Genomic DNA, 115343 nt, shown 5'->3' on the forward strand with positions numbered 1-115343 from the left:
GAAGGGCATTCTCTACTTCTTTCGCTCGCAAAAGAGCCTGGACACCGGCACCGACCATTACCGCTATCTGGGCGAGCACGGCCTGCCGATCGAGATCGTCGACCGCGAGCGTCTGGTCGAGCTGGAGCCTGGTCTTGCCGGCGTGAAGGAAAAGATCGCCGGCGGCATCTATTCGCCGATCGACCAGACCGGCGATTCCAAGCAGTTCACCGACCGGCTCGCCGCCTATGCCGCCGAGAAGCTCGGCGTGAAATTCCTGTTCGGCACGACGGTTGAGGACCTCGACATCGAGGGAGATCGGGTGCGCGCGGTGATGACCTCGGCAGGACCGGTCACCGGCGATGCCGTCGTCATCTCTATGGGACCGGAAAGCGGCCTGCTCGGCCGCCGCTACGGTATCGACCTGCCGGTCTACCCGGTGAAGGGTTACACCGCGACCATCCCGCTCGAGGACGAGAGCAAGGGGCCGACCATGGGCGGCGCCGACGAGGACCGCCTGATCGGCTATTCCAGGCTCGGCAATCGCCTGCGCATGTCCTCTACGGCCGAGTTCACCGGCTTCGACCGTAGCTTCAAGCCGGGCGATTTCCGGACCATCCTCGAAACCGGCAAGGATCTTTTTCCCGGCGCCTTCGACGAGAAGAAGGCCGTGCTCTGGGCCGGCCTGCGGCCGATGATGCCGAATTCGGTGCCGGTCATCGGCCGGGCGAAATACCGCAATCTCTACCTCGACACCGGCCATGGCCATGTCGGCTGGACCATGGCCTGCGGCTCGGGGCAGTTCGTGGCCGATGTCGTCGCCGGCAGAAAGCCGCAGATCGATCCGCGGGGACTGCTTTACGGGATGGCGCGCTGAAGGCTTTAATTGCCGAGATCGGCGCTGCCCCTCATCCGCCTGCCGGCATCTTCTCCCCGTTGAACGGGGAGAAGAGAGCTGTGGCCATGCCGACACGCATTTCCGCGGCGTTGAAAATTGGCGAAATCGCCGGTGACGGCCCCGTCACTTACGGGGAGAAATGCCCGGCTGGGCAATGAGGGGGCGGCGCCAACCTGTCAAGTAGAGCGGCGCCAAGCCCGAGCATATCCGCCCCAGGACTGATCGGTCGGTGGTTCTGTGCGCTCACCCTTGCTCATCGCGATGACGCGATCTGAGGCTAACAAGGCGGCGCCGATGCTGGTCCCGGTCGAGGTCTCTGACGCAATGACCGGTCGCTTGGTAGCTGCCGCCAGCATTCTGATGAAAAGCAGGTTCCGGGCGAAGGGCCCTTCGACAATCGTCGGCCCGTCGCCACCGATGAGACCAAGGCAGGTCGCGGTCGTCAGCGCCAGATAGAACCAGATGGCGGCGAAGCGCTGGCCGGCGCTCAAGTCCTCGGCATTGACCCACTGTGCGCCGCGATGCGGAAACGGTCCCGAACCCTGCTGAGTGGCAGGCAGGAGCAGCACCCGTCGCGCCAGAACGGCGGCAACATCGTCTTCGCTCCATTCCTGGCTTTGGCCGTCGGTCAGAAGCGAGAACTCGCGCCCACCCATGAAGCGCGCCGAAGGCACCGGATCGCCGAGCGCGTTGACATTGACCAGGGTGTCGCGCGCCGGGTCGAGCTCGACCCTCCTGCCGCCCACCGCCATCGACACCACCCATGTGCCGGTCGAGACGACGGAGAAGGGCGGTGTGTCGGATAAAAGGTGCGGCAGCAGCGAGGCGTTGGAATCGTGCAGCCCGCAGAACACGAGCGTCTGCGGGTCGAGCCCTGTCCGCCGCGCCAGCTCCGGCAGGATCGGGCCAAGCCGATCCTTTGCCGGTCGCACCGGCGCCATCAGCCGGCGCCAGTCCATCCGGTCGACCAGCGACGAGTAATCGGACGTCCAGGGGTTCCAGAGATCGGTGTGACAGCCGAGCGAGCTCACCTCATTGGCGGCGACGCCGGTCAGCCGCAGCGCCCAGTATTGCGGATACATCAGCATCGCGGTGGCCTTGGTGAATTCCGCCGGGAAACGCTTCTGCTGCCAGAAGAACTGCGCGCCGAGATTGAGGCCGATGGGCAACCGCGGCGTGCCGGTTTCGCCGAAAGGCGGGCGCACGGCGTCATAGTCGGCCGCAAGCTGACCGGGACCGTCGAATTCGTAATCGAGCACAGGCAGCACCAGTTCGCCTGAGCGGTCGACCAGCGCGCCGGTGGCGCCATGCGTGGTGATCGAGATCGCATCGATCTGCCGTTCGCGGTTGAGATCGGCGAGGCTGTTCAGGATGAACGTCCACAGCGCCTCGACATCGTGATGCGGATAGGGCGCCTGCCGCACCGGCGCGTTGGCGAAGCGGCGCAGCGCAATCTCGCTCAGTGTCGCGAGATCGACCAGCGCCACCTTGGCGTTGGTCTTGCCAATATCGATGACGGCGACGATCATGCCATATGGAACACGGTTTCCAGCGGCGCCGCCACCGGCTCGTTGTCGGGTTTGGTCTCCATGACATCGGCCATATACGCCCACCAGCGCTGCATCACAGGGTGCTTCGGAAGATCGGCCATGCCGTGGTCATCGCGGCGCCACAGCACCCCGAACAGGATGTTGGTCTCCTCGTCGAGATAGATCGAATAATCGGAGACGCCGGCCTCTCTCAGCAGCGCGACCAGCTCGGGCCAGATCTCGTCATGGCGGCGCTTGTACTCGGCCTTCATGCCGGGATTGAGCTTCATCTTGAAGGCGTACTTCTCCATCAGGCGAAGCGCCCCTCGCGCAGCCGCCGCCAGACGATCGGCAGCGCGATGACGATGATCAGCAACAGGCCGATGAAGATCGACATGACGATGCCGGGCACGTTGAGCAGTCCGAGGCCGAACGTCACCAGCCCCATGATGAAGGCGGCGAGCACGACGCCCAGGATGCTGCCGGCGCCGCCGAGGATCGAGACGCCGCCGAGCACCACCATGGTGATCGCCTCAAGCTCATAGCCCTGCGCGATCGACGGCCGCGTCGAGCCAAGCCGCGAGGTGATCAACACCGAGGCTATGCCCGACATCAGCCCGGTCAGGCAAAACAGGATGAATTTGATGCGGTCGACGCGCACGCCGGAAAACTGGCAGGCGACCGGGTTGTTGCCGATGGCGAAGACGCGGCGGCCGAAGCTCGTGCGGTGCAGCACGAACCAGTAGATCAGCGCCGCGACGAGGAACAGCGCCAGCTCGAACGAGAAGACCCCCCAGACATAGCCCTGGCCGAAGAAGGCGAAGCTCTCCGGATAGCCCTTGTAGGCCTGGTCGCCGAGGATGATGAAGGCGATGCCGCGGAACAGGCTCATCGTGCCGATGGTGACGACGATGGAAGGCAGGCCGAGCCGGGTGACAAGCAGCCCGTTGCAGGCGCCGCAGCCGAGTCCCACGACGACGCCGATTGCCATCAGCACCGGCGTGCCGGCGCCGGCCTGCAGGGCCATGCCCATCATCGTCGAGGCTAAAGCCACGATCGCCGCGACCGACAGGTCGATCTCGCCCGAGATGATCAGCAGCGCCATGGCTAAAGCGATCAGGCCCTTTTCGGTGAAGTTGAAGGTCAGGTCCGACAGCGACCATGGATCGAGGAAGTAGGGCGAAGCAAAACTGTTCACCGCGAAGATCAAGACCGCGATGACGACGAGCAGCGCCTCCCAGGAGAAGATCGCCGAGGACAGCGGCTTGTCGAGCCGGTCGGGGATATGGCGCGGGGCAGGGGTGTCGGTCATGCCGCTTCCGCCTTTCTCAGGATGATGCGGCCCTGCCGGCGCTCGCCGCGCGCGTTGAGCACCACGGCCAGGATGATGGCGCTGCCCGAGATCGCCATCTGCCAGAAGGGCGAGATGTTTATGACCGGCAGCGCGTTGGAAATGATGCCGAGGAACAGCGCGCCCAGCACCGCGCCGCCGACCGAGCCGATGCCGCCGGCGATCGAGATGCCGCCGATCACGCAGGCGGCGATGATGTTGAGCTCATAGCCGTTGGCGACCTCGACTGAGGCGATGACGTAGCGCGAGATCCACAGATAGCCTGCAAGCCCGCCGATCATGCCGGAAATGCAAAAGACGATGAATTTTGTGCGGCCGACATCGATGCCGGCATAGACCGAGGCGGTCGGATTGACGCCGATGGCGTAGATCGAGCGGCCGATCTGCGTGCGCGTCATCACCAGGAAGAACAGCGCGATGACCAAAAGCGCGATCCAGGACAGAACCGGCAGGCCGAGGAAGGCGGCGCGCTGGAAATTGATGAAGTCCGAGCTCATCTGGTCGGCATTGACCCAGGCGCCGCCCGAGACGACGAAGGTGGCGCCTCGATAGATGGTGAGCGTGCCAAGCGTCACCACGATCGAAGGGATGTTCAGCCGCCAGACCAGGAAGCCGTTGATGGCGCCAAGCACCAGGCCGACGGCAAGAGCGATCACGATCAGCACCGGGATCGGGATCGCCGGATGCGCGGCGTTGAGCATCGCCACCACCATGCCGGTGAAGCAGAGGTTGGACGCCATCGAGAGATCGATCGAGCGCGTCAGGATCACCACCATCTGACCCAGCGCCAGGATCATCAGGATCGAGGTGTCGTTGAAGACCTGACGCAGATTGGCGGGGTTGGCGAAGCCGGGGAAGCGCGTCGAGATCAGCCCGATCAGCACGACGATTCCGGCGAGCAGCCAGATCTCGCGATATTTGAGGAAGCTCTTCATGCCGCGATCCCCGCCGCCGTTCGAACCAGCATCTCGGCGTCCAGCCCTTTGTTGTCATAGGTGGCCGCGATACGACCCTCGCGCATGACCACGACGCGGTCGGACATGCCGAGGATTTCGGGCAGTTCCGACGAGACCATGATCACTGACAGGCCTTCCGCGACCAGCTCGGCCATGAAGCCGTGCACGGCGGCCTTGGAGCCGATGTCGATGCCCTTGGTCGGCTCGTCGAGGATGATCACCTTCGGCGTCGTCGCCAGCCATTTGGCGATGACCACCTTCTGCTGGTTGCCGCCGGAAAGCGTGCCGACATCCTGGCTGAGCGATGAGGCGCGCAGATCAAGCCGCTCGGTGTAGGAGCGGGCGAGCGAAAATTCTTCCACGAGCCTCAGCACGCCGGATTTCGAGGTGTGCTTCAGCGACGGCAGCGACACGTTCTGGAAGATCGGCAGGCCGATCACCACGCCCTGCTTGCCGCGTTCTTCCGGCACGTAGACGATGCCGGCCTCGATCGAATCCGCCGCCGATTTCGGGGCGATCGTCTTGCCGTCGAGTGAGATGGTACCTCGGCTGGTGCGGGTGATGCCGGCGATCGCCTGCATCACCTCGCTGCGCCCGGCGCCGACCAGCCCGTAGAAGCCGAGGATCTCGCCCTTGCGCAATTCGAAGCCGATGTCGTCGAACTCGGTCGGATGCGACAGGCCGGAGATGGAAAGCACCGGCGCGCCGATCTTCGGCTCGCGCTGCGGAAAGATATGGTCGACGTTGCGGCCGACCATCATGCGCACGATCTCGTTCTGGCCGGTATCCTTGAGCAGGCCTTCGCCGATCATCTCGCCGTCGCGGAAGACGGTGTAGCGGTCGGCGATGCGATAGATCTCGTCGAACTTGTGGCTGATGAAGAGCACCGCCTTGCCTTCGCTCTTCAGGAATTCGATCAGCAGGAAAAGTTCCTCGATCTCCTTCATCGAAAGGGCAGCGGTCGGTTCGTCCATGATGACGATGCGCGCGTCGATCGCCATGGCGCGGGCAACCGCAACCAGATGCTTGTTGGCGATGCCGAGATCCTTCAGCCGCGTGTCGGCATCGATGTGGCCGGCGCGCATCGTCTCCAGCACCTCGCGGGCGTTCTTGCGCATGGTGCGCCAATCGATGGTGCCGAAGCGGGTGCGCGGCGCGTGGCCGAGGAAGATGTTTTCGGCGACCGACAGATCGTCGAACAGCACCGTCTCCTGATGGATGGCGGTGATGCCGTGGCCGAAAGCGGCATGCGCGCTGGGCAGCGTCGTGGCCTGGCCGTCGATGCTGATCTCACCTGAATCGGGCTGGTAGATGCCGGTCATGATCTTGACCAGCGTCGACTTGCCGGCGCCGTTCTCGCCGATCAGCGCCGTCACCTGTCCGGGATAGAGCGACAGGCTGACATTGTGCAGCGCGCGCACGCCCGGAAAACTTTTCGAGATGCCGGAGAGCGTCAGGCGAGGAGCCGAGGCTGGGGGCCGTTCGTCTACTTTGCCGTGATGGGCCGTCGTATCCATAGTCGTATCAAGCCCGTCTATATTCCGTGTTGACTCCCCCTCACCCGACCTCCGCTTCGCTCGGTCGACCTCTCCCCGAGGGGAGAGGAGTTTTGCGAGTCTGGCTCCAGGCTCTTCTCCCCATGGGGAGAAGGCGGCCGCGAAGCGGCCGGATGAGGGGGCAGCTCCGTTGGTTCCAGGATCAATAGATCTTCGAGAACTTCTCGATGTTGGTCTTGTCGAACTGGAAAGGCGGAGCCATGGCGGCCGAGTTGGTGTCATCGAGCGTCACCTTGCCGACGCGGCCGATCGACAGCGTGGCGCCGGGCTTGGCTTCTTCCTTCTTCACCGCCAGGTCATGGGCGAGATAGATCGCCGAATAGCCGAGGTCGATCGGGTTCCAGAGAGCGACAGCCTGCGAAGCGCCGTTGTCGATGAACTTCTTGAACTCCGACGGCAGCGCGAGGCCGGTGACGTTGACCTTGCCGATCAGGTTCTCGTCAGTGACGACCTGCGCGGCGGCGACGACGCCCACCGTGGTCGGCGCGATGATCGCCTTGAGGTTCGGGTAGGACTTCAAGAGGCCCTTGGCTTCATCCGTGCTCTTGGCCGAGTCGTCATCGCCATAGACAGTGGCGACCAGCTTGATCTTCGGGAACTTCTCCGGCAGCACCTTCTTGGCCGCTTCGATCCAGGCGTTCTGGTTGGTCGCGGTCGAGGAGGCCGACAGGATGGCGACGTCGCCGCCTTCAGGCAGGTAGTCGGCGGCGAGCTTGATGATGGTCTCGCCGATCAGGCCGGTGTCGGACGGATTGAGGTGGAGCTGGCGGCCTTCCTTGGCGACGCCGGAGTCCCACGAGATCACGGTGATGCCGCGGTCCATCGCCTTCTTCAGCACCGGCACCAGCGCGTCGGCATCATTGGCTGAAACGGCGATCGCATTGACCTTCTGCGCGATCAGCGAATTGATCACCTCGATCTGGGCTTCGGCGGTAGCCTTGGTCGGACCGGTATAGATGACATCGACATCGCCCAGTTCCTTGGCCGCTTCCTCGGCGCCCTTGTTGGCGGCGTCGAAGAAGCCGTTGCCGAGCGACTTCACCACCAGCGCGATCTTGACGTTCTCGGCATAGGCGGCATTCACGAACATGGCGGCGGAAAAGGCCGCCGTAACCAGTAGTTTCTTCAAAAAGCTCATCGAATATCCTCCCTTGAGCGTTGCATTCCATCGCCGCTGCGGGCGCGAGTTTCCTCAGGCCTGCAGTGAAGATTCCTCCTTGTCGCTTGACTGTCTGCGGGCGACGATCAGTGCCACGCCCGCCGTTTCCAGCATCTTGGCCTCGCGGTCCTCGATGCCGTCGTCGGTGATCACGGTCGCGATGCGCGACAGCCCGCACAGGATCAGGCTGGAGCGCATGCGGAATTTCGAGGAATCGACCAGCACCACCAATTCATCGGCCTGGTCGATCAATTTCTGCTCGGCCTGGATCAGCAGCGGATCGCCTTCCATCAGCCCGAGCGGCCCCAGCCCCTGCGCGCCCATGAACATGCGCCGCGCATAGAAGTTGCGCGTCACGTCATTGTCGAAGGGCGACAAGACGATGTTCTGCTCGCGGTAGATCGTGCCGCCCGACAGCATCACCGTATTCTTCGAGTGCTTGAGCAGATGCTCGGCGATCGGGAAGGAATTGGTGAAGATCGGCATGCGGCGTCCGGTCAGGAAATGCACCATCTGGAAAGTGGTGGTGCCGCCATTGATGATGATCGGCTCGCCGTCCGCGCAAAGGTTCACGGCTTCCCGCGCGATCGCCCGTTTCTGCGCGGCGTTCAGCGTCTCGTTGACGGAAAAGGGGCGGCCGGCAAGGCCGATGAACTGCGGCGGCGAGATCGCCTCGGCGCCGCCGCGCACCCGGCGCAGGCGCTTTTGTACATGCAGCGCCGCGATGTCGCGCCGGATCGTCGCCTCGGAGGAGTCCGTCAGTTCGACCATCTCCTGCACCGTCACCACAGGCTTTTCCTGGACGGCGGACAGAATGATCCTGTGGCGCTCTTTCTCGTGCATGGTTCCTCCCTGCCCAAGCATCAGGCCTTAGAAAACGCGCAGTGTCAATCATTTCCGATCATATATTTTCATTGTGCAGTGCAATATGATCGATATTGATCGTTTGTGATTGACAAGCGCGGCGCTTGCGTAGACATTCCCGGACGAGAAATGAGGGGCGCGGCATCGCGCTCCAAGGGAGGATACCTATGCTCGACAAGCGCTCCGGCTCGCGCCTCGCCAATCTTTGGGACGATGCAAAGGCCGAAGGGATGAGCGGTCCTGAGCTCTTGGTCTATCGCTCGAACACGCTGGGATCCGACAAGCGCGTCACCAACTATGGCGGCGGCAACACCTCGTCCAAGGTCTGGCAGAAGGACCCGCTCACCGGTGAGGAGGTCGAGGTGCTGTGGGTCAAGGGCTCGGGCGGCGACAGCGCCTCGATCAAGCTTGACGGTTTTGCCACCCTCTACATGCAAAAGCTGCGGGCGCTGAAGGGCCTGTATCGCGGGGTCGAGCATGAGGACGAGATGGTGGCCTATCTGCCCCACTGCACCTTCAACCTCAATCCGCGCGCGGCTTCGATCGACACGCCGCTGCATGCCTTCGTGCCGAAGGCTTGCGTCGACCACATGCATCCCGACGCCATCATCGCGGTCGCCGCCGCTAAGGATTCCAAGGCGATCACCAAGGAGATATTCGGCGGCGCCATCGGCTGGCTGCCGTGGAAACGGCCGGGCTTCGAGCTCGGCCTGTGGCTGGAGAAATTCTGCCTCGAGAACCCTGATGCCAAGGGCGTCGTGCTGGAAAGCCATGGCCTGTTCACCTGGGGCGACACGCCCAAGGAGTGCTACGAGACGACGATCTCGGTGATCAACCAGGCGATCGACTGGTTCGAGCGCAAATCCGAGGGAAAGGCGATCTTCGGCGGCGAGGCGGTCCAGCCGCTCGACGCTTCCGCGCGCCGCGCCATCGCGGCCAAGCTGATGCCGCGGATCCGCGGCCTCATCTCCGAAAAGAGCCATAAGCTCGGCCATTTCGATGACCAGCCCGCCGTGCTCGAATTCGTCAATTCGAAGGACTTGCGGCCGCTGGCGGCGCTCGGCACCTCCTGCCCCGATCACTTCCTGCGCACCAAGATTCGGCCGCTGGTGATCGAGTTCGATCCCGCAAAGCCGGATGTCGATGCCGTCATCGCGCGCCTGGCCGACGACATCGCCGAATACCGCGTCGGCTATCAGGCCTACTATGACAGCTGCAAGCATCCGGACTCGCCCGCCATCCGCGATCCCAATGCCGTGGTCTATCTGATGCCGGGCGTCGGCATGTTCACCTTTGCCGGCGACAAGGCGACGGCGCGCATTTCCGGCGAGTTCTATGTCAACGCCATCAATGTCATGCGCGGCGCCTCGACGGTCTCGTCCTATGTCGGCCTGCCTGCCCAGGAAGCCTTCGACATCGAATATTGGCAGCTTGAGGAAGCCAAGCTGCAACGCCTGCCGAAGCCGAAGGCGCTTGCCGGGCAGATCGCCTTGGTCACCGGCGGCGCCGGCGGCATCGGCCGCGCCACCGCCAACCGGCTGCTTCGCGAAGGCGCCTGCGTGGTGCTCGCCGATATCGACGATGCCGCTTTGGCCAGCGCCAATGAGGAACTGTCGAAGGCCTACGGCAAAGATTTCGTCCGTCCGGTGCGGATCGACGTGACGTCGGAAGATCAGGTCGCCTCGGGCTTTGCCGAGACGTCGGTCGAATTCGGCGGCATCGACATCCTGGTGTCCAACGCAGGTCTGGCCTCCTCGGCGCCGATCGAGGAGACGACGCTGGCCTTGTGGAACAAGAACATGGACATCCTGTCCACCGGCTATTTCCTCGTTTCGCGCGAGGCCTTCCGCCTGTTCCGCGCCCAGAAGATCGGCGGCAATGTGGTTTTCGTCGCCTCCAAGAACGGGCTCGCCGCCTCGCCGAACGCGTCCGCCTATTGCACGGCCAAGGCTGCCGAGATCCATCTGGCCCGCTGCCTCGCGCTAGAAGGGGCGGAGGCGCAGATCAGGGTCAATGTCGTCAATCCGGACGCCGTGCTGCGCGGCTCCAAGATCTGGACCGGCGAATGGAAGGAACAGCGCGCCGCCGCCTACAAGATGTCGACCGACGACCTCGAGGAGCATTACCGCTCGCGCTCGATGCTGAAGCGGTCGGTCTTCCCGGAAGACATCGCCGAAGCGATCTACTTCTTCGCCTCCGACATGTCGGCCAAGTCCACGGGGAACATCGTCAACGTCGACGCCGGCAACGCGCAGAGCTTTACGCGTTAGGCACGCGCTTCCCTTCTCCCCGTTCTAGGGGGAGAAGGTGCCCGAAGGGCGGATGAGGGGCAGCGCTAGCCGACGAATACTGGGAGGAAGTGCAGTGTCCGAAACGATCATCTCGACTGACGTCGTCGAAAAAAGCAACGCCACGCGCGAAGCCGACCTCGACCGCGACTACGCTTCCCTCGGCGAGCGCCTTGACCGGCGCGGCATCGCCATCGATGCGATCCGCGACAAGGTCGAGAAATTCGGCGTCGCGATCCCGTCCTGGGGCGTCGGCACCGGCGGCACGCGCTTTGCCCGCTTTCCCGGCGCCGGCGAGCCGCGCGATATCTTCGACAAGATCGAGGACTGTGCCGTCATCAGCCAGCTGACGCAGGCGACGCCGACCGTCTCGCTGCACATCCCGTGGGACAAGGCCGATCCGAACCGGCTGAAACAGGCGGCGTCCCGCTTCGGCCTCGGCTTCGACGCGATGAATTCGAACACCTTCTCCGACGCCAAGGACCAGAAGCTTTCCTACAAGTTTGGATCGCTGTCGCATGCCGATGCCGGCACGCGCCGCCAAGCGGTCGAGCACAATCTCGAATGCATCGAGATCGGCAAGACGCTGGGCTCCAAGGCGCTGACGGTGTGGATCGGCGATGGCTCCAACTTCCCCGGCCAGGTCAATTTCGCCAAGGCTTTCGAGCGCTATCTCGACGCCATGCGCGAGATCTATGCCGGCCTGCCGGGCGACTGGCGGCTGTTCACCGAGCACAAGATGTACGAGCCGGCCTTCTATTCGACCGTCGTGCAGGATTGGGGCACGAATTACATCATTGCCAAGGAACTCGGCGACAAGGCCTTCTGCCTGGTCGATCTCGGTCATCACGCACCCAACGTCAACATCGAGATGATCGTGTCGCGGCTGATCCAGTTCGGCAAGCTGGGCGGCTTCCACTTCAACGATTCCAAATATGGCGATGACGATCTCGACGCCGGCTCGATCGACCCCTACCGGCTGTTCCTTGTCTTCAACGAGCTGGTGGATGCCGAGCTCACCGGTGCCAAGGGCTTCGATCCCGCGCATATGCTCGACCAGAGCCACAACGTCACCGACCCGATCGAGAGCCTGATGCTGTCGGCGGTCGAGGTGCAGCGCGCCTATGCGCAGGCCCTGCTGGTCGACCGCAAGGCGCTGGAAGGTTTCCAGAACGGCAACGATGCGCTGATGGCGACGCAGACATTGAAGCTGGCCTATCGCACCGACGTCGAGCCGATCCTCGCCATGGCGCGGCTGAAGAAGGGCGGCGCCATCGATCCGGTCGCAGCCTATCGCGAGGCCGGTTACCGGGCGAAGGTCGCGGCAGAGCGGCCGGCAGTCCCGGGTGGCGGCGGCGGGATTGTGTAGTCAGCTTCTTGTCGATCCGACGGGCGACGGCAGCGCTTGAGCACCCCCCCTCTGTCCTGCCGGACATCTCCCCCGCAAGGGGGGAGATCAGCAGTTCCGCCGACGGCGCTGTTCCTTCAACGTTGGTGATTGGCGAACGCGATGGCCACATCCGATCTCCCCCCTTGCGGGGGAGACGGCCGGCAGGCCAGAGGGGGGTGTGAAGGATCGCCAGCCGTCACAATTGGCTGGACTCACCAGTTCCGCGGGTCTTTCCTAGGCGTCCCCCAACGCCAGGAGCACCGCCATGCCCTTGACCCGCCGGACGCTGATCGCCGTCAGCCTTTCGCTCACCTTTGCCTTCACGCCGACCACCGTCTTCGCCGCTTCGCCAACTCCCGCCAAAGGCGAGCACGGCATGGTGGTGACTGCCCAGCATCTTGCAACCGAAGTCGGTGTCGACGTGCTGAGGAAGGGCGGCAACGCGGTCGATGCCGCGGTCGCCGTCGGCTATGCGCTTGCCGTGGTCTATCCCAACGCCGGCAATATCGGCGGCGGCGGTTTCATGACCGTGCGCATGAAGGACGGCCGCACGACCTTTCTCGATTTCCGGGAGCGCGCGCCGCTCGCGGCGACCAAAACCATGTATCTCGACAAGGACGGCAAGCCGATCAAAGGCGCCAGCCTCGACGGCTATCTCGCGGTAGGCGTGCCCGGCTCGGTCGCCGGCTTCGAGATGGCGCGCGAGAAATACGGCACGCTGCCGCGACAGGAATTGATGGCGCCGGCGATTGCCTACGCCAAGGACGGCTTCGTGCTCAACCAGGGCGACGCGGCTTCGTTCGCCGGCGGCGCCGAGCGGCTGGCGAAGGACTCGGCTGCCGCCGCCATCTTCCTCAAAAAAGACGGCAAGCCTTACGGTGTCGGCGAGAAGCTCGTTCAGCCGGACCTTGCCGCCTCCCTTTCGGCGATCTCGGAAAAAGGCCCGGACGCCTTCTACAAAGGGTCGATTGCCGATGAAATCGTCAAGGCGAGCGGCGCGAAAGGCGGCATCCTCGCCAAGCCTGATTTCGAGCAATATGCCGTGCGCGAGCTGAAGCCGGTGACCTGTTCCTATCGCGGCTACGAGATCATCTCCTCGCCGCCGCCGAGCTCGGGCGGCGTCATCATCTGCGAGATCCTCAACGTGCTGGAGGGCTATCCGCTCTCTTATCTCGGCGCCGGCTCGGCCGAGACGGTTCACGTCATGGTGGAAGCCATGCGCCACGCCTATGTCGACCGCAACTCGGCGCTCGGCGACCCTGATTTCGTCGACAATCCGGTCTCGAAGCTGGTCGACAAGGCCTATGCGAAAGACATTCGCGACAAGATCGACCCGTTCCGCGCCGGCGTGTCGAAGGAGCTGATGCCGAAGGGCTTCGGCGAGTCGAAGGAAACCACGCATTATTCGATTATCGACAAGGACGGCAATGCGGTTGCGGTCACCTACACGCTGAACGGCTCCTTCGGCGCCGGCGTCGTCGCCGACGGCACCGGCATCCTGCTCAACAACGAGATGGACGATTTCACCCAGAAGCCGGGCGTGCCGAACCTCTACGGCCTGGTGCAGGGCGAAGCGAACGCCATTCAGCCGAAGAAGACGCCCTTATCCTCTATGAGCCCGACGATCGTCACGAAGGACGGCAATCCGTTCATGGTCATCGGCAGCCCGGGCGGCTCGCGCATCATCACCATCACGCTGGAGGCGATCATCAACGTCATCGACCACGGCATGGACATCCAGCAGGCGATCGACGCTCCGCGTATCCACCATCAATGGCTCCCGGACACGGTCTATGTCGAGCCATTCGGGCTGTCGCCGGACACCGAGAAGCTGCTTGCCGGCATGGGCTATCACCTCGATCTCAGCGACCAAACCTGGGGGCAGGCGGCTGGCATCCTGGTCGGTGGCAAGAGCCTGGCACAGATCGTGAAAGGCGGCGGTGCGCGCTACAACGGCGCCATCGACAGCCGCGCTGCCGCCGGTGAGGCTTTGGGATATTAATTGATCAGGTCACCAGCGTGATGGTCGAGGCGATCAGCATCACGGCGGCGATGGCGACGAAGAGGGCATAGATGCGCGGCCGGTCGAGCAGCAGCGCATTGCCGGAAATCCAGGCCGCCGTGGCGCCGCCAAGCGCGAACAGGAAGCCGTTGCGGTGGCCGAAGGACATGGAGGCGGCCATCAGGCCGCCGATGATCAGCGCGCCGAAGACGATGATGACGGCGACCGCGTATTTCTCGAAATCATTGCCGCCACCCATCGCCGGCCCCATCGCATTGAGATTGGGCAGGTCGTCAGGGTCGAAGGGACTGGTCGAGCCGTATTCGTCTTGACCGAGGGATTCGCGCATCATTCGTTCTCCGCTGGGCGGCAACAAACCATCAACGCCTGCCGAGCGCAACCCGGCAAAACCGCCACGGCGATGCATTCGCCGCCCGGCTGATGCCGGCGTGCCACGGTTTCCCGGTCGGTTTCAACGGCGCAGCGGCGTTGCGGTTCCCACAGCATGATGCCGAAAGGTGTGAAGCGGTTTTCCGACGATATCATGCTCCATCTCGGGCCCTGATCTACCTGGAAAAATCACTGCGCACGATGCCGTGCCGTTGCAGCTTGTCATAGAAGGTCTTGCGCGGGATGCCGAGCGCCTCGATGGTGCGCCGGACGTCGCCGTCATTGCGGCCAAGTGTCTCGCGTATGATCTCGGCCTCGTAGCGATCGAGCCGTTCCGGCAACGGCACGGAGGTGTCGCGTTCCGTTGCCGCAGGGGAAGGCGATCCGGCAACGTCCTCGAGCCCGAGCACGAAACGTTCGGCGAAATGAGCGAGCTCGCGCACATTGCCCGGCCAGTCATGGTCGCTGAGATGGCGCCGGACCGAGGCGGAGATTGCCGGCACGGCGCGCCTGAAGCGGGCCGCCGCCCGCTCGGCGAAGTATCCGAACAACAACGGCACGTCGTCCCTTCGCTCACGCAGCGGGGGGATCGACAGCGTCACCACATTGAGCCGGTAATAGAGATCCTCGCGGAAAGCGCCGCGCTGGCTGGCATCGCCGAGATCGACCTTGGCTGCCGCGACCACCCTCAGGTCGACCGGCCGCACCTCATTGGTACCGAGCGGCGTCACCTCGCGCATTTCCAAGACGCGCAGCATCTGCACCTGTGTCGAGGCCGGCATGCTTTCGATCTCGTCGAGAAACAGCGTGCCGCCGCTTGAATGCTCGATGCGGCCGACGCGTTTCTTCTGCGCGCCGGTGAAGGCTCCGGCCTCATGGCCGAACAATTCGCTCTCGATGACCGTCTCCGGCAGCGTGCCGCAGTTGAGCGCGACGAAATTGCCCTTGGCGCGGCGGCTCCAGCGGTGCAGCAGGCTCGCCACCACTTCCTTGCCGGAGCCGGTCTCGCCGGTCACCAGAACGTCGACATCGGTGTCGGCGATCTGCCGCAGCGTCCGGCGCAGCCGCTCGATCGCCGGCGTCTGGCCGATCAGCGGCAATCCCTCCTGGGCCTGCTCGGCCGCTTCTCGTAAAGCGCGGTTCTCGATCACCAGCCGGCGTTTTTCCGCCGCGCGCGCAACGCTCTGCGCCAGCCGGTCGGCGGCGAAGGGCTTGGTGATGAAGTCGTAGGCGCCGTCCTTGATCGCCTTGACCGCCATGGCGATATCGCCATGGCCGGTGACCAGGATGACGGGAATGTCGGGGTCGAGCCGCAGCACGCGGTCGAAAAGCTGCAGCCCGTCGATCTCCGGCATGCGGATGTCCGACACCACCACGCCGGCGAAATTCCTATCGAGCGCTGCCAGCGCTCTCTTCGCCACCGAGTAGGCCGACACCGCAAAGCCGGCAAGCTCCAGCGTCTGTCTTGTCGCCTTGAGCAGATCGCTGTCGTCGTCGATCAGGATCACCGGTGCTGGGTCGTGCCTAGTCATGCCGCGCCGGCTTTCGACAAATGGATGGTGAAGCGTGTGCCTTGGCCGCTGCTCGAAACCTCGATGCGTCCGCCATAGTCGGCGACGATGTCCTTGGAGATAACGAGGCCGAGCCCGAGGCCCCTTTCCTTCGAGGTGTTGAAGGGCGTGAACAGGGATTTCAGGATCGCGGGCGGGATGCCCGGCCCGTTGTCGGACACGACCAGCGCCACGTCTTCGGCGGTTTCGGTGGCGGAGACTTCGACCCGCGCGCCATCACGGCCATCGAGCGCCTCCAGCGCGTTCTGGAACAGGTTGATCAGCACCTGCTCCAGCCGCAACCGGTTGCCCATCACCTTCAGCGCCGGCGGCGGCAGCGTGATCGCCAGCGCGTCCAGCCGGCCGGCGAAGCGGCTCCTGAGCAGCACCACGGCGCCTTCGATCACGCTGCGCAGCTCAACCGGTTCGGCGGCGGTGCGGCCCTTGCGGGCAAAGGCTTTCAGCTCTTCTGTGATCGAGCCGATGCGCTCGGTCAGCGCGGCGATGGCGCCAAGGTTCTCTTCAGCCGAGGCGCTCTGCTTGCGCTCCAGGAAGACGCGCGCATTGTCGGCATAGGCGCGGATCGTCGCCACCGGCTGGTTGATTTCATGCGCGACGCCGGCAGCGACCTGGCCAAGCGTGGCAAGCCGGTTGGCCTGCACCAGCTCCTGCTGCATGACCTGCAGCTTCGCCTCCGTGCTGCGATGGTCGGCGATCTCGGCCTGCAGCCGGTCGCGCGCCAGGCTGAGGTCCTGCGTGCGCTCGACGACGCGGCGCTCGAGCTCGGCCCGCGCGGCCTGTTCGGCGGCAATCCGCATCTGGCCGGCTTGCCGCCGCCACAACAGATAGGCGGCAAAGGCAATGAGCGGGACGAGGACGCCAAGCGTCAGCAGCCGCATCTCGCGCTGGGCCGCCGCGATCGGCGCTTCGGCCGGAACGAGATAGTCGAGCCGCCACGGCGTCGACGGCACCGCGGTAGACAGCCGCAGATACTCGGCGTCGCTGCGCCCGGGCGTGATGGCATGGACCAGCGCGACATCGGAGCTGAGCGGTTGTGGCTTCGTGACCGGCAACGGCACCAGCGGCGCATCGCCGAATTGCTGGCTGGCGCGGATGGCGGCGCTGACCGAAACCGCCAGCGGCGCCGTCGTCATGAAGCGCCAGGAGGGCACGCTGGTGATCAGCACCACGCCATGCTCGTCGCTCACATAGGCCGGGCGGTTGGCCTCGTGCCAGTCGGCCTCGAGCTGGTCGAATTCCATCTTGACCACGACAACGCCGAGCGGCCCCGAAGCGCCGTCGACACGGCGCGAGATGTAGAGACCCGGACGCTTGCTGACATTGCCGAGCGCGAAATATTCGGCCGTGCCGGTTTCCATTGCGCCCGAGAAATAGGCGCGAAAACCGTAGTCGTTGCCGACGAAGCTCACCGGCTCGCGCCAATTGCTGGAAGCGATCGCCAAGCCGTCCGGGCCGGTGACGTAGAGCACCGAGGCCTTGGTGCCCGACACCAGCCCTTCGAGCTTGCGGTTGAGCACGTCGATCGCGGCAGGGCTGCGTTGCGTCAGCGCGTCATGCACCTGCTGGTCCTCCGACAGAAGCAGCGGCAGCGCGCGCGGATTTTCCAATACAGCGCGCAACAGCGCGACCTTGAGGTTGGCGTCGGTGCGTCCCTGCGTGGCCAAGGCCCCGATCTCGGTCGAACGGCCGTAGAGGCCGGCGCCGTAAAGCGCCGCGAGCACGATCAGCAGCGCCACCGCCGCGAACAGCAGCCAGGCGCGACGCGCCCGCCCGGCAAGCAGTTCGGGCGTGGCAGCAAGAACAGCGGCAGGGCGTTGCAGCATGCCGCATCTGTGCATGATTTCGCACAAAGCGCAAATCGATCTATGCGGATAACCGCACTAGCCTTCTCTAAAGGCGCTGTCACAGAATCGAAAAATCAAACAAAATCAACAAAGAGAGACACCCGGCACCATCTGGCACGCGCGTTGCAGATGCTTCCGCAGCAGCCGCGAGGCTGTGGAGGTCAACAGCCCCCTGGGAGGTCGAGCGTTTCGATCGGGGGCCGAATGGAGGATATCATGCAGACAGCAATCGCTGCCGCCGAACCCCGCGGCAAGGTTCCCTTTTACCGGCATCTCTATGTGCAGGTCCTGGTGGCGATCGCCGCCGGCATCCTGCTTGGCCATTTCTATCCCGACTTGGGCGCCTCGCTGAAACCGCTTGGCGATGCCTTCATCAAGCTGGTCAAGATGGTGATCGCACCGGTGATCTTCCTCACCGTGGCGACCGGCATTGCCGGTGTTTCCGACCTGCACAAGGTCGGCCGCGTTGCCGGCAAGGCGATGATCTATTTCCTCGTCTTCTCGACTCTGGCGCTCGTCGTCGGCCTCGTCGTCTCCAACGTCGTCCAACCCGGCGCCGGCATGCACATCAATCCGGCCACGCTCGACGCCTCGAAGGTCTCGACCTTCACCGAGAAGGCGCATGACACGACCATTGTCGGCTTCCTGATGAACATCATCCCCGACACCATCACCGGCGCCTTTGCGCAGGGCGACATCCTGCAGGTGCTGTTCTTCTCGGTGCTGTTCGGCATCGCCCTGGCGCTGGTCGGCGAACGCGGCCGCCCGGTCGTCGATTTCCTCCAGGCGTTGACCGCGCCGGTCTTCCGCCTCGTCGCCATCTTGATGAAGGCCGCCCCCATCGGCGCTTTCGGCGCCATGGCCTTCACCGTCGGCAAATACGGCATAGGCGCGATCGCCAATCTCGCCTTCCTGATCGGCACTTTCTACCTGACCTCGCTCCTCTTCGTGCTCGTCGTGCTCGGCGCTGTGGCATGGTACAACGGCTTCTCCATCCTGGCGCTGATCCGCTACATCAAGGAGGAATTGCTCCTGGTGCTCGGCACCTCGTCCTCCGAGGCGGCGCTGCCCGGCCTGATGGCCAAGATGGAGCGCGCCGGCTGCAACCGCTCGGTGGTCGGCCTGGTCATCCCGACCGGCTATTCCTTCAACCTCGACGGCACCAACATCTACATGACGCTGGCAGCGCTGTTCATCGCCCAGGCGACCGACACGCCACTCACCTTCGGCGACCAGATCCTGCTTTTGCTCGTCGCGATGCTGAGCTCGAAGGGCGCGGCCGGCATCACCGGCGCCGGCTTCATCACGCTGGCCGCCACGCTCTCGGTCGTGCCCTCGGTGCCGGTCGCCGGCATGGCGTTGATCCTCGGCGTCGACCGCTTCATGTCGGAATGCCGCGCGCTCACCAACTTTGTCGGCAACGCGGTCGCGACCATCGTCGTGGCCCGCTGGGAAGGCGAGCTCGACCAGAAGCAATTCGCCGCCGCCATGGCCGGCCAGTTGCCGGAGGAGGCAGACCTTGCGCTCTCGGGCGGCCTGCAGCCTGCCTAGCCAACCAGCATCCTCCCGATGCCGAACAGGCCGCGGCGATCGCCGCGGCCTGTTCTTTTTGTCGGCTGCCGCATAGGGTGGCGCGGCGCGGCACTCCTGCCGGTGCATTCCCGTTGCATTCAAGGGCGGTCGATGAGCAGTGCGTTTCCCGAGATCTATGTCGTTCGCCATGGCGAGACGGAGTGGAGCGCATCGGGCAGGCACACCGGGCGCACCGATATCCCGCTGACGGCGAAAGGCGAAGAGGCCGCGCGCGGCGTCGCCTATCGGCTCAAGGGCCCGACGTTCCAGGCGGTCTGGTCGAGCCCCTCGCAACGCGCTTTCGACACCTGCCGGCTCGCTGGCTTCGGCGAGCGCGCGGTCAAGAAATCCGACCTGCAGGAATGGGACTACGGCGCTTATGAAGGCGTGACGACCAAGGAGATCCTGTCCAAGCGACCCGGCTGGCAATTGTTTCGCGACGGCTGTCCGGGCGGCGAGACGGCGGCCGATGTCGGTGCCCGCGCGGACGCCATCATCGCCGGGCTGCGAGCGGTTGCCGGCAATGTGCTCATCTTCTCCAGCTCGCATTTCCTGCGTGTCTTGGCAGCACGCTGGGTCGGCCTGCCGCCGGAAGGCGGCGAGCACTTCGTGCTCGATACCGCCAGCCTCAGCATCCTGGGCTATGAGCACGATCTGACCGAGCCGGTCATCCGGCGGTGGAACCAGAAGTAGCCGCAGCTCGATAGCAGCTCAGGCGTCTCTGGAGATTAGGCGAAACCCTTCAGCCTCGTCATTCTAGGGCGGAGCAAGGAGCGAAGCGACGCGGCGCAGACCCTAGAATCATTCCGTTACCAATGAGCGTTGCCGCGGTGCAGAGCGACCCCTGTCTTGCGCCGCCTTTACCCTTTGCGCCAGGTCACGGAATGGATCCTCGGGTCTGCGCGTCCGCTTCGCTCCCGCTCCGCCCGTTGATGACGAAGCTGAGGCGTTTCGCTAGACTCTGACCATCGCCAGCTCCTCGGCCGTCAAATGCCGAGCCTTGCCCTTGGCCAGTTCGCCAAGCTGCAGCCGCCCGATCGCCACCCTGACCAGCCTCAGCACCTCAATGTCGAAAGCGGCGAGTAGCCTGCGGATGTGCCGGTTGCGTCCCTCGTCAAGCACGATCTCCAGCCAGGCTGTCCGCCCGCCGCTGCGCAACAGCGCGATCGAGCTTGCGGCGAGCAACTCGCCGTCGACGACGGCGCCCTGACGAAAACGCTCCAGCATTTCTTTGTCGGGCGCGGCCGCGATCTGCACGTGATAGGTCTTGGCGACATGCGAGACGGGGTCGAGCAGGCCGTTCGCCCAGCGCGTGTCGTTGCTCAGCAAAAGCAGCCCTTCGCTCGCCTTGTCGAGGCGGCCCACGGGCGACACGAACGGCAGGTCAAGCCCTCCCAGGCAGTCATAGACGGTTCCGCGGCCCTCCGGGTCGTCGCGGGTGGTGACCACCCCGCGCGGTTTGTTGAGCATCAGATAGACCTTGCGCTCGGCAATGACGCGCTCGCCGTCGACGGTGATGCGGTCGCGGTCGGGATCGATGCGCAGCAAGGCATCGCGCACTGTCTTTCCGTTGACCTGCACGCGGCCCTCGACGACGAGACGCTCGGCCTGCGTGCGCGAGCAGAAGCCAAGCTTGGAGAGCGCTCGGGCGAGACTGACTTTGGCGACGATGGATCGTCTGTCGGGTTGGCGTGCCACTATCTCTGTCTTCGAACGTCTCAAAAACGCGCAACTGATGCCACGCCTGGCGAGATGGGCGCAAGCGGCTGTGTTACCCGGTTCAGATCGCCAATTTCACTCCTGCGGCGCGCTCAGCCGCCGATAGGAGACGCCGTCGAATGTTGCCGTCACGAAGTTGCTGACCGACATCTTGCGCTTGCGCCCGTCGCTGCAGGCATAGAGCGGCCAGCCGGCGTCGCTGCATTCGATGGCCATGCAGATGCGGGCCACGCAGTTGCCTGTGGTCAGCCGGAAACCGCCCTTGCCGGCAAAGCCCTGCAGCAGGCTGCCATCCGAGGAACGCCATGTCCGCTGCTGGAATTCGGGCCGCAGCAGCCGAGGCTCGAGCGGCGCGGCTAAACCGGTTTGGGCCGCGGGGCCCGAATATTGAAGCCGGTAACGCGCCATGCCGGTCGTGTATGCGGTGATAAGATCGGATTGGCCCGAATAGGCCGCCGCGAGGCCGGGTCGGTCGAAAAGATGGGACGCGCGCGGCTCCGCCCCTGACGGTCTCGTCAGGGCAGCGATGGCGACAAAGGCCAGGCAGACGCGCAACATCCCGATTTCCAGCAGCCATACCCCATCCGGCGTGCCGGGTTGCCCGGTGCCTGAGCGTACAATCTTTCCAATCGGATTTTCGCGCAAGCGCCCGTTTTCGGGGCGCCGTAACGGATCGCCCTCGCTTCCGTCAGCTATTGGCGGCCGACGGCAGCTCGAACAAGGTGGCGCCGTTCTCGCGCCCTCGGTCGACATAGCCGATCACGCGGAACCATTTCGCGACGTCGGGCCTGTGCAGCCAGCTGCGCGAGTGGACGGGAAGGTTGCCGGCCAGCGCCTGGACATGGCGGATGTGGCGCTTGCAGAAGCGGACCGTCGTGGCGTTGAAGAAATCCTCCCGCGCGGCAAAGAGCGTGTCGGCGGCGTCCGCATGCTCATGCCAAGCGATGATCGCCACCGTCCTGTCGTCCTGCACGAGCGCATGGGCCCGGCCTTCCTTCAGGTTCATCATCAAATTGTCATAGGCGCTTTTGCTGTCCTTGCCGGCCGCCACATATTCGTCCGACATTCGCTTGGACAGACCGCGGAAAACATCTTCCAGGTCTCCGACCGTCGCCGCGCGTGCTCTCATTTCTCCTCCTGACAGCCCGCCAGCAGTTTGCCCCAAGCAACAGGGATCACCAAGAAAACCAAATTCCCGATCCGCGGTGTGCGCGCAATCTTTTTCCGCACGGAAGGGCCCGACCGCTGATCACGCTCGCATATCAGCGTTGGCTTGAGATCGCTTTTCCGCTGTCGGATCTCGGCGGCGGCTGCGTGCGCCTTGGCAATACGGACATCCGGCTGGCGGCCGATCTTGCCGCTGGCCTCACGCTGGCGACGACGGCAAGAGAAAGCGTATCGTTGAATTCATTGCAGCCCTGCCATAAAAGGCGCAAGTTCTCGATGGCCTGCAAGGTCTGACTGCAGCGTTAGGGGTATGCATTGACGTCAAGCAGGCCGATCCTGATCACCGGCGCAGCCGGCTTCATAGGTTTTCACCTTTGCCAGAGGCTGCTTGCCGAAGGCCGGCATGTTGTCGGCCTCGATTCCATGAACGAATATTACGACGTCACCTTGAAGCAGGCGCGGCTCGAGCGGCTGAAGGCTTTCCCAAACTTTCATTTCGAGCATGTCGATCTCGCCGACCGCGATGGCATCTCGGGGGTCTTTGCGTCGGTCGCGCCGCAGATCGTCGTCAACCTCGCCGCGCAGGCGGGCGTCCGCTACTCGCTGGTCAATCCGTATGTCTATGCGCAAAGCAATCTAAACGGCTTCCTCAACATCCTGGAAGGGTGCCGGCAGGCCTCGGTCGGCCATCTCGTCTATGCATCGTCAAGCTCGATCTATGGCGGCAGCACGCGCATGCCGTTCTCCGTGCATGATTCCGCCGACCATCCCCTCAGCCTCTATGCCGCCAGCAAGAAGGCAAACGAGCTGATGGCCCACACCTACAGCCATCTGTTCGGGCTGCCGACGACGGGCCTGCGCTTCTTCACCGTCTACGGTCCGTGGGGACGGCCCGACATGGCCTTGTTCATCTTCACCAAGGCCATCCTCGCCGGTCAGCCGATCGATGTCTTCAACCATGGCAACATGCAGCGGGACTTCACCTACATCGACGATATCGTCGAGGGGGTGGCCCGCGTCATGCAGCATCCAGCGACGCCCAATCCCGATTGGACAAGCGCTGCACCGGACCCCGCGACGAGCACCGCGCCGTTCAGGATCCATAACATCGGCGACAGCTCGCCTGTCGAGCTCAGCCGGCTGATCGACGTTCTGGAAGACGCTCTCGGGCGCAAGGCAATCCGCAACCTGATGCCGCTGCAGCCGGGCGATGTGCCTGCGACTTATGCCGACGTCGCATCGCTCGAGGCGGTGATCGGCTTCAAGCCCAGGATCCCGATCGAGATCGGCGTCCCGCGCTTCGTGCAATGGTATCGGGATTTCTACCAGGTCTGATTGCAGGTCAGAGCAATTCCAGGAAAAGTGTGAGCGGTTGAGTTCGGCGCCTTCGCCGTAACCTTCCGTCTGGAACTGCCTCAAAAACAAAGGGATAGAGCGGCGACTATCCGAGCTCGCCGCTCGTTCAGTCGGCCCGGCGTGCCTGCCTGTCGATCCAAAGCGCGATCAGCGTGCAGGCGGCGCCCGAAAGCAGATAGGCGCCGGCGGCGATGAGGCCGAAATTGCCGGCCAGGAGCAGCGCCGCGAGCGGCGCGAAGCCGGCGCCGAACATCCAGGCCAGGTCCGATGTCACCGCCGAGCCGGTATAGCGGTGCTGGCGCGAGAAGCTCGATGCGACGACGCCTGAGGATTGCCCGAAGCTCAAGCCCAGCAGGATGAAGCCGAGCACCATGAACACCGTCTCGCCGACGGTGCCGCCGTTGAGAAGTTGTGGGGCAAAGCCGCTGAAGGCTGCGATGGCGACGGCGCCGCCGCCGAGCAGGGCGCGGCGTCCGACACGGTCGGCCAGCGGACCCGATGCAACGATCGCCGCGATGCCAAACAGCGCGCTCACCACTTCGATGACCAGGAAACGTTCCGGACCCTCATTGGTGAACAGGAACACCCAGGACAGCGGGAACACCGTCACCATATGGAACAGGGCGAAGCTCGCCAGCGGCGCGAAGGCGCCGACGACGACGTTGCGTCCTTCCGTCCGGACCATCTCTCTGATGCGCGTCGGCTGCAGGTCGCCGCTCTCGTAGAGTTTTGAGAATTCGGGCGTGACCACGATGCGCAGCCTGGCAAACAGCGCCACGACGTTGATGGCGAAGGCGACGAAGAAGGGATAGCGCCAGCCCCAGGCGAAGAAGTCGTCGGCCGAGAGGTTGGCGACGAAGAAGGCAAACAGCGAGCTTGCCACGATGAGCCCGATCGGCGCGCCGAGTTGCGGGATCATTGCATAGATGCCGCGCCGGTTCTGCGGCGCATTCAGCGCCAGGAGCGAGGGCAATCCGTCCCATGTCCCACCGAGCGCCAGGCCCTGCAGGAAGCGGGTGAGCGACAGCAGCCAGGCGGCGACCGTGCCGACGTCCTCATAGGAGGGCAGGAACGCCATGGCGACCGTCGAGGTGCCGAGCAGGAACAGCGCGATCGTCAGCTTGGCGCCGCGGCCATAGGCGCGGTCGATCGCCATGAACAGCACGGTGCCGAACGGGCGCGCGATGAAGGCCAGCGCGAAGATGGCGAAGGAGTAGAGCGTTCCGACCAGCGGGTCGTGGGTTAGGAACACAAGCTTGGGGAACACGATCACGGAAGCGATCGCATAGACGAAGAAATCGAAGAATTCCGACGTCCTGCCGATGATCACGCCGACCGCGATATCGCCAGCGCTGACCTGGCCGTGATGCGAGCCGATCAGCCTGCTGTCCGTTTCGGAAGTCGAAGTTTCAGCCATCGTTTCCGTCGTCACCAAACTCAACTTCGGAACGCGATTGTCGTCGTCCCGACGCTATGTTGTCGTCATCCAGATGCGACGTTGTCGTCATCCAATTATGCGTGCACACTTTCGCGAAAGCCATACCGGCTGGGCATTGGACAAATTGTCCAATGTCGTCGCTGTGCCTGCGGCAGTAGCCGTTGGTCCATATCGCATCGCAACCTGCAGAGATCCTGCTGCAGGGCCATCGAGGGCAGCGTTTGATGAGACGATCCGGAGCCTTGCTTCTTTTTCCGCTCGCCGTGCTGCTGAGCGGCTGCGACCTAGTCGTGCTGGCGCCCGCGGGCGACGTGGCAGTGCAGCAGCGCGACCTGCTCGTCGTCTCGACCCTGCTGATGCTCATCATCATCCTGCCGGTCATGGCGCTGACCGTGCTGTTCGCCTGGCGCTACCGGCAATCCAGCACCACGGCGATCTACACGCCGGACTGGGACCATTCGACCAAGCTGGAGCTGGTGATCTGGGCGGCACCCCTGCTCGTCATCATCTGCCTCGGCGCGCTCACCTGGCTCGGCTCCCATCTGCTCGATCCCTACCGGCGCATCGACCGGATCGAACCAGGACAGCCGGTCACCCAGAACCACAAGCCGCTCAGGGTCGACGTCGTCGCGCTGGATTGGAAATGGCTCTTCATCTATCCGGATTACGGCATTGCCTCCGTCAACGAGTTGGCGGCGCCGGTCAACCAGCCGATCGACTTCCGCATCACCTCCTCGACGGTGATGAACTCATTCTACATTCCGGCCCTTGCCGGACAGATCTACGCCATGCCCGCCATGGAGACGAAGCTGCACGCGGTCATCAACCGTCCGGGCACCTATTCCGGCTTCTCGGCCAACTACAGCGGCGCCGGCTTCTCCGGCATGCGCTTTGCGTTCCACGGGCTCTCCGATCAGGCCTTCGGTGAGTGGGTGACCCAGACCAAAGGTGCGCAGGCTACGCTCAGCCGCGAGACGTATCTCGAGCTCGAGCGTCCGAGCGAGAACGAGCCGGTCCGCCACTATGCCTCCGTCGATCCCGACCTCTATGGCGCGATCCTCAATCTGTGCGTCGAGCGCGGCAAGATGTGCATGAACGAGATGATGTCGATCGACGCCAAGGGCGGCCTTGGGCTGGCCGGCGTGCGCAACACCTTGCCGCTGCAATATGACAAGCTTGCCCGGCGCGGCGCGGTGTTCGGCAACGATCCGTCCTATGTCGCCAGCATCTGCACGGCGGAGGAAGCAGCCGCCGCCTCGCGCTCGGCCCGCGATGCCGGCGCGAAATACTGGCCAATGCGCGATCTTTCCCCGCTGCGCGGGGCAGGGCTGCTCAGTCCAGGGGCCGGCAGCCGCCGCGCCGATGCCGGGACCCCGTCGCTCGGCCTGCTGCGCTTCGAATTGTGAGGGATGGCGGATGCCTGAGTCGCTGACCAAATTCATCTTCGGCCGCCTCACTCTGGAGTCGCTGCCGCTGCACGAGCCGATCGTCGTCGTCACCTTCATCGTCGTGGCGTTGGGCGGCCTCGCGGTGCTCGGCGCGGTCACCTATTTCAAGCTTTGGGGTTATCTGTGGCGCGAGTGGTTCACCAGCGTCGACCACAAGAAGATCGGCATCATGTACATGGCGCTCGGCCTCGTCATGCTGCTGCGCGGCTTCTCCGACGCCATCATGATGCGCCTGCAGCAGGCCATCGCCTTCAACGGTTCCGAGGGTTACCTCAACGCTCATCACTACGACCAGATCTTCACCGCCCATGGCGTGATCATGATCTTCTTCGTGGCGATGCCTTTCGTCACCGGGCTGATGAACTTCGTCGTGCCGCTGCAGATCGGCGCGCGCGACGTCTCGTTCCCCTTCCTCAACAATTTCAGCTTCTGGATGACGGTCGGCGGCGCGATCCTGGTCATGGCCTCGCTGTTCGTCGGCGAGTTCGCCCGCACCGGCTGGCTGGCCTATCCGCCGCTCTCCGGCATCAATTACAGTCCCGACGTCGGCGTCGATTACTACATCTGGGCGCTGCAGGTCGCCGGCGTCGGCACGACATTGTCCGGCATCAACCTGATCTGCACCATCATCAAGATGCGCGCCCCAGGCATGACCATGATGCGCATGCCCGTCTTCACCTGGACCTCGCTCTGCACCAACGTGCTGATCGTCGCGTCCTTCCCGGTGCTGACGGCGGTGCTGACGCTGCTTGCGCTCGACCGCTATGTCGGCACCAACTTCTTCACCAACGATTTCGGCGGCAATCCGATGATGTATGTGAACCTCATCTGGATATGGGGCCACCCGGAGGTCTACATCCTCATCCTGCCGCTGTTCGGCGTCTTCTCCGAGGTCACCTCGACCTTCTCCGGCAAGCGCCTGTTCGGCTACACCTCGATGGTCTACGCCACGATAGTCATCACCATCCTGTCCTATCTCGTCTGGCTGCACCACTTCTTCACCATGGGCTCCGGCGCCAGTGTCAATTCCTTCTTCGGCATCACCACGATGATCATCTCGATCCCGACCGGGGCGAAGATATTCAACTGGCTGTTCACCATGTATCGCGGCCGCATCCGCTTCGAATTGCCGATGATGTGGACGGTGGCCTTCATGCTCACCTTCGTCGTTGGCGGGATGACCGGCGTGCTGCTTGCCGTGCCGCCCGCCGACTTCGTGCTGCACAACAGCCTGTTCCTGATCGCGCATTTCCATAACGTCATCATCGGCGGCGTGCTCTTCGGCCTGTTCGCCGGCATCGCCTATTGGTGGCCCAAGGCCTTCGGCTTCAGGCTCGATCCGTTCTGGGGCAAGGTTTCGTTCTGGTGCTGGGTGCTCGGCTTCTGGCTCGCCTTCATGCCGCTCTATATCCTCGGCCTGATGGGCGTGACCCGCCGCATGCGCGTCTTCGACGATCCCTCGCTGCAGATATGGTTCGTGATCGCCGCCTTCGGCGCGGTGCTGATCGCCTGCGGCATCGCCGCCTTCCTGGTCCAGATCTTCGTCTCCATCCGCAAGCGCGAAGCGCTGGCCGATCACACCGGCGATCCCTGGGACGGCCGCACCCTCGAATGGTCGACCTCCTCGCCGCCGCCGGCCTACAACTTCGCCTTTACGCCGGTCATTCGCGACAACGACGCCTGGTTCGACATGAAGAAGGCCGGCTACCGGCGCCCGCTGTCCGGATTCAAACCGATCCACATGCCGAGCAACACCGGCACCGGCGTCGTCCTGGCGGTTTTCAGCGTCGCGCTCGGCTTCGGCCTGATCTGGTACATCTGGTGGCTGGCGGCGCTGAGCTTCGTCTGCCTCATCGCCACCGCGATCGGCCACACCTTCAACTACCACCGCGACTTCGACATCCCGGCTGCCGAGGTCACGCAAACCGAAGAGGCGAGGACGACGCTCCTCGCCGCCCAGGGCTAGGAATTGAGCATGGCATCGAGCGCGATCACGGCCGTCGCGGAACCGGTCTTCCACCTGGAAGAAGAGCACGCGCACGCCGAAGGCGGCAGCACCATGCTCGGCTTTTGGCTCTACTTGATGAGCGACTGCCTGATCTTCGCCATGCTGTTCGCGGCCTATGGCGTGCTCGGCGGCAATTACGCGGCGGGTCCGGCGCCGAAGGATCTGTTCGATCTCGGTCTGGTGGCGGTCAACACCACCATGCTGCTCTTGTCCTCGATCACTTATGGCTTTGCCATGCTGACCATGGACAAGGGCCGTGTCGGCGCGACGCAGGCCTGGCTCGTGGTGACCATGCTGTTCGGCCTGGCGTTCCTCTCCATCGAGCTATCCGAATTCGCGCACATGATCCATGAAGGCGCGACCCCGCAGCGCAGCGCCTTCCTGTCGTCCTTCTTCACCCTGGTCGGCACGCATGGCCTGCACGTGACCTTCGGCATCGTCTGGATGGTGACGCTGATGGTGCAGGTCGCGAGACACGGCCTCATCGAGGCCAACCGCCGCCGGCTGATGTGCCTCTCGATGTTCTGGCACTTCCTCGACGTCGTCTGGATCGGCGTCTTCACCTTTGTCTATCTGATGGGGATGCTCAGATGAGCGCTCATGATCATGCGGGTCACGACCATACCCATGGCGGCGCCGCGCACGGGTCGCTGAGGGGCTACCTGATCGGTTTCGTCCTGTCGGTGATCCTCACCGCCATCCCGTTCTGGATGGTCATGACCGGCGCCATGGACAACAAACAGGCCGCGGCCATCATCATCATGGCCTTCGCGGTGGTGCAGATCGTGGTGCACATGGTCTTCTTCCTGCATATGAACCCCGCCTCGGAAGGCGGATGGTCGATGCTGGCGCTCATCTTCACTGTGGTTCTCGTCGTCATCGTGCTGAGCGGCTCGCTCTGGGTGATGTACCACCTCAACGCCAACATGATGCCCGGGCTCCACGAGATGCGGGAGATGCCATGAGCCCCATTTCAGGCGTGGGCGTGTTGCGCGCGGGGAGGGCCAAAGCCGAGGCAAAGGACATGACCGGCCGGGCAGGTATCGGCTCTCATGCGGCCTCGAAGGGTTCCACGTCGCGATTCTTGGCTGTGGTGCTTGGGCTTCTCGGCGTTCTGATGTTTCTCGGGCTCGGCGTCTGGCAACTGGAAAGACGGGTCTGGAAGCTCGACCTGATCGCCCGCGTCGACCAGCGCATCCATGCTCCAGTCGTCGATGCGCCCGGCCCGCAGGACTGGAGCGGGTTGAGCGCACCGGACTACGAATATCGCCACGTGCGGTTGACCGGGCGCTTGCGGGGCGGCGCCAACACGCTGGTGCAGGCGGTGACCGAGCTTGGCGGCGGCTATTGGGTGCTGACGCCGATGCGCGACGACCGCGGTTTCACGGTCCTCGTCAACCGCGGCTTCATCCCGCAGGAGCGCAAGGTGGAGTTCGAGCGGGAGAATGCCGCGCTCGCCTCGCCGGCGACGGTTGAGGGGCTGCTGCGCATCAGCGAGCCCGGCGGCGGTTTCCTGCGCAGAAACGATCCGGCTGCCGATCGCTGGTATTCGCGCGACGTCGCGGCAATCGCCAAGGCGCGCGGCCTGGCGGATGTTGCGCCCTATTTCATCGATGCCGAGGCATCCGGCGCTGCTGGCTGGCCGCGCGGCGGGCTCACCGTCGTCACCTTCCGCAACAGCCATCTCGTCTATGCTTTGACCTGGTTTGCCCTTGCAGGGATGCTGGCGACGGCGCTTGCCGGGCAGGTCCTCACCGGCCGCCGGAACTGGGATGCAGCGTGATGAATATCGCGTGGCCCCATCACGACAAGCCGTTCCTGATGCTTCCTCCAACGCGGCAGGGAGGCGCCGCCTCGAACGCCGACGTCACGAACAGGAAGAACCTGCTCCTGCTCATCCAGCTGCGCTGGCTGGCAGTGGCGGGGCAGGTGCTGACCATCCTGGTCACGCAATACTGGTTCGCCATCCCGCTGCCGCTCACCGAGATGGCGGGCGTGGTGCTTTTCCTGGTCGGCCTCAACATCTTCAGCCTGCTCGCCCTGCGCGGCAACTGCCGGATCTCCAACGCGCAGCTCTTCGTCGCGCTGATTTTCGACATGGCGGCGCTGACGACGCAGCTCTACCTGAGCGGCGGCGCCTCGAATCCGTTCGTGTCGCTCTATCTCCTGCAGATCACGCTCGGCGCCGCGCTGCTGGCGCCATGGTCGACCTGGCTCCTGGTGGTGGCGGCTTCGGCCTGCTTCGTCTTCCTCATCTTCGTTTTCCAGCCGATCGCGCTCCCGCATCATGGCGGCAGCGATCTCCTGGCGCTGCATCTGCGCGGCATGTTCATCTGCTTCGTGCTCGCGGCCGGGCTGATCGTGATCTTCATGACGCGCATCAACCGCAACCTGCGCGAACGCGATGCCTATCTCGCCGACCTGCGCCAGCGTTCGGCCGAGGAAGATCACATCGTGCGCATGGGCCTGCTGGCCTCGGGTGCCGCGCATGAACTGGGCACACCGCTGTCGACAATATCGGTCATCCTGTCCGACTGGCGCCAGATGCGCGGCGTCAAGCGCAACCGCGAGCTTTCCGAGGACGTGGCCGAGATGCAGGCGCAGATCGAGCGCTGCAAAGGCATCGTCACGGGCATTCTCATGTCCTCCGGCCAGGCGCGGGGCGAGGGCACCATCCGCACCACGATCCGCCGGTTCCTCGACGATCTCGTCGAGGAATGGCGCGTCAGCCGCCAGCCTATCAAGCTGGACTACGGCAATGGTTTCGAGCCGGACGAGCCGATCGTGTCCGACACGGCGCTGAAACAAGTGATCTTCAATGTGCTCGACAATGCGCAGGAGGCATCGCACGATTGGGTCGGCATCACCGCCGAGCGGCAGGATGAGAAGCTGGTGCTCTCCGTCGAGGATCGCGGACCCGGTTTCGACAAGGATATTCTGGCAACGCTCGGCCAGCCCTATATGTCGAGCAAGGGGCGACCAGGCGGCGGCCTGGGCCTCTTCCTGGTGTTCAACGTGGTGCGCAAGCTTGGCGGCGACGTTTCGGCGCACAACATGGCCGAGGGCGCCCGTGTTACCCTTTCGCTGCCGCTGGCGGCGCTGACCTATGGAGACGATCGTGAAATCTGATCGATCCTTGTTCGTAATCGAGGACGACGCGACCTTTGCGCGCACGCTCAAACGCTCGTTTGAAAAGCGCGACTACGACGTCGTGGTCTGCCACGACCGCGAGGCGCTGCTGGTCGCGCTTGAAACGGCCGTTCCGGCCTACGCCGTCGTCGATCTCAAGCTCGGATCGGGATCGGGTCTCGAATGCGTTAAGCTTCTCAGCGCCCGCAATCCGTCGATGCGCATCGTCGTGCTGACGGGATTTGCCAGCATCGCCACGGCCGTCGAGGCGATCAAGCTCGGCGCGGGCCACTATCTGGCCAAGCCCGCCAACACCGATGACATCGAAGCCGCCTTCGGCCGCGCCGAGGGTGACGCTTCGGTGCCGCTCACCAGCCGCCCCACCTCGATCAAGAACCTCGAATGGGAGCGTATCCACGAAACGCTGGTCGAGACCGGCTTCAACATCTCCGAAACCGCGCGCCGGCTCGGCCTGCACCGGCGCACGCTTGCCCGCAAGCTCGAGAAGCGCGTGGTGCAGTAGGGCGCCGCACCAAGATTATTCGCGAACGGCCACGGCCAGCACCGAGACGCAGTCGCCAGCCTTGACCAGGCCCGGGAAATGACGCGCGGCGAGCAGCCCCGACATCCTTGCCCTGATCTCCTGCGGCGGCTGCCCGGTGCGCCCGACCGGATGGATGCGCGCGACCACCTGGCCGTCCTTCAAAGGCTCGCCGAGGTCGACCACCGTCTCGATCATGCCGTCATCCTCGGCGAAGGCGAAGCAATCGCCCGACGGCATGTCCAGCCATTGGGTTCTGCCCTTCTCGACCTCACCATCGACGATGCCGGCGTGGCGGAGCACGTTGAGGATGCCGCGCCGGGCGATCCGCACCGTCTCGGCGCGCGAGGTTCCGCCGCCGCCGAGCTCGGTAGTGACGAAGACCTTGCCCATCTCCTCGGCGGCCGTGTCATACATGCCGACCGCGTCGATCTCGGTCATGCGCATCGAGAACGGCGCCGAGAAAGCCTCGACGGCGGCGAAGGCTTTCTTCTCCTGGGCCTTGTCCGGCAGCGTATGCGCCGCGCAGAACGGCACGAAGTCCAGCGTCTTGCCGCCGGAATGGAAGTCGAAGACGATGTCCGCGCGCGGCAGCAGCTCGCGCTGGAAATAGTCGGCGATCTTCTCCGTCACTGTGCCGTCCGGGCGCCCAGGGAAAGAGCGGTTCATGTTGCCCTTGTCGATCGGCGAGGTGCGCGTGCCGGCCCGGAAGGCCGGATAGTTCATCGCCGGCAAGATGATGACCGTGCCGGAGACATTTTTCGGATCGAGCGTGCGGGCGAGTTCGTAGAGCGCCAGCGGCCCCTCATATTCGTCGCCGTGATTGCCGCCGGTGAGCAGCGCCGTCGGGCCCTTGCCGTTGCGCACGACGCAGACCGGGATCATCACCGAGCCCCAGGCGGAATCATCGCGGCTGTAGGGCAGGCGCAGGAAGCCGTGCTGGACGCCGTCGCGCTCGAAGTCGACGGTGGGCGTGATCGGCGAGGGACGCAAAGCGGACATCGGCTCAGTCCTTCACGAACAGCTTGCGCGGCACGTTGGCCAGGCACTCGACGCCGGTGTCGGTGATCAGGATCGACTCGGTGATCTCCAACCCCATCGTCTCCAGCCACAGTCCGGTCATGAAATGGAAGGTCATGCCGGGCTTGAGCTCGGTGCGGTCGCCGGGGCGCAGGCTCATGGTGCGCTCACCCCAGTCCGGCGGATAGGAGATGCCGATCGGGTAGCCGGTGCGGTTGTCCTTGACGATGCCGTATTTCTTCAACACGGCGAAGAAGGCGTTGGCGATATCTTCGCAGGTGTTGCCGGGCTTGGCGGCCGCGAGGCCGGCTTCCATGCCTTCCAGCGTCGCCTTCTCGGCGTCGAGGAAGGCCTGGGTCGGCTTGCCGAGAAACACGGTGCGCGACAGCGGACAATGATAGCGATTGTAGCAGCCGGCGATCTCGAAGAACGTGCCTTCATTCACCTTCATCGGCTTGTCGTCCCAGGTGAGATGGGGCGCCGAGGCGTCCGCTCCCGACGGCAAGAGCGGCACGATCGCCGGATAGTCGCCGCCGATGCCGGCGACGCCGCGCGTGCCGGCATCGTAGATCTCGGCGACCAAATCGCATTTGCGCATGCCGACCTCTATTTTGTCGACGATCCGCTGGTGCATCGCCTCGACGATACGGGCGGCGTTGCGCATATACTCGATCTCGGTCGGGCTTTTCACGGCGCGCTGCCAGTTCACCAGCGCTGTGGCGTCGGCAAAGCGGGCGTTGGGCAGGTGCTTCTGCAACGCCGCGAAGGCTGCGGCCGAAAACCAGTAATTGTCCATCTCGACGCCGATGCTGAGCTTGTCCCAGCCGCGCCCGGCCAGCACGCTGGCGAGGTAATCCATCGGATGCCGCTCGGTCGACTGCACATAATGGTCGGCGTAGCCGATGATGTTGTCATGCGCGAGATACGCGGTGCGCTTGGCGCCGTTGGCGTCTTGGCCGCGGCCGTACCAGACCGGCTCGCCGGAAGGCGGCACGATGACGGCCTGATGCACATAGAACGACCACCCGTCATAGCCCGTCAGCCAGGCCATGTTGGAGGGATCGCTGACGATCAGCAGATCGACGCCTTTAGCCTCCATGGCTTTTCGTGTCTTGGCGAGGCGCTCCGCATATTCGCCGCGCGAGAATTTCAAATTTGGCTGCATTTTGTTGTCCTCGTTTGTTGGGCCTGGCGGCCAGCATCAACTTTCGAAATCGAGCCCGGCATTGGCGGCGCGCGCACGGTCGCGAGCCAAAGTGGCGATTGCGGTGTCCTGCACGCCGGTGCCGGTGAGGTCGGCGATGGTGATGTCGCTGGCCGAGCGCCGTCCCGGCTTGCTGCCGGCGATGATCTGGCCAAGTTCCGTGACCTCGGCGTCGGCGGCGAAGACCGCCGCCTCGATGGCGTGGTGGAGCTCGCCGAGGCGCCGCGTCTGCTTGGCGCTGTCGGCAACGTAGAGATCGGCCATGCGCAGGATCGCCGGCGCGATCTCGTTCTTGTGCTCGGCGTCTGAGCCCATGGCGGTGATGTGTTGGCCGGCGGTGACGAAACCGGCCTTGACCAGCGGTTCGGTCGACGGCGTTGTGGTGACGATGATGTCGGCGCCCGCTGCCGCGTTCGCCGCATCCGGCTCGGCCCGCACGAGAATACCGAGCTTCTCGCGCAGGCGCGCGGCGGTGGCTTCAGCCTTGGCGGCGTCGCGCGCCCAGATGCGCGCTTCCTCGATCGGTCTGACGAGACGCAGCGCTTCCAACTGCAGGCCGGCCTGCAGGCCGGCGCCGAAGATCGCGGCCACGCTGGAGTCTTGGCGCGACAAATGCTTGGCCGCGACCGCGCCGGCGGCGGCCGTGCGGATGTCGGTGAGATAGCCATTGTCGAGCAGCAGCGCCTCGACCACACCGGTCTTGGCCGAAAGCAGCACCATCATGCCGCCGCCGCTCGGCAGGCCAAGCGTCGGATTGTCGAAGAAACCGGAGCTTATCTTGACGGCGAAACCGTCAATGCCCGGCACATAGGCAGACTTCACGTCGACCTCGCCGCGATGCTCGTGAATGTCGAGTCGCAGGATCGGTGGCATCGCCACCGGCAGGGTGGCCAAGGCGCGAAAAGCGTCCTCGACGCAGGCAACGGCGTCCAGATCGAGCGTCACGATCCTGCGCAGATCACTCTCGGTGAGAATGGTTATGCGGCTCATGCTGCGCGCTCCGCGATTGTCTCGCCGCAGACGATGCGGCGGTGCAGGTCCATGTCGATGTTCTTGCCGGAGAGGATGAGAACAGTGGGGCCGCTCACTTTGACCTTGCCGGCAAGCAGCGCGCCGATGCCGACGGCGCCGGCGCCTTCGACTATCTCGCGCTCCTCTTCATACGCATGGCGGATGCCGGCGGCGATCTCGTCCTCGGCCAGCAGGACGACGTCGTCGAGCAGTCCCCGGCACATGGCAAAGGTCAGCCGGTTGTCGAGCCCGATGCCGCCGCCGAGCGAATCCGCCAGCGTCGGCAGTTCCTCGACCTGCACCGGCCGGCCGGCGTCGAGGCTGGCCTTCATCGCAGCACCGCGCGCCATCGAGATGCCGATGACTTTGGTGCGCGGGCTCACGCCTTTGACCGCCGCCGCCACACCGGCTGCCAGCCCGCCGCCGGAGAGCGGCACCAGCACGCTTGCCGCGTCCGGAACCTGCTCCATGATTTCCAGCCCGAGCGTGCCTTGCCCGGCGACGATATCGGGATGGTCGAAGGGCGGTAGCATGACCAGCCCTTCATCCGCCACCAGCCTGTCGACTTCCTGCTGGGCGTCATCCTGGCTGTTGCCGACGATGCGGATATCCGCGCCGAGGCGACGGATGGCGTCGAGCTTGTTTCCCGGCACCAGCCTCGACATGCAGATCACCGCGCGGATGCCTTCGAGCTTCGCCGCATGCGCCAGCGCGCGGCCGTGATTGCCGGTCGAGGCGGCGACGACGCCGCGCGATTTTTCTTCCGCGCTCAATGCTGCGATCGCATTGGAAGCGCCGCGTAGCTTGAACGCGCCGGTGGTCTGGTGATGCTCCAGCTTGAGATGAACGGGACGGCCAGCGCGGTCCGAGAGGCTTTGCGACAGCACGATGGGTGTCCGCTCGACCTTGCCTGCAATGCGCTCGCGCGCCGCGCGAATATGCTGAAGCTCAACAATCATTTCGATCACGGGCATTTCGTTCACTGGGCCAGCGGCTTCGTCCACAGCCGGCCGAATTCGGGCCGGGGCGTTTCGTCGCCGCACAGCCGCAGGCAGTTCCAGCCGCTGGCCTGGTTGCTGGTGACGACCGGACGTCCGATCGCCTCTTCCATGCCGGGAACCGCCAGTGCGGCGCGCAACGCAGTGCATGAGACGAACAGCGCATCGGCCTGCGGATGGGTGACCTTGCGTGCCAACTCGACCAGGGACGCCGGCGTGATGCGCGCCATCTCGCGGTCATCCTCGAAACCGAGGCAGGTGAAGCTTTCGATATCGAAGCCGTGCGCGGCGAAATAGCCGGCCATCGGCCGGCTGGTCTCGACGGTGTAAGGGGTCAGGATGCTGATGCGCTTCACCCCGAAAGCGTTCAGGCCGCGCACGCCGGCCATCGGTGGGGTGACGACGGGCACGCCGGGCTTGGCTGCATGGATCGCCTGCTCGATCTCGGCATCGCCGATCACCACCGACGCAGAGGTGCACGAGTAGCATATCGCATCGAGCGCCTCGTCCGGCAGGATCAGCGCCGCGCCCGCCGAAAGCGACGGCTGCATCTTGCGCAGGTTTTCCGGAGTCGTCGGGTTGGCGTAGGGGATGCGCGCGACATAGACGCCGATCCGCCCGCTCGCCACCATGCGGCGGAAGTCCACCTCGCTGGTGTGGTCGGTCGCAAGCGCAATCAGTCCGACGCGCTTTTCCAGCGGACGCGAGTCCAGCGTGGGGCGCGCCGCTTCGAGGCGAATCTCGGGCAATGCTTTCATGACTTTCATCTTTCGATCCTGCCGTAGCGATGCTCCAGCCAGCGCAACAGCACGACGGAGCAGAGGCTGATGACGAGGAAGAAGGCGCCGACCAACGTCATTGGTTCGATGTAGCGGTAATAGGTGTTGGCAACGCTCTTGGCCTGGTTCATCAGTTCCAGCACGGTGATCGCCGACAGCAGCGGCGTCTCCTTGAACATGGCGATGAAATAGTTGGCCAGGGCCGGGATCATCGGCGGGATCGCCTGCGGCAGGATGACATGCGTCCAGGTGTGGCGGCCGCCCAGATTGCAGGCCTTGGCAGCTTCCCACTGGCCGCGCGGCACATTGTCGATGCCGGCGCGGTAAACCTCGGCCGTGTAGGTGCCGTAATGCAGGCCGAGCCCGATGACCCCCGCCACCAGCGGCGGCAGCAGGATACCGATATCGGGCAGCACGTAGAAGATGAAATAGAGCTGCACCAGGAGCGGCGTGCCGCGGATGAACTCGGCGAACCAGCCGACGCTGCGCGCGACGATGCGGTTCTCCGAGCGCCGCGCCAGCGCGATCCCAAGCCCCACGATCGCCGCCAGGACCGAGCCGAGCACCGTCGCCAAGATGGTGATCTTCACCCCCTGGATCAGGGTTGGCATAATCTCCCAGACGAAGTTCCAATCCCAGTCCATTATTTGGCCCATTCCATCAGACGCGCACTCCGTCGAGGCCGCGCGCCATGCGGCGCTCCAGCGTGCGAATGCCCCAGGAGATAATCAGCGCCAGCGCGAAATAGATGACGAGAACGGAGAGGAAGGGCATCAGCGTGCTGCCGGTCTGCGAGCGCACCACCTGCGCCTGGAAAGTCAGGTCGGCGAGCGAGATAAGCGAGACGACGGAGGTTGCCTTGAGCAGCTCGATCGCGTTGTTGCCGAAGGTCGGCAGCATGACCAGCAGCGCCTGCGGCAGGATCACATGGCGCATGCCTTGCCAGCGGCCGAGATTGAGCGCCGTGCAGGCCTCGTATTGCTCGCGGCCGACCGACAGGATGGCGCCGCGCACGACTTCCGCCGCATAGGCGCCGACATTCAAACCCAGCGCCAGCACGCCGGCCTGCAGCGGCGTCAGCGACAGGCCGGCGAAAGGCAGCACGAAATAGGCCCAGAACAGCTGCACGAAGATCGAGGTGCCGCGGAAGAATTCGATGTACGTCGTCGCCAACGCGCGGATGATGAAGAAGCGCGACACGCGCCCCATGCCGGCCAGAAAGGCCATGATCAGCGCAAGCACCGACCCCATCAGCGTCAGCTCGATGGTGACAAGAGCTCCCTGCAATATCAGGCCGAGATAGCCGGACCACTGGGTCATAAAACTAGAAGTTTCCAACGTTGATGTGCTTGGCGCCTCCCATCGACAGAGAGATGCCGGTTTACCCTCCATAGCTGCAGCGCAGCTGCTGCGTAGGATGGGCAGGCAGATGAGGGGCGGAACCAGCCTTACAGAACTTGGCGCCGCCCCTCATCCGGCTCTTCGAGCCACCTTCTCCCCGCAAGCAGGGAGAAGGCAAAGAGCATTATTTCGCCGCGCAGAGCTTCTCGCGCGTCGTCGACATCGCCGCCTTGGCGGAGAAGCCGTAGGGCTCGATGATCTTGGCGAACTCGCCGGACTTCTTCATCTTGGCGAGCTCGACGTCATAGGCGTCGCGCAGTGCCTCGTCGCCTTTCTTGAAGGCCGCGCCATCGCAATAGACCGGCGCGCCCTGCACCGGCGCGATCACTTCGAGGTTCGGGTCGTTGGCCTTCTTCATCAGGTCGTTGATCGAGAGCACAGGCAACGAATAGGCGTCGATACGGCCGTCCTGCACCATCTTCAGGCCGCTCTGGCCGTCCGGCACGACGATGACGCGATCGCGCGGCACGCCGGCAGTGAGCGCCAGCTTCTCCTCGGTGCCGCCGCCCGGCGCACCGACCGTGGCGGAGCTGTCCTTGGCGATGTCCTCGTAGCTCTTGAAGCCCTTCGGGTTGCCCTTCTTCACCAGCATCGCTTCGGCATCGCAAAGCACCGGCTCGGAATAGGCGACCGCCGCGCAACGCTCCGGCTTCATGAACAGGCCGGCGGTGACGACGTCGAAGCGGCCGGCCTGCAGGCCGGGGATCATCGCGCCGTATTCGGAGATGGAAGCGACGATGTCGTTGACGCCGAGACGCTTGAAGATCTCGCGCGCCACGTCGGGCGCCGCGCCCGATACCTTCCCGTCGGCGGCGACCGCCGTATAGGGCGGCTCGTTGGCGATGGCGACGCGGGCGAAGCCTTGCTGCTTGAGCTGCTCCAGCTTGGCGTCATCCGCCGACCGCGCGCCGGGGGCGAGCAGCATCGCGGTGATCGCGAGGCCGGCGACGCCAGCCAGAATGCCAAGTTTCTTCATTGTTCCCAACTCCTTGTTTGTCTTCTTGGTTTGCCTGGTTCGGGCGGCCTTTGACCGCCCGTGGACGGCTTGCGCCGCCCGCTCGCATTGCAGTCAGACGCGATGTCCGGCCGCGATGATCTTCTTCAGGAAGCTCTGCGTTCTTTCCTGTTTGGGATGGCGGAAAATCTCATCGGGCTTGCCTTCCTCGACGATCCTGCCGCGGTCGAAGAACAGCACGCGGTCGGCGAAGTCGTGGGCGAAGCCCATCTCATGGGTGACCAGAAGCATCGTCATGTCGGTCTCGGCGGCGAGCTTGCGCATGACGTTGAGCACTTCCTCGACGAGCTCGGGGTCGAGCGCCGAGGTGACCTCATCGAACAGCATGATCTTGGGCGACAGCGCCAGCGCCCGGGCGATCGCCACGCGCTGCTTCTGGCCGCCGGAGAGCTGCGCCGGCATCGCCTTCGCCTTGTCCGCAAGTCCGACCATGTCGAGCAGTTCCATCGCCCGCTTCTCGGCGGCGGCGCGCGCGACGCCCTTGGTCAGCATCGGCGCCAGGGTCACATTGTCCATGACGCATTTGTGCGGGAAGAGATTGAACAGCTGGAAGACCATGCCGATCTTCTGGCGCATCCTGGCCAGGTGCCGCTCGTCGGCCGGCAGCAGCTGGCCGTTGCGCTCCATGTGGTAGAGCTGCTCGCCGTCGATCTGGATATGGCCGCCGTCGATCTTCTCCAGCGTCATCAGGATGCGCAGGATCGTCGTCTTGCCGGAACCGGACGGGCCGATCAGCGCCAGCTTCTCGCCAGGCATGACCTGCATCGACAGGCCGTCCAGCACCTTGAAGGCGCCGAAGCTCTTCGAAATCGCATCAACCTTGATGATGGGCGCGGGCAATCCATGTCCCCGTTCTGGAGAAGCCTATGTCCTTAACGATGCGAAACGTGCCAAATCATGTCAATTGGGAAAATAATATCATGACAATATTTCCGGCACGGCACAATTTCAGGGCAATCTTCGTCCGCTTGTGATCAGATGGCGAGCAGGAGATGCTCCGGATCGCCGAGCAGCAGTTTGGCGACAACGCTCAGGCCCGCCCGCAGTTCCCCCTCGGTGGTCGATCCGAGCGAGATGCGCACGGCCGGATGCCAGGGCGTGTCGGCGATGCGGAACGAGGTGCCCGGCGCGATCGCCACCCCCCGCAGGCGCGCCTGCGCGACAAAGCTCTCCTCGGCCCGGTCGCCCGGCAGCTCGAGCCACAGATGCAGCCCGTCGCGATGACAGCGATAGTCGACACCCGTGAGCACTTCCGCGGCGATCTCCTGGCGGCGCCTCAGCGCGCCACGCTGCCAGTTGACCAGTTCCATCGCTGTGCCGTCGGTCACCCAGCGCGTAGCGATCTCTGCAACCATCGGCGTCGCCATCCAGTTCGAGACTAGGTGGCGGTTGGCGACGGCCGCGACATAGCGGTCCGGTACCGCGAGATAGCCGATGCGCAGGCCTGGCACGACGATTTTGGTGAAGGAGGTGACGTAGAGCGTCCGTTCCGGCGCGAAGGCGGCAACCGCCGGCGGCTTGCCTTCAACCAGCGGCCCGAGCACGTCGTTCTCGATGATGGCAATGTCGTGCTTGCGCGCGACCGCCGCGATCTGCTCGCGCCTTGTGGCGTCCATCAGCGTCGCCGTCGGGTTGATCACCGACGGCTGCACGAACACAGCGCGAATGTCCGAGAGGCGGCAGGCCTCGTCGAGCGCTTCGGGGACCAGCCCATTGCCGTCGATCGGCAGGCCTTCGAGGTTGAAGCCGAGATAGCGCGCAAGCGGGATCAGCGTGTGGTGGCCGATCGCCTCGGTGGCGACCGTCGAGCCGGGCGGCGCGACGCTCATCAGCGCCACCGTCATGCCGGCAGTGGCGCCGTTGGTCAGGCTGATGTTCTGCGGCGAGGCTTCAAGGCCGCAAAGTTTCAGCCATTCGACCGCGACCGCGCGGTGGCGCGGGAAAACCATGTTGGGCCGGAACGACAGCGCCGAGCTCGACGGCAGGTTCTCGGCCAGCCAGCCCAGCGCCTGCTTCAGTTTCTCCAGATGCATCGGCTCGCAGACCGGCTTCAGGATGGAGAGGTCGATGACCTCGCCAAGCCGTTCCGGGATGTAGGGCGGCTCGGGCTCGCGACGCTGCGTCTGCACGAAACTGCCGCGGCCGACCTCGCCGGAAATCAGTCCCCGGCGGATCAACTCCTCATAGGCGCGGCTGACGGTTTGCACCGAAAGCTTCAGATCGTCCGCCAGCCGGCGATGCGTCGGCAGCCGCGTGCCGTTGGCCAGCCGCCCGTCATGGATGGCGCGCGCGAACTGGTCGGCCAGCGAGAGATAGGCCGGCCGGCGGATGAGAGCAGGATCTGGCTGCCAAAATGTCATGACTTATTAGAGATCGAAATCAGTGCAATTGACAATCGAAATAATGCATCGTCATGGTGTCCGCAACGAAAGGCGGACCCGCATGGCGGCAGCGAAACTCGACCCGATCGACCTCAGGATTCTCGACGCCATCCAGCGCGACGGACGCATCACCAAGCTCGCGCTGGCCGAGAAGGTCGGCCTGTCGCCGACGCCGTGCTGGATGCGGCTGCGCAAGCTGGAGAAGGCCGGCATCGTCTCCGGCTATCACGCCGCGATCGCCATGCGTGTCATCGCGCCGGTGGCGACGGTGCTGATGGAGGTGACCCTGGCCAATCATCGCCAGGCTGACTTCGACCGCTTCGAGCGGGTGGTGCGCGATATCCCGGAGATCGTCGCCTGCTGGTCGGTGGGCGGCGGCGTCGACTACGTGCTGAAAGTGATGGCGCGCGACATCGACGCCTATCAGCGGCTGGTCGACGGCCTGCTTGAGCGCGAGATCGGCATCGACCGCTACTTCACCTACATCGTCACCAAGACGGTCAAGGACGAGACCGTGCTGCCGGTGGCCGATCTGCTGCCGGAATAAGGGTGAGTCGGTCTCACGATCAGCGTGGAGATTAGCCGAAACGTCCGTCACTTCGTCATCCACGGGCGGAGCAAGGAGCGAAGCGACGCGGCGCAGACCCGAGGATCCATTCCGTAACGCCAAGGCGTTGCAACGGTGCAGAATTCTGCTCCGCTGCGCCCTTCGATCAAGGTCACGGAATGGATCCTCGGGTCTACGCGTCCGCTTCGCTTCCGCTCCGCCCGTGGATGACGAAGTTGTGGAGGCGACCAATTTCACCGGTTGGTGGCATCCGGCGGCTGGTAAGCTAGAGAGATTGACCTGCTCTCCCGGACAAATAGAGATAATCTCTCTCTGTCAGCCTGTCGAAACAGCCTCTTTGTCCCGATCTCGCGACTAGTCTCTTCACATCGCCTCGGCACCGGGAGTCCCGACTGATGTCCGCACATTTTGCCCGTACCAACCACCATGACGCGCTCGACCGCCTCGCCGATCGCCGGCTGCTGCGCGCGCTCGCCTATGTCGATGGCCACTGGACAGCGAGCGAAGCGGCGGCAAGTTTTGAGGTTACCGATCCGGCCACCGGCGCTACCGTCGCCTTCGTAGCCGCGCTCGATGCCGCCCAGACGACAAATGCGATCAATGCCGCGTCCCGCTCGTTTCCCGGCTGGCGCTCGGCGCTGCCGCAGGAGCGCTCGAAAATCCTGCGAAAATGGTTCGATCTGATCGTCGCCGCCAAGGATGATCTGGCGCTGCTGATGACGCTCGAGCAGGGCAAGCCGCTGAAGGAATCGCTTGGCGAGATCGACTACGCCGCGTCCTTTATCGAGTGGTATGCCGAGGAAGCGAAACGCCTCAACGCCGAAAGCGTCACCAGCCATCTGCCGAATGCCGAGATGTCGGTGCGCCGCGAGCCGCTCGGCGTGATCGGTGTCGTCACGCCCTGGAATTTTCCGTCGGCCATGCTCACCCGCAAGGCGGCGGCAGCTTTGGCTGCGGGCTGCACGGTGGTGGCGCATCCGTCCTCGGAGACGCCGCTGTCGGCCCTGGCTCTGGCTGAGCTCGGCGAGCGTGCCGGGCTGCCGGCAGGCGTCTTCAACGTCGTCACCGGCGATGCGCGCACGATTGTCGGCGCGATGTGCGCCGATGCGCGGGTCCGCGCGATGAGCTTCACCGGCTCGACCGAGGTCGGCCGGCTGATCGCCGCGCAGAGCGCTGCGACGATGAAACGACTGGTGATGGAGCTCGGCGGCCACGCGCCGCTGATCGTCTTCGACGACGCCGACATCGATAAGGCCGTGGCGATCGCGCTCGATGCCAAATTCGCCACCTCCGGCCAGGATTGCCTCGCCGCCAACCGCATCTATGTGCAGCGGCCGATCTATGATCGCTTCTGCGCCGCTTTCGCCCGCCGCATCGAGCAGCTCCGCACCGGCAATGGCTTATCGGCAGACGCCGATATCGGACCGCTGATGCATGAGCGCGCGGTCAAGAAGGTCGAGGAGCAGGTGGCCGACGCGCTCACCCACGGCGCGCGCTGCCTGACCGGGGGCAGGCGTCACGCGGCCGGGCAGCTGTTCTACCAGCCGACGCTGCTCGCCGATGTGCCGGACGAAGCGCTGATCATGCGCGAAGAAACCTTCGGCCCTGTCGCGGCTGTGACGCCATTCGACGACGAGGCGGAAGTCGTCACCCGCGCCAACGCCACGGAATATGGCCTGGTCGCCTATGTCGTCACCGAAAACGGCGCGCGCCAGGCGCGCATGGGCCGCGCCTTGGAGTACGGCATGGTCGCCATAAACCGGGTCAAGATCACCGGCGCGCCGATCCCTTTCGGCGGCGTCAAGCAATCAGGCATCGGCCGCGAAGGCTCCCGCCACGGCCTCGAAGCTTTTACAGACCTCAAATACCTTTGCCTCGACGTAGCCTAAGCTACGCAGGCCTCATTCTCGTCAGGAGTCAAAAATGCTCGAACAGTCCAACGAACTCTCCGCTTGGGATCGCGACCACTTCTTCCATCCCTCGACGCATATGGGCACGCACGCGCGCGGTGAATCGCCGGCCCGCATCATGGCCGGCGGCGAAGGCGTCACCGTCTGGGACAACACCGGCAAGAAGAGCATCGATGCCTTCGCCGGCCTCTATTGCGTCAATGTCGGTTACGGCCGCCAGAAGATCGCCGACGCCATCGCCGAGCAGGCGAAGAACCTCGCCTACTACCACGCCTATGTCGGGCATGGCACCGAGGCCTCGATCCGGCTCTCCAAGATGATCATCGACCGCGCGCCGAAGGGCATGAGCCGAGTCTATTTCGGTCTCTCCGGCTCGGATGCCAACGAGACCAACATCAAGCTGATCTGGTATTACAACAACGTTCTCGGCCGGCCGGAGAAGAAGAAGATCATCTCGCGCTGGCGCGGCTATCACGGCTCGGGCATCATGACTGGGTCGCTGACCGGGCTCGAGCTGTTCCACAACGCCTTCGACTTGCCGCGGGCGCCGATCCTGCACACGGAAGCGCCGTATTATTTCCGCCGCGCCGACCGCTCGATGAGCGAGGAGCAGTTCTCGCAATATTGCGCCGACAAGCTGGAAGAGATGATCCTGGCCGAGGGCCCGGACACGGTCGCGGCCTTCATCGGCGAGCCGATCCTCGGCACGGGCGGCATCGTGCCGCCGCCGGCCGGTTACTGGCAGAAGATCCAGGCTGTGCTGAATAAATATGACGTGCTGCTCGTCGCGGACGAGGTGGTGACCGGCTTCGGGCGTCTCGGCACCATGTTCGGCTCCGACCATTACGGGATCAAGCCGGACCTGATCACCATCGCCAAGGGCCTGACCTCGGCCTATGCGCCGCTCTCCGGCGTCATCGTCGCCGACAAGGTCTGGCAGGTGCTGGTCAAGGGCTCGGACAAGCTTGGCTCGCTCGGCCATGGCTGGACCTATTCGGCGCACCCGATCTGCGTTGCCGCCGGTGTCGCCAATCTCGAGCTGATCGACGAGATGGACCTGGTGCGGAACGCCGGCGAGACCGGAGCTTACTTCCGCGCAGAGTTGGCCAAGGCAGTCGGCGGACACAGGAATGTCGGCGAGGTGCGTGGCGATGGCATGCTGGCCGCCATCGAGTTCGTCAAGGACCGCGACGACCGCGTCTTCTTCGATCCGGCGCTGAAGGTCGGGCCGCAGATCGCCACCGCGCTCGCCGCCAGCGGCGTCATTGGCCGCGCCATGCCGCAGGGCGATATCCTCGGTTTCGCGCCGCCGCTCTGCCTGACGCGCGAGGAAGCCGACATCGTCGTCGCCAAGACCGCCGACGCCGTGAACAGCGTATTGGCCAGCATCTGAGAAGTGACATCCGAGAAGCGACATGAATGCCATGACCAGAACTCTTCCCGCCACCATGGCCGCCGTGCAGCTTACGGGCCATGGCGGCCTTGAGAAGCTCGTCTACCGCACGGATGTGAAGGTGCCGGCACCTGCCGCCGGCGAGGTGCTCGTCAAGGTCAGCGCCTGCGGCATGAACAACACCGATGTCTGGGTGCGCCAGGGCGCCTATGGCACGGAGGAAGATGCCGAGGCGGTGTCGACCTGGCGCCGGCAAGGCAACACTCTGACCTTCCCGCGCATCCAGGGCACCGACACTGTTGGCACGATCGTCGCCGTCGGCGACGGCGTGTCCGCGGAGCGCATCGGCGAGCGCGTCATGGTCGATTTCTCGATCTATAATCGCGACGACGATTCGCTGGCCGACATCGACTATATGGGCCACGGCCGTGACGGCGGTTATGCAGAATACCAGGCGCTGCCGGCCGAGAACGCGCATGTCGTCGACACCGATCTGAGCGATGTCGAGCTAGCCACCTTCTGCTGCGCCTATCTCACCGGCGAGCAGATGCTGGAGCGGGCGGCGCTAAAAGCTGGCGAGCGTGTGCTGGTCACCGGCGCCTCCGGCGGTGTCGGCTCCGGCATCGTGCAACTGGCGAGGGCGCGGGGCGCCATCCCCTATGCCGTCGTCGGCAAGGGCAAGGAACAGGCCGTGCTCGACATTGGCGTCGAGAAGGTGATCACGCGCGGCGTGGCCGACCTGCTCACCGCCGTCAACGAAGCGACTGGCGGCCAACCCATCGACGTGGTCGCCGACCTCGTCGGCGGCGCCATCTTCAACGACCTCCTACGCATCCTGCGGCCCGAAGGCCGCTACACGACTGCCGGCGCGATCGCCGGGCCGGTCGTGCAGCTCGACCTCCGCACCATGTATCTGAAGCAGCTCCAACTCCACGGCTCGAGCCAAGGCACCCGCGCGGATTTCCGCCGCATCGTGCGCTACATCGAGGAAAAGAAGATCAAGCCGCTGGTCGGCGGCGTCTACAAACTGTCGGACTTCCACCGCGCTCAGACCGACTTCATGGGCAAGGACTTTGTCGGCAAGCTGGTGGTGGTGCCGGACGCGATGTGGAGCGGCGCCTGACCCAGGAAAGAGGCCGGCTCGGGGTCGGCGGCTCGCCGTAGCATTCCGTCCGGAATTCGGTAAAAGATAGGATGCTTTCGCCGTTCCCACGAAACGCTGTGGCGTCGCAGACACGCAGCGCTGCGCGGAGGCGTGGCTCGCAGATGGTGACACTGCATCGACAGACGGCGACGCGCTTACCCAGGTCATTGCGGCGCCGAGGTCTCTGGGTTATTTTAGCAGCTGGTTGAATGCGCGATCTGCCTTGCCATCGCAGGCGCGTTCCTTGCCGTCTTGGCAGATTGTGAAGTCTTTAACAGACCGCGATGCCGCAAGCTGCGTTCTTGTGGCCGACAGGTGATAGCAGTTAGGGATTTTACCATGCTGCGATGCTGCGCGCTGATAGCAGCCTTGATCCTCGTGGGCCTCGCGACGGTGCAGGCGCACGCCGATCGAAGGGTTGCGCTTGTCATCGGCAATTCCGAATATCGCGAAATCCCTGCGCTGAAAAATCCGGACAAGGATGCCGACGACGTGTCGGGCACGTTCCGGCTGGCCGGCTTCGATGTGTTCGTCGCCAAGGATCTCACCAAGCTCCAGTTCGAGAAGGAATTTCGCAATTATCTCGCGGCGGCGGACGGCGCCGATCTGGCGGTCGTCTACTATTCCGGCCACGGCTTTCAGATCGGCGGCGAGAATTTCCTGATTCCGGTCGACGCCTCGCTCACGGATGCGGCCGACATCGAGGTCCAGGCGGTCAAGCTCGACGACGTCCTGCAACAATTGCGCGCCAAATCGAAGATCCAGGTGATCATCCTCGATGCCTGCCGCAACAATCCGTTCCCGCGCAAGGATTACTGGCTGCGCGACCAGTTGATCGCGGCCGGCGGCACCGGCCTCGCGCAGGTGAAAAGCTCGCTGAACACGCTGATCGCCTTCGCCACGGAACCCGGCGCCGTCGCCTATGACGGGTCCGGCGACCTCAGCCCGTTTTCATCCGCCTTCTCGCGCCGCGCGCTGGCGCCGAACCAGGAGATACGCTCGGTCATGGCGACCGTCCGCCGCGATGTGGTCGAGGCCACCAAGGGCGCGCAGGTTCCCTGGGAAAATTCCTCGCTGATCGACGAGGTGGTGCTGATGCGCCGCGCCAGCCGGCCGGCTTTGCCGCCGGTGCTGGAAAAGACCGTACCGTCGGGCGTCGGTCCGGTCGCGCTCGACCTGCCGGTGCCGGTCGATGTCGATGGCGGCGCGGTCACTATCAGCATCGAAAGGCCGCCGGCGCTGGGGCGTCTGATCCTGGACGGCAAGCCGGTCGCGACGGGCGAGCCGATAGAGGGCAAGGATCTGCCGCGGCTCGCGATGGATGTGCCGAAGGGCGCCGACGCCGAGGACCAGGTCGATATGCTGGCCTATGCCGCGCATGACGAATGGGGCGGCGGATCGCAGGGCATACTGGTGTTCCGGGTCAAGAATGGCGAGGGTGCCGCGGGCAAGCAGCTTGTCGCCTCGCTCGAGTCGAAACAGAAGCAGCAGGTGGTGGAGCGCGGCATCCACATCGCCGGCGCCGCCGAGGCGATCGAGAACCGCGACGTCAAGATTCCGGTCGGTGTCGGCCCGGTGCCGCTGAAGCTGGATTTCCCGACCAACGATCCGGCCGTAAGCGTGAAGCTTGCGAGCTATCCGGCAACCGGGACGCTGTCCCTGCCGGACCGGACCTTGTCGCCGCAATCGAGCCTGATGGCCGACGAGGTCGATAAACTGCGCTACGAACCGCAGATAGGCGCGGTCAAGCCATTGATAGTCGGCGTCGAAATCAGAGCTGACAACACATCGTCGAAGCCGGCGACGATGAAGCTGTCGCCAAGCGTCGATCCCTGCGACACGCAGGCAGGCGAACCCTTGGACCTGCAGGGCGTCGTTCCCGGCCTGTTGCCGAACGAGATCGGCGCCGGCGCGGTGGAGGCCTGCCGGGCGGCCGTGAAGGCCTATCCCGATGTCGCCCGCTTCCACTACGAGCTAGGTCGCGCGCTGCTCGCCGCCGGCAAGGTCGAGGAAGCCAAGAAGGCGATCAAGGAAGCCGCCGACAAGGGGCATGTCCGTGCGGTGTTCGAACTCGGCTACCTCAACGCGACCGGCACGGGTATGCCCGCGAACCGCAAGCAGGCCAACACTTTCTACGCGGCGGCGTCCGATAAGGGCGACCCCTATGGAATGACTTCATGGGGCCGCGCCTTGTTCAACGGCTACGGCGTCGACCGCGATACCGGCAAGGGGCTGGACCTGCTGCTCAAGGCGGCGGCGATGGGCCATACCTATGCGATGAACGACCTTGCGGCGATCTTTACCGAAGGCCGCAACGGCGTGCCGGCCGATCCGGCTCGCGCCGTGGCCTTCCTCAAGGCCGGCGTCGAGCGGCAGGACATGTATTCGATGAACCTGCTTGGCCGCAATTATCTCTCCGGCACGGGGGTCGAGAAGGATCCCAAAACCGCGGTCACGCTGTTCCAGAAATCGATGGATCTCGGCCAGCCCTATGCCCCCGGCAGCCTTGCACGCATGTACAGGGACGGTGTCGGCGTGCAGCAGGATCTGGCAGAGGCGCAAAGGCTGTTCGAGCTGGCGACCGATCGCGGCGATCAGTCGGCCGCATATGATCGCGCGGCGCTGGAGATGCAAAGAGGCGACAAGGCCGACCAGGCGGTGGCCGCGCGCTATCTTGCTTTCGCGGCCGCGCTCGATCTTCGCAACGAGATTCCGGACGCAAAGGCGACGCTCGCGAAATTTGGGGCCAAGGCGAAGACAGCGGCTCTGAAACAGATGCGTGGGGAACTCAAATCCAAGATTTCGGCGGACGGCTCGTTGGACGATCAGCTGGTCAAGACGGCCAGGGCGGTCTGGGAACAAGCCAATCCGCGACGGGACCTGTTCTGATCAGCAAGGAGGCAATGTTGTGGGCTGGGCATCGAAACACGCAATCGTCGCAACAATCCTATCCGGTGCTCTCGCGGTCGCAGGCTGCACGACCGTGACGCCCAGGGTCGAGCCGGCCCCGACGGAGAAGCACAGGACGAAGGCTGTTCGCACGACGACCGCGCCAAAAGTCGTCGAGCGCAAGAAGGTTACCGCCAAGAAACTGATCAAGCCCGTTCAGACCGAGACCGCGCCTGTCGTAACTCCGCCTTCAATTGGCGGTGGCAATAGCGGTGGCGGCGGTGGCGGTGGTTGGGGCGGATAAGCGGTCGATAGCAGGCAGGGCCGCCGTCGCGCGATAGGTGTCGTCACATCCTTCGAGGTCGAGTAGAACCGCTCGCCAAGCCCGGCCAAGTGCTCTATGCTCCGGTCACATGCCGGTATCGAGATCGGGTTGTCCTGGCGGGGGCGTTCCATGTTCGAAGTCGTCGCATTCTGGCGAAAAATGCGAGCCAAGGCCGCGGCTTTTGGCTTGGTCGTAGCCGCGCTGCTGGTCTTCGGATCGCAGGCTGCGAGCGCCGCGCCGAACTGGACGCTCGATCCGTCCGCTTCGGTGCTCACCTACCAGTCGGTCAAGAAGAACACGATCGTCGAGACCAACAAGATCAGGAACATCACCGGCACGCTGAGTTCCGCCGGCGACGCCAGGATCAGCTTCGACCTCAATTCCGTCGATACGGGCGTCGACCTGCGCAACGTTCGCATGCGTTTCCTGTTTTTCGAGACATTCACCTATCCGACGGCCGAAGTGATGGCGAAGGTGGACCCAGCGGCGTTCGCCGATTTGCCTACCAAGCGCCGGGTGAAGACGACACTGCCGTTCCGCCTCAGCCTGCATGGCGTCGACAAGGATCTCGAGGCAAGCGTCGTCGTCACCATGATCAGCGACACCCAGGTTTCCGTCGCTTCGGAAGCGCCCGTCGCGGTCCATGTCGAGGATTTCGGGCTCTTGCCCAACATCGACAAATTGCAGCAGGCGGCCAACGTGACCAACATCGTGCCCACGGCGTCGGTGTCCTTCGATTTCGTCTTCACCGCCGAAGGCGCCAAGCCGGCCGCCGTGCAGACCGTTGCGGCCTCGACCGCCGAGGTCGGCCCCGTCGCCACCGATGCCGCGAAAGCCAATTTCAGCGACGAGGAATGCCTCAACCGGTTTGCCGTGCTCTCGCGCACCGGCGCCATCTATTTCCGCCAGGCGAGCGCGAGGCTCGACGCCAAGAGCCGCCCGCTGCTGGCGGAGGTCGAGGGCGTCGTCGGCAAATGCCCGGCCCTCAAGGTCGAAGTGTCCGGCTATACCGATTCCGACGGATCGCCCGAGGCGAACAAGGCGCTCTCCGAGCGGCGCGCCCAGGCCGTCGCCGATGCGCTTATCGCCGACGGCGTGCCGCGCAACCAGATAAGCTCGGCCGGTTATGGCGAGGACAAGCCGGTCGCCGCCAACGACACGCCCAAGAACAAGGCGCTCAACCGGCGGATCGAATTCTCCGCCAGCAAGCTCACCAACTGAGGTGACGGTGGGTCCTGGTCCGATCGCCTTTTGCGGTGGCCTGCTTCGCGCCGCGGGAGTTGTGGCGCTTGCCCTGATTCTGACGATGGCCGCCGCAAATGCCGAGCGGCGCGTCGCGCTCGTGCTCGGCAACTCGCAATATCAGCACGCGGCGCCGCTCGCCAATCCGGCGCGGGATGCGCAGGCCATGGCCGATCGGCTCAAGGACCTCGACTTCGAGGTGGTCTCCGGCTTCGACCTCACCAAGCAGCAGACACAGACTACGGTCGCGCAGTTTGCCAAGCAGGTGCGGGGCGCCGACATCGCGCTTTTCTTCTATGCCGGCCATGGCCTGCAGGTCTCCGGCAAGAATTATCTGCTTCCGGTCGACGCCGCGCTTGAGGACGAGACCTCGCTTGATTTCGAGGCCGTCTCGGTCGATTTCGTCCTGCGCCAGATGTCGCGCGAGACCAGCATAAGACTGGTTTTCCTGGACGCTTGCCGCGACAATCCGCTCGCCGACGTGCTGGCGAAGACCGCCGGCATCAAGGGCGCAAGCAGCGGCCTTGCTGAAATCCCGATCGAGAATGGCGGCGCCGGCACGCTGGTCGCCTTCGCCGCAAGTCCGAACCAGCTCGCCTATGACGGTTCGGGCGACCACTCGCCGTTCACCACGGCGCTGCTCCAGCATATCGGCGAAGCCAACGTCTCCATCACCGAAGCGATGAACAGGGTGACCAGCGATGTCTTCAAGGCCACCGCCGGCAAGCAGCGCCCCTGGATCAACGTCTCGCTGACCACCGAGGTCGTCCTGCACAGCATCGATCTCAATGCGCCGCTGATCGTCGGCGAGGCGGGCCCGCCGCAGGCCGAAGCGGGCTCCGGGACGCGCAACACCGGCGCGGCGTCCGGCCAGACCGACGAACAGCTTGCGCTCAATGCGCTGCGTGAAAGAATCCCGAAGCTGGCGACGGACGGGCCGATCTTTTTCGATCGCCCGGTCAAGTTTGGCGACCCGGCGATCGACGGCAAGAGCATAGCCCAACTGATCAAGGGACAACCGCTTTTCAGTCCGGTCGAAGGCCTCGACAAGTCGGTCTGGCAAGGCAAGCACTGCGACGGCTGCCACGAGTGGAACGAGACCCGCCTTTGCGAGCAGGCGAAGAATTTCGCTGCCAACGACGTCTCCGTGCTGCGCCTGCAGCATCCGCTCGGCACCCGCTTCAAGGTCGCTTTGGCCAGGTGGGCGCAAGGCGGCTGTAAATGATTTTCCTGGAGTTACCCTAATACGCGTCGACCGATTGCCGCTGCGCCTCCATCTCCACCATCTGGATGCCCATATCGACGAAGGCCGAAAGCACGCCAAAACGGTCCGCGGTCGAGACGCGCGCCAGCCCCGCCAGGATTCCGGCGTTGACGGCGTGGGCGGCGGGAAATCCAGTCGACAGCATATCGAAGGCCGGGTCGCGCCACGCCGCGGACAGAGCGAGCCAAGCAGCCGGCGTCGTCGGCGACGGATCGACGGCGTCGCCCAGCGCCGTTCGATTGCGGGGATTGCCAGGCTCGCCGACCCAGTCATTGACGAGCGCCAGCAATTCGAGGTCCCTATCGGCAAGGAGTTCTGAGAGATGGCTCAGGCATTCATGCCCCCACCAGACCGCGGCGCGTTCCGGCAGGAGATAGGCACAGAACGTGACAGCCTCCTCCGGCACGCGCCCGGCGAGCAGGGCGCGGCAGAACTCGAGCGGGGATTGATTGGCGGCCGGCGATTTCATGTCCCGGGCGATCGCGGGACAGGCAAGAAAGAGATCCCTTGCGGTTCTGTATCCGAGTTCGTTGGCCATGGCTGCCAAACCCCGAGAGCCAGCTGATAACCACTGAAGCCTTTAGCCGAGAGCCGGTCAAGCCTTAGAGCCGGATGAACCCGTCTCTAAATCAAAGAACTAGAGCATGATGCCGCCCGAAACCGCTTCATATTTTTCGGCATCATGCTCCAGCTTTTAGCAGGTGGCGGCCATCGGCAACGTGCGCTTGTTCACAGACAATCGCTTCAAGATTTGATATGGTGTGCGCCAGTGAAACCCGCTCAAACAGGAGTGACGGTCATGCGGTGGGGCAGCTCAGCCTTGGCATTGGCGACCGTGCTTTTTTCAACGCACGTTTATGCCGATCCGCTACAGAAATCGGAAGACATCGTGAAGTTCTTCGCCGGCCAGGGTAATCTTGGCGCGTCGCGCGGTATCTGCGTCGGCACCGAAGAAGAGTGCAAGAGCAAAGCCGACAAGAACGAGGCGCCCCAAAAGGGCAGCCTCGACATGATGATCAATTTCGCCCTCGATTCGGCCCAGCTCGACCAGACCGCCCGCACGGAGCTGGACGAGTTCGCCAAGGCGCTGAAGGACAATAGGCTGAGCACGTTCAGCTTCGTCGTCGAAGGCCACACCGACGCGACCGGTACGGATCGCTACAACCAGGACCTGTCGCAGCGAAGGGCGCAATCGGTGGCCGCCTTCCTGACGGCGAACGGCGTTCAATCTACCCGCCTCGAGCCGATAGGCCTGGGCAAGTCGCATCCGCGCGTCGCCAATCCCTACGATCCGGTCAACCGCCGGGTGGAAATGCGGATCAGGACGCAATAGGGCGGTCGGCGCCGATCAGCTCTTAGCGAACTGCCGATGGGCGACTGCCGACAGGCAGGGCTCGCATTCTCGATCAGTTCTAAAGCATGACCCGAAAAGTGGGAGCCGGTTTTCGGGACCATGGCTTAGAGGAAGCAATTTACCACTCGTTTACGATATTAGCGCAGCCTGATATTCGGCCATGCCGGTACAGCGTACATGCCCAAAGAGCCCCAGCGCCGATCCCCCTCAGCGCTGGGGTTTTTTACGCATGATCCATTCGACCACGTTGGGATTGACGTAATCGTCCCCGGTCATGATGCGAACCAGCTTCGTCGCGCGCGGTCGCCATTGATCTTCAGGAATCTCATCCTCATCGACCCAGCGCCTGAACGCTTCGCGCATGACGTCGAATTCGAAGCACGAACCGTTTTCGTTGGATTGCTTTTTGACCATGGCCGGCAACGTCGAATCCTCTCAAATGTTCCAGCTCACCGCGCGTCGAAATCGTGCCTTAGCCAAAAGACCACGGTCAGCCGGGTCCCGGCGTATTCTGGATCGAACCTATCAGCGCGGCGATCGCCTGCTTGTATTTTTCGAATTCGGGAGACGTCTGCCGGATTTCGGTCGTGGTCGTCGCCGGCTGGCCTTGGTCGGTCACCACGCGCGGCACCTTCTGCCCCATTTTCCGCTCGGCCCAGTCCACGACATAACTGGCGGTCTTGCCGGTAAGGAACGGGTTGGCCTGGATGACGGCTGATCCCAGAACCGCGGTCAATTGCGACGAGCCCGGCGCCGCCAGCACCTGATGCGCCCCTTCCATGCCGAGGAAATGGCAAAGATAGAGGCGACCGGCGGTGATCTGGTGGCCGCGGGCGCGCAGATAGGCTTCGCCTTCGCGCGCCAGGTTGCGCACCATTTCGCGCGACAGCGTCGCGTCGTAGCGGAGCGCCAAAAGGTCGGCGGTCGAAAGCGAGCGGGCGAGATCGGGACGATACGTGTTCATCATGCGGATCCAGGTCTTGGAGATGAACTGGCCGGCGCCGGTCGCCGACGAAAGCGGGTTCTTGGCACGGGCGCTGCCGCCGCTTTCGACGTGCACGATCCGGTCGGTCAGCGTCTCGACGGCGGAATCGCCTGAGCCGCCGGAGCTGACGGAAACGGCGGTGGCGACCGAAGTGACCGTGCCCAGCGGATCGATCGCCACGCCATTCTGATAGAGTTCGAAATGCAGATGCGGGCCGGTCGAAAGCCCTGTTGTGCCGATATAGCCGATGACGTCGCCGGCCTTCACCTTGGTGCCGACCCCGCTGGCGATGGCGAATTTCTGCATATGCGCATAACGCGTCTCGCGGCCGTTGGCATGCGTGATCTTCACCAGATTGCCGTAGCCGCCGCCATCGCCCTGAAAGGAGATCGCGCCGTCGAAGGCGGCCACGATCGGCGTACCGACCGGCGCCGCCCAGTCGACGCCCTTGTGGATTCGAACCGTGCCGAGGATCGGATGCTTGCGCGGGCCGAAGGTCGAGGTCATCACTCCGGCGACCGGTGTGACCATGCCGTTGGTGACGGTCAGCGATCGCACCTGATCGTCGCCCGTCACGCAGGCATACTGGCCGTCGCTCTGCTGGAAGACGAAACAGTCGAGGCTCTTTTGCGCGCCTTGGACACCGACATAGAGCACCCGGCCGGAGATCTCGCCTTGGCCGCGCGGCGTCTGCGAATAGATCAGCACCAGGCGCTGGTCCTCGCTGGCAAAGGCGTCGAGGTCCTGCCCCCGCGACAGATACATGATCGCCTCGCCGATGACGCTGGTCGGCACCTTGTTGCGTGCTGCCGTCGAATAGATCGCGTCGAGCAGGCGGTACTGCCGCTTGGGCCCGCCCTGGTCCGAGGCGCCGGAATAGTTGAAGAGGTCCTCGCGAACCCACGGATCCACGCCCGACACGAAGGCGCCGGCCGCATTACGCGTCAGCGTGCCGACATAGACATTCTTGGCGTAGATCGAGACCTGCATCAGCGACATCGTCGTCGTCTCGCGGTTCGGACGGAACCCGCGCATGGCCACCACAAAGCCGGGCTCCAGCCCGTCGCGGTTGAACAGCGTCTTCAGCGCCTCGCCCGCAAGCTTCGCGTCGTCGGCGGAGAAATGCGCGTCGAGCGCCACGCTGTCCAGGCTGCGGTCGTTGAGGATCTTCACGAAGGTATCCTCGGTCGCCTCGAAGCGCTGGTATTCGCTGGCGACGGTCGCCACGGTCGTGTTGTTCTCGACCGCGGTCTTCTTGAAAGCCGGGAGCGCGGCTTCCCCCTGGTCGATGGTCTCGCCCCAGCCGGCCTCGGGATCGTCGGCGTCGGCCTTGGTCGCCGGGCCGGCGTCGCTCTCGTCAGGCGCCGCCTGGAGATCGTTCTCGAGGTCGCCCTGCGGATCGCCCTGTTGATCGTCTGGCGCCGCGGCCGGAGCGGGCGGTGCCGGTTGCGCGTCGTCGGGCGTCGCCGCCGATGGCTTGGAAGCGGCCTGCCGCTGCGCCTGGAAGAAGGCGAAATCCTCCTGCGTCGACGGGATCGTCGTCATGAACTTCTCGCTGGCGCTCAGCATCACGTCGGACAGGATCTCGATTTGCGGCGAAGCTCCGGAACTGTCGAGCTCAGCCGGACGCGCGACGGTCTTGCCCTTAGTCGCGGTGTCGGCATCGGGCGCCAGCGTGATCCACATCGGATCGCCGGCGAGATCGATGATCGCCGGCACATAGACCGAGGCATCGGGCGGCACGTCTTCCATGCCCTCGACGGGATGCAGCTCCTCGTCCTCGTCGCCAAACGACCAATAGTCCTTGGTCAGGTAGAAGCCGGTGGCCAAAGCGACGACGGCGAGCGTTGCGGCCCCTGCAAGGATTCCGCGCCGGAGCTTGCGCCGGCGCTCGGCCAAGCGCGCCAGCTTTTTCTGTTTGAAGCTCGTGTCGATCGAGTGCGTCACGGGCTGTTTCCGGTCAGGAAATAGGTCCAGCGCACCTGCTCCTGCGTATCGACCTCGACGAAGCGCGCCGCGATATGGCCGCGCTGCCAGCACTCTTCGATGCCACGGATCGAAAAGCGCCGCCGGTCGATGCACATCTCGGTCGATCCGTTGAGGATCGCGTGGCCGAAGACGTCCGTCGCATAGAGATAGATATAGCGGTTGGTGAGCTCCTCGCGGATGACGTTGACGCACTGGTTGGCGCCGATGGTCCACCAGCCGTCCGTCTGGTCGGCATTGTCGACTTTCTGTCCGACCGCGAGATTCACGACGTCGAGCGTCTGGTTGCAGACGGTGAATTCGGCATGCGCCTTGGCGGGCGAAAAGATCCAGAACAGCGCCGCGCCGAGCAGCGCCGCAAGCGTGATGCGGCTCGGCAATCGGAGCCGGCTACGCTGCTTGCGTGGCGAGGGCTGGTCCAAATAACGCAGGCGGCGAAGGTCCATCGGCGTTCATGCTATCCGCCAAGCCGGAAATAGGTGGCCGTGGCGGAGAACTGCGATCCATCGGCCTCGATCTCCTCGAGGATCCTCGGCAAAAGCTCCGAGGCCGGCGTCGGCCTGGAGAACATGGCGGCCTGGATGTCCTTGGGGCCGGTGATTACCAGCATGATCTGCGGCACCGCTTTGGCGGCTGCTTTGTCGGCGGCAGCGAGACCGATCGGGATGTTGAAGGTCACCTTGTCGGTCTGCGGCACCATGCGGTCGTCGAGGTTGAAGGCGATGCCCTTGTGGTCGATCAGCATGATGTTCGAGACAAGCCCGCCGCCCGTATACAGCGCGCCGCTGACCGGCGATCCGTCGGGGACCGATGTCCGGTCGAGGACAAGCTGTGGCTTTGCAGCCGAGCTTCGGTCGAGGAAGCGAAGGAAAGTGGGCACGCCGCACTGCGGCGGGGTGATCAGGCGCACACTGATGTCCGGCTCGGCGTGAAACCTGGACTGGAAATCATTGAGCAATTGTTCGAAGGGCTGCACCGCCGTTGCGTATCCCTCGATCGTCGGGGTGGCGCCAGGTCCGGAAGTGACGTTCGCGTAAAAACAGCTGCCGCCGCTGAAATCACGCACCCAGGAGCGCTGGTCGTTCCACTTGATCATGTCGTCTTCCGCTGAAGGAAGCGCCGGCTTGGGCACATTGATGGCAACGTCGGTGTTGTCGGGCTGCTTGGCCGCCGGTGTCTGCGCTTGCTGCGCTGGTTGTGCCGGCGCGATCGGCGTTTCCGGCTGACTAGGTGTTGGGGTCTGCGCCTTCGGCTCGGCCGGCGGAGGCGTCGGCTGCGTCGATGCCTGGCTTTGCGAAGCTGGAGGTGGGGAAGCCGCCGGCTTGGGCAACTTGGAAAGCATCTCCACGAGCTCTTTTACGCTCGGCTTGGCCGCCGGCGGACTTGCCTCCTGCGCCGGCTTGTTCTCAGCCGCCTGGCTCGGTTCCGGCGTCTTGGCTGCCGGCTTGCCTGCAGGCTGCGCCGGCTTGTGGCTTTCGGCGGCCGCTGGCGCGGGAGCTGGCGCAGGCTTCGGCGATTGCGCCGCCGGCGGTTGCGCCGGTTTGGTCTCGACCTGTGGGAGATGCGGTTGGCTGTTGGCCTCGCTCTCCGGCTGAGTGGCAGGCCGGGCCGGCCTCTCGACGGGCGTCTTGGCCTCCGCATCGGGTTGGACAGGCGGCTTCGCCGTCTCGATGGTGGCGGCGCCGTCAGGCTTCGGCGCCTGCGGCTGAGCCGCGGCCGGTGCCTGCGCCTGAGATTTCGGCGCCTCCGGTGGCTGCGCCTCGGCCACCGGCTTGGCGGCTTCGGCGACCGGCTTCGGCGTCAGTGGCTTGGGTGTTACCGTTGCCGGCGGGGGCGCCAGGACACCGCTGAAATAAACGCCGCCCCCAACCAGCACAGCGAGAGCCGCGACCCCTCCGGCGATGGCGGGCATGCGCGAAGTCTTTTTGGGTGCGGCCGGTGCGGGCGCACTGGCCGGGGCGGCTGCCGGCGCGGGCCGTGGCTCCGACAGATGCGCCGGGCGCACATGCTCGACGAAGTGCGGCTCGCCGGAAGGCGGCTGCGGTTTGGAATCCGGCAGCGCCGTCCAACCGGCGCGCGGCAGGCCGGAGCGTTCGCGTGCCCCAAACGACACCGGCGGCGGCAATGTCGCCTCGAGATCCTCGCCGCGCGAGGCCCTGGCAATCTCGGCCATGCTGGCCGGCCGGTCGCGCGGATCCGGCTGCAGCATGGCTTCGATCAGCTCGCGGAAATCGGGATCGATATCCGACAGGTCCGGCACCGCCCGGCGCTTTTCGATGACCTCATATTGCGACCCGCTCATGTCGAGCGGCTTTCCGCGCAGCGCCGCCGCCAGCACCAGGCCGAGGCTGTAGATGTCGGACTGCTCGCTGACCTCGCCTCCATAGAGGCCGAGCTGTTCGGGCGAGACGTAATTGTATTTGCCGGCGAACTTTCCGCCGATCAGCGTTTCTCCGCCGACGGTGGCCGAACGGGCGATGCCGAAATCGATGATCTTGGCGCGCTCCACCCGACCGCCAGGCAGGATGATGTTGTCCGGCGAGAGGTCGCGGTGGACAGCGCCTGCCTGGTGCACCGCGGCGAGCCCCGAGGCCAGGCGATGGCAAAGCCGGCGCACATCATCCCCCGGCATCGGCCCGCGGCGCATGACGTCGAACAGCGACTGGCCGTCCACGAACTCCATCGCAAGATAGGGACGGCCGATCCCCGGATCGATGGTGAAGACGTGGTAGCGCACCACCGCGTCATGCGACAGATGATTGAGGATCGATGCTTCCTTGCGGAACAGCGACAGGATCGTCTGGTCGCGGGCGAATTCGGGCAGCACGATCTTGATCGCCACATGGTCGCCGGTCTGGATGTTGTGGCCGCGATAGACTTCGCCCATGCCGCCGGAGGCGATCCTCTCGTCGAGTTCGTAGATGCCGCTGAGCTGCGTGCCGACACCCGTGTAGGTGACGTTCGTCGACAGCCGTGTCTTGTCGTCGTCGCTCATCCGGCCAGCCCCTCCGCCGCGGACCGATCCGAATGGTGCGCGCCGCTCTGCCCGTCGCCGATCTTCACGAGCACGATAGTCACATTGTCGGTTCCGCCGCGCGCCAGCACGGTTTTCAAGAGGTTCTCGCATGCCGTCCGCGGCGTGGCGGATCTGACCGCGGCCTCGATCTCGGCGTCGCTGACATGCGCGGTCAATCCGTCTGTGCCCAGAACGAAGACATCGCCCGCCATCAGCTCGCCCTGCTGGAAATCGATCTCGAGCTCGTCGCTGACGCCGATCGCATGCGTGATCACGTTGCGGCGCGGCCAGACGCGCGCTTCCTCGGCGCTGATCATGCCGCGGTCGAGCAATTCCTGCACCTCGGTGTGATCCTTGGAAACTTGGAAGATCGAGCCGTTGCGGACGAGATAGATGCGGCTGTCGCCGGCCCACAGGCAGGCGAAGCGCCCATCCATGGCAAGCAGGGCCGCGAAAGTGGAGCCGATGGTGATGCCGCGCGAGCGCGATATATCGCGGATTTCGGCATTGGCGCGGCTCAGCCGGTCCTCGAAGCGGGCGCGAAGGTCCGGCGCCGAGCTCGCAATACCGATCGTCGCCAGATGGTCGACAATGCTGGCTGAGGCGACTTCGCCGGCCTCATGCCCGCCCATGCCGTCGGCCACCACCCAGAGCCCGGTCTGCGGCTCGATGAGGTAATTGTCTTCGTTGTGGTCGCGCACACAGCCCTTGTGGCTCACGCCGAAGCTGTCGATGGGAAGGGCGACAGTGCTCAATTTGCCACCAAGCGCTCAGCAGGCGTCCTCTGTGACCAGCCATGGGCCGCGTGCCCAGGCCACTCTGCCACAAGCGTATGTATTAGAGTACCGAAATGAAGGCTGGGACCGACCATCTCAGAACGCCTTCGGACAGCTGAAGCCGGACAAGGCCGGCAGCAGCAACGGATTGGCGCCCGAGCCGGCCTGGATGGTGTAGGCGACATCGCGTCCGCCGATCACGAAGCGCGCTTCGGTGTTGGCGCCGCCGCCGGTGATGGTCGCCCTGTCGAAAAGCCGCTTCAATGCCCATGGTCCTTCGAATTTGAGCGCGGACTCGCGGCCGGGCATTTCCGGCACGAGGCTGAGGCTCGCCGATCCTGAAGCGGCGCCGCTTGGCCATGTCACGATGCTCGGCGCGTTGCCGGCCTGGGCGCTCTGGACCGTCTGCCCGTCGACGTCGAGCAAAGCACTGTCGACTTCGCTGTTCAATGAGGTGGGCGTTATGGTGATCGACACCGAGGGCACCGAGCCACCGGAAGGGAAAAAGGCGCTGCGGATTTCCGCCGCCGACTGGAACGCCTTCAAGGTCGACTTGGCCAGGTCGCGGCTGGAACGGGCGTCCTGCTTCCAAGTCCACTCCTGGCCGGTCATGTCGATCAGCGGCGCGAGGTTCTGCGCGAAGAACCGGTCCATCAGGCCGCCAGGCGCGAACAGCTTGGTGAAATCCGCCATCGAGATCTCGTCGGTGCCGTCGCGTGTGAAGGGATAGCGGCCGTTGACTGCCTCCTCGCAGACGCGCGTCACCGTCTGGTCGAGCGTCTGGTTGAGGTTGGCTACGGAGGCCTCGGCGACATTGCCTTCGAGCTCGTCCGCCGCCGCGTTGACCATGCGCGCCAGCGGCTTCGGCAGGCGCGAGACATTGGCCCGTAGGGTCGAGATCTGCAGCTGCAAATTGGCGTTGACGCGCTCGGTCTGCGTGGGGACATCGGCCGCGAGCTTCAGGCTCTGGAAGATGTCGTGGAAGTTCTGCGTCAGCGCGTCGAGCGGCCGGCGCCCGGCGGCCCCGCCGACGAGCGCCTGGAACGAGCGGAACTGCGCCTCGACGCTCGCGCCGGCATTCTGCACGACGGCCGAGCTAGCGCCGGCGCGGCTCTGCGACTTGCCGCCGGCGATCTGCAGGCCGATGCGGGCCAGCCCCTTGGCCATGCTGGCGGGGTCCGGCTGCGCCGTGCCGATATCGCCGTCGGCGCCGCTATCCTTCGTCAATGCGGTTTCATCGGCGATCGCGGTGAAGAGCTGGTCGAGCGGCGAGTCCGGCGCGGCGAGGGCGGAGAGCGCCAGATATTGCGGCTTGTCCTTCAGCATCGCCTTGAGCTTCAGCTGGTCGAGCACGCCGTTCCAGGCGGCGGCGAATTCCTTGCCGTAGCGGTCGATGAGCTCGGGACCGAGCCTGGGCAGGTCCTGGTCGATGCCGCCCTGTTCGCCGCCGCCGCCGAGCACCCATTGGTCGTCGACGAGCATCTGCGCGATGCGCGAGAGCTGCGGCAGGAAGAAGCCATTGAACCCGGCGCGCGTGTAAAGGCCGGGGACCTGAAGATCGGCGAGCTCGCTGCCATCTGTGCGCTCGAACAGCAGCTGGGCTTCCGGACCGGCTTTCGCGGCGATGGAGAAATCCTGCAGCTTTGCCGCGTAGACCGCTGACTTGATCTGCGCCGAGGCGCGGTCGGCGAGGCTCATGCGTCCGAGCGAGCGCTGCGCGGCCTCGATCAGCGGCTGGTTGAGCGCAAAGGTTGGATCGTAGGCGTCGTCGAGCGCAAGCATCGCGCGCAGATGCTTTTCGAGCTGCGCGCGGCCTTCGCGGTTGTTCTCGCCGGGGTAGCGGTTCTCCTCCCAGTCCTGCTTCATCCAGGAAACGATCAGCTCGTCGTCGACCTTCGGCGCCTTGCCGCCCAGCATCAGGTAGATCTTGAGCGGCTCGTAGAGCGCGATCGGATCGGCCATCCTGGCCTGGATCGTCCGTTCCGCCTGCACCAGCAGCCGCGAGCGGAAGGTCCGCTCCAGCGCCTGCCGGTAAGCCGTCTTCGAGGCCGACAGCAGCCGCTCGCGCTGGCTGAGCCCGAACGTCTCCTCGATCGGCTTTCCCTGGTCGCTATTTTCGAACCCGGCCGGCAGGTTGCGCAGCTGGTCGAGCGGACCGATGACGTTTTCGAGGTCGACATCGGTCACCGTGGTGCTCTTGAGCAGGCTATCGGCGCTGTCGCGATAATGCGCCATGGCTTGGCGTGTGGAAGCGATCAGCGCCTTGTTGGCGAAGAAGCTGAGGCCAAGCATGCCGAGCGCTGCCGCAGCCGCCAGCGCGATCGCGGCAAGGCCGCCGAACCTGGCGAGCTTCGCGCGCCGCTCGGCCGCCCGGTCGAAGGACACCCAGCCTGATTCCGGGAAGATCACATTGGCCAGCAGGTCGTGCAGGAAGAAGCTCTTGCCGGCGCCGGAAAGATGCATCTGCGAGGCACTGCCGAAACTGCGGCCGATCGCGCCCAACACCTGGTCGAAGGGCGTCCCTTCCTGCGTGCCGGACGAGAAATAGAGCCCGCGCAGGCTGACATTGACCTGCGACCTCGATGTGTCGAACAGGCTGCCGACAAACTGCGTTATCCGGTTCTTCAGCGCGCCGAACTGGGCCGGGAAGCCGAACAGCGCGATCCGCGCCACCGGGTCGGGCTCTTCTTGCAAGCGATCGGCGACTTCTTCGGCGAGCCGCTTCGCCAGCTCATCGAAGGCTGCGGGCGCCTCGCCGGCCATGTTTTTGGTGCGGTCGGCGGTCTGGAACGTCGCCCCCCACACCTTGCGCCTGCGCGTCTCGTCGAAATCGCCGAAATAATCCATGAAGCCGCAGATGAGATCGGCCTTGGTGAAGAGCAGATAGACCGGGAACTGGACCTTCAGCGTCTCGTGCAGCTCGCGCAGGCGGCTCCTGATCTCGGTGACATGCGCGTCGAGTTGCCGGTCGTGGAAGCCGATCAGGTCGGCAAGGCTGATGGCGAGGATCACGCCGTTGATCGGTTGCCTGGTGCGGTGCTTCTTGAGCAATCCCAGGAAGGCGAGCCAGCTTCCCTTGTCGCGCTCGCGGTCCGATTCCTGCGTCGTGTAGCGGCCGGCCGTATCGATCAGCACCGCCTCGTCGGTGAACCACCAGTCGCAGGACCGCGTGCCGCCGACGCCGGCCAGCGGCTGCGCGCTGCCGGAGCCGGCAAGCGGGAACTTCAGTCCGGAATTGACCAGCGCCGTCGTCTTGCCGGCGCCTGGCGGGCCGATGATGATGTACCAGGGGACGTCATAGAGGAAATCGCGCTTGCCGCTCGTCCGCTTCAGCGTCGCGATGGCTTCGCTCATGCGCGCTTCAAGCACCTGTGAATCGTCGTTGCGCTCATCGCCGCGCACGATGGCCGTTTCGAGCGCTTTTTGCGCCTTGCGCCGCTGCCAGAAGCGGATGCCGTAGAACAGCGCAAGCACCGCAACGGTGACGCCGATGATCATGGCCCTGAGCCACACAGGCCCGAGCGGGCGCGTATCGGCGAAGCGGATCAGCGGCCCGGCATACCAGACCGCCGCCGAGAAACCGGCAAGCGCAGCCAGGCTGAAGATCCGCAGCATCCAGCGCATCAGTCGCCGTTCTCCGCCGTCGCGCTCGTCTGCAACGTCTCCTGTTTCGGGATCATCACGTCGACGCGGCGGTTCCTGGCGCGGCCTTCCGCCGTGCCATTGTCGGCGATCGGTTCATCCTCGCCCCTGCCGTCGGCGCTCAGCCGCGACGGGTCCTTCAATTGCTTGGCCATCATCGCCTGGACGGCCTTCGCCCGGGCGACGGAAAGATCGAAATTCGATTTGAACGTGCTCGATTTCTTCGGCTTCACATTGTCGGTGTGGCCGATGATATTGATGAGCCCCGGTTCAGCATCGAGCGCCCTGGCGATGTCGGCGGCGACAGGCTGGAACTGCGGCTTCAGCTCCGCCTGGCCGGGCGCAAACAAAAGCTGGTTGTTGATCTCGACGACGATGAACTCGCCCTTCTCGCCGACGCTCAGTCCGCCGCCGGCGATCTCCTTGGCAAGTGCGGCGCGGATGCGGTCGATCTGGGTGGTGTCCGGAACCGCGGGCGGCGGCGGGCTGGCTAGCACCGGCTCAGTGGGCGCCGCCACGCTGGCGCGCTCGATGGTGACGGGCGTCGACGGGTTGAGCGCCAGCAATTCGCCGGCGGTCGCGTCGCCTTCGTCGGTGATCAGCACCCGCAGCCCGAACAAGGCCGCTGTCACCAGCGTCGCCGCGGCGGCCGCTGCCGCCCAGAGCGGCAGCCGCGCCCTTGGCTTTGGCAACGCCGCCGCCATGCCTTGCCAGCGTGGCGAGACGTCGTCGTTGGCGCGCGGCTTGAGGTAGCGCAGCGTGTCGTAGACGTCGCGCCGGACGCGTTCGAGCATGTTTCGTTCGCCTGTCAGCCCCCGATACTGGCCTTCGAAGCCGAGCGACAGGCAGGCATGCATCAGTTCGAGCAGGTTGTAATGCGCTTCCGGCTTGGCGAGAATCTTGTTCAACGCTTCGTAGAAGCCCGTGCCCGTCGGTCGGGTGTGGAAGAACCGCGCCGCCAGGCTGTGCTGAAGCCAGCTGTCCTTGTCCGGCCAAGGTAGATTGCCGACGAGGTCGTCGGCGGTTTCGCAAAGGGCGAACTTGGCGATGCGTGCGTCTTCCTCGGCTACGCCGGCTTTGGCGATCGCGCGGTCGAAGGTCTCGATCGCGTCAGCGATACGCTCCGCCAAGGGTGCGGCTTGCCGTTCGACCGGCATCAGCCGCAATTGGCCGAAGAGCATCAGCAGCGGCGCCGCCGCGGCAAGGATCGGATTTGTCGCGGCATATCGCACGCCCTCGGCGGCGGCGAGCACGGCGTCCTGCGGCAGCCCCGGCGTCGCATTGTCCACCGCTCCCGGGGCAGGCCCCTGAAACAGCACGGTTCCGGACGACCAACCGGTTGGCATCTGTCGGCCGCCGCCGGGGTCGAACACTGTCGCCTCGCGGGCAGACGATGGAGCAGGACGTGCGCCTTCCGGACCGGATCTCTCGGGAGCCGCAAGCGGCTTCTGCTTCGGCCGCGGCGCGCGGATGACGGTTCTATCCGCCGGCCTGGAAGGATCGTCCTTGGAACTCATCGGCGACGACCCGCCCTCGAATTGCAACGAGCAGGTTTTGGCCCGGGGGAACGCGTTCCAGCCTGAGCCTCGGCGGCGCACCGCATGGACAGGCTCATCTCGCCGAAACATGACATTGCTGCACACGCCCCAAGCCACGCCGCTTTGCCCGCCGGGCAAGCGTCCCTGGGCATTCTAGTCGCCCGGATACCCAATTGAAACGGCCCGCCGATTGAAATCGGAGAGCAAGATGCTCGAAGAGGCGGCTACTTCTATGAGACCCGTCACATACGGCCGGCGCGTCCGTGCCCGTGCGGCTATTTCTGCTTGTCGGCCTTGGCGTAGGCTTCGGCGAAATAGGCGAGGAAGACATCCAGCATGCCGTTCTCGTGCTTGTCTTCCATCGTCCGCCAGGTCGCGACAAGCGCATCCCAGGCCTGGCTCTTTCTGGACGAGAAGGACGCCGGCGGGATCTTTTTGGCGATCGCTTCCGGCGACAGGTCGTCAAGCAGCCTGGACAGCGCGGCCTGCATGGCGGCGTAGGTCGCGATCTCATGGATCTTCAGGTCGCGGAACGCATCCTCGACGCTGCGCCTGGCATCGAGATAGCCGGCCCTGCGCCTGGCGAACATGATCTCCAATATGTCGTCGGTGCCCGGCACGAATTTCAGCGGGTTGTTGTCCTCGGCGCCGATCATCGTGCGGTGCGAGCTCTTGGCGAGCACCTTTGCCGCCGCGCGCGCCTTGAGCAGCAGGGATAGCTGCTCGACCGTGGTCCTCAGCACGGAGCCGATCTCGGCCGCGACATCGTGCGGATCGCGCGACTGCAGCAATTCAGGCGCGATGCCCGCCGCCCTGGCGATCTCCCGCAGCATCGCGTCCGCTTCCGCCGGCCGATTGGCCGGGGCCGCCGGACCGGGCTGCAGGGCCGACGATCTGGAGACTGGCGCCGTCCCGGTCGGGCGCTGTTCCGCCGGACTGAAGAACGGCTCATGGCTGGGAACCGACGGGCCGCCGGGCGAGGACGGCAGCTCGCGCTGCGTCGATCCCGTCCTGGTCTGCGGATGTCCGGTCGCGGCCCGTTCGTCTTCGATCGAAACGCCGACGACGTAGCGGCCGATCAGCAGCCGGTCGCCCTGGGCCAGCCGATGCGGCCCAGCCATGCGCTGGCTGGACCCGTTGACGAAAGTGCCGTTGCGCGAGACATCGTAGAGCCAGAATGAACCCGCCTGGTAGCGGACCTCGCAGTGCCGGCCCGAAATGAACTTGTCCGGATCGGACAACGTCCAGTCGCAATTCTCGCGGCCGATCTCGAAACTGCGGTCGCGGGCGGCATAGCTGGCGGCGGTGCCGGCCGGCAGCCTGTCGACATTGCTGATCTGGAGCGAGATGAACATCCGGAAGCGTCGCCCAACTTGGTCAACAAATGCTTATTTTCCGCGCAATTCCAGGCGGAAACGCCAACGCACCTTTCCTGGAATTGCCTTGGCATTCTAGCAGCTTGCGAGCGCGGCGGGAGAGCTGCGTTTCACACCGGCGCACGGGGCGGTTTAGCCACAGCTGTTATTTGGCCGCCGCCAAACATGTGCTAGGCTGAAAGCGATCCGGTGCGGTGGGCGTGAAAAGTTCCCGAACGTGATGCGGTTAACATAGCGGGGGCTTCAATCCATCATACTGGCGGCCGCGTCCAGGAGGGGCACGACCATGCCGAACGAACGCGCCACGGTTGTGCAGACGCCGGCTGGCGCCGACCTGACCTTCACCCATCTCATCGGCCGCGATGAGATCAGCCGCTGTTTTGCCTATACGGTCGGCTTCGTCTCGAAGAACCGCGACATCGACCCGTTGAAGATGCTGGGCGGCGTCGTTTCGGTCGAGGGCGAATCCGATCCGAAGCGCTGGTTCAGCGGCCTCGTGTCGGATTTCAAACTGACCCGCATCGAGGACCGGCTGGCCTTTTACGAGGCGACCGTCAGGCCATGGCCCTGGTTTCTCGGCAACACCACCGACTGCCGCATTTTCCAGAACATGACGGCGGTGGAGATCGTCGAGAAGATATTCTCGAAATACGGCATCGCCAAATTCGAGAAGCGGCTGCAGGGGTCCTATCCCCAGCGCGAATATTGCGTTCAGTACGACGAGAGCGATCTCGATTTCGTGCAGCGGCTGCTCGAGCACGAAGGCATCTTCTATTTCTTCGAGCATGACGAGGGCAAGCACACGCTCATCCTCTGCGATGCGATGAGCAAGCTGAAGCCGGCGCCCGGTTACGAGAAGGTGCTTTACAACTTCGAGGGCCAGGCCTCACGGCGCGATGTCGAATACATCACCGCATGGATCCCTGGCAGCGCGGTGCGCCCGGGCGCCTATGCCCATACGGATTACGACTTCGAGAAGCCCGGCGCCGATCTGATGGCGAAATCCGCCCAGCCTTTCGGCCACAAGGAGGCTTCGGGTGAGAATTATCGCCAGCCCGGCGCGCATCTGGATGTCGGGCGCGGCGACAAGATCGCCGGGATCCGCCGCGAGGAGCTTCAGGCAGTGCATCAGCACAGCACGGCGGTGGGTACCGTGCGCGGCCTTTTTTCCGGCTGCAAGTTCACGCTGGAAAGCTTTCCGCGCGACGACCAGAACCAGGACTATCTGGTGGTCAGCGCCGAATATCGCCTGTTCGACCCGGGCTACCGGACGCAGAACGAGGCCCACAGCGAGAATTTCAAGGTGGTGCTCGGCGTTGCGCCCACCAAACTGCCCTACCGGCCGGCGCGCATCACGCCGCGGCCGATCATGCGCGGCCCGCAGACGGCGACCGTCGTCGGCCCTTCGGGCGAGGAGATCTTCACCGACAAATATGCGCGGGTGAAAGTGCAGTTCCACTGGGACCGGCTCGGCAAGAAGGACCAGAACTCTTCCTGTTTCGTGCGCGTCTCGCAGACCTGGGCCGGCAGCAACTGGGGCTTCATCCAGATCCCGCGCATCGGCCAGGAGGTCATCGTCGATTTCATCGAGGGCGATCCGGACCTGCCGATCATCACCGGCCGCGTCTACAACGCCTCGCAGATGCCGCCCTATGGATTGCCGGGCAACGCCACGCAATCCGGCTGGAAGTCGAATTCCTCGAAAGGCGGAGGCGGCTACAACGAGCTGATGTTCGAGGACAAGGCGGGCTCCGAGCTGGTCAACTTCCAGGCCCAGAAGGACCACCATCTGCTGATCAAGCACGACCGCAACAAGACGGTCCAGCACGACCAGTCCGACCGCATCGACCATGACGCCAAGCACTCCGTCGGCCACAACCTCGACGAGGACGTCGGCAACAACAAGACGGTCAAGATCGGCGTCGACCAGACGACCAACATCGGCAGCAACGACACTGAGACGGTGGGCAAGAACAGGTCGCTGACGGTGATGGCCAACGAGACCATCCACGTCGTGGCGAACTCGACCGAGAACATCGACGCCAACCATTCGCAGACAGTGGGGCTGAACCAAACGGTCACAGTGGGTGTCGCGCGCGTGGATACGGTGGGGGCCGCCGAGGCGAGGACCGTAGGTGCGTCTCAGACCAATACGATCGGGGCGTCAAGGAGCGTGACGGTGGGAACTGGGCAGAGCCACAGTATCGGGGCAGGTGACAGTTGGAACATCGGGGCCGATCAGGGGGTGCAGATCGGTGGCGCCCAGACAGTGAAGATCGCGAAGGACCAGAGTGGCGATATCGGCGGCGCTCGCTCGACCAAGGTCGCCAAGGATGATGCGACAGATGTCGGCGGTGCGAGTTCCGTAAAGGTTGCCAAGAGCAGTTCCCTAGAGGTTGGCGACGATGGATTGATCAACGTCGGAAAGGAACTCATCATCGAGGCCGGCAATTCGATTATCATAAAGACCGGCTCGGCGGCGATCGCCATGAAGAAGGATGGCACGATCACGATCGAAGGCAAAGACATCACGATCAAGGGATCGGGCAAGATCAACGTCAAGGCATCGAGCGACATCACCATGAAGGGCTCCAAGATCAATCAGAACTGAGGTACGCAATGTCAGAGGTGATGAGCCGCATTGATGGAGTGGTGATCGGGCTGTTCCTTGGCTTTGACGACGCTCGCCCCTTGGTAGTGTTTCCTGGCAATCCTAAGGAAGCGGCTTTGCCTGCTCGCAGCCTGGCGGAATTGTCATCCGGCATGATCGGGTCGGAGATAGCTCTGCTGTTCGAGAATGGCGATCCGTTGAAACCGCTTATCGTGGGACGAATTGTCGACCCTGCCAGGAAGACAGCCGAAGGTAATCAAACCGATCATCATGTCGTTCGCGACGGCGAGACTGTGAAGATTAGTGCTGGCGAGCGGCTGGAACTGAGATGCGGCAAGTCGGTCATTATCATGGAAAAGGACGGCCACCTAACGATTCGGGGTACGTACCTGGTCAGCCATGCGAGTGCCACCAACCGTATCCGGGGCGGGTCGGTGAATCTGAATTGATGGCAAAACCGCCGGTCCTTGAAAATATCGTGCGCCAGCATGCAGAGATGGCCGCCTTTCTGTGGGCTGTCTATGACTGGCATCTGCTCAATCCGGATCAAAACCCGGATATGGACGAGGTTCGAATGGGTCGTCTTGTCGAGCGTCTGGATGCACACCTCGACGGCTTGCGCATTGCTGGTGAAATCGGCAGGCGAATCGCCGAGGAACGCCTCCGAGAATTTCCAGAGGCAGGGGAACTGTTCGTCGTCCGGATGCTATCGACAGAAAAACTCATTCGGATCGCGGAACTGGACCTTAACAGAGTGCGAACCTATCTGGCGCAGAACATGCCAAAGTAAGTGATTTCATCGGGCCGTTACGTGATGAACGACGTGTCGAAGGGGTCGGCTCGGTAACCGTTGCGGTAGGAGATCTCGATGCCGCGCCAACTAGCGCCGTCAAACTGGAATATGTATTCGCCGCAAACGGCGGTTAGCCATTCACCATTGTTGAGACGATAGGTGTAGCCAAGATTTGCCACTTGCTCGGAAGTGCTGTCGACAAAGCGGTGAATCCCGAAGTCGGAATCCGCGAAATAGATGCTTCCCTTGAAGGCGCAGATCGACAAGATATCGCCCTCGATCTCGGTATCGAAAAGAGTGAACTCGCTGCCGGTCAGGGAGCCCGCAACGCCTCTGTCTCCCGCTACGAGGACACGCTCGTTTTCGACGAGAAGGCACCGGAAATCTGTACCGACCCCGACATCGACGACGTCCCAATTTCTCCCATTCGCCTTGATGAGAAGCCCATTGCCGCCGGCCGCATAGAGCCTGTCGGGCGAAATCCCATGCATGGCAAAAAGCCGGTCCGGACTGCTGAATGAATCCAGTGTCCACTGGGATACCCCATCAAACCGAAAAATCTGCCCTTCATCACCAAAAACGAAGTCCGTCGTGCCTCCCAGCGAATATGCATCCAGCAGGAACTTTGACTTTAGAATGTAGGTCTCCCAATCCGCCGCCCGGCGCAGCCTTACGATGCCCCCGGTCTCAAGCAGAATGTCGACCATTCTTTCCCGGGAATGGAAGGCCATGGAGAATTCATCGAATACGCGCTCGACCTCCACGGTAAGGGACGCCATGGATATTTTGAGAATGGCGAGTTCACCGACTTCCTCGTGCACGTCCGACAATTGGCAGGCGACCCGGAGATAATCTCGCCCTTGCTCGTAAGCATTTAGAGCATTTATTGACTGCATATCCGGTGGCAGGTCGGTAACTCGTCTATGCGCACGATCTTTTGCCATCATCTCGCCCACAATCTTTCCGGATCAGAATTCACTTCCCAAGCAATTGGCTGTTGAGCTGCCTTCGCCGCCGAATTTTTCTTGTCCTTGGATTTTACTGCGCGATCAAGATATTCCATAAATGCCGCTCTTAGGCACTCCTGAATATCGTTCTGAGCTTTTGGCTTTGGCTTGGCATTCTTGGCTCTTGGGTCATTGTCGACCACCGCCTTCGTGCATTCATCGATCATTTCACTGAGCGTTGGAGTGGTGGTACGCTTTCTGATCGCGTCGTTGCATTGTTTTGTTTTTAGGTTATGTGGAGAGCCGGCCTTGCTGCCGCCTCCCTTCCGACGGAATCCGCCGTTTGGTCCCTTGGCGTACGATTCCATACAGATGCAGGGCGCGTCATTGACGTTGTAGTTCTCAAATTGCGTCGCCGTCTGTTCCCCACGTTCCCACTGCAGATACTCGTTTTGGACGAAATGTTCAGACTCGTAGCCGTGTGGACAATCCTCATCGCCATGACGATGCAACTCGAAATCTGCGAGAATCGTTTCGCAATCCAACATGTTCGGTGAGAATTTGCAGATCTCGGGCCATGGCGGCGTGTTCGGGCCGGGGCTGGCATGATTGTGCGTAGCAATATCCGAAAAACGGATCACCGGCTCGCCTTCGAATTTCACATCCGGCGACCACATGTTGAAATATTTCTTGCCGGTGTTCTGCGAGGTGATAATGCCCTTTTTGGGGGCGCAACCCGCTTCCGTCCCGGAGGTCCGTTTCTCATCTGACTTGTTCTTGATGTTGACTTCCTCGCCGGCGATCTTGACGGTGCCGGTGCCATTCTCGGTGTCGGACGCCATGCCGAACGACGGGTAGGGGATCGGCACCCCGGGCGGTGTGGCCGGCGTTTGCGGCGGGGTGAAGCACACGTCCGGAAAGGCCGCAATTGTTTGGGCGTTTACCGCCTTCCCGGAAATCTCCAGATAGTTGGCGAAGACGTTGGACATTATGCGGCCCTCGCGGCGACGAGTGCCGCGCCGCACGATCCGTCGTCGCCGGAGGCCTCGATCAAAACCGGATTACCGGCGGCGTAGCCTTTCCGAGCTGCAGTGAATGCCATGCCGATCATGATTGGTACGACGGCCGCGCCGACATTGCCAAGCGACTCTGCCGGGCTCCACAGATCCTGAAAACCGGTGGAATTGCGCTCAAGCCGCAAACTGGCCAACGCCGTCTGCTTGAACCAGTGCTTCTCCCCGATCAGGTCGGATATTCGATAGCCGACCCGATTCATCTCGATGCCGCATTCGTCCAGCGCGCCTCGGTAGGCCGAGGTCATGCCATCGCCCCGGAGTGGCAAATCGCGCGGATTGTAGATGGACGCCAACTCGCGAGCGAGTCCCAGACCGAACAGCGAAAAATTGTTGTTGGCAGCGCTCGTGCATAACACTGCAGCGGCTGCTTCTCCCGGAATAAACCCGTTGGCGTTGGTGGCCGTCAGTAGCCGGTCATGGGTCAGATAGTGATTGACCGTCAAGGTCGAGAGGTAGCTGTCGACGCCGGCGATCATGACGCTTGAGGCCGTACCCGATGCGATCAGCTTACGTGCATGATCTAATGCCACATGCCCCGAGGGTCGCCCATGCGCAACAATGCGTGAAGCTTCATGCAGCTCAGACTCCAAAACCTGACTAATCGTTCGCATCAGCCGTGAGCCGTCTAGTATCGGTACGCCGGCTCGGCCTTCCTCCGCGATGCACAGCAGTAAAGGGGTTTGACTTCTTACTTTCTCGAATCCTTCGAAAGCCTCATTGATCGCGCCCGCGGCCAGGTGCACCAGACGCTTCTCGCCGATCCAGTTCCGCGGCAATTGCACAGGGGCACCGACGAGCCATTCGCCCTTGGGACCAAGAAAACGCGTCTCTTGAAACCCATCCACCCGCGCCCGCATCGCCGCGCAGCTCGACGGAGCGTCAAGACCGACCGCTGTCACCATGCCGATTGAGACGATGTTCAGGCCGGCGCTCATGCGGCTTCGTCTTCCTCAAAACGGAGTGGGATTGGAAAACCGCGGATATAGCGCTTGCCGGTGGCGCGGGCGCGCAGCATCCCGCGTGTCGGCGGACCGATCCAGCATTCCGAAAAATCGAGGATTGTGCGCTGGAGGCGCTGCTGCACCCGCCAGACCAATGAGAACCGCCGCTTCTCCGGATCGAATAGCATCGTGTCTGGGAGAAGTTCACCCTCGAACACTTTTCCACGACCTTTGAACAGCGTCAGCGGCAGTGCCGTGTTGGGCAGCCGGAAGCTCACGCGCCCCTCAGGCGTCAGATTGACTAACACCACGTCCTCGCCGCCACGCGGGTGATCGATCTGCTGGTCGGGTGGCGCCATCTGGAAATAGCGCTCATCGAAATCCTCGGGCAGAAAAGGGAAGACATTGTCGATCCAGTTCTGGTCATAGGTGCCGCCATATTCGATGCGGCCAGGCCAGCCGCGGCCCATCGGCCCAAAGCTCATCGGCTTGTAGTCGCCGAAGGGCGAGCGGATTTCCTCGTTGACAGCTTGCGTGTTCGGTAGCCGCAGGCCTGGGATGAGACGCTGGTTCTTCGTTCGCGACCAGCCGGTGCCGACCGGGTTGTATTTGTAGCTGGCGGGCAGTTCGTCCTCCGGATCCAGGCGATCGATGCCGCCCCAGGCGACATCGTAAGAGATCGGCAGTTTCAAAAAGGGCTGCGGTGCTGTCGCGCTGAACACTGGCCCGATGGAGCGCCATTCGCGGTGGCCGACGACCTCGAAGAGCTTCGACCAGTTGCCGACTTTTATGCCGACCGGCACGCGCTCGGCCGGGCGGCCTCCCGGCGCATAGGCACAGCCATTGGCGATGACATCGCAGCGCGCCTTGCGGAAGGCGAAATCCGTCTCCCACAGCGTCGCCGAATAGCCCGGCGCGCCGGTGTGCGTGTCGGCCATCACCAGCGGCACCTGTTCTGCCGATTTCCGCACCAGCCCGCCGGGCGTCGTCGGAAAATCGAAAGTGCCCTTCACCACCACGACCAGCCACTCATGGCCGGCCTTGTCCATGCCCATGGTGAACTGGTGCGGATAGCCCATCTGGTTCCAGATCTGCATCAGCTGGTCTCCCAACTAGCCGCGAAAATCTGCTCCAGCACCGGCTGCGGCGCCTGCGGATCGACGTCGAAAATATCCGTATGCGCCGTCCATGCCACGAGGCCGTCGATGACATCGCCCTCACCCTCGACGGGCGGAATGGGCAGGTCCGCAAGCGCCGCGTCGAGTTCGTCGGGCGTCAGCTCGCCCCGTTGCGCGGCGAGGGCGGCATTCTCGATGCCGTCAAACCACCTATCCGCATAAGCCAGCTTCAGCGGCGCCTCCGAAATCCGGGCGACGACGCTGAGCGGGAACCGCCGGCCGACCCGGTCGGCGCTCTGCAGCACGATGCCCGCCGAGGCACCGAAGGAACCCGGGCCGGCCAGAAAACGCAGCGCCGTGTTCTGCGGCCAGGCTTCGAGCCCGAACAGCGGCACGATGTGCTGTGCCAGCCAGCGGTCCCACACGCGCACGAAATCGCCCGGCAGCCGGCGCGTCACGAAATCGCCGGCGGCGGGCATCTTGCCGTAGAAGCCGGGCAGGATCAGATCTGCGGCGGACATGTGAACTTCTTGAACATTTCTAGCGTGTAGGGGTTCTCGACGCTGGCCGCCTTGAGCTCGAAATCGGCCCACATCCCCTTGGTGCCGAGCCGCAGGCTATAGACGTCGGTGAGCTTGGTCGCGTTGAAGCGGCCGCCCCGCAGCATCCTCAGCCATGCCCAGCTGCCGGTTTCGTTGAGCATCACCTCGGGCGAGCCGTCGACCGGCTGGAAGGCGAGCGAGATCACGCCGGTGCCGTCCTTGCCCGGCCACGTCATCGGCTGCGGCCTGGTTGCGTTGTTGTAATAGACGAGGTTCTGGCCATCGAGGTTGAGCGTCACCCGCGCCACGTTGGGCGACAGATCCTTGGGTTCCAGCGTGAAATTCATCACCGGTCCGGTGCCGCCGGGGAACAGATCGTCGCGAATGTGGCGCGCCTGCTCGAACGCCGCCAGCGCCGCCGGGTTGAGGCCGAAATCGGCGCGCCATTTCCATGGCTCGCTGGCGGTGTCGACATAGTTGATCAGATGGTCATTGGTGAAGGCGTCGATCAGCCCGGTCGGGCCGAACAGGCGCTGGAAGTCGCGCACATTGACGTCGACCGCGCTGTCGGGGCTGAACGGATAGCGGTTGTTGAGCGCCGCCTGGCAGAAGGGCAGGATGTCGGCGCGCCAAATGGCGTTGAGCTCATTGGTGACGGCCTTCTGCGACAGGCCGCTGGTGTCGCCGGCAATTCCGCCCAGCCAGTCGTTGATCGGCGAAGGAAGGATCTGCGCCTGCCTTGCGACCGCGCCCGTCAGTTCGGCCAGCCCGCCCTGTTTCTTGATGGCATCTTGCGGATCGGGGTTGGCGGTCACCGTCTGCAGCACGTTGGACAGCGCCGTCAGCGCCACGACGGCGGCGTCGAGCGCAGGCGGCTGGCCGTCGACCTGGGCGATCGTGCCCTTGAGCGGCTTGAAATGCTCGGCCACCAGGCTGCCGGTCATATCGACCTGATCGGCCGAGCCCGCGCGGGGCAGCAATTTCGCTCCCGTTTTCACCACCTTGCCCAATTTGCCGAGCTTGCTGAGCAGCTTCGAACCGGTCTTGGCGGCGCCGCTCTTGTCGTCGGCCGGCGCCTCGTCGGAACGGGTCAGGTCGGTCTCCTGCACCACCGCGGTGAGCAGGCGCTTCAGCGCGGAGTCGGCGCTGGAAAGATCCTTGAGGTTCTCGCTGGCGACGTTGAGGTCGGTCAGCGGCGCCAGCCGCATGTCACGCAGAAAACTGTCCCACTGCGCGATATAGTCGTCGTAATAGAGCTTCAGAATGTCTTCGGACAGCGCCGAGACCGACGTCTCCGAATTCTCCGAGCAGCCGCCGGCAAACACCGCGCGGTCGAGCGCCGCCTGTCCGGCGACATCCTCGACCCGGTCGAGGATCGCGTCGTGGAAGCCGGCATAGGTATACGGACCCGGCACACCGACGCGCAGCGTCTTGTCGGAGCGGCGCGCGAACACCTTGGCGCCGTTCGGTCCGGCGAAATTGGCCGGCACCCATTCCTTGACCGCCGCCACTTCCGGGTCGGCCAGGAGCTGCTTATAGGCGCGCTCCGGCAGCGAGATCGTGCACACCGTCTTCAGCGCCTCGGCGACCAGTTCCTTGTCCGGCGCGATGTAGCTGTCGTCGACGGCCATGCGGCGGATCGCGGCAAGCTGGTGCTCTTCGGCGTCCGCGGTCGGGAAGGGTGCGGCCGGCGCGAATTGCGGCAGGCTGTTCACCCACCAGTTCTGCACGAAATCGGTGTCCATCTGCGACAGGCCGGTCATCATCCGGTAGGTCTTCAGCGCGCCGAGCATGAAATCCGGATCGCGGATCTGCCGCCACATCGTCGCCTCCAGCAGCGCGACCATGTGCGGCTCCAGCACGTTGCGCAGCGCATGGTCGTAGGTATCGGTCTGCGCGCGCACCAGCTCGGCCGAGGCGGTCGGGCCGAGCAGATTGTGGACGGCATCCGGCGGTGCCGTGCGGGCCGTGGCCACCGCGTCCATCGCCGCCAGCGCGCCGTCCATGGTCGGCTGCTCGACCGCGGCCGGCATTGCCGCGACGTCCGTGAGCGGCGCCTGCAGCGCCTCGAATTGGCCGGCCTGTTCGGCGATCGCATTGCGGTTGTCGAGATAGGACCAGGTGAACAGTCCGCCGGCGAGCAGGGCGGCGAGCGCACAGGCGGCGGCGGCTCCGCGCCAGATCCAGGCGCGGCGGCGCTGCGCCAGCGGATCGAATGTGCCGAGGCCGGCTTCCTTGAAGATCACTTCGGTGAGCAGATTCCTGAGGAAGAAGCTGCGTTTCTCGACGCGCGCCGCCGGCATGGCGCGGCGCGGCGGCAGCCCGAAGGATGAGGACAGCGCCGCCGTCAGCCGGTCGATCGGCGCGCCTTCCTGCGTCGCGGACGTCAGATAGAGGCCGCGCAGCCAGGCGGCTCCCTCATAGCGGCTCTCGCCGAACACCGCCTCGACCAGCACCTGGATCGGCTCCGACAGGCTGGCAAGCTGCGCCGGGAAACGGAAGATCTCGGCGCGCTGGCCAAGCTTGTCCTCGTCCTCCAGCCGCGGCACCAGCCGCCGCTCCAGTTCGGCGGCAAGCCTGGCGAGTTCCGTCTGGATCGTGCCGGCACTGACACGGGCATCGAGCGGGAAAGTGGTTCCCCACACCTGCTCGCGCGCCGTGGTCGACAAGCCGCCGAAGAACGCTTCGAACCCTTTGATCAGATCGGCCTTGGTCAGCATCAGGTAGACAGGCAGGCGGATCTCCAGCCGGTCGTTCAGCTCCGCCAGCCGGCGGCGGATCTTTCTGCCATGCGCCTTGATCGCGTCGTCGCCCTCCGACAGCGTGTCGATCGATAGCGCGACGATCACCCCGTTGAGCGCGCGGCGGCCCCGATGCTTCTTCAGGAGGTCGAGGAAGCCCAGCCACTCCGCCGCGTCGACATCCGGCTGGCTTTCCTGCTGAACGTAGCGGCCCGCCGTGTCGATCAACACCGCGTTCTCGGAGAAGAACCAGTCGCAATTGCGCGTGCCGCCGACGCCCTGCAGGTCGTCCGTGAGGTCGATCGGGAAATTGAGGCCGGACTGGCGCAGCGCCGTGGTCTTGCCGGTGGCCGGCGGACCGACGATCACATACCAGGGCATCTCGCGCAGGAATTTTCTGCCACCGAGCTTACGGCGCTTCAGTTCCGCCATCACCTCGCCGAACTTGGCGCCGACGGCCGCAACGCTTTCCTCGCCGGGCGTGAGCTGCTTTTCGGCGACCGGCGTCGCGATCTCGGCGACGAACATGCGGTTGGCGCGGATTGCGCGGCGCTGCGCGATGATCAGCCAGATCAGCCACAGGATGATCAGCCCGGCGATGATGGCGATGCGCACATTGTCGGATTCGAACGGCGCGTAAGGGCCGACCTGCACGATCGGGCCGAACACCCAGATCAGCAGCGAAAGCAGCGCGATGCCGATCAGCGTCCAGAGAAAACGCGAGGTGATGACGGCCCAGAGGAAGCGCAGGATGAACATCTCAGAGTCTCTTCTCGACCAGAACCTCGACGCGCCGGTTGAGCGCGCGGCCCTCGCGCGTCGAGTTGTCGGCCACCGGATCGGTTTCGGCGCGCCCCTCGGAAGAGATGCTCTCCTGCGGCACGCCGGCTTGCACCAGAAGCTTGGCTATGGTTTCGGCGCGCGCTTCCGACAGACGCTGGTTGCTGGCCAGCGGGTTGGACTTTTGCAGGCGCACATTGTCGGTATGGCCGACCACGGTGATTTTTCCGATCAGCTCCTTATTGTCCAGGATCACCTTGGCGATCGCTGCGATCAGCGGTTCGTATCCTTCCGTCAGCGTCGGCCGGGAGGACTGGAACAGCTCGGGATTGGAGGACTGGATGACCAGCTTGGCCAGCGAGACGCTCTCGGTGCCGCTCAGCGCCCCCTTGAGGTTGTCCGGCGCTTCGGCCTTGAATTCCGGCAGCAGCGCGAAATCGACCGGTTGCGGCTCGGGCGCGGGTGCATCCTGCTTGGGCGCGGCGCGGGTGATGTCGCCGCGCGAGGCCGGCGGCAGCGTGCGCACCAGCGCGGAGAGCTCGACCGCCTGGCTGCTCAGGCCCATCGACAGGCCGATATAGGCGGCCGCGGCGACGACGATCGCGGCAAGCGCCATCACCCAGATCGGCACGATGAAGCGCTGCGGCTCGTCGGAGGCGATCACGCCTTTCCAGTTCGGCGACAGCGGTGCGTCCTCGGCGTCCGCATTGCGCAGGAAGCGCGCCGCCGCCACCCGCACGGCATTGAGCGAACGGTCGCCGGCGCGGCCGGGCACGCGGTACTTGCCGCGGAAGCCGAGCGCCAGGCAGTAATATTGCAGCTCCAGCATCTCACGGTCGCGGTTGGGATGCCGCTCCAGCTCGTCGAGGCGGGTGAAGAACTGGGTGCCGGCGTCGACATCGCCGCGCAGCATGACCACCAGCGGCTGGCGCGGCCAGGCGCTGGCGCCGCCCCACGGCGTGTTGAGCGCCAGATCGTCGAGCAGCGCCGCCATCGCCCATGCCGCCTGGTCGGCGCGCTCCAGCGACGAGCCCGCGGCAACAGCGGCATCGCGCGCCCGCACCAGCTCGTCGAGCAGGCGCGTACGCATGACTTCCGGGTTCTCTGGCGCCAGCGCGCTTTCGAGCTCCGGCGCGAATTCGAGCAGCGGCGCGAAGATGTTGATCAGCGTATTGGGATGGGCACGCGCCCGTTTGACCGGCGCGCCCGGTGCTAGCGGCGCCATCGGCCGGGGCGCGGCTCCGGTCAGGCGGATGCGGGTTCGCTCGCGATCCTCCGACAGTCCGAAAGGATCATCCCGGCTCATGGCCTCACCTGTTCACCGAATAGCAGTCGACCTGCGGCTCGCTCGGCAGCACACCGGAAACGCCGATGACGAAGCCGGGCGCGTCGAGCAGCGAAGCCCAATGCTCGCTCTTCTGGTCGAGCTCCAGGCACAGCCGGTCGCCGTCATAAGGGATCTCGCGCGGCTGCGAGTGGAGCGGTTTCAGCGGAATGCCCGGCAGGCGCGACTTCCACAATCCTTCGAACTGGTCGGCGGAGCCGACCGTCGCCTGGTTGACGAAGATCTTGCGCAGCGCGTCTTCCGAAAGCTCGGAGCCGACGCGGATGACGATGCGGCTGGCGACCAAAAGCTTCGGATTGTCGATGCGCACCTTCCACACATTGGTCGCGTGCCGCATGACCGGCAGCGCGCGCGACTTCGGCTCGATATAGCGCAGGCTGAGGATGAGCGAACGCAAGGCGTCGGCCAGCGCCATATAGGCGGGGCCGGGCGCCATGTGGTCGTAGGCCGGCAATTCGCCAAGCCGCCGCGAGCTGGAGCCGTAGGTGGCCATCTCGCCGGCGAGGCCGGCAAGCTCAAGATAGAGCTCGGCCGGATGGAAGACATCCTGCGCCAGCATATGCGCAAGGCGCGGCCGCGCGGCATTGGCGAGATGCAGCATCAAAAGGTCTTCGACGCTGCGGCCGGCGCCGCCCATCACCATCTTGCCATGCGACTCGGCGATCTGGTCAAGGCCGGTGACGACCTCCTGCAGCAATTGCCGGTACCAGTGGACGGCGCCGGTGATCAGCGTCGGCGGCAGGAAGGCCTGGTCGAGCGAGACGCCGCCATCGGCGCGCACGCCTTTGATGTCGGCGACCGGCAGCGCCGTATAGCCGCCGACCGATTTGCCGGGCGCCAGCAGCACCGCTTGCGGCCGCGCGATCTCGATCTCTTCCGGATCGGCGCCGCCCTGCACCGCATCGCGCACCGCAACGATCTTGCCGTGGTAGCGCGCGCCCGTCGACGCGGAATGCGCCGGATCGAAGCCGACGCCGCCGGGCGGCTCGAGCGGCAACGCCACCAGCACCGGCCCGGCGCCGGTGTCGGCCGTGACCGGCAGCGGCTTCGGCGCGTCCATCAGTTCCGGGATGGAGAAGGGCGTACCGTCCGGGAAGATGCCCCGGGCGGACACGATCGACACCTGGCCGGCGTCGAGCAGCGATTGGTCGAGCGTCAGCTGCTGGAAGCCGAACGTATGGAGCTGGCCGGCCTGCAAGGCGCCGCGCACCATCCCCTCGAAGAACCGGTCCTGCTGCTGGAAGTGCTGGGTCCTCAAGAAGAGTCCCTCGGACCACAGCACCCTGTTTGCGTCGCTCATGCCACTGCTCTCTGCACTGCCTAGTCGTCAGTCTGCTAGGCGGAAATGCCGCCCTTGCCGAGGCTGACGTTGATGGTGAATTTCGACCCCGGCGATACCGACTTGGTCGTGCGCCAATTGCGTCCGCCGGGTTCGCGGATCAGCGCGACGAAGCCGAGCGCCGTCGCGTTCGGTTCGACCGTGATGGTCTTGGCCGCCGTCTTGCCCGGAGCGACCGAGATCGCGTCCGATCCGATGAGATCGGCGCCGAGCGCCGAGCCGGCATCGCCCTGCAGCGCGAAATAATCGGCCGAGTTGAACTTGCCTGTGCTGGCAAGCCGCATCACCAGCACGGTCACCGGCCTGTCGCCGCCGCCCGGTCCCGGATTCATGCCGGCGCCACCGGTCACGTTGACCGAGATGACCGATGGTTTCGGCGGGCCGCTCTGGCAAGCCGCAAGCAGCCCCGTCGCGCCGATGGCGACGATGAATTCACGTCTGTCGATCATGTCCCTACTCCTCTTCATATGCGTCCCTGAAATCTGCGCCGATCTCGCCCAGGAAGCTCGATTCCGCGCTCTGGGCGATGTCGCGATGGCGTTTCTGGTAAAGCTCCCACAGCTTGGCATTGCGCCCGCCGGCAAGCAGATTGCCGATCGCGGAATTGGACTTGAGCTCTTCCTCGATCGCGGCCGGATCGAAGCGGTCGATCATGCGCCGCAGCGCCGCCTGCACACCGCGCCAGGCGCGCACGTGGTGCTGCGCGAGGTCCTTCACCGCGTCGCCGATCGCCGCCTCGCCGGGGAGAAAGCCGGGACTGCGTTCCGCGATGATGGTGACGATGACATCCTCGACCGTCGGCAGGAATTTGAGCGGGTTGACCTCCGAGGCGCCGACCATGGTCTGGGCGACGCGCGCGCTGCCCTTCTCCTCGGCGCGCTTGCGCAGGAGCTGCATCAGCCCATCGAGCATCAGCCTGTATTCGCGCCCGAACTTCTCCATTTCGGCGATCGCGTCGCGTCCGGGGAAATCGGCCTCCTCGACGCCCATGCCGCGCAGGAACGCCGCGCGCAACGCCATGTCGCTGGGCGCCGGTTGCATCGGACGTGACGGTTTGGGAGCGGGACGCGGCGGCGCAGCGGGTTCGGCCCGCACCGGCATCTCCCATGGGCGGGCGGCCTGTGGCTTCTCGGCGGGCCGCTCGACGCGGCCAGATGGATCGGCACTGTTGCCGGAAGCGGGCGTCGCGGCCGGCCCGAAGCTGAAATCGTCGAAGCCGGACGGTTTCGCCGCGGGTTCGGGCGTGTCGCTGCGCAACGGCATGTCGCCGAAGCCGAACGGATCCGACCGGCCGACGGCGGGCTCGTTGTTCGAGGCCGGCGTCGCCACCGGATCGAGGCTGAACGGATCGTCGAAGGCGGGCGAGCTGCGCTGATTGGAAGCGCGATCGTAAGCCCCCGGCACAGGCTGCTCGAACGGATCCGGCAGCCCGGCCGGGCGCGGCCGCAGCGGCTCTTCCTCGACCTTGGCCGAGAAAAAGTCGTCGCCGCCGATGCTGGCTGGCGTCCGCGATTGCGGCGACCATGCCGGCTCGGCGTTGGCGATCCGCGCCTGGCTGATCGAGGTGTGGCCGGCGCTGGGCTGCACCTCGACATGGAGCACATAGTCGCCCATGCGCAGCCGCATGCCGCTTTGCAGGCGCGTCGACCTGCCGGTGCCGAGCGGGCTGTCGGAATCGTCGATAAACAATCCGCTGCTCGACGTGTCGGTGACGTAATAGCCGTCGCGGCCGCCGCTGATCTTGCAGTGCGCGCGTGAGACGAACATGTCCGGATCGTCGATCTGCCAGCCGGCATCGGCGCTGCGGCCGATCACCAGCTCGCCCTCGTCCAGCCGGGCCTGTCTGACCACCTGCGAGCGCGGGCCTTGTTCCAGGGTCAGCAGGAGGCTCATCAGGCTGCCTCCGCCATGTCCGGTCGCCAACCGACGATGGTGCGCAGCCTGAGATCGTCGGCGTCGCCCTTTTCGACAGGGCGCGAAAGCCAGGAGGTACGGCCGAGCTGGATGGTTCCCATCTTCGGCGAAGGCACGGCGTCGCGCGCGAGCACGATGCGCAGATCGACGTCGAGCGCTTCGCCGATCATGTCGCGCACCGCCTTCTTGAGCAGGGCAAGGCGCCGTTCTCCGGGCAGGAACGATTTGAAGTCGTCGAGGCTCAGCGGGCCGACGCGCAATTCGATCCGGCTCTGCCGGCTGAAGACGCGCGGGCCGATCGTTGCCCCGCCGCCGAGCGCCGCATAGGCCTTGCCGACGCGGCTCTGCAGCGCCGTGGGAATGGTGATCCAGGCGGCGACGAATTCCTTGATTTCAACCGGCACCTTGAAGGCCGTGGCGAGAAAAAGCGTCAGCCGCTCCGCGCCGTCGACCTGGTTGGCCAGCGACCCGGCCTGGCGCAGCCGCACCGCATCGAGTTCGGAATCCTGCGTGCCGGGAAGGCCGATGCCGGCCATGGCCTCCAGCATGGCGCGGACGCGCCCGCCGACCGAACGTTCGACCTGCACCGCCGGATGCGCATCGGCCCATGCGCGGTAGTAGAGCGCGATCATGCGATGCTGCAGGATGTTGACGAAGTCGACGAAGGTCGTGTCGCTGGTCTGCTCGGCGTCGGCGCCGCTGAACCAGCGCTGCGACAGCCGGTCGAGCACCCAGCGCGTCAGATGCAGCGGCATCGGCCCTTCCGGCCCGAGCAGGCCGAGATTGGCGATCGTCACCCGCGCCGGAGCCTTGTCCCTGGCGTCCTGGAATTTGACTACGTCCCTTGCAGAGAAGCTCAGGCGCACATGTTGGCCGAGCCTTGCCGGCTCGCGGTCGGCGGTTCCGGAATGCCCGAACAGTCCGCGCCGCTGCTCCAGGCGGCGCAGCAGCTCGAAGAAATCGAAGCTCTCCGACAGCGTCTCGGCCTCGGCTGAGGCCGGCTGCGCTAGATCAGGTAGCGATTGCCGGGCGTCATCGGCCATGGCACATCCTCCTGCTTCTGCAGCAGCCGCGTACGCGTCCGCACGAAACCGTTTATCCCGGCATGACGGGCGAACAGCCGCGCAAGCAGGGCCGAAAGCAGCAGCGTGCTTTGCCCCGCCAGCACCGACTGGTCGACATGTAGCGTGACTTCGGTGCCGCGTCCGAAACACATCGGTCCGTCGATCTTGAGCCGCTCGATCACCGGGCGCGAGTCGATGCGGGTGATAGAATGCACGTTGCGGGCAAGGCTAGGATCGCCGCGATCGGCATAGAGGTCGAGCAAGGCATGCAGCGGATCGACGCCGCGGCCTTCTTTGGCGAGGCTCAGGAAATTGAGCGAGAGCTGCGCCACCAGCCGCCAGGCGAGATTGTCGGCGCGGGATTCGCCTTCGGCGCCGGCCGGCAGCGCCGCCGGGATCGCCGGCTGCGGCGGCCGCAGCGCGCCGAGCAGGCGTACCGCTTCCACCGGGTCGGCGGTCTCCAGCGTCAGCGACGGCGTATCGTCCAGGATCGGCAGGTCGCGGTTGGTGCAGAGCGCCATCACGTCGAGCCGCTTGAGCGGCCGGTTCGGCTGGCTGCCGGCCGGACGCGAGACCGCGATAAAGACATCGTCGCCGGTGTAGGAGGTGCGGGTCAGGCCGTCGCGCCGTTCATCCTCCGTGGCCCGCCGCGGGCGCCGCTCGGCCGAATAGACCCAGCCGCTGCCGCGGTTCTGCCCCAGGCTGAACAGTTCAGGGATTGTCGCCTCGCTGCCTTCGGCGTCCGCATCTTCCACCCGAGTGACCCGGAAGATCTCGAAATCGCGCGCCCGGGTGCGGTCGGCGTGCAGCACCTGGCGCGTCCGGCGCGAGTCGATCTCGATGACGTTGCACTCGCGTTCGAAGAGATTGATGATCGGCGTCGCGAACAGCTCGAAATCGGCCACCGTCACATCGGCGAGTTCCGGCACCGGACGTCGGAACAGGAAGATGATCTCCATTCCCCCATCGCATTTGCGCACCACCGGCTGCAGGCCGGCGACGCGCACATAGTGGAAGCGTTCGGGGATCATGAAATATTCGCGCAGCAGCCGGTATCCCTCAAAGGTCGGCCGCGTGCGCGGCATCAGCGCTTCATCGTCGTGGATCCCGACCATTTCTGGCTCGGGCAGCGCGGTGAGCGGATTGGTCTTGCCTTCCACCCGCCCGCCGACGGCCGAACAGGCGCCGAAGATCGCGTCGAATATGAGCGGCGCCTTGGCGCGCCCGGCGAAATAGAGATCGAGGCGGTCGAGCGACAATTCGCTGAGCTTGCCCTTTCCGGTCCGGGTAAGCGCTATGCGGAACGCCGCTTCGCCGCGAACGCCGCCGACAGGCGCGATGCCGGCGGCGGCGAGTGCGCTGCGGTCCTGGAAATAGCTGACCGAATTGATCGCGATCGGCCAAAGCGTCACCTCTTGCGCGGTGGTGAAGGTTGAGCGCGTCGAGAGCCCAGGATGCAGGCCGGAAACCAGCCGCGTGCCGCGCGCCACGGCATGGCCGGCGATCATCGATTGCACCTGCTGTCCAGGTTTCAGCACAGCCATCGCCGTCGCCGGCGCCGGCGTCACAAGGTCGGGATAGAGCACGTCGAGCACGGCGCGCGAAAAGCGCGAGCGCTCCGCGTCAACCTTCAGCCGCGTGCGCGCGGCAAGAAAGGCCACGCCGTCGAGCAGCCGTTCGACATAGGGATCGGGGCACGGGACGGTGTCGAGGGAAAGGTTGCGGGCCACCGCCGGATGCATGTCGGCGAATTCCGCGGCCAGCGCGCGGATATGGGTCAGTTCCTCTTCGTAATACTCCACGAAGACCCGATCCATCTCAGGTCTCCCGGAATTCGGTTCGCGCCAGGCCGTTGTCGAGATTGATCGTGGTGCGCAGCCGCATGCGTTCCGGCGTCGGCGTCATGATCAGCACGGCGTCGATCTCGATCTTGAGACCGACGGTCTTGTCGCCGAGCGTGACGTTGACGGTCGTGGCGCTTTCCTTGAGACGCGGCTCGAAAGTGGCGAGCACCGCGCGGATCTCGCGCGCTAAAGTATCGCGGTCGAAATCCCGCGACGAGCGGCCTGAAAAGGACGGCACGCCGTAATTGACGACGCTGCGCCGCACCTCCGGAAAATCGGCAAGCGGCGGCAATTCGTCCAAGGGCTGTTCATGCTCGGCGTCGGAAAGCATCGGCACGGACTCGAAACGCTCTGTGTTGAACAGGGCCTCGATATCGCGCCGGACCGCTTCCCTGAGCACGCGCGCCGACACCACCACGCCGCGACTTTCGATCTCGGTGCGATGCTCGGTCTGGAAGACCAGCCTGTGCAGTCGCCGTTTCTGCTCGGGCGTCAATTCCGCATCGGCATCGATGACGCGGGCGCTGCCGGCAAGAAGGGCCTCGACGCGCTCGGCGCCGAGTTCTTCATCCAGCAGGCGGCGCAGCCCATCGATCTCCGACGTCAGCCCGGGCAAATCGTTGACGAGGCGGTCCCAGAGGGAGGGCTGGACCGCCTCGCGTTTTGCCCGCGAGCTGCCGGCGAGCTGCGCTTTCGAGCCAGGCCGCTTGGCCTCACTTGCCGACATAGACGTCCATTTCGATCTCGTCGTCCTTGTCGTAGACGAACTTGATCTTCTTGTAGGCGAAGCTGACTTCTTCCTCGATCAGGTCTGGCTCGTCGTGCGCCTGCCGCATGTCATATTCCATGATCGAGGCGTCGGTGAGCGTCACCACCAGATAGTCGCTGGTCTCGCCGTCGATGGTGCGGCGTGCCGAGAACACCACCTCGTCGAGCGCCTTGTTCTCGAACAGTGCCTTCTTCAGATAGGGCGACGACTTGTCGTAGTGCTTGATGAATTTGATCATACCCATCGACACGCGGCCGCGCCGCGAGAGCGAATTCGGGTCGTAGGGCGCGATCATCTTATAGTCGACGCCATGGATCTCGATTTCGTCTTCATGGCCGTCGCGCTTGCTCGGGCCTTTGATGTCCGGGACTTTCAGGAAGCCGTCGATCTTCGTCGAAGGCGCATCGGTTCTCTCTGGCATTGTCTTTCTCCACCGCTACAAACAAGATGACTTTGCTTAACGATTTCAGCCCTTCACCGACGGCAGTTCCGATACCAGCCGGAGCGAGGCGTTGATGCCTTCCAGCTGGTAGTGCGGACGCAGGTAGAAACGGGCATTGTAGTAACCGGGCCGGCCCTCGACGCTGTCAACCTGGACCTCGGCCGCAGCGAGCGGGCGCTTGGCGCGCGCCTTGTCATCGGCAAAGGCTGGATTGGCCAGCACATACCGGTTGATCCATTCGGTCAACCAGATCTCCATGTCGGTGCGTTCCTTGAACGAGCCGATCTTGTCGCGCGCAATCGCCTTGAGGTAGTGCGCGAAGCGCGAGACCGGGAAGAGGTAGGGCAGGTTGGCGGAGAGCCTCTCGTTCGCCTGGGCGTCGGGATCGACCAGACGTCCGGCGCGCGTCTCGTCGTCCTGCAGCGAATGCGCGCCGATGAAGGCCGCCAGGTCGGTATTCTTGCGGTGCAGGATCGGCATCAGGCCGAGTTTCGCCAGTTCCGCCTCGCGCCGGTCGTCGATGGCAACCTCGGTCGGGCATTTCATCGCGATCGACCCGTCGTCGGTCGGAAAGGCGTGCACCGGCAGGTTGAGCACCGTGCCGCCGTTTTCGACGCCGCGGATCTGCGTGCCCCAGCCATAGAGCTTGTGGCTGCGGTTGATATTGACTCCCATCGGGAAGGCGGCGTTCATCCAGACATATTTGTTGTGGTCGCCGCCCACTTCCTCCTCGAAGGTGAAGCCCTTCACCGGAACGGTTTCCGAGCCGTAGGGCAAGCGCGCCAGCACGCGCGGCATGGTGAGCCCGATATAGCGGGCGTCCTCGCTTTCGCGCAGCGACTGCCACGAGGCATAGGCCGGGTTGTTCACGATCATCTGCAGGTCCTGCGGGTTCGGCAGTTCCTGCCAGCTGTCCATGCGGAACAGCCGCGGCGAGGCGGCGGCGATAAACGGCGTGTGCGCCGAGGCGCAGACGCCGGAAATGTTGCGCAGCAGGCCGACGTCGCGCGGATGGTTGGAGAACTCGTAGGCGCCGATGATGCAGCCGATCGGCTCGCCGCCCAGCATCGAATATTCGTCCGTGTAGACCTTCTTGAAGATCGGGCTCTGGTCCCACATCTGGCCTTCATAATCCTCGAGCGTGTCGGCCAGCTGCTCCTTGGAGATGTTCATCACCCGGATCTTCAGCTTGGTATCCGTCTCGGTGTTGTTGATCAGGTACCAGAGGCCGCGCCACGTGCCTTCCATTTCGCGCACTTCCGGCGCATGCAGGATCTCGTTGACCTGCGTCGTCAGCATCTTGTCGATGCCGGCGATCAGCGACTTGATCGACTTGATCGCATTGGAAGAGATGGTTGTGGTCTCGGAGCGCGACTGTGCGGCCAAAGCCAGGTTGCGCACCAGTTGCTGCAGCTTCTCGCTGTCGTCCTTCTTGACCTTGAAATCCTTTTCAAGGAGTCCGCTGAATTCGCCGAGATCGATGGCTTCCGCCTCGGCGGTGGCGGCTGCGGTCTTTTGCTGTTCGGCCATGACTTACTCCTCGCCCTTGCCGTCATCCATCGCCTGGCTGGCGATCTTGCTCAGCAGCGGCTCGTTGTTCAAAAGCTGCGCGATGCGCTTTTCCGCGTCGACGCGGCCGTCCATGAAGCCCAGCAGCTCCTCGAGCTGACGGCGCATCTTCAGGATTTCGGCCAGTTGCGGGACCTGCTCGGCGATCTTGTCCGGCGCGAAGTCGCCCATCTTGGAGAAGGTGAGATCGACCATGAGCTCTTCCTCACGCTCCTGGCCCTCGGCCTGCGGCAGCGTGTTCTTCACCCGCGCCTTCACGCGTGGCCCCATCGCTTCCATGAACTTGGGGAAGCGGTTGGCGTCGGTTTCGACGAAGTTGCGGTCAAGCACCGACTTCGACGCTTCCTTGGTCTGCGACGCGCCGGCAAGATCGGCCATCACGGCCATGACGAACGGCAGTTCGATCGTCGTAGGGCTGCCGTAGGTTTCGACGTCGTAGGCGATCTGCACGCGCGGCGCGCGGTTTCTTTCGATGACCTTCGCTTTGCTCTCTGCTGGCATGCTTTTCTACCTTTCATCCTTCTGGGCCGGCTTCTTGGGATCGGGAACGCCGGCAAGCAGCCGGAACTCCTTCAGCCCCGACGGGGCGAGATCTTCCATCAGTTCCACGAAATCCATGTGCACCATCCGGCGCACGCGCCGCGCGAGATGCGGAATGGGGCTGGACGGTTCGGTGCGGTCGTAGAAGGCGACCACGAGGTCGAGGCATTTGACGACCTCGTCGCGCGAGTTGATGCGGTCCGGCAGACCGGTGCTCGCTTCCACGGCGCTTGCCACACTTGCCATCGTCTCGGCTCCATGACCGTTGCGGGCGGGCATTGCTGGTTCCGTCGCCGCCTGCGGAGCGGCCTTCGCGGCACCATTCGCCGTGGCGCCGGCACCGGAATTCCGCTCCAGCGTCGTCAGCAAACGCTGCAGGAACTTCTTCAATTCCGGGACAGTGGCGCCATGGCCGTCGATGCGGGCATTGAGCGCGGCATCCACCGCCTCGAGGGCGGCGATCGCGGCCCGCGCGTCGGCGAGCAGCGACGTCATCACATCCGCTGCTTGATCGATTTGCGCCGCGCATCCGGTCCGCACGCGGTTCAACAGCTGATTATGGGCGCTCGTCAGCGCCGCCTTTTCGGCGGTCCCAAGGCCAGAGGCTGCTTCCTGGAGCATGACGCGTTCGTCGAGCGCAGCCTGTTCGAGGTCCCGGCCGCTGATCGGTCCGATCGCGCGCGGGGAGAAGAAGACCATCTGCCTGAGGTTCGCCAGCAAGCCTTCCTGGCCGTTCTGCAGATCGAGCAGCGCGTTGATGCGCCGCAAGGCAGCATCGCGCGGCGCGCCTGTCCGCAGCAAGGGGTGCATGGTGTCCCAATACTGCTCAAAGGTTCGCGCAATCAGCGTCAGGCCCTGGGCGAGGCCGGCCAGCCCTTCCTCGTTGGCCAAGGCCCGCGTGACGATAACCAGTAGGCGCAGGTCCCGGCCGCGGGCGCGCAACTCTTCGGCCTTTTCGAGCACCGCCGCCCAGTCGACAGGACTGGGTTGCGAAGTGGGCTTGCTGTTACCGTCATGGACAACTTTGAGCTGAGGCTCGGCCAGGCGCTCCAACTCATGAAAGGCCGGGTCGTTGCGCAAGTCCTCTCCCGACGGATTCTCACCGTTCAGAGGATTCAGCCAGAGTGCGAGATCAATCACACCAACCCCCAGCCAGCGGCCCTGAGACCCCTATGTAACGTAACGTTATCACCGGCTTCGCGCGACGACAATTGAGCACCTGCGCAAAAACTAACGGAAGCTAAACGCGACCGTTCTCTTCGGCGAAACCCATTGCGCGATTGCCGGACCCGGTATGTGAAATGGCTCGCATAGCCCGGGCAGCAATCGTGTTTGTTGGCCACGAGTTTGCAAGGCTTGTGTATCCGGGCGGTGCCGCCCGGATAGATTCAAAAACCTTACCCGCCATGCGGCTTTGTCAAGCAGCCGCTTATATGGCAGGGTACGGTCGGCAGGTTGCGGGAGCAGGTTCGATGGAACAGCGCCGGTCATCGCAGAGCTTCAAGCGTAAGGAACTGGTTGCCAAGCTGAACGCCACCGGGGTGCGCGCCTTCAAGGCCGCGGCCGACACGGCCAAGCTGCGCGGCAATCCTTATGTCGAGCTTGTCCATTTCATCCAGCAGTTGGTGCTGTCAGAACGCTCGGATGTGCAGATGATCATCGCCGACGCCGGACTAGATGCCAGCCGGCTGACGGCCGACATGACCCGAGCCATCGATAAGCTGCCCTACGGCGCCACCTCGGTGGAGGAATTCTCCGACCACATCTTCCACGCCATCCAGGAAGGATGGAACCTTGCGACGCTGGAGTTCGGCGTCGAGGAAGTGCGCAGCGCCCATATCCTGCTTGCCTGCCTGAAGACGCCGGTGCTGGAAGGCCTGGTCTCCAAGATCAGCGCCGAATTCGACAAGATCGACGCCGATGGGGTCATCTCCCGCTTCGCCGATGTCACCGAAGGCTCGCTCGAGGCCGGCTCACCGCCCGCCGAGCACGCTGCCGAGACGCCGATGAAGCGCGGTCCGGGCGGGGATTCGGCGCTGGCGAAATACGCCACCGACCTCACACAGCGCGCCCGCGACGGCAAGATCGACCCTGTCGTCGGCCGCGACCCGGAAATAAGGCAGATCGTCGATATCCTCATGCGCCGTCGGCAAAACAACCCGATCCTGACTGGCGAGGCCGGCGTCGGCAAGACCGCGGTGGTCGAGGGTTTTGCGCTCCGCATCGCCCAAGGCGACGTGCCGCCGACGCTGCAGAATGTCAGCGTGCGCATGCTCGATGTCGGGCTGATGCAGGCCGGCGCCAGCGTCAAGGGCGAGTTCGAGAAGCGGCTGAAGGCGGTCATCGACGAAGTCCAGGCCTCAGAGGTGCCGATCATCCTGTTCATCGACGAGGCGCATACGCTGATCGGCGCCGGCGGCGCGGCCGGGACCGGCGATGCCGCCAATCTCCTGAAACCGGCATTGGCGCGCGGCGAGCTTCGCACCATCGCGGCCACGACCTGGGCTGAGTACAAGCAGCATATCGAGAAGGACCCGGCGCTCACCCGCCGTTTCCAGGTGGTCAAGATCGATGAGCCCTCGGAAGCGGTGGCCGTGCTGATGTTGCGCGGCGTTGCCGGCGTGCTGGAGCAGCACCACAAGGTGCAGATCCTGGACGAGGCGATCGAGGCCGCGGTCTCGCTCTCGCACCGCTACATCCCGGCCAGGCAATTGCCGGACAAGGCGGTCAGCCTGCTCGACACCGCCTGCGCCCGCGTCGCGGTCTCGCAGCATGCGACGCCGGCCGAGGTCGAGGACATCCTCCGCCGCCGCCAGGCACTCGAGGTCGAGAGCGGCATCATTGGCCGCGAAGCCGCAATCGGCATCGACGTCGCCGACCGGCAGGCCCGTGTCGACGCCGGACTGGCGGAAACCGAGACTGCTTTGGCCGCGGCCCAGGCGCGCTGGGACCGGGAAAAGGCCTTGGTGGCCGAAATACTCGACCTGCGCGCAAAATTGCGCGGCGAGGGCGTGCCGCTCGATGCGGCGGACGATGAGGTCACTGCGGAGGCCGAGAGCGCGGAGGGCGCGGCAAAGGCGCCTGAGCAAACGGCGCCCGAGAGCAAGATCGGCGAGAGCAAGACTGGCGACGGCAAGCCTGCCGAGACCAGGAATGCCGAGGCCACGAACGCCAAGGCTGCGAAGGCCGAAGCGGTGTCCGCCGAGCCGGCAGACGAAGCCGCTGCCAATCTGGCGCGATTGCGCGAGCTGATGGCCGATCTTGCCGCGGCGCAAGGCGAGACACCGCTCATCCTGCCCTCGGTCGACCGCAATGCGGTCGCCGCCGTGGTGCAGGATTGGACCGGCATCCCGACCGGACGCATGCTGTCCAGCCAGACCGAAAAGGCGCTCAGGCTCACCGCGACCCTGTCCGAGCGCGTCGTCGGCCAGGATCACGCGATGGAGATGATCGCCAGGCGCGTGCAGACCAGCCGCGCCGGCCTCGGCGCGCCGGAAAAGCCGGTCGGCGTGTTCCTGCTTTGCGGCCCCTCCGGCGTCGGCAAGACCGAGACCGCGCTGGCGCTTGCCGAGACGCTCTATAGCGGCGAACAGAACCTGATCTCGATCAACATGTCGGAGTTCCAGGAAGCGCATACGGTCTCGACGCTCAAGGGCGCGCCGCCCGGCTATGTCGGCTACGGCAAGGGCGGCATCCTGACCGAGGCGGTGCGCAGGAAACCCTATTCGGTGATCCTGCTCGACGAGGTCGAGAAGGCGCATCCCGACGTGCACGAGATCTTCTTCCAGGTCTTCGACAAGGGCATGATGGACGACAGCGAAGGTCGTCGCATCGACTTCAAGAACACGCTGATCCTGCTCACCTCGAATGTCGGATCCGACGTCATCATGGATCGCACGAAGAACGGCACGGTGCGGACCGGCATCGACGATCTCGATACCGCGCTGCGCGCCCCGCTGCTGAAGGTCTTCCCGGCCGCCTTCCTCGGCCGCGTCGTCACGATACCCTATTACCCGTTGTCGGATTCCATGATCGAGGCGATCGCCCGTCACCAGTTCGGCAAGATCGCCAAGCGCCTCAAGGATACCAACGACGCCGAGCTGGTGATCGGCGACGGCGTCATGGACCTGGTCAAGGCGCGCTGCACGGAGATCGAATCCGGCGGCCGCATGATCGACGCCATCCTCACCAACACGCTGCTGCCGGAACTCAGCCGCGGCGTCCTCAACCGCTCGCTCGAGGGCAAGAAGATGGCGAAAGTCATCGTCGGCGCGTCGCCGGAAGGATTTACCTACGCGTTCGAATAGGTCTTCATGGCGAGGGAAGCCGCCTTTGCGCGACCGAATGGTCGATGCCTTGCGCCGCCGGTCGGGAGGCCCGCTTGCCAACTTAAAGGCGTTTTGTCCTGCGCCACTCCTCATACTCTGCGCGGGCATCGTCGTGCAGCGGATAGTAGCGTTGCAACGGAGCGCCCTGCATCAGCTTCTCGCGTGAAAACTCTTCCCAATCGTGGTGTTTCTGAGCCTCCTCGATGACCTTGGCGGCCATTGCGACGGGAACCACCACCGCGCCGTCATCGTCGGCGACGATGATGTCGCCGGGTATCACCGTCACGCCGCCGCAAGCAATCGGGACGTTGACCGCATTGGGATAGATCCTGGTCTGCACATGATAGTTTGGCGTCCAGCCGCGCAGCCATAGCGGCAGATCGAGCTTTTCGACATTGGGCCGGTCGCGCATGCATCCGTCGATGACGATGCCGGCGCCGCCTCGGCCCTTGAAATAGGTGGACATCATATCGCCGAAGACGCCCGAGCTCATGTCGCCGCGGGCGTCGACCACGACCACGTCGCCCTCCTGCGCATGATAGAGCACATGCCGGTGCAGTTGCGTTTCCGGATCGGTATATTCTCCCTCGTCGAACAGGTCCGGCCGTTGCGGCAGGAATTGCAGCGTCAGCGCCGGCCCGACGATCGACTTCCCGTGGTTCTGCGCCACCGGGCCGACCATGTGCGGACTGCGGAAGCCCATGTGGCCGAGCGTGCCGGCAACCGTCGCGGCGCCGATCTCTTTCAGCGCGTCGATCAGGTCCTTGGGCGGACGCGTGATGTCGGGAATATGCGTCATTGTCGAACTCCGGATGAGTTGGAACTACCAGTTGGTGACAGAACCGTCGCGGCGTTTGAGATGCGGCGCTTCCCAGAAGCGGAAACTCTGCGCCTTGATCGCCTCCTCGTTGACCTCGACGCCAAGCCCCGGCAGATCGCTCACCGGGTAATCGGTCCCGTCGAGCCGCGGCTGCACGGGGAAGAAGTCGGAATTGTCGAAGCCCAGCTTCCTTTCGGGTGCCCTGGTTTCGAGCCAGGCGAAGTTGGGCACGGCGGCGGCCAGATGCACGGTCGCGGCGGTGCACACCGGACCGAGCGGATTGTGCGGCATCAGGTCCACATAATGCGCCTCGCTCCAGCCGGCGACCTTCATCGCCTCGGTGAGCCCGCCGACATTGCAGACATCGAGCCGGTTGAACTGATGAATGCCGCGCTCGATGTAGGGCAGGAACTGCCACTTGCTGGCAAATTCCTCGCCGATGGCAAAGGGGATGTCGGTCATCCTGCGCAGGGACTCGTAGGCCTCTGGCGTCTCGTCGCGTATCGGCTCCTCGAGGAAATCGAGCACGCCGCGGCCGAGCTTGTTGCAGAAGCTCGCCGCCTCCGCCACCGACAGCCGATGATGGTAGTCGATGCCGAGCACCACATCCTCGCCCAGCGCCTCACGCGCCTTGTTCAGCATGCTCGCCGTAGCGCCGATTGACTCGCGCGGCTCGAAGATGTCCTTGCTGTTCTGGCCGGAGGGAAAGAAGCGGATTGCCTGCCATCCCTGCGCGCACAATTCATGGGCGCGTTCGATGGCAGCATCGCCCTCGGCCTCGTCTCCGGTCGAGGCGAAGGTGGGGATGCGGTCGCGCTGCTTGCCGCCGAGCAGGTCGTAGACCGGCACTCCCAGCGCCTTGCCCTTGATGTCGTGAAGGGCGATGTCGATGGCGGAAATCGCCGCCTGCAGAACCCGCCCGCCCTCGAAATACTGGCTGCGATAAAGCTCCTGCCAGATCCGGCCGATCTGCATGGCGTCGCGGCCAACGAGGAACTCGCGATAATGCTCGACGGCGCCGGCCACGGCCTTCTCGCGGCCGCTCAAGCCGCTCTCGCCCCAGCCGAAGATGTCCTGGTCGGTCTCGACCTTGACAAGCATCTGGTTGCGCGTTCCTACCCACACTGGGTAGGGCTTGATCGCGGTGATCTTAAGTTTCGTCGTCATTCGCGCCACGTCCACACGCGTTCGCCGCGTCAATCGGCCCTGAGGGCCATTTCGGTTTCACTGTCGAACAGATGCATCCGCTCCTGGTCGAACTCGAGCCAGATCCGCTCGTCGGGCGCGACGGCAATGCTCGGCGGCACGCTGACATTGACGATGGCGCCGGACAGGAAGGCCTGAACGAATGTCACGTCTCCGGTCGGTTCCACCGTATAGGCCTTGGCCGGAATGGTGCCGGGGACAGAACTCTTGTGCAACTTGATCGTCGAATGTCGCGCGCCGAGCACGACTTTCCGGGTCGTTGCTGTCGCGACCTTCCGGGCATTGGGCGGCGACAGCTCAAGGCTCCAGCCCTCCGCGCTGGTCAACACCGTGCCGCCGTTCGCCGTCGATGCCTCGAGCGGAATAAGGCTCATCGCCGGACTGCCCACGAAGCTCGCGACGAACATGTTCACGGGATGCGCGAAAACCTGCGCCGGCGAATCATATTGCTGCAGGTAGCCGCCGTTCATCACCGCCATCCTGTCCGCCATGGTGACGGCCTCGAGCTGGTCGTGCGTCACATAGATGATCGTCGCCTTCAGGTCCTGGTGGAACCGCTTGATCTCGGACCGCATCTGCACGCGCAGCTTCGCATCGAGATTGGAGAGCGGCTCGTCCATCAGGAACACCGCCGGATCTCGAACGAGGGCGCGGCCCAGGGCCACGCGCTGCTGCTGACCACCTGAAAGTTCGCGCGGCTTGCGCTCGAGCAACTGCGTCATATCGAGCACGCGCGCCGCTTCCCTGACCTTCTTGTCGATCTCGTCCTTAGGCAGCCTGCGCATCTGCAGCGGGAAGGCCAGGTTCTTGTAGACCGATTTCTGCGGGTAGAGCGCATAGTTCTGGAACACCATCGCGATGTCCCGGTCCTTGGGATCTAGGTGGTTGACCACGCGGTCGCCGATGATGATATCGCCCGATGTTACCGAGGTCAGACCCGCCACGAGATTGAGCGTGGTTGTCTTGCCGCAGCCTGAAGGGCCGACGAGAGCGACGAACTCGCCGTCATTGACCGTCAGCGAGACGTCGTTGACAGCTTTGAAGCCGCCATAGGTCTTGACGAGATCTTTGAGGACCACGTGGGCCATCGGCAGCGACTCCTAGTGCTTGACCGCGCCTTCCGTCAGGGCGCGTACGAAGTATCGTTGCAGGACAAGAAACAGCACGACGACGGGCACGCTCATCATGAAGCTTGCCGCCATCAGGCCCGGGAAATCCGTCGTATTTTCCGAGAAGAAGCGCTGGATGCCGACCGGCAGGGTCAACTGCTCGTTCTTGGAGAGGAAGGTGTAGGCGTAGATGTACTCGTTCCAGGCGCCGATGAAGGAATAGATCGCGGTGGCGATGATCCCCGGCGTCGAGAGCGGCATCACGATCAGGATGAAGGCCTGGAACCGTGTAGCGCCGTCGATACGCGCCGCCTGCTCGAGCTGCACCGGGATATTGTCGTAAAAGCCCTTAAGCAGCCAGATCGCCAGCGGCAAGCCGAAGGTCAGATAGGTGAGGATGAGCGAACCATGCGTGTTCACCAGCCCGAGCGCACGCATCAGGATGAACAGCGGCACGAGAAAGATCACCGCCGGGAACATGTTTCGGAGCAGCACTGCGAAGAACAGGAAGTTCCGGCCCGGGAAGGTGAAGCGCGAAAACGCGTAAGCCGCGGGAACTGCCACGATCACCGAAAGGATGGTCGTGGCAGTGGAAACGTAAAGGCTGTTCCAGAAGAAGCGCAGGAAATCCTGACCGACGCTGTTCTGCGGATCGAGCAGCTTCTGGTAGCTGGCAAGGGTGGGCTGGTCCGGCCACCATTGCGGCGGAAATTGCATCGCCGCGAAGCCGGACTTGATCGAGGTCAGCAGCATCCAGATCATCGGCAGCGCGGTGTAAAGCAGCATGAACACCAGGAATATGCGGCCGCCCCACCGCCATCCGTCGATTCGCATGCGGCGACGGGCCTGGTTTCGAGGGGCTGTCTCGGCAATCGTGCTCATGCGCTTCCATCCTTCCGCTCGTTGCCGCTCAGCGCACGGACATAGAAATAGCCGAGTGTCATCAGGATGAAGAACAGCAGCACCGAATAGGCCGACGCCACGCCCCAGCGCTGCCGGCCGAAGGCAAGCTCATAAATGTGGGTGATCCAGATATGCGACGCATTGGACGGCCCGCCGCCGGTCATGATCCATGGGATGATGAAGGAGTTGAAGTTGGCTACCGCGAGCAGCAGGATCGTCACCGTCGAGACGTTTCTCAAATGCGGGAAGGTGACGTGCCAGAAGCGCTGCCATGCATTGGCCCCGTCGACCGTCGCCGCGCGCAGCAACTGGTCGGGAACCGTCTGCAGGCCGGCCATCATCATGATCATGGCAAACGGAAACTCGCGCCAGATATTGACGACGATCAGGGAAGGCAGCACCGTGCTGACATTGTCGATGAAATTCGGCGGCCCTCCGGCCAATCCGAGGCCAACCAGAACCGCGCCGATGACCCCGAAATCCGAATGGTAGATCCACTTCCAGATATAGGAAGCGGCGACCGCGCTGATGACCCAGGGAATGATCAGGATGGCGCGCAGGATACCGCGGCCGACAAAGTCGCGGTGGAGCGCCAGCGCGGCGCAAAAGCCAAGGACGAAGGAAATGAAAGTGGAGGCCGCTGTCCAGATAAGCGTGTTCCAGGTGACCTTCCAGAACACCTCGCTTGTGAGGATGGCCGTGTAGTTGTTGATGCCGACGAAGATCTTGTCGCGGAGCTGCAGGCCGGGCGGGGTGTTGAAGAAGGACAGCTCGATTGTGTAGTAGATCGGATAGGCGATGACGATGAGCATTACGGCGATCGCGGGAACCACATACGCGTAGTCGGCGCGATGCTCCCAGACACTGCGGAGCACGCCGGACCCGGCGGGTTGCAATCTGCGGCGAGCCTCGGCCTTGCCGGTCGCGATCGTCACTGTAGCGCGCCCTTGTTCTTGGGGAAGTATCGGCTGCGCTCACGGCGCAGCCGATCCGATCGTCGGTCAGGCCCGGATTAGAGCCCGCCTCCCATCAGGTCTTTCACCTTCTTGGCCGCGTCCTCCGCCGCCTGATCGACGGTCATCGCTCCGGTCAGGGCATTCTGCAGCATGTCCGGGATGATGATGTTCATGATTTCGGGCGACTGCGGCAGCGCCGGGAACGGGATGCCGTATGGCAGCATCGAGGTCGTGACGTCGAGGAACTTGATGTTGTCCAGACGTTCCTTCATCCATTTGGTCTTGAAGCCGTTGAGGTTGCCCGGGTTCGAGCCGGCATAGGCCATCTTCAGCGACCATTCCGGGCTCGTCCACATGCAGATGATGGCCTTTGCGGCCGGCTCGTCCACCTTGCCCCCCTCGACATATTCGGGCTTCAGGATGTGGATGTTCGAGCCGCCGAACACGACGGCGCGCTTGCCGTCGGGGCCGGTCGGAATGAGGCCATAGCGCATGTTGTCGATGACGGTCTGTGCCTTGTCCTTGTCGGTGCCCGTCGCCTTCTTCTGCAGATCGAGCATGACGTTGTAGTCGGACGGATGCGAGATCATCATGCCGAGCTGGCCTGCGAGAAACAGGGGCTGGTTGTCGGCTTGCTGGTTGGTGAGCGCCGAGACCGGAACCGATTTGTCGCGGACATACATGTCGTAGGAGGCCTGCAGCGCCGCCTTGCTCTGCGGGCTGTCGAGCTCGATCTGCTTGTAGGTTGGGTTGGGGGTAGCCTCGTCGAAGACGCCGCCGCCATAGGCCCACAACTGCGGCATGAAGCGATAAGGCGTGTTGCCGGCATTCTTGCGCGCCACCAGGCCGTAGCCGGCAATGCCGAGCTTGTCGTGGATTTGCTTGGAATATTTGACGACGTCGTCCCAGGTTGCCGGGGGCTTGTTCGGATCGAGGCCCGCGCGCTTGAAAATGTCGGCGTTCCAGATGAAAGCCATCGTCTCGTTGTTGGTCGGAATTCCGTAGGTCACGCCGTCCCAGGTGACGGCCTTCATGGCGCCGGGCCAGAAGTCCTCGGTCGAATACCCCACATCCTCTGGCTTGAGCGGCTGCAGATAGCCCTTCGAGGCGAATTCGGTGCCGCCCAGGATTTGCAGGCGGACCGCCATTGGCGCCGCGTTGCCGAGCAGCGCCGTGCGGAACTTGTCGAGAAGGTCGTTGTAGGTGAGGGCTTGTTCCTCGAGCTGGATGTTCGGATAGGTCTTGCGGAAGGTTGCGAAGAAATCCTTGTAGTACTGGCGCAAAAGGTCCGGGTCGCCCTCGAACACGCCCTGGTACCAGAAGGTCAGTCGGCCCTTGTAGTCGAGCGGGGTGACCTTGGCGCAATCGCCCGCAGTGTCAAAATCCTGCGTGCCCGCAATGGAGCGCACATATTCCGGCGACCACTTGCTCAGGTCGACCGGCGGCGCGCCCAGCGCCGGCGCGGCCATCAACGATGCCATTAACGCAGTGGAGACAGTGCCGCGCAGGACGGCACCGCCGAGCGTAATCCTCGTCATAGGTATCCTCCAGGTTTCTCTCCCGTGCCGCTCTGCGTCGAGGCAAGCGGTCGTTGCTCGTTCGATCGCGGGATATTTTGCCAGTTCTAATGTATCCCTTCGACGACTTTGTACGTTTTCAGATCACAGATTATCTGTCAACGCGAAGAATCGTACATTGTTTTATCGAAACCGAGCGTGATATAGGGCGGAGGGTGTATTCACTTGGGGGAGATGGGCCTTGGCCGAGACAAGCGATTTCAAAGCGGAGCCACCTGCGGGAATAGACCCCATCGGGGCTTCCAGCGAGGGCGCCTCGCTTTATGAACTGATCAGGGATGACATCATCGAAGGACGGCTGGCCGCCAACGAACGGCTTGTGGTCGCCGATCTCGCCCGGCGTCACGGCACCTCGACCAACCCGGTCCGCGAGGCCCTGCAATTGTTGCGCGGAGAGGGCTTTGTCATCTTCAGCCCCAATCGCGGGGCACGCGTGCGACCCATAGATCAGGACTTTGTCCGGGATATCTACGAGATCGGCGTCCTGATCGAACCCGCCTTGACGCGATGGTTTGTGAACATGGCCACCGACGAGGACATCGCCGAGCTCGAACGTCTCCAGAACCTGATCGAGGAGAACAATTTTGCCGACACGTTCAGGCACAGCGAGCTCGATACCGCCTTCCACACCGTGATGTACCAGCGGCATTATAACCGCCATGCGGCCGAGCTCTGGTGGAAGCATCGCGAGGTGCTGAGGGCGGTCAGCCGGCGGTTCAATTTCACGCTTGCCAGACGCGCCGCGATCATCCGCGAGCACCGCGAGCTCATCGCGCTGGTAAAATCGGGAGAGGCCGAGAAGGCGGCCGAACTCATTGCCCGCCATGTCGAGGGCTCCGGCCGGCATGTCCTCGAACACATGCGCGCGCGTAGCGCCGCCCGGGCAGGGTAGCCGATCCGCAACACCGTCAGCCTGGCCGTTTCAGAGAGGATAGTCCAGATGAAAATCACCAGCATTCGGCCATGGCTGATCAAGTCCGATGCTTCTTACTGGGGAGAGTTCCTGTTCGTCGAAGTGACGACCGACGAGGGGGTGAGTGGCTGGGGGGAGATCACCACGACGACAAAGCTCGCCAACCGCGCGCTCTGCACGATCCTGCGGCAGATCGGCGCCGCCGTGACAGGCGAGGATCCGGCGCGTATCGAGTATCTCTGGCACAAGATTTTCCGCAGCTTCACCTATATGGGCAGCCGCGGCGCCGCCGTCGAATGCGTCAGCGCCATCGACATCGCCCTCTGGGATATCCGTGGCAAAGTCCTCGGCAAGCCGATCTACGAACTGCTGGGCGGACCGGTGCGCGACGAAATCGCGCTTTATACCCATCCCAACCAGGCCAAATTCACCAGCAAGGAAGCCGTGATCCGCGAAATTCGCGACATCGTCGAGTCCGGTCACACCGGCCTCAAATTCGATCCTTTTCCCCATCAGGGCCCCAGCGTCGATGGCGTAGCCCGCGAAAGGCGGGACGGTTATCTCGACGGCAGCATGACCCGCAAGGACGAGCGCGAGGCCGCCGAACTGACGGCCCTGATCCGCGAAACGGCAGGCCCCGATGTGGACATCCTCATCGATGCGCATGGCCGCTTCGATGTTCCGACCGCCATTCGCCTCTGCCGCAGCCTCGAAGAGGCGGGCCAGATCGACTGGTTCGAGGAGCCCTGTCCGCCCGAGAGCCTCAATGCCCTCAAACAGGTGCGCGACAAGGTCAGCGCCGCCATCTCGTGGGGCGAGCGCGGCCACACGAAGTGGGATTTCGTGCCGGTGCTCGAGGGCAAGCTCGCCGACTACATCATGCCGGACGTCACCTGGACCGGCGGCGTCACCGAGCTCAAGAAGATTTCCGCCCTGTGCGAAGCCTATTACGTGCCCGTCTCGCCGCATGACGCCGCCGGTCCGATCAACGTGGTCGCAGGAGCGCAGGTGATGATGACGGTTCCCAACTTCTACAAGGTCGAAACCTCGGAGTGGGACCTCTCGAAATACGATCACCTCATCGACAAGCCGCTCGACGTTTCGAACGGCAACCTCATGCTGACGTCGAAGCCCGGCCTCGGTGTCGAGATGAACCGCGACTACCTGCAGGCCCACGAGATCGAGTTGGGCTAGCAACGACCTGTGCGGGCCAGGCGAGGGGCATAACCATCGACGAGAACGAGGATAAGTCATGCCGAAAACGGATGCAGCCGACGAGGCTCTCAATCGGGTCAACACCAATTCCAGGCCGTCCGAGCTCCGCATCACCGATATGCGGGTGGCCGAGATCGTCGGCGCGCCGTTCACCTCGGCGCTGCTCAAGATCTATACCAACCAGGGCATCGTCGGGCTTGGCGAGGTGCGCGACGGCGCCAGCGCCACTTATGCGCTGATGCTGAAGAGCCGGCTGCTCGGCGAAAACCCCTGCGACGTCGACCGCCTGTTCCGACGCATCAAACAATTCGGCGGCCACGGGCGGCAAGGTGGCGGCGTGTCGGCGGTCGAGATCGCGCTATGGGACCTCGCCGGCAAGGCCTATGGCGTGCCGATTTATCAGATGCTGGGTGGCAAGTTCCGCGATCACGTGCGCGTCTATTGCGACACCGACGCGGAGAAGCCGAGCGGCACCGAGACCGGCAAGCGCCTCAAGGCGCGCATGGAGCGCGGCTTCACCTTCCTCAAGATGGACCTGGGCCTGATGCAGATCGCCCACATTCCGGGTGCTGTGACATCGCCCGCCGGCGCGCTCGAAGGGTTTCACGCCAATCCGCGCGGCCACGGCGGCACGATCGAGGAGCGCAAGGCCCGCAACCTCGCCTATGACGCGCAGAACGTGCGGCACCCGTTCACCGGTCTGCATTTCACCGAGAAGGGCATCGACCTTCTCGAGCGGTACATCCACGAGGTTCGCGAGGTCATCGGCTACGAGATCCCTTTGGCCATCGACCATGTCGGCCACATCTCATTGCAGGACGGCATACGCCTGTCGCGCCGCATCGAGAAATATGTCCCAGCCTGGCTCGAGGACGTCATTCCCTGGCAGTACACCGATCAATACCGGCAGCTGCAGCAAGCGACCTCGGTGCCGATCTGCACCGGCGAGGACATCTACCTCAAGGAGGGTTTCGAACCCCTGCTCGCGAGCGGCGGCCTTTCCGTCGTCCATCCGGACCTGCTCACCAGCGGCGGTATCCTCGAGACCAAGAAGATCGGCGACATGGCGCAGGACCACGGCGTCGCCATGGCGATCCACATGGCCGAAAGCCCGATCGCCGCGATGGCCGCGGCGCATGTCGCGACTGCGACCGAAAACTTCATGGCGCTCGAATACCATTCCGCCGATGTCGACTGGTGGGACGATATCGTCACCGGCCTGCCCAAACCGTTGGTGAAGGACGGCTTCATCACTGTTCCGGACAGCCCGGGCTTGGGGATCGACGACGTCGTCGACGAAGTGATCGCGCAGCATCTGCAGCCCGGTGTCACGGGGATATGGCAATCCACCGAGCATTGGGACAATGAATATAGCTGGGACCGGACCTGGAGTTAGCCGGATCGCCCGCCCTCATTCCCCCAGATTCACAGGACCAACGACCGACCATTCGTGTCGACCGCTCCTAAGCCGGAGATGAAGAAGGAAACGGACGAAACCATGATCTACGAACTGCGTATCTATGACTGCCTGCCGGGCAGGCTGCCGGCTTTGCTCAAGCGCTTTTCCGACCAAACGCTTGCCATCTGGGAGAAACATGGCATCCGCCAGGCCGGGTTTTTCACCACGGCGATCGGCGAAAACAGCAATCGTCTCACCTATTTCCTCGCCTGGGAATCGCTGGCCGAGCGTGAGGCGAAATGGGTGGCTTTCGTCACCGATCCGGCATGGCACAGGGCCCGGGACGAGTCTGAGCGCGACGGGCAGATCATTGCCAATATCAGCAGCCAACTGCTCACGCCGACAGCTTTCTCGTCTGTGAACTAGGACTGCGCCATGAAGATCACCGACCTGCGTTGCGCCGTCATCGGCCAGCACCCTATCGTGCGCATCGTGACCGACGAAGGCCTCTACGGCCTTGGCGAAGTCGAGTTCACCAAGACCTACCTCAAACCCTTTGTGCTGCATTTCCGCGAAGCGCTGATGGGCGAGGACCCGACCGACGTCGAGCGGGTGATGCTGAAGATCCGTCAGCGCGGCTCCTTCAAACCCTATGGCGCGGCGGTGAGCGCCATTGAGCATGCGTTGTGGGACATTGCCGGCAAGGCCGCCGGCGTTCCGGTCTATAAGCTGCTTGGCGGCAAGGTGCGCGACAAGGTGCGCGTCTACAACGGCTCGATCCGCCGCAAGCGCACCGGCGACCGGCCGGAGGACTACGCCGCCGACGTCAAATGGATGATGGAGCAGCCGCAGAACTTCTTCATGATCAAGCAGGGAATCTCGTTCCACTCCAATATGAAGGACACCATCGAGGGCTTCCATTACGGCGTGACGCAGAAGAAGGCCGGCTATCACGGCGCCATGGATCAGGGCGTTATCAGCGAGCGCGGCTTCAATCACATGCTCGACTGCGTGATTGCGATGAAGGAGGTGCTGGGCGACAAGGTGAGCCTGGCGCTCGACTGCGGCCCGGGCTGGATGTTGCCCGACGCGATCAAATTCGCCCGCGCGGTCGAGAAGTACAATTTGATGTGGCTGGAGGACATGCTGACCGGCGACTATGTGCCGTGGGTCAATCCGCAGGCCTATCGCGAGCTGACCGCCTCCACCTCGACGCCGATCCATACCGGCGAGCAGATCTACCTGCGGCACAATTTCAAGGAGCTGATCGAGACGCAAGCGGTGCGCGTCATCGGCCCGGATCCGGCCGATATAGGCGGCATCGCCGAGCTCAAATGGGTGGCCGAGCACGCCTACATGCATTCCATCCTGATGGCGCCGCACGGCACCGCCAACGGCCTGCTCGGTCTTGGCGCGCTGATCAATGTCTGCGCCACCTTGCCCGCCAACTACATCGCCTTCGAATATCCGAGCGCCTCCGATCCCTGGTGGGAAGACATCGTCATCGGCCTGCCGTCGCAGATCGTGAAGGACAGCATGTTGGACCTGCTCGAAGCGCCGGGGCTGGGGCTCGATATCGATGCCGAGGCGGCCAGGAAATATCTCAGGGAAGAGGATGCGGGTTTCTTCGACTGAGCGTAGAAGCTTCGGCGCAGGGGAATGTCGGGAGAAGAGAGGATGGTGCCAGAGGCGGAATCCAAGTCAGAGAAATCTGGCTGTCGTTTCAAATGGTTAAGACTCGCGCAAAAGCAGTGCTAACCAACAAAAAATACCAACAAAACATTTCTGTGGATTGGTTTGGTTCCCGAATATTACTCGCAGGTCCCAACTCGACGCAGCTGGACTGCTGCCGGTCGCCATTAAGGCAGTCCGACTTTGTCAAGCGCATGGCGCAAGTTTGACCGAAGTGACCTCCTGCTGACAAAGTCTTGAACGTCTGCTTCGCGCCTAATGTCGGCCGTAGTCTTGAGCTCTTTCGTTGACCCAAAGCTGTCGTTCGCCAGATGCTGGCCAAGCCCCATTGCCCAATTCCCTCAGGCAACTAACTGCTCAGAGTTTCAGGCTCACCGCTCCAGGCAGATCGCCACGCCCTGGCCGCCGCCGATGCAGAGCGAGGCGAGGCCCTTCCGCGCGTCGCGGCGGATCATTTCGTGGAGCAGCGTCACCACGATGCGGCAGCCGGAGCCGGCCAGCGGATGGCCAAGCGCGATGGCGCCGCCGCTCATGTTGATGATGTCCTCGTTCCAGCCCATCTCGCGGTTGACCGCGATGGCTTGCGCGGCGAACGCTTCGTTGACCTCCATCACGTCGAGATCGGACGCGTGCCATCCGGCCTTGTCGAGCGCGCGGCGCGAGGCCGCCACCGGTCCGAGGCCCATGTCCATAGGCTCGACCCCGGCTGAAGCGTAGGAGGCGATGCGGGCTAGGGGCGTCAGGCCGAGTTTCTTCATCCGCGCCTCCGACATCACCAGCACCGCCGCCGCCCCGTCGTTGAGGCCTGACGAGTTGCCGGCCGTGATCGTGCCAGCCGCATCGAAGACCGGCCTCAGCCGGCCGAGGACTTCCATGGTGGTGGAGGGATTGGGATGTTCGTCACGGTCGATGACGAGATCGCCCTGCCTTGTCCTTATCGAGATCGGGACGATCTCTTCGTCGAACCGGCCAGTCTGGATGGCGGCGTCCGCCTTCTCCTGTGAGCGCAGCGCGAACCTGTCCTGTTCCTCGCGGCTGATCTGGTAACGCTGCGCCAGCGCCTCGGCCGTTACGCCCATATGCACCTGATGGAAGGCATCCCACAGCCCGTCGGTGATCATCGAATCCTTGAGGGTACGGTCGCCCATGCGGATGCCGCCGCGCATATCGGAAATGAAGTGCGGTGCCGAGGTCATCGAGTCCTGTCCGCCGGCGATCACGCAATCGGCGTCGCCGCAGCGAATGGCCTGGGCGGCGAGATGGATCGACTTCTGGCCGGCGCCGCACACTTTGTTGACGGTCATGGCGGGCACGCTAACCGGCAGCCCGGCCTTGAGCGCGGCCTGCCGCGCCGGGTTTTGCCCGGCGCCGCCGGTCAGCACCTGGCCCATGATCACCTCGCTGACGGCATCGGGCGCAAGTCGCGTTTCCGCCAGCATCGTCTCGATAAGCTGCCCGCCTAGCTCTGCCGCGGACAAGCCGGCGAACGCGCCGTTCAGCTTGCCGATGGGCGTCCGCTTCGCGGCAACAATATAGACCGCATCCATTTCCGATCCTCCGCACGCGCGACCCACACAGGCGGGATCGCCGCTTGACATTCTGGTTATAACCAATAATCATGAAATGCATCGGCAGGCAAGGTCGCGGCATCGAGCCCGGCCTGCGTTGCGGGAGGAAATCCATGTCATCCGTGCTTTGGACGCCGGCGCCGGCCGCGTTCCAATCATCCAACCTTGCGCGCTTTTCGACCGCCAACGGCTTCGACCCGCGCGACTACGATACGCTGCATCGCTGGTCGATCGGCGATCCCGGGGCCTTCTGGCGGGCGGTGTGGGATTTCGCCGAGGTCGTCGGCGATCCAGGCGCGATCTCCTTCCTGCGCGACGACAATGCGCCGATGACCGGGAGCCGCTTCCTGCCGGAAGCAAAGCTTAATCTTGCGGAAAACCTGTTGCGTGGCGACGGCGAGAGGGTCGCGGTGATCGAGGCCGACGAGGGCGGCCATTTCCAGGCGATCACGCTCGCTGAATTGCGCCGGCTTGTAGCTCGAACGGCCGACGGCCTGCGCGCGGCCGGTATCGGCAAGGGCGATTGTGTCGGCGGCATCCTGGCCAATCGCGTCGAGGGCCTCGTCGCGCTTCTGGCGACGCTCTCCGTCGGCGCCGTCTGGTCGTCCTGCTCGCCGGATTTCGGCGCCGCCGCGATCGTCGATCGCCTCGGCCAGATCGGCGTCAAGGTGCTGTTCGCCGCGCCGCGCTACCGCTACGCGGGCAAGGATCACGACATCTCCGGCAGGCTGGCCGAGATCCTCGCGGCGATGCCGACGGTGACGGCGCTGGTGCTGACCGGCGAACCGAGCGCGAAGCTGGATTGCGCAGCGGATTGCGTTTCGTTCGACGATTTCGGCGGCGACGGCCCGCTCACCTTCGAGCGCGTGCCGTTCGACCATCCGGCCTATGTGCTCTACACGTCCGGCACGACAGGCGCGCCGAAGGCGATCGTCCACCGCGCCGGCGGCGTGCTGCTCCAGCACCTGAAGGAGCATCTGCTCCACGGCGATGTTCGCCCCGGCGACGTCATGAGCTGGTACACCAACACCGCCTGGATGATGTATCACTGGCTGATCTCGGGCCTCGCCTGCGGCGCGAGCGTGGTGCTCTATGACGGCGCGCCGATCCTGAAATCGGCCGATGGCCTCGACCCCAGTCCGCTATGGACAATGGCCGAGCGTGCCCGCGTCACGCATTTCGGCACCAGCCCGAAATATCTGGCCACGCTTGCCGCCGAAAATTACGCGCCGGGGCGTCTGCACAACCTTTCGCCGCTGCGCTCGCTGCTGTCGGCCGGCGCGCCGGTTTCTCCAGCGCAGTTCGACTGGGTCTACGAGCATGTGAAGCGCGACATGATCTTTGCCTCCATTTCCGGCGGCACCGAGATCATCGGCTGCTTCCTGCTGGGATCGCCGATCCATCCTGTGCGGCGCGGCGAGCTGACGGTGAAAGGCCTTGGCCTCGCCGTGGCCGTCATGGACGAGCGCAACGCGCCGGTGATCGGCCGCCAGGGCGATCTCGTCTGCACCGAGCCCTTCCCGTCGATGCCGCTGGCCTTCTGGGGCAAGGACGGCGACGAGCGTTATCACGCCACCTATTTCGCCACGCGCCACGAGATCTGGACGCATGGCGACGTGGCTGAGATGACCGCTTACGGCTCCGGCGTCATCCACGGCCGCTCGGACACGACGCTGAAGCCCGGCGGCGTGCGCATCGGCACGGCGGAAATCTATGCCGCCTGCGAAAACTTTGCCGAGATCGAGGATTGCCTGGTCTTTGGCGCGCCGGCCGAAGGCGACGAGGAGATCGTGCTCTGCGTCAAGCTCAATGATGGCTATGCGTTGACCCCAGAGCTTGCCGCGCAAATCCGCGGCGCGATTCGCGAAGGGGCCTCGCCGCGCCATGTGCCGCATCGGATCCATGCGGTGCAGGCCGTGCCCTATACGCTGAACGGAAAACGCGTCGAGGGCGCCGCCCGCACCACGCTCGAGGGCAAGCCGGTCAAGAACATGGCTTCGCTCGCCAATCCGGCATGCCTAGAGGAATACCGCACGCTCGACCGGAGCAAGGCGGCATGAGCCGGCCGAAGGGAGCGATCGTCGGCATCGGCGAGTTGAAGCCGCAGCGCCTGACCAGCGGCGTGACGACGCTGGAGATGATCGCCGAGGTCTCGCGCCTGGCGGTGCTCGACGCCGGGCTCGATCCGGCGGCAATTGACGGGCTGCTGGTCGGTCCCCAGGTCGGCGAGACGCCGCAGCATGTGCCGGCGACGATTGCCGAATATCTGGGTCTCGCGCCGACCATGGCCAATGTCGTGGACCTCGGCGGCGCATCCGGCGCCGGCATGGTCTGGCGCGCGGCCGCCGCGATCGAGGCAGGCATGTGCGAGACGGTGCTGTGCGTGCTCGCCAACAACCGCGAGGAGACGCCGCCTCGTTCTCCCAACCGCAATCCGATCCGCGAGTTCGACGTGCCTTTCGGCGCCTCGGGCGCCAACATCTCCTATGCGCTGCTGATGCAGGCGCATATGGCCGCATACGGCTCGACCGCGCGGGACTTCGCCCTGATCGCCGCGGCCGCGCGCGCCAATACGCAGCTCAATCCCGACGCCATCTTCTTCGGCAAGCCGGCCGATGTGGAGTCGGTGCTGGCCTCGCCGATAATCGCTTCGCCGCTGCACCTCCTCGAAATCGTCATGCCGGTCGCCGGCGGCGAAGCGGTCGTCGTCACCTCGGTCGAACGCGCGCGGTCGTTGCGAAAGCCGCCTGTCCATCTGCTCGGCGCCGGCGAGAAAGTCACGCACCGCGCGGTCAGCCAGGCGCCGAGTCTTACCTCCGGTCCGTTGAAGAGCGCCATGGCGCGGGCCTTCCAACAGTCCGGCACGCGGGCCGATGAGATGGACCTTCTGTCGCTCTATGATTGCTATACGATCATGGTCGCGGCCACGATCGAGGATGCCGGCCTTTGCGCGCCGGGCCAGTTCGGCGCATGGCTCCACGACCACGACCTTTCCCACAAGGGCGACAAGCCGCTCAACACGCATGGCGGCCAGCTCGGCTTCGGCCAGCCGGACCTTGCCGGCGGTATGACTCATGTCGTCGAGGCGGTGCGCCAATTGCGCGGCGAGGCGGGCGAACGCCAGATCGGCAAGGCCCGGCTCGCGCTGGTCACCGGCAATGGCGCGACGATGAGCGAAGCGACAGCGCTCGTGCTGGGAGCCGCCTGATGTCCGTCGATCTCGACACGCTGAAAACCCCTGGCCCGACGATCACCGCGCTGACCAAGCCGTTCTGGGATGCCGCCGCCGAAGGCCGGCTGACCATCCAGCACTGCGAGGACTGCGGCAAGGCTATCTTCTATCCGCGCCCGATCTGCCCGCATTGCTGGAACAAGCGCCTGGTCTGGAAAGACGCATCGGGCAGAGGGCGGCTCAAGTCTTTTTCGGAGGTGCACAAGCCCGGCCATGCCGGCTGGCTGCCTGTGGCACCTTATGTGGTCGGCCTTATCGAATTGGTCGAAGGCCCGACGATGCTGAGTTTCATCCTGGCCGGCACACGGCCGCTACAGATCGGGGACATGCTTCGGCTTGCGCCGACAGCCATCGGCGGTCGCGTCCTGCCGGCCTTCAAACCAGTCGAACCCGGAGCAGAGGAGAAGCCGCAATGAGCACCGAGACGAAAGACGGTTGGGTGGGTGTCGTGAAGGGTCGCCCGCAGGTCGGGGCCTTCGCCGAGCGCACGCGCCGCACAAGGATGAGCGACATCGAGGCCTTCACCGACATCACCGGCGATCGTAACCCGCTGCATTACGACCGAACGCTGGCCGAGAAGTCGGTGTTCGGCAAGCTGATTGTCCAGGGCGGCGTCACCTCCGGCATCCTAAACGCGCTGGTCGCGGAGGATCTGCCTGGCCCCGGAACCGTGTTCCTCGAAGTGGCCTGGAAGTTCGTCAAGGCGGTCGGCGTTGACGAGGAGATCACCGGACGCGTGGAGGTCAAGGAAGTGCGGTCCGATAAGCCTATCTGCAAGATCGAGACCAGCGTGCGCAACGGCCAGGGCGAGCTTTGCCTCACCGGCACAGCCACGGTCTTCACCGTACCGCTGCAAGGCGCATGAGCACGGCCGGCGGGCTTGGCACGGCGGCCGACAGCGAGCGCTGGCGCGTGCTGTCGCTGCTTTGCCTCGCAGTCGTCCTGTCGCTGACCACCTGGTTCTCGGCGACCGCGATCCTTCCTGAACTGAGGCAGGAGCTGGCGTTGGGCGCGGGCGCCGAGGCCTGGCTGACCAATGGCGTCCAGGTTGGCTTCGTTCTAGGCGCGCTGGCGGCGAGTCTGGTCAATCTTCCCGACCTCGTACGGCTGAGTCACCTGATGGCGGCGGCGGCGCTCGTCGCCGCTTTGGCCAACGCGACGCTGCTCTTCCATCCCGGGCCTGGCGGCATGATCGCCGCGCGCGTCGCCACCGGTGTTGCGCTCGCAGGCGTCTATCCGCCGGCGCTGAAGCTGGTCGCCACCTGGTTCGCGCGCGACAGGGGACTGGCGCTCGGCGCCGTCATCGGCGCGCTGACTGTCGGCTCGGCGCTGCCGCATCTTTTCCGCGCTGTCTCGACCGCGCTCGACTGGCGTCCGGTGGTTGCCGGGGCAAGCTTGGCCACTGCGGCGGGCGCGCTGCTCTTCCTGCTGTTCGCGAAGGAAGGACCCTATCCCTTCGGCAAGGCTATCTTCGAGCCCTCGCGCATCGGCCAGGTCTTTCGCGAAAAGCCGCTGCTGTTAGTCAATCTCGGCTATCTCGGCCATATGTGGGAGCTGTACGCCATGTGGGCGTGGCTGCTCGCCTACACGCGCGCCGCCTTCGAAGCACAGGCGATCGGAACGGCGGCCGCTGCCTCGCTCTCGACCTTCCTCGTCGTCGCGTCCGGCATTTTGGGGTGTTTGCTCGGAGGCTATCTGTCGGACCGCGTCGGCCGCACCGCCACCACCGCCGGCATGATGATCGTCTCGGGAAGCTGCGCGCTGCTGATGGGCTTTCTGTTCACCGGCCCGCTCTGGCTGTTCATGCTGGTGGCCCTCGTCTGGGGCGTCTCGGTCATCGGCGATTCGGCGCAGTTCTCCACCGCCGTCACCGAGCTCGCCGACCGCCGCTTCGTCGGAACCGCTCTGTCGGTGCAAATGGGCGCGGGCTTCGCGCTGACGGTGCTCGCCATCTGGCTGACGCCGCGCTTCGCCGAATTCATCGGGGGTTGGCGCTGGGCCTTCCTGCTCCTGGTTCCCGGACCGCTTCTGGGGGCGGCCGCCATGCTATGGTTGCGAAACTTGCCGGAGAGCGTGAAAATGGCCGGCGGCCTCCGCTAGCGAGGCGCTGCCGCTTATCTGAGTCGCGGCAAATGAATTGCGGCAGGATCGGATGGAACAAGCTACCAGAACGCGCGGGCGTCCTCGTTACGATCAGGAAGACGCCGAGGCGGCCGAGGCCTTCCGCTCGATCGGCTCGAAAGTGCAGCTCAACCGCGACGAGGCCGCACCGCTCTGGGTGCAGTTGCGCAACCAGGTCGAGGAAGCGATCAACACCGGCCTGCTTGCCGCCAATTCACGCATTCCCTCGGAACAGGCGCTTTGCGATTTCTTCGGCGTCTCGCGCCCTGTGGTGCGCGCCGCGATCGGCTCGCTGTCCAACGAAGGCCGCATCATCAAGATGCCGCGCAAGGGCATGTTCGTCGCGGCACCCCGCGAGCATGTCGACTTCATGACCGCCAATCTCGGGGTCTTCGACGATTTGACCGCCAAGGGCCACAAGGTCTCGACCCGCACGCTGGAGATCTACCGCTGCCCGCCGAGCGACAAGGAGTCGAAGGTCTTCGGCATTCCCGCCAATGGCAGCGTGGTCCGCATCAGCCGCGTCTATATGACCGACGGCACGCCTATCACCATGACGCGCATCAGCCTGCCGGGGCACCGGGTGCCGGGTCTGGAGAACATCCTGTCGGAAAACCAGTCCATCTTCAGCACTATCCGCGCCGTGTTCGGCCTGACGGTGAAGCGCGCCGACCGCTGGCTGCGCGCCGCGCTCCCCACCAAGGAAGAGGCCGACGAAATGGGCGTCGCCGCCAACACGCCGCTGATCGAGATCGAGTCAATCGCCTATGACGCGGACGGTGCCGCGCTCGAATATTACGAGGCCTTTTATAATTCCTCCGTCGCCCGCATCCATATGGCGGTCGAGCAGCCGTCAGCGACGGTGAACGGCGTCGATCGCACCTGACTTGCCAGCCACCAAAAAAAGAATCTGTTTTCTGGTTATAACCAGATTGACGGGTGGAAAAAGCTTCTGTAACGTCCCTGTCATGGGGTCGGGAGGAGCCTGACCCCGGAGGCATTATCAGGATCGGCTGGCTTGCGGCGCCGCTTCGGCGGCGAGGGCAGTGTTTTGCCCGCGCTCAAGCTCGTCCTGATGGAGGACGTGCATGGATTACCGGTCGCAATTCGACCTAACGAGCGAGGTCGCCGTCGTCACCGGCGGCGCCAGCGGGATCGGTCTCGAGGCCGCCAGGGCGCTGGGGACTTGCGGCGCGCGTATCGTGCTTCTCGACATGAATGCGGACGGGCTGAAAGCTGCTGTCGAGGCGCTCAAGGCGGCTGGCGTCGCGAGCGTCGATGGCCGCGTGCTCGACGTCACGGATCCGCAAGCCGTGGAGGCGATGGCCGCTCAGATCGTCGCGGACTTCGGCAAGGTCGATGTCCTGGTCAACAGCGCCGGCATCGCGCGCCTCAACACCGCGCTCGACACGCCGGACGAGGAATGGCGCCTGGTGATGGATGTCAACGTCAACGGCGTCTACTGGGCCTCGCGCGCCTTCGGCCGCTCGATGGTCGCCCGCAAGAAGGGCTCGATCGTCAATCTGGGCTCGATGTCGGGCCTGATCATCAACCGTCCGCAGACGGCGCCGTCCTACATGGTGAGCAAGGGCGCCGTGCATATGATGACCAAGGCGCTCGCGGTCGAATGGGCAAAGTCAGGCGTGCGCGTCAACGCGCTGGCGCCGGGCTATGTCGGCACCGAGATGACGCTGAAGATGCGCGAGCGTCCCGAACTCTTCAACACCTGGATCGACATGACGCCGATGGGCCGGCTGGGCACGCCGCAGGAGATCGCCTCGGCGATCTTGTTCCTGGCGTCGCCGGCGTCGAGCTACGTGACGGGCGCGATCCTGTCGATCGATGGCGGCTACACGGCCTGGTAATTGGCCTCGCAAGGATTGGAATACCGTATGACCCTTTCGGACCTCGAGGCGCGCCGGGCCATCATCGATGCCTGCATCGAGATGAACGCGCTGGGTATCAACCAGGGCACGTCAGGCAACATCAGCCGGCGCCATGGCGAGGGCATGCTGATCTCGCCGACCAGCACGCCCTATGACACGCTGCAGCCGGAAGACATCGTCTTCATGGGCTGGGACGGCGAGGTCGACGGACGCCTGCCGCCGTCCAGCGAATGGCGCTTCCATCTCGACATCATGAAGGCCAGGCCCGAGGTCAACGCCGTCGTTCACGCGCATCCGACCTACTGCACGACCATCGCCATCATGGGCCGGAAGATACCGGCGATCCATTACATGGTCGCGGTTGCCGGCGGCAGCGACATACGCTGCGCGCCCTACGCCACCTTCGGCACGGCGGAGCTTTCAGCGCATGCGGTGGAGGCGCTGCGCGACCGCAAGGCCTGCCTGCTTGCCCAGCACGGCATGATCGCCGTCGGATCGAGCCTCGCCCAGGCGATGTGGCTGGCGGTCGAGGTCGAGACGCTGGCGCGCCAGTATCACGGCGCCCTGCAGATCGGCGAGCCGCCGATCCTGTCCGACGAGGAGATCGAAAACGTCATCAAGCGCATGGCGAGCTACGGCCTGCGCGACAATGACGCCGCTGCTTGAGGGCA

General features: G+C 64.3%; 98 protein-coding genes (1 of these 98 only partly in view). 40 read left to right on the forward strand and 58 right to left on the reverse strand.

The window, feature by feature from the left end; translation table 11 throughout:
- Positions 1 to 856, forward strand: the 3' portion of a protein-coding gene (locus LB526_RS09090) for a D-amino acid dehydrogenase (RefSeq protein ID WP_224627335.1). 401 nt of this gene lie to the left of the window's left edge; only the last 856 of its 1257 coding nucleotides appear in the window; its start codon lies off the left edge, out of view; its stop codon occupies positions 854 to 856.
- A 197-nt stretch (positions 857 to 1053) separates the two neighbouring features.
- On the opposite strand, the gene LB526_RS09095 is transcribed toward LB526_RS09090, so the two are convergent.
- The 7 genes from LB526_RS09095 to LB526_RS09125 all read right to left on the reverse strand — a co-directional run bounded on the left by LB526_RS09095 (position 1054) and on the right by LB526_RS09125 (position 8271).
- Positions 1054 to 2406 (reverse strand): FGGY-family carbohydrate kinase, encoded by a 1353-nt coding sequence (locus tag LB526_RS09095; protein WP_224627336.1) that lies wholly within the window; start codon positions 2404 to 2406, stop codon positions 1054 to 1056.
- Positions 2403 to 2717 (reverse strand): L-rhamnose mutarotase, encoded by a 315-nt coding sequence (gene rhaM, locus LB526_RS09100; RefSeq protein WP_224627338.1) that lies wholly within the window; start codon positions 2715 to 2717, stop codon positions 2403 to 2405. The genes LB526_RS09095 and rhaM overlap by 4 nt, the downstream gene beginning before the upstream one ends.
- A complete protein-coding gene (locus LB526_RS09105; RefSeq protein WP_224627340.1) occupies positions 2717 to 3718 on the reverse strand; it encodes an ABC transporter permease in 1002 nt (333 codons plus the stop codon). Before LB526_RS09105 ends, rhaM begins: the two co-directional genes overlap by 1 nt.
- The gene (locus LB526_RS09110; RefSeq protein WP_224627342.1) at positions 3715 to 4692 is read right to left on the reverse strand and encodes an ABC transporter permease; all 978 of its coding nucleotides are present in this window, start codon (positions 4690 to 4692) and stop codon (positions 3715 to 3717) included. Before LB526_RS09110 ends, LB526_RS09105 begins: the two co-directional genes overlap by 4 nt.
- The gene (locus LB526_RS09115) at positions 4689 to 6230 is read right to left on the reverse strand and encodes a sugar ABC transporter ATP-binding protein (protein WP_224627343.1); all 1542 of its coding nucleotides are present in this window, start codon (positions 6228 to 6230) and stop codon (positions 4689 to 4691) included. Before LB526_RS09115 ends, LB526_RS09110 begins: the two co-directional genes overlap by 4 nt.
- A gap of 181 nt (positions 6231 to 6411) precedes the next feature.
- A complete protein-coding gene (gene rhaS, locus LB526_RS09120; RefSeq protein WP_042637283.1) occupies positions 6412 to 7407 on the reverse strand; it encodes a rhamnose ABC transporter substrate-binding protein in 996 nt (331 codons plus the stop codon).
- A gap of 54 nt (positions 7408 to 7461) precedes the next feature.
- Positions 7462 to 8271, reverse strand: a complete 810-nt coding sequence (locus LB526_RS09125; RefSeq protein WP_224627345.1) for a DeoR/GlpR family DNA-binding transcription regulator — start codon at positions 8269 to 8271, stop codon at positions 7462 to 7464.
- 188 nt (positions 8272 to 8459) lie between these two features.
- Between LB526_RS09125 and LB526_RS09130 the strand changes: the two genes are divergently transcribed.
- The 3 genes from LB526_RS09130 (at position 8460) to ggt (ending at position 13972) form a co-directional block, all read left to right on the forward strand.
- Positions 8460 to 10562, forward strand: coding sequence for a bifunctional rhamnulose-1-phosphate aldolase/short-chain dehydrogenase (locus LB526_RS09130; protein ID WP_224627348.1), 2103 nt, complete (start codon positions 8460 to 8462; stop codon positions 10560 to 10562).
- Positions 10563 to 10614: 52 nt separating this feature from the next.
- Complete coding sequence (rhaI, locus tag LB526_RS09135; protein WP_224627349.1) at positions 10615 to 11949, forward strand: L-rhamnose catabolism isomerase; 1335 nt, start codon at positions 10615 to 10617, stop codon at positions 11947 to 11949.
- Between the two features lie 286 nt (positions 11950 to 12235).
- A complete protein-coding gene (gene ggt, locus LB526_RS09140; protein WP_224627350.1) occupies positions 12236 to 13972 on the forward strand; it encodes a gamma-glutamyltransferase in 1737 nt (578 codons plus the stop codon).
- Between the two features lie 4 nt (positions 13973 to 13976).
- Here the strand turns inward: ggt and LB526_RS09145 are convergent, their stop codons facing one another.
- From LB526_RS09145 to LB526_RS09160, 4 genes are read right to left on the reverse strand one after another with little or no spacing between them, the layout of a single operon-like run.
- A complete protein-coding gene (locus LB526_RS09145; RefSeq protein ID WP_224608676.1) occupies positions 13977 to 14324 on the reverse strand; it encodes a hypothetical protein in 348 nt (115 codons plus the stop codon).
- Positions 14321 to 14518: a hypothetical protein gene (locus LB526_RS09150; RefSeq protein WP_224627351.1), complete on the reverse strand. Its 198-nt coding sequence runs from the start codon at positions 14516 to 14518 to the stop codon at positions 14321 to 14323. The genes LB526_RS09145 and LB526_RS09150 overlap by 4 nt, the downstream gene beginning before the upstream one ends.
- Before the next feature lie 20 nt (positions 14519 to 14538).
- A complete protein-coding gene (locus LB526_RS09155) occupies positions 14539 to 15894 on the reverse strand; it encodes a sigma-54-dependent transcriptional regulator (RefSeq protein ID WP_224627352.1) in 1356 nt (451 codons plus the stop codon).
- The gene (locus LB526_RS09160) at positions 15891 to 17756 is read right to left on the reverse strand and encodes a sensor histidine kinase (protein ID WP_224627353.1); all 1866 of its coding nucleotides are present in this window, start codon (positions 17754 to 17756) and stop codon (positions 15891 to 15893) included. The genes LB526_RS09155 and LB526_RS09160 overlap by 4 nt, the downstream gene beginning before the upstream one ends.
- 237 nt (positions 17757 to 17993) lie before the next feature.
- Between LB526_RS09160 and LB526_RS09165 the strand changes: the two genes are divergently transcribed.
- Positions 17994 to 19328 carry a dicarboxylate/amino acid:cation symporter gene (locus tag LB526_RS09165; protein WP_140844031.1) on the forward strand — a complete coding sequence of 445 codons (1335 nt, stop codon included), beginning with the start codon at positions 17994 to 17996 and terminating at the stop codon, positions 19326 to 19328.
- Positions 19329 to 19460: 132 nt separating this feature from the next.
- Complete coding sequence (locus LB526_RS09170; RefSeq protein ID WP_140844033.1) at positions 19461 to 20042, forward strand: histidine phosphatase family protein; 582 nt, start codon at positions 19461 to 19463, stop codon at positions 20040 to 20042.
- Positions 20043 to 20303: 261 nt separating this feature from the next.
- On the opposite strand, the gene LB526_RS09175 is transcribed toward LB526_RS09170, so the two are convergent.
- From LB526_RS09175 to LB526_RS09185, 3 genes are all read right to left on the reverse strand, one after another.
- Positions 20304 to 21050 (reverse strand): pseudouridine synthase, encoded by a 747-nt coding sequence (locus LB526_RS09175; RefSeq protein WP_411967383.1) that lies wholly within the window; start codon positions 21048 to 21050, stop codon positions 20304 to 20306.
- A 93-nt stretch (positions 21051 to 21143) separates the two neighbouring features.
- Positions 21144 to 21713, reverse strand: coding sequence for a hypothetical protein (locus tag LB526_RS09180; RefSeq protein ID WP_224627355.1), 570 nt, complete (start codon positions 21711 to 21713; stop codon positions 21144 to 21146).
- A 43-nt stretch (positions 21714 to 21756) separates the two neighbouring features.
- On the reverse strand, positions 21757 to 22197 hold the full coding sequence (locus LB526_RS09185) for a hypothetical protein (protein WP_140844035.1): 441 nt from the start codon (positions 22195 to 22197) through the stop codon (positions 21757 to 21759).
- Between LB526_RS09185 and LB526_RS09190 the strand changes: the two genes are divergently transcribed.
- Both LB526_RS09190 and LB526_RS09195 read left to right on the forward strand, forming a co-directional pair.
- Positions 22188 to 22529 (forward strand): hypothetical protein, encoded by a 342-nt coding sequence (locus LB526_RS09190; RefSeq protein ID WP_224627356.1) that lies wholly within the window; start codon positions 22188 to 22190, stop codon positions 22527 to 22529. The two genes, LB526_RS09185 and LB526_RS09190, sit on opposite strands and share 10 nt — an antisense overlap.
- Before the next feature lie 21 nt (positions 22530 to 22550).
- Positions 22551 to 23570 (forward strand): NAD-dependent epimerase, encoded by a 1020-nt coding sequence (locus LB526_RS09195; protein ID WP_224627357.1) that lies wholly within the window; start codon positions 22551 to 22553, stop codon positions 23568 to 23570.
- Positions 23571 to 23697: 127 nt separating this feature from the next.
- On the opposite strand, the gene LB526_RS09200 is transcribed toward LB526_RS09195, so the two are convergent.
- A complete protein-coding gene (locus tag LB526_RS09200) occupies positions 23698 to 25008 on the reverse strand; it encodes an MFS transporter (protein WP_224627359.1) in 1311 nt (436 codons plus the stop codon).
- A gap of 245 nt (positions 25009 to 25253) precedes the next feature.
- Here LB526_RS09200 and cyoA point away from each other — a divergent pair, with 245 nt between their 5' ends.
- From cyoA to LB526_RS09235, 7 genes are read left to right on the forward strand one after another with little or no spacing between them, the layout of a single operon-like run.
- A complete protein-coding gene (gene cyoA / locus LB526_RS09205; RefSeq protein WP_224627362.1) occupies positions 25254 to 26435 on the forward strand; it encodes a ubiquinol oxidase subunit II in 1182 nt (393 codons plus the stop codon).
- A gap of 10 nt (positions 26436 to 26445) precedes the next feature.
- Complete coding sequence (gene cyoB / locus LB526_RS09210) at positions 26446 to 28443, forward strand: cytochrome o ubiquinol oxidase subunit I (RefSeq protein WP_224627364.1); 1998 nt, start codon at positions 26446 to 26448, stop codon at positions 28441 to 28443.
- A gap of 9 nt (positions 28444 to 28452) precedes the next feature.
- Entirely contained in the window at positions 28453 to 29079 is a 627-nt protein-coding gene (gene cyoC, locus LB526_RS09215) for a cytochrome o ubiquinol oxidase subunit III (protein ID WP_224523506.1), read from the forward strand.
- Complete coding sequence (gene cyoD / locus LB526_RS09220) at positions 29076 to 29450, forward strand: cytochrome o ubiquinol oxidase subunit IV (RefSeq protein ID WP_224627366.1); 375 nt, start codon at positions 29076 to 29078, stop codon at positions 29448 to 29450. The genes cyoC and cyoD overlap by 4 nt, the downstream gene beginning before the upstream one ends.
- Positions 29447 to 30268 (forward strand): SURF1 family protein, encoded by an 822-nt coding sequence (locus LB526_RS09225; RefSeq protein ID WP_411967325.1) that lies wholly within the window; start codon positions 29447 to 29449, stop codon positions 30266 to 30268. Before cyoD ends, LB526_RS09225 begins: the two co-directional genes overlap by 4 nt.
- Complete coding sequence (locus LB526_RS09230) at positions 30268 to 31614, forward strand: ATP-binding protein (protein ID WP_411967327.1); 1347 nt, start codon at positions 30268 to 30270, stop codon at positions 31612 to 31614. The genes LB526_RS09225 and LB526_RS09230 overlap by 1 nt, the downstream gene beginning before the upstream one ends.
- Positions 31604 to 32137 (forward strand): response regulator transcription factor, encoded by a 534-nt coding sequence (locus tag LB526_RS09235; RefSeq protein WP_224627368.1) that lies wholly within the window; start codon positions 31604 to 31606, stop codon positions 32135 to 32137. Before LB526_RS09230 ends, LB526_RS09235 begins: the two co-directional genes overlap by 11 nt.
- A 15-nt stretch (positions 32138 to 32152) precedes the next feature.
- Here LB526_RS09235 and doeB read toward each other — a convergent pair whose 3' ends face one another.
- The 10 genes from doeB to LB526_RS09285 all read right to left on the reverse strand — a co-directional run bounded on the left by doeB (position 32153) and on the right by LB526_RS09285 (position 41943).
- Positions 32153 to 33157, reverse strand: coding sequence for a N(2)-acetyl-L-2,4-diaminobutanoate deacetylase DoeB (gene doeB / locus LB526_RS09240; protein ID WP_224627370.1), 1005 nt, complete (start codon positions 33155 to 33157; stop codon positions 32153 to 32155).
- Positions 33158 to 33161: 4 nt separating this feature from the next.
- Positions 33162 to 34340, reverse strand: a complete 1179-nt coding sequence (gene doeA, locus LB526_RS09245; RefSeq protein WP_224545007.1) for an ectoine hydrolase DoeA — start codon at positions 34338 to 34340, stop codon at positions 33162 to 33164.
- A gap of 36 nt (positions 34341 to 34376) precedes the next feature.
- On the reverse strand, positions 34377 to 35369 hold the full coding sequence (locus LB526_RS09250; protein ID WP_224545008.1) for a cyclodeaminase: 993 nt from the start codon (positions 35367 to 35369) through the stop codon (positions 34377 to 34379).
- Entirely contained in the window at positions 35366 to 36364 is a 999-nt protein-coding gene (gene eutB, locus LB526_RS09255) for a hydroxyectoine utilization dehydratase EutB (protein ID WP_411967330.1), read from the reverse strand. Before eutB ends, LB526_RS09250 begins: the two co-directional genes overlap by 4 nt.
- A 5-nt stretch (positions 36365 to 36369) precedes the next feature.
- Positions 36370 to 37146 carry an ectoine utilization protein EutA gene (eutA, locus tag LB526_RS09260; RefSeq protein WP_224627504.1) on the reverse strand — a complete coding sequence of 259 codons (777 nt, stop codon included), beginning with the start codon at positions 37144 to 37146 and terminating at the stop codon, positions 36370 to 36372.
- A gap of 5 nt (positions 37147 to 37151) precedes the next feature.
- Complete coding sequence (ehuD, locus tag LB526_RS09265) at positions 37152 to 37811, reverse strand: ectoine/hydroxyectoine ABC transporter permease subunit EhuD (RefSeq protein ID WP_224627506.1); 660 nt, start codon at positions 37809 to 37811, stop codon at positions 37152 to 37154.
- 16 nt (positions 37812 to 37827) lie between these two features.
- Positions 37828 to 38487 (reverse strand): ectoine/hydroxyectoine ABC transporter permease subunit EhuC, encoded by a 660-nt coding sequence (gene ehuC / locus LB526_RS09270; protein ID WP_095765846.1) that lies wholly within the window; start codon positions 38485 to 38487, stop codon positions 37828 to 37830.
- Between the two features lie 205 nt (positions 38488 to 38692).
- Positions 38693 to 39493, reverse strand: coding sequence for an ectoine/hydroxyectoine ABC transporter substrate-binding protein EhuB (gene ehuB, locus LB526_RS09275; protein ID WP_245340420.1), 801 nt, complete (start codon positions 39491 to 39493; stop codon positions 38693 to 38695).
- A 144-nt stretch (positions 39494 to 39637) separates the two neighbouring features.
- The gene (gene ehuA, locus LB526_RS09280) at positions 39638 to 40423 is read right to left on the reverse strand and encodes an ectoine/hydroxyectoine ABC transporter ATP-binding protein EhuA (RefSeq protein WP_095765843.1); all 786 of its coding nucleotides are present in this window, start codon (positions 40421 to 40423) and stop codon (positions 39638 to 39640) included.
- A gap of 134 nt (positions 40424 to 40557) precedes the next feature.
- Positions 40558 to 41943, reverse strand: coding sequence for a PLP-dependent aminotransferase family protein (locus LB526_RS09285; protein ID WP_224627372.1), 1386 nt, complete (start codon positions 41941 to 41943; stop codon positions 40558 to 40560).
- An 82-nt stretch (positions 41944 to 42025) separates the two neighbouring features.
- On the opposite strand from LB526_RS09285, the gene LB526_RS09290 reads away from it, so the two are divergent.
- The 7 genes from LB526_RS09290 to LB526_RS09320 all read left to right on the forward strand — a co-directional run bounded on the left by LB526_RS09290 (position 42026) and on the right by LB526_RS09320 (position 52660).
- Complete coding sequence (locus LB526_RS09290; RefSeq protein WP_140844068.1) at positions 42026 to 42511, forward strand: Lrp/AsnC family transcriptional regulator; 486 nt, start codon at positions 42026 to 42028, stop codon at positions 42509 to 42511.
- 416 nt (positions 42512 to 42927) lie between these two features.
- Positions 42928 to 44421 carry an NAD-dependent succinate-semialdehyde dehydrogenase gene (locus LB526_RS09295; protein ID WP_224627374.1) on the forward strand — a complete coding sequence of 498 codons (1494 nt, stop codon included), beginning with the start codon at positions 42928 to 42930 and terminating at the stop codon, positions 44419 to 44421.
- Between the two features lie 34 nt (positions 44422 to 44455).
- Complete coding sequence (locus LB526_RS09300; RefSeq protein ID WP_224627376.1) at positions 44456 to 45835, forward strand: aspartate aminotransferase family protein; 1380 nt, start codon at positions 44456 to 44458, stop codon at positions 45833 to 45835.
- A 22-nt stretch (positions 45836 to 45857) separates the two neighbouring features.
- A complete protein-coding gene (locus LB526_RS09305) occupies positions 45858 to 46958 on the forward strand; it encodes an alcohol dehydrogenase family protein (protein ID WP_224627377.1) in 1101 nt (366 codons plus the stop codon).
- Between the two features lie 360 nt (positions 46959 to 47318).
- Positions 47319 to 49868 (forward strand): caspase family protein, encoded by a 2550-nt coding sequence (locus LB526_RS09310; RefSeq protein ID WP_224627378.1) that lies wholly within the window; start codon positions 47319 to 47321, stop codon positions 49866 to 49868.
- Positions 49869 to 50322: 454 nt separating this feature from the next.
- Positions 50323 to 51414, forward strand: coding sequence for an OmpA family protein (locus LB526_RS09315; protein WP_224627379.1), 1092 nt, complete (start codon positions 50323 to 50325; stop codon positions 51412 to 51414).
- Positions 51415 to 51499: 85 nt separating this feature from the next.
- Positions 51500 to 52660, forward strand: a complete 1161-nt coding sequence (locus LB526_RS09320; protein ID WP_224627380.1) for a caspase domain-containing protein — start codon at positions 51500 to 51502, stop codon at positions 52658 to 52660.
- Between the two features lie 16 nt (positions 52661 to 52676).
- On the opposite strand, the gene LB526_RS09325 is transcribed toward LB526_RS09320, so the two are convergent.
- The gene (locus tag LB526_RS09325; RefSeq protein WP_224627507.1) at positions 52677 to 53237 is read right to left on the reverse strand and encodes a DUF6931 family protein; all 561 of its coding nucleotides are present in this window, start codon (positions 53235 to 53237) and stop codon (positions 52677 to 52679) included.
- A gap of 261 nt (positions 53238 to 53498) precedes the next feature.
- Here LB526_RS09325 and LB526_RS09330 point away from each other — a divergent pair, with 261 nt between their 5' ends.
- Complete coding sequence (locus LB526_RS09330) at positions 53499 to 54032, forward strand: OmpA family protein (protein WP_224523530.1); 534 nt, start codon at positions 53499 to 53501, stop codon at positions 54030 to 54032.
- A 228-nt stretch (positions 54033 to 54260) separates the two neighbouring features.
- Here LB526_RS09330 and LB526_RS09335 read toward each other — a convergent pair whose 3' ends face one another.
- The 8 genes from LB526_RS09335 to tagH (LB526_RS09370) form a co-directional block, all read right to left on the reverse strand.
- Entirely contained in the window at positions 54261 to 54476 is a 216-nt protein-coding gene (locus LB526_RS09335) for a hypothetical protein (protein WP_224627381.1), read from the reverse strand.
- A 67-nt stretch (positions 54477 to 54543) separates the two neighbouring features.
- On the reverse strand, positions 54544 to 56985 hold the full coding sequence (locus tag LB526_RS09340) for a M23 family metallopeptidase (RefSeq protein WP_224627382.1): 2442 nt from the start codon (positions 56983 to 56985) through the stop codon (positions 54544 to 54546).
- Positions 56982 to 57470: a DUF1036 domain-containing protein gene (locus LB526_RS09345; protein ID WP_224545019.1), complete on the reverse strand. Its 489-nt coding sequence runs from the start codon at positions 57468 to 57470 to the stop codon at positions 56982 to 56984. The genes LB526_RS09340 and LB526_RS09345 overlap by 4 nt, the downstream gene beginning before the upstream one ends.
- Positions 57471 to 57481: 11 nt before the next feature.
- Positions 57482 to 60019 carry a serine/threonine-protein kinase gene (locus LB526_RS09350; RefSeq protein WP_224627383.1) on the reverse strand — a complete coding sequence of 846 codons (2538 nt, stop codon included), beginning with the start codon at positions 60017 to 60019 and terminating at the stop codon, positions 57482 to 57484.
- Positions 60016 to 60795, reverse strand: a complete 780-nt coding sequence (locus LB526_RS09355) for a PP2C family protein-serine/threonine phosphatase (protein ID WP_224627385.1) — start codon at positions 60793 to 60795, stop codon at positions 60016 to 60018. Before LB526_RS09355 ends, LB526_RS09350 begins: the two co-directional genes overlap by 4 nt.
- Before the next feature lie 117 nt (positions 60796 to 60912).
- Positions 60913 to 64440: a type VI secretion system membrane subunit TssM gene (gene tssM, locus LB526_RS09360; RefSeq protein WP_224627387.1), complete on the reverse strand. Its 3528-nt coding sequence runs from the start codon at positions 64438 to 64440 to the stop codon at positions 60913 to 60915.
- Positions 64440 to 65975, reverse strand: coding sequence for a type VI secretion system protein TssL, long form (gene tssL, locus LB526_RS09365; RefSeq protein WP_224627388.1), 1536 nt, complete (start codon positions 65973 to 65975; stop codon positions 64440 to 64442). Before tssL (LB526_RS09365) ends, tssM (LB526_RS09360) begins: the two co-directional genes overlap by 1 nt.
- Positions 65976 to 66271: 296 nt before the next feature.
- The gene (tagH, locus tag LB526_RS09370) at positions 66272 to 67351 is read right to left on the reverse strand and encodes a type VI secretion system-associated FHA domain protein TagH (protein WP_224627390.1); all 1080 of its coding nucleotides are present in this window, start codon (positions 67349 to 67351) and stop codon (positions 66272 to 66274) included.
- Positions 67352 to 67658: 307 nt separating this feature from the next.
- On the opposite strand from tagH (LB526_RS09370), the gene tssI reads away from it, so the two are divergent.
- The 3 genes from tssI to LB526_RS09385 are packed head-to-tail and all read left to right on the forward strand — an operon-like array spanning position 67659 to position 70773.
- Positions 67659 to 69983: a type VI secretion system tip protein TssI/VgrG gene (gene tssI, locus LB526_RS09375; protein WP_224627392.1), complete on the forward strand. Its 2325-nt coding sequence runs from the start codon at positions 67659 to 67661 to the stop codon at positions 69981 to 69983.
- Between the two features lie 8 nt (positions 69984 to 69991).
- A complete protein-coding gene (locus tag LB526_RS09380; protein ID WP_095765825.1) occupies positions 69992 to 70432 on the forward strand; it encodes a D-lyxose/D-mannose family sugar isomerase in 441 nt (146 codons plus the stop codon).
- Positions 70432 to 70773: a hypothetical protein gene (locus LB526_RS09385; protein WP_224523548.1), complete on the forward strand. Its 342-nt coding sequence runs from the start codon at positions 70432 to 70434 to the stop codon at positions 70771 to 70773. Before LB526_RS09380 ends, LB526_RS09385 begins: the two co-directional genes overlap by 1 nt.
- A gap of 17 nt (positions 70774 to 70790) precedes the next feature.
- Here the strand turns inward: LB526_RS09385 and LB526_RS09390 are convergent, their stop codons facing one another.
- The 17 genes from LB526_RS09390 to tssA are packed head-to-tail and all read right to left on the reverse strand — an operon-like array spanning position 70791 to position 90887.
- On the reverse strand, positions 70791 to 71732 hold the full coding sequence (locus LB526_RS09390) for a hypothetical protein (RefSeq protein WP_224523550.1): 942 nt from the start codon (positions 71730 to 71732) through the stop codon (positions 70791 to 70793).
- Positions 71720 to 72712: a DUF4150 domain-containing protein gene (locus LB526_RS09395; RefSeq protein ID WP_224523552.1), complete on the reverse strand. Its 993-nt coding sequence runs from the start codon at positions 72710 to 72712 to the stop codon at positions 71720 to 71722. The genes LB526_RS09390 and LB526_RS09395 overlap by 13 nt, the downstream gene beginning before the upstream one ends.
- Positions 72712 to 73734, reverse strand: coding sequence for a 3-oxoacyl-ACP synthase (locus LB526_RS09400; protein ID WP_224523554.1), 1023 nt, complete (start codon positions 73732 to 73734; stop codon positions 72712 to 72714). Before LB526_RS09400 ends, LB526_RS09395 begins: the two co-directional genes overlap by 1 nt.
- Positions 73731 to 74837, reverse strand: a complete 1107-nt coding sequence (locus LB526_RS09405; RefSeq protein WP_224627393.1) for a DUF2169 domain-containing protein — start codon at positions 74835 to 74837, stop codon at positions 73731 to 73733. Before LB526_RS09405 ends, LB526_RS09400 begins: the two co-directional genes overlap by 4 nt.
- Positions 74837 to 75379: a type VI secretion system-associated protein TagF gene (gene tagF, locus LB526_RS09410; protein WP_181174845.1), complete on the reverse strand. Its 543-nt coding sequence runs from the start codon at positions 75377 to 75379 to the stop codon at positions 74837 to 74839. Before tagF ends, LB526_RS09405 begins: the two co-directional genes overlap by 1 nt.
- Positions 75361 to 78900 carry a type VI secretion system membrane subunit TssM gene (tssM, locus tag LB526_RS09415; protein ID WP_224627394.1) on the reverse strand — a complete coding sequence of 1180 codons (3540 nt, stop codon included), beginning with the start codon at positions 78898 to 78900 and terminating at the stop codon, positions 75361 to 75363. The genes tagF and tssM (LB526_RS09415) overlap by 19 nt, the downstream gene beginning before the upstream one ends.
- Position 78901: 1 nt before the next feature.
- Positions 78902 to 80227, reverse strand: a complete 1326-nt coding sequence (gene tssL, locus LB526_RS09420; RefSeq protein WP_224627395.1) for a type VI secretion system protein TssL, long form — start codon at positions 80225 to 80227, stop codon at positions 78902 to 78904.
- Between the two features lie 4 nt (positions 80228 to 80231).
- Positions 80232 to 81566, reverse strand: a complete 1335-nt coding sequence (tssK, locus tag LB526_RS09425) for a type VI secretion system baseplate subunit TssK (RefSeq protein ID WP_224627396.1) — start codon at positions 81564 to 81566, stop codon at positions 80232 to 80234.
- 35 nt (positions 81567 to 81601) lie between these two features.
- The gene (gene tssJ, locus LB526_RS09430; protein ID WP_095765815.1) at positions 81602 to 82054 is read right to left on the reverse strand and encodes a type VI secretion system lipoprotein TssJ; all 453 of its coding nucleotides are present in this window, start codon (positions 82052 to 82054) and stop codon (positions 81602 to 81604) included.
- A 4-nt stretch (positions 82055 to 82058) separates the two neighbouring features.
- Positions 82059 to 83498, reverse strand: a complete 1440-nt coding sequence (gene tagH / locus LB526_RS09435) for a type VI secretion system-associated FHA domain protein TagH (protein ID WP_224627397.1) — start codon at positions 83496 to 83498, stop codon at positions 82059 to 82061.
- Positions 83498 to 84562: a type VI secretion system baseplate subunit TssG gene (gene tssG, locus LB526_RS09440; RefSeq protein WP_224627398.1), complete on the reverse strand. Its 1065-nt coding sequence runs from the start codon at positions 84560 to 84562 to the stop codon at positions 83498 to 83500. Before tssG ends, tagH (LB526_RS09435) begins: the two co-directional genes overlap by 1 nt.
- A complete protein-coding gene (gene tssF, locus LB526_RS09445) occupies positions 84526 to 86400 on the reverse strand; it encodes a type VI secretion system baseplate subunit TssF (RefSeq protein ID WP_224627399.1) in 1875 nt (624 codons plus the stop codon). Before tssF ends, tssG begins: the two co-directional genes overlap by 37 nt.
- Before the next feature lies 1 nt (position 86401).
- Positions 86402 to 87154: a type VI secretion system baseplate subunit TssE gene (gene tssE, locus LB526_RS09450; protein WP_224545033.1), complete on the reverse strand. Its 753-nt coding sequence runs from the start codon at positions 87152 to 87154 to the stop codon at positions 86402 to 86404.
- Positions 87141 to 87617: an Hcp family type VI secretion system effector gene (locus LB526_RS09455; RefSeq protein WP_095765810.1), complete on the reverse strand. Its 477-nt coding sequence runs from the start codon at positions 87615 to 87617 to the stop codon at positions 87141 to 87143. The genes tssE and LB526_RS09455 overlap by 14 nt, the downstream gene beginning before the upstream one ends.
- Before the next feature lie 45 nt (positions 87618 to 87662).
- On the reverse strand, positions 87663 to 89168 hold the full coding sequence (gene tssC / locus LB526_RS09460; protein WP_042638543.1) for a type VI secretion system contractile sheath large subunit: 1506 nt from the start codon (positions 89166 to 89168) through the stop codon (positions 87663 to 87665).
- A 3-nt stretch (positions 89169 to 89171) separates the two neighbouring features.
- On the reverse strand, positions 89172 to 89708 hold the full coding sequence (gene tssB, locus LB526_RS09465) for a type VI secretion system contractile sheath small subunit (RefSeq protein WP_095765809.1): 537 nt from the start codon (positions 89706 to 89708) through the stop codon (positions 89172 to 89174).
- Between the two features lie 6 nt (positions 89709 to 89714).
- Positions 89715 to 90887 carry a type VI secretion system protein TssA gene (tssA, locus tag LB526_RS09470; RefSeq protein ID WP_224627400.1) on the reverse strand — a complete coding sequence of 391 codons (1173 nt, stop codon included), beginning with the start codon at positions 90885 to 90887 and terminating at the stop codon, positions 89715 to 89717.
- Between the two features lie 332 nt (positions 90888 to 91219).
- Between tssA and tssH the strand changes: the two genes are divergently transcribed.
- Positions 91220 to 94054 (forward strand): type VI secretion system ATPase TssH, encoded by a 2835-nt coding sequence (tssH, locus tag LB526_RS09475; RefSeq protein WP_224627402.1) that lies wholly within the window; start codon positions 91220 to 91222, stop codon positions 94052 to 94054.
- A gap of 82 nt (positions 94055 to 94136) precedes the next feature.
- Here tssH and LB526_RS09480 read toward each other — a convergent pair whose 3' ends face one another.
- The 6 genes from LB526_RS09480 to LB526_RS09505 all read right to left on the reverse strand — a co-directional run bounded on the left by LB526_RS09480 (position 94137) and on the right by LB526_RS09505 (position 100607).
- Positions 94137 to 94874, reverse strand: coding sequence for a ribonuclease activity regulator RraA (locus LB526_RS09480; protein ID WP_224627404.1), 738 nt, complete (start codon positions 94872 to 94874; stop codon positions 94137 to 94139).
- Positions 94875 to 94898: 24 nt separating this feature from the next.
- The gene (locus LB526_RS09485; RefSeq protein ID WP_224627406.1) at positions 94899 to 96062 is read right to left on the reverse strand and encodes a mandelate racemase/muconate lactonizing enzyme family protein; all 1164 of its coding nucleotides are present in this window, start codon (positions 96060 to 96062) and stop codon (positions 94899 to 94901) included.
- Between the two features lie 29 nt (positions 96063 to 96091).
- On the reverse strand, positions 96092 to 97189 hold the full coding sequence (locus tag LB526_RS09490) for an ABC transporter ATP-binding protein (RefSeq protein ID WP_140844138.1): 1098 nt from the start codon (positions 97187 to 97189) through the stop codon (positions 96092 to 96094).
- A gap of 12 nt (positions 97190 to 97201) precedes the next feature.
- The gene (locus LB526_RS09495) at positions 97202 to 98092 is read right to left on the reverse strand and encodes a carbohydrate ABC transporter permease (RefSeq protein ID WP_224627407.1); all 891 of its coding nucleotides are present in this window, start codon (positions 98090 to 98092) and stop codon (positions 97202 to 97204) included.
- Positions 98089 to 99048: a carbohydrate ABC transporter permease gene (locus LB526_RS09500; RefSeq protein ID WP_224627408.1), complete on the reverse strand. Its 960-nt coding sequence runs from the start codon at positions 99046 to 99048 to the stop codon at positions 98089 to 98091. Before LB526_RS09500 ends, LB526_RS09495 begins: the two co-directional genes overlap by 4 nt.
- 77 nt (positions 99049 to 99125) lie before the next feature.
- Positions 99126 to 100607, reverse strand: a complete 1482-nt coding sequence (locus LB526_RS09505; RefSeq protein WP_140844144.1) for an ABC transporter substrate-binding protein — start codon at positions 100605 to 100607, stop codon at positions 99126 to 99128.
- 220 nt (positions 100608 to 100827) lie between these two features.
- Here LB526_RS09505 and LB526_RS09510 point away from each other — a divergent pair, with 220 nt between their 5' ends.
- The 5 genes from LB526_RS09510 to LB526_RS09530 all read left to right on the forward strand — a co-directional run bounded on the left by LB526_RS09510 (position 100828) and on the right by LB526_RS09530 (position 105808).
- The gene (locus LB526_RS09510) at positions 100828 to 101538 is read left to right on the forward strand and encodes a GntR family transcriptional regulator (RefSeq protein WP_140844146.1); all 711 of its coding nucleotides are present in this window, start codon (positions 100828 to 100830) and stop codon (positions 101536 to 101538) included.
- 48 nt (positions 101539 to 101586) lie between these two features.
- Positions 101587 to 102753 carry a mandelate racemase/muconate lactonizing enzyme family protein gene (locus LB526_RS09515; RefSeq protein WP_224627409.1) on the forward strand — a complete coding sequence of 389 codons (1167 nt, stop codon included), beginning with the start codon at positions 101587 to 101589 and terminating at the stop codon, positions 102751 to 102753.
- A 58-nt stretch (positions 102754 to 102811) separates the two neighbouring features.
- Positions 102812 to 104170 carry a mandelate racemase/muconate lactonizing enzyme family protein gene (locus LB526_RS09520; RefSeq protein ID WP_224627410.1) on the forward strand — a complete coding sequence of 453 codons (1359 nt, stop codon included), beginning with the start codon at positions 102812 to 102814 and terminating at the stop codon, positions 104168 to 104170.
- 102 nt (positions 104171 to 104272) lie between these two features.
- Complete coding sequence (locus LB526_RS09525; protein ID WP_140844200.1) at positions 104273 to 104599, forward strand: NIPSNAP family protein; 327 nt, start codon at positions 104273 to 104275, stop codon at positions 104597 to 104599.
- 9 nt (positions 104600 to 104608) lie between these two features.
- The gene (locus LB526_RS09530; RefSeq protein WP_224627411.1) at positions 104609 to 105808 is read left to right on the forward strand and encodes a mandelate racemase/muconate lactonizing enzyme family protein; all 1200 of its coding nucleotides are present in this window, start codon (positions 104609 to 104611) and stop codon (positions 105806 to 105808) included.
- Positions 105809 to 106236: 428 nt separating this feature from the next.
- Here LB526_RS09530 and LB526_RS09535 read toward each other — a convergent pair whose 3' ends face one another.
- Entirely contained in the window at positions 106237 to 107412 is a 1176-nt protein-coding gene (locus LB526_RS09535; RefSeq protein ID WP_224627412.1) for an acetyl-CoA C-acetyltransferase, read from the reverse strand.
- A gap of 134 nt (positions 107413 to 107546) precedes the next feature.
- On the opposite strand from LB526_RS09535, the gene LB526_RS09540 reads away from it, so the two are divergent.
- From LB526_RS09540 to LB526_RS09575, 8 genes are all read left to right on the forward strand, one after another.
- The gene (locus LB526_RS09540) at positions 107547 to 109493 is read left to right on the forward strand and encodes an acetoacetate--CoA ligase (protein WP_224627413.1); all 1947 of its coding nucleotides are present in this window, start codon (positions 107547 to 107549) and stop codon (positions 109491 to 109493) included.
- On the forward strand, positions 109490 to 110641 hold the full coding sequence (locus LB526_RS09545) for a thiolase family protein (protein WP_224627414.1): 1152 nt from the start codon (positions 109490 to 109492) through the stop codon (positions 110639 to 110641). The genes LB526_RS09540 and LB526_RS09545 overlap by 4 nt, the downstream gene beginning before the upstream one ends.
- Positions 110641 to 111081, forward strand: coding sequence for a Zn-ribbon domain-containing OB-fold protein (locus tag LB526_RS09550; RefSeq protein WP_224545043.1), 441 nt, complete (start codon positions 110641 to 110643; stop codon positions 111079 to 111081). Before LB526_RS09545 ends, LB526_RS09550 begins: the two co-directional genes overlap by 1 nt.
- Complete coding sequence (locus LB526_RS09555) at positions 111078 to 111530, forward strand: MaoC family dehydratase (RefSeq protein ID WP_140844161.1); 453 nt, start codon at positions 111078 to 111080, stop codon at positions 111528 to 111530. The genes LB526_RS09550 and LB526_RS09555 overlap by 4 nt, the downstream gene beginning before the upstream one ends.
- The gene (locus LB526_RS09560) at positions 111527 to 112765 is read left to right on the forward strand and encodes an MFS transporter (RefSeq protein WP_224627415.1); all 1239 of its coding nucleotides are present in this window, start codon (positions 111527 to 111529) and stop codon (positions 112763 to 112765) included. The genes LB526_RS09555 and LB526_RS09560 overlap by 4 nt, the downstream gene beginning before the upstream one ends.
- Before the next feature lie 52 nt (positions 112766 to 112817).
- Positions 112818 to 113672, forward strand: a complete 855-nt coding sequence (locus tag LB526_RS09565) for a GntR family transcriptional regulator (RefSeq protein WP_224545045.1) — start codon at positions 112818 to 112820, stop codon at positions 113670 to 113672.
- A 202-nt stretch (positions 113673 to 113874) separates the two neighbouring features.
- A complete protein-coding gene (locus LB526_RS09570) occupies positions 113875 to 114651 on the forward strand; it encodes an SDR family NAD(P)-dependent oxidoreductase (protein ID WP_224627416.1) in 777 nt (258 codons plus the stop codon).
- 27 nt (positions 114652 to 114678) lie between these two features.
- Complete coding sequence (locus LB526_RS09575) at positions 114679 to 115338, forward strand: L-fuculose-phosphate aldolase (RefSeq protein WP_095765789.1); 660 nt, start codon at positions 114679 to 114681, stop codon at positions 115336 to 115338.
- Positions 115339 to 115343 lie beyond the last annotated feature (5 nt).

The sequence above is a fragment of the Mesorhizobium sp. CA6 genome, from assembly GCF_020165035.1.
Lineage (GTDB): Bacteria > Pseudomonadota > Alphaproteobacteria > Rhizobiales > Rhizobiaceae > Mesorhizobium.

Excerpts from the sequence above, each read along its gene's own strand:
- LB526_RS09095 (WP_224627336.1), bottom strand. The coding sequence starts at position 2,406 with ATGATCGTCGCCGTCATCGATATTGGCAAGACCAACGCCAAGGTGGCG.
- rhaM (WP_224627338.1), bottom strand. The coding sequence starts at position 2,717 with ATGGAGAAGTACGCCTTCAAGATGAAGCTCAATCCCGGCATGAAGGCC.
- LB526_RS09105 (WP_224627340.1), bottom strand. The coding sequence starts at position 3,718 with ATGACCGACACCCCTGCCCCGCGCCATATCCCCGACCGGCTCGACAAG.
- LB526_RS09110 (WP_224627342.1), bottom strand. The coding sequence starts at position 4,692 with ATGAAGAGCTTCCTCAAATATCGCGAGATCTGGCTGCTCGCCGGAATC.
- LB526_RS09115 (WP_224627343.1), bottom strand. The coding sequence starts at position 6,230 with ATGGATACGACGGCCCATCACGGCAAAGTAGACGAACGGCCCCCAGCC.
- rhaS (WP_042637283.1), bottom strand. The coding sequence starts at position 7,407 with ATGAGCTTTTTGAAGAAACTACTGGTTACGGCGGCCTTTTCCGCCGCC.
- LB526_RS09125 (WP_224627345.1), bottom strand. The coding sequence starts at position 8,271 with ATGCACGAGAAAGAGCGCCACAGGATCATTCTGTCCGCCGTCCAGGAA.
- LB526_RS09130 (WP_224627348.1), top strand. The coding sequence starts at position 8,460 with ATGCTCGACAAGCGCTCCGGCTCGCGCCTCGCCAATCTTTGGGACGAT.
- rhaI (WP_224627349.1), top strand. The coding sequence starts at position 10,615 with ATGAGGGGCAGCGCTAGCCGACGAATACTGGGAGGAAGTGCAGTGTCC.
- ggt (WP_224627350.1), top strand. The coding sequence starts at position 12,236 with ATGCCCTTGACCCGCCGGACGCTGATCGCCGTCAGCCTTTCGCTCACC.
- LB526_RS09145 (WP_224608676.1), bottom strand. The coding sequence starts at position 14,324 with ATGATGCGCGAATCCCTCGGTCAAGACGAATACGGCTCGACCAGTCCC.
- LB526_RS09150 (WP_224627351.1), bottom strand. The coding sequence starts at position 14,518 with ATGATATCGTCGGAAAACCGCTTCACACCTTTCGGCATCATGCTGTGG.
- LB526_RS09155 (WP_224627352.1), bottom strand. The coding sequence starts at position 15,894 with ATGACTAGGCACGACCCAGCACCGGTGATCCTGATCGACGACGACAGC.
- LB526_RS09160 (WP_224627353.1), bottom strand. The coding sequence starts at position 17,756 with ATGCTGCAACGCCCTGCCGCTGTTCTTGCTGCCACGCCCGAACTGCTT.
- LB526_RS09165 (WP_140844031.1), top strand. The coding sequence starts at position 17,994 with ATGCAGACAGCAATCGCTGCCGCCGAACCCCGCGGCAAGGTTCCCTTT.
- LB526_RS09170 (WP_140844033.1), top strand. The coding sequence starts at position 19,461 with ATGAGCAGTGCGTTTCCCGAGATCTATGTCGTTCGCCATGGCGAGACG.
- LB526_RS09185 (WP_140844035.1), bottom strand. The coding sequence starts at position 22,197 with ATGAGAGCACGCGCGGCGACGGTCGGAGACCTGGAAGATGTTTTCCGC.
- LB526_RS09200 (WP_224627359.1), bottom strand. The coding sequence starts at position 25,008 with ATGGCTGAAACTTCGACTTCCGAAACGGACAGCAGGCTGATCGGCTCG.
- cyoA (WP_224627362.1), top strand. The coding sequence starts at position 25,254 with ATGAGACGATCCGGAGCCTTGCTTCTTTTTCCGCTCGCCGTGCTGCTG.
- cyoB (WP_224627364.1), top strand. The coding sequence starts at position 26,446 with ATGCCTGAGTCGCTGACCAAATTCATCTTCGGCCGCCTCACTCTGGAG.
- cyoC (WP_224523506.1), top strand. The coding sequence starts at position 28,453 with ATGGCATCGAGCGCGATCACGGCCGTCGCGGAACCGGTCTTCCACCTG.
- cyoD (WP_224627366.1), top strand. The coding sequence starts at position 29,076 with ATGAGCGCTCATGATCATGCGGGTCACGACCATACCCATGGCGGCGCC.
- LB526_RS09225 (WP_411967325.1), top strand. The coding sequence starts at position 29,447 with ATGAGCCCCATTTCAGGCGTGGGCGTGTTGCGCGCGGGGAGGGCCAAA.
- LB526_RS09230 (WP_411967327.1), top strand. The coding sequence starts at position 30,268 with ATGAATATCGCGTGGCCCCATCACGACAAGCCGTTCCTGATGCTTCCT.
- doeB (WP_224627370.1), bottom strand. The coding sequence starts at position 33,157 with ATGTCCGCTTTGCGTCCCTCGCCGATCACGCCCACCGTCGACTTCGAG.
- doeA (WP_224545007.1), bottom strand. The coding sequence starts at position 34,340 with ATGCAGCCAAATTTGAAATTCTCGCGCGGCGAATATGCGGAGCGCCTC.
- LB526_RS09250 (WP_224545008.1), bottom strand. The coding sequence starts at position 35,369 with ATGAGCCGCATAACCATTCTCACCGAGAGTGATCTGCGCAGGATCGTG.
- eutB (WP_411967330.1), bottom strand. The coding sequence starts at position 36,364 with ATGCCCGTGATCGAAATGATTGTTGAGCTTCAGCATATTCGCGCGGCG.
- eutA (WP_224627504.1), bottom strand. The coding sequence starts at position 37,146 with ATGAAAGCATTGCCCGAGATTCGCCTCGAAGCGGCGCGCCCCACGCTG.
- ehuD (WP_224627506.1), bottom strand. The coding sequence starts at position 37,811 with ATGGACTGGGATTGGAACTTCGTCTGGGAGATTATGCCAACCCTGATC.
- ehuC (WP_095765846.1), bottom strand. The coding sequence starts at position 38,487 with ATGACCCAGTGGTCCGGCTATCTCGGCCTGATATTGCAGGGAGCTCTT.
- ehuB (WP_245340420.1), bottom strand. The coding sequence starts at position 39,493 with ATGCTGCTCGCCCCCGGCGCGCGGTCGGCGGATGACGCCAAGCTGGAG.
- LB526_RS09285 (WP_224627372.1), bottom strand. The coding sequence starts at position 41,943 with ATGACATTTTGGCAGCCAGATCCTGCTCTCATCCGCCGGCCGGCCTAT.
- LB526_RS09290 (WP_140844068.1), top strand. The coding sequence starts at position 42,026 with ATGGCGGCAGCGAAACTCGACCCGATCGACCTCAGGATTCTCGACGCC.
- LB526_RS09295 (WP_224627374.1), top strand. The coding sequence starts at position 42,928 with ATGTCCGCACATTTTGCCCGTACCAACCACCATGACGCGCTCGACCGC.
- LB526_RS09300 (WP_224627376.1), top strand. The coding sequence starts at position 44,456 with ATGCTCGAACAGTCCAACGAACTCTCCGCTTGGGATCGCGACCACTTC.
- LB526_RS09305 (WP_224627377.1), top strand. The coding sequence starts at position 45,858 with ATGAATGCCATGACCAGAACTCTTCCCGCCACCATGGCCGCCGTGCAG.
- LB526_RS09310 (WP_224627378.1), top strand. The coding sequence starts at position 47,319 with ATGCTGCGATGCTGCGCGCTGATAGCAGCCTTGATCCTCGTGGGCCTC.
- LB526_RS09315 (WP_224627379.1), top strand. The coding sequence starts at position 50,323 with ATGTTCGAAGTCGTCGCATTCTGGCGAAAAATGCGAGCCAAGGCCGCG.
- LB526_RS09320 (WP_224627380.1), top strand. The coding sequence starts at position 51,500 with ATGGCCGCCGCAAATGCCGAGCGGCGCGTCGCGCTCGTGCTCGGCAAC.
- LB526_RS09325 (WP_224627507.1), bottom strand. The coding sequence starts at position 53,237 with ATGGCCAACGAACTCGGATACAGAACCGCAAGGGATCTCTTTCTTGCC.
- LB526_RS09330 (WP_224523530.1), top strand. The coding sequence starts at position 53,499 with ATGCGGTGGGGCAGCTCAGCCTTGGCATTGGCGACCGTGCTTTTTTCA.
- LB526_RS09345 (WP_224545019.1), bottom strand. The coding sequence starts at position 57,470 with ATGGACCTTCGCCGCCTGCGTTATTTGGACCAGCCCTCGCCACGCAAG.
- LB526_RS09350 (WP_224627383.1), bottom strand. The coding sequence starts at position 60,019 with ATGAGCGACGACGACAAGACACGGCTGTCGACGAACGTCACCTACACG.
- tssM (WP_224627387.1), bottom strand. The coding sequence starts at position 64,440 with ATGCGCTGGATGCTGCGGATCTTCAGCCTGGCTGCGCTTGCCGGTTTC.
- tssL (WP_224627388.1), bottom strand. The coding sequence starts at position 65,975 with ATGAGTTCCAAGGACGATCCTTCCAGGCCGGCGGATAGAACCGTCATC.
- tagH (WP_224627390.1), bottom strand. The coding sequence starts at position 67,351 with ATGTTCATCTCGCTCCAGATCAGCAATGTCGACAGGCTGCCGGCCGGC.
- tssI (WP_224627392.1), top strand. The coding sequence starts at position 67,659 with ATGCCGAACGAACGCGCCACGGTTGTGCAGACGCCGGCTGGCGCCGAC.
- LB526_RS09380 (WP_095765825.1), top strand. The coding sequence starts at position 69,992 with ATGTCAGAGGTGATGAGCCGCATTGATGGAGTGGTGATCGGGCTGTTC.
- LB526_RS09385 (WP_224523548.1), top strand. The coding sequence starts at position 70,432 with ATGGCAAAACCGCCGGTCCTTGAAAATATCGTGCGCCAGCATGCAGAG.
- LB526_RS09395 (WP_224523552.1), bottom strand. The coding sequence starts at position 72,712 with ATGTCCAACGTCTTCGCCAACTATCTGGAGATTTCCGGGAAGGCGGTA.
- LB526_RS09400 (WP_224523554.1), bottom strand. The coding sequence starts at position 73,734 with ATGAGCGCCGGCCTGAACATCGTCTCAATCGGCATGGTGACAGCGGTC.
- LB526_RS09405 (WP_224627393.1), bottom strand. The coding sequence starts at position 74,837 with ATGCAGATCTGGAACCAGATGGGCTATCCGCACCAGTTCACCATGGGC.
- tagF (WP_181174845.1), bottom strand. The coding sequence starts at position 75,379 with ATGTCCGCCGCAGATCTGATCCTGCCCGGCTTCTACGGCAAGATGCCC.
- tssM (WP_224627394.1), bottom strand. The coding sequence starts at position 78,900 with ATGTTCATCCTGCGCTTCCTCTGGGCCGTCATCACCTCGCGTTTTCTC.
- tssL (WP_224627395.1), bottom strand. The coding sequence starts at position 80,227 with ATGAGCCGGGATGATCCTTTCGGACTGTCGGAGGATCGCGAGCGAACC.
- tssK (WP_224627396.1), bottom strand. The coding sequence starts at position 81,566 with ATGAGCGACGCAAACAGGGTGCTGTGGTCCGAGGGACTCTTCTTGAGG.
- tssJ (WP_095765815.1), bottom strand. The coding sequence starts at position 82,054 with ATGATCGACAGACGTGAATTCATCGTCGCCATCGGCGCGACGGGGCTG.
- tagH (WP_224627397.1), bottom strand. The coding sequence starts at position 83,498 with ATGAGCCTCCTGCTGACCCTGGAACAAGGCCCGCGCTCGCAGGTGGTC.
- tssG (WP_224627398.1), bottom strand. The coding sequence starts at position 84,562 with ATGGCCGATGACGCCCGGCAATCGCTACCTGATCTAGCGCAGCCGGCC.
- tssF (WP_224627399.1), bottom strand. The coding sequence starts at position 86,400 with ATGGATCGGGTCTTCGTGGAGTATTACGAAGAGGAACTGACCCATATC.
- tssE (WP_224545033.1), bottom strand. The coding sequence starts at position 87,154 with ATGTCGGCAAGTGAGGCCAAGCGGCCTGGCTCGAAAGCGCAGCTCGCC.
- LB526_RS09455 (WP_095765810.1), bottom strand. The coding sequence starts at position 87,617 with ATGCCAGAGAGAACCGATGCGCCTTCGACGAAGATCGACGGCTTCCTG.
- tssC (WP_042638543.1), bottom strand. The coding sequence starts at position 89,168 with ATGGCCGAACAGCAAAAGACCGCAGCCGCCACCGCCGAGGCGGAAGCC.
- tssB (WP_095765809.1), bottom strand. The coding sequence starts at position 89,708 with ATGCCAGCAGAGAGCAAAGCGAAGGTCATCGAAAGAAACCGCGCGCCG.
- tssH (WP_224627402.1), top strand. The coding sequence starts at position 91,220 with ATGGAACAGCGCCGGTCATCGCAGAGCTTCAAGCGTAAGGAACTGGTT.
- LB526_RS09480 (WP_224627404.1), bottom strand. The coding sequence starts at position 94,874 with ATGACGCATATTCCCGACATCACGCGTCCGCCCAAGGACCTGATCGAC.
- LB526_RS09485 (WP_224627406.1), bottom strand. The coding sequence starts at position 96,062 with ATGACGACGAAACTTAAGATCACCGCGATCAAGCCCTACCCAGTGTGG.
- LB526_RS09490 (WP_140844138.1), bottom strand. The coding sequence starts at position 97,189 with ATGGCCCACGTGGTCCTCAAAGATCTCGTCAAGACCTATGGCGGCTTC.
- LB526_RS09495 (WP_224627407.1), bottom strand. The coding sequence starts at position 98,092 with ATGAGCACGATTGCCGAGACAGCCCCTCGAAACCAGGCCCGTCGCCGC.
- LB526_RS09505 (WP_140844144.1), bottom strand. The coding sequence starts at position 100,607 with ATGACGAGGATTACGCTCGGCGGTGCCGTCCTGCGCGGCACTGTCTCC.
- LB526_RS09515 (WP_224627409.1), top strand. The coding sequence starts at position 101,587 with ATGAAAATCACCAGCATTCGGCCATGGCTGATCAAGTCCGATGCTTCT.
- LB526_RS09520 (WP_224627410.1), top strand. The coding sequence starts at position 102,812 with ATGCCGAAAACGGATGCAGCCGACGAGGCTCTCAATCGGGTCAACACC.
- LB526_RS09525 (WP_140844200.1), top strand. The coding sequence starts at position 104,273 with ATGATCTACGAACTGCGTATCTATGACTGCCTGCCGGGCAGGCTGCCG.
- LB526_RS09530 (WP_224627411.1), top strand. The coding sequence starts at position 104,609 with ATGAAGATCACCGACCTGCGTTGCGCCGTCATCGGCCAGCACCCTATC.
- LB526_RS09535 (WP_224627412.1), bottom strand. The coding sequence starts at position 107,412 with ATGGATGCGGTCTATATTGTTGCCGCGAAGCGGACGCCCATCGGCAAG.
- LB526_RS09540 (WP_224627413.1), top strand. The coding sequence starts at position 107,547 with ATGTCATCCGTGCTTTGGACGCCGGCGCCGGCCGCGTTCCAATCATCC.
- LB526_RS09545 (WP_224627414.1), top strand. The coding sequence starts at position 109,490 with ATGAGCCGGCCGAAGGGAGCGATCGTCGGCATCGGCGAGTTGAAGCCG.
- LB526_RS09550 (WP_224545043.1), top strand. The coding sequence starts at position 110,641 with ATGTCCGTCGATCTCGACACGCTGAAAACCCCTGGCCCGACGATCACC.
- LB526_RS09555 (WP_140844161.1), top strand. The coding sequence starts at position 111,078 with ATGAGCACCGAGACGAAAGACGGTTGGGTGGGTGTCGTGAAGGGTCGC.
- LB526_RS09560 (WP_224627415.1), top strand. The coding sequence starts at position 111,527 with ATGAGCACGGCCGGCGGGCTTGGCACGGCGGCCGACAGCGAGCGCTGG.
- LB526_RS09565 (WP_224545045.1), top strand. The coding sequence starts at position 112,818 with ATGGAACAAGCTACCAGAACGCGCGGGCGTCCTCGTTACGATCAGGAA.
- LB526_RS09570 (WP_224627416.1), top strand. The coding sequence starts at position 113,875 with ATGGATTACCGGTCGCAATTCGACCTAACGAGCGAGGTCGCCGTCGTC.
- LB526_RS09575 (WP_095765789.1), top strand. The coding sequence starts at position 114,679 with ATGACCCTTTCGGACCTCGAGGCGCGCCGGGCCATCATCGATGCCTGC.